Below are 115343 nucleotides of genomic sequence, written 5' to 3' on the forward strand. Positions count from 1 at the left end.
ACCGTAAACATTCAGCCCTAAACTACCAAAGTCCAATGGAATATGAAAACCATTACTTTTATTCTTTAACCTAAGCAAGTCAACTGTTCATCAAAACCGGTACACCTCAAACTTCTGCATTGCAAAACGCCGCTCGTCATTGCGAGGTGGAGCAGTGACTTTGTAATTAAATGCATTTCTTGCGCCGAAGCAATCTCCTGCGACAAAACAAAACGCCAGATCAGGAGATTGCTTCGGCGCTCAAGTTTCATTCAACAAACAAACACCTCCTGCGCCTCGCAATGACGGCAAACACTCCAGTACCGCACACCCACCCGACTCCTAACGCTCAACTGTCAACTCCCAACTGCCACCTATCCCCTCCCTCCTTATCTTCGCCCATATGAAAAAGATTGCTGTCATTGGTGCCGGAACCATGGGTAACGGCATTGCACATGTGTTTGCTCAAGCTGGCTTCCCGGTTTCCCTCATCGATGTTTCGGAACAACAACTGCAAAAAGCAGTACAAACCATTTCTAAAAACCTGGACCGGCAGGTGGCAAAAGGCACACTGGATGCTGCTACAAAAGAAACGGCGTTGGGCCACATCACTACACATTCCTCACTGGCGGTTGGTGTGCAGGATGCAGAACTGGTGGTGGAAGCGGCCACTGAAAACACCGAACTCAAACTCAAAATATTTCAGCAACTCGATGAACATGCACCGCAGGGTTGCATCCTCGCCTCCAATACTTCTTCCATTTCCATAACTAAAATTGCCGCTGTTACCAACCGGCCCGAAGCCGTCATTGGTATGCACTTCATGAACCCGGTGCCGGTGATGAAACTGGTGGAAATCATCAACGGTTATGCTACGAGCAAAGAGGTGACCGATACCATCGTGGAGCTCAGCAAGCAACTGGGTAAAGTGCCTTGTGTAGTGAACGACTATCCCGGTTTTGTGGCCAACCGTATTTTGATGCCCATGATCAACGAAGCCATTTATACCTTGTTTGAAGGTGTGGCAGGTGTAGCAGAAATTGACACGGTAATGAAGCTGGGTATGGCCCACCCAATGGGACCGCTGCAGCTTGCCGACTTTATTGGCCTCGATGTTTGCCTGTCCATTTTACAGGTGTTGCACGATGGTTTTGGCAATCCTAAATATGCGCCCTGCCCGCTGTTGGTAAATATGGTTATGGCAAAAAAACTGGGCGCAAAAACCGGCGAAGGTTTTTACACCTACACACCGGGAAGCAAAGAGTTAGTGGTGAGCAAAGGATTTAAAAAGTAACAGGTGAATTGACTTGATAAAAAGCATAAACAAAAAGCCCGCTTTCTACAAAGCGGGCTTTTTGTTTTATAGCAAATGTGTTGGCATCATTCAACTAGTCCACACCTCCTTTACGTGTAGCCTTGCGCTGTGCAGGCCATTGCATTTGCTGGCCGGTATTAGCGTTTACAGGCAGCACAATTTTATCGCGTTGTGTTTTCTGCGGGTCTTCGCTGGCCATATACACCATGATGGCGGTAAGAATCGCATTGTTCCGCACATCATCCCACACAATCTTGTCGTATGAGTCGCGGTTGGTGTGCCAGGTATAGCTGCCGTACGACCAGTTGAGCGAACTCAATGAAAAGCCCGGTGCGCCAACGGCTACAAACGAAGCAAAGTCGGAGCCGCCACCACTGGGTGAGCCCGGAAAGCTGGTTTGAATATGGGTGCGGATAGAATCAGGCACTTTCGAAAGCCAGCGATTGAGGTAATCGTAGCTGTGTAAAAAGCCCTGGCCCGAAAGGTTTACCACGCGGCCGGTACCGTTGTCCTGGTTGAACAAGGCCTGCAGGTTTTGTACAATTTCCGGGTGGTCTTCAACAAACGCTCTTGATCCGTTCAGGCCCTGCTCCTCACTGCCCCAATGGCCTACCAGGATGGTGCGTTTTGGATTAGGGTAAAACTTTTTCAGGAGGCGCATGGCTTCCATCATCACCAGCGTACCAGTAGCATTATCGGTAGCGCCACCCGATCCGTCCCAGCTATCAAAGTGGGCCGACAGCATCACGTACTCATCGGGCTTTTCGGTGCCCTTGATTTCCGCCATCGTGTTGAAGGTGGGTACCAGTCCACGTTCTTTCGAATCGGCACGAACAGCAATGCGTGGCTTTTGGCCCGACTCTGTTAAACGGAACAACATGCCGTAATCTTCCAACGACAAGTCGATGGTGGGTACTTTTTTGGTGTTGGCACCAAAAATTTTGTTGACACCAAAACCGTTGCTCCACAAGGATTGTATCACACCGGCAGCACCTGCATTTTCCAATGCCAGCGCCAGGTCACGTGCACTCAAGCCGGTTTTTGCCAGCCGATTGCGCCATGCAAGTGTTTGCGCATCGCGGTCCTTTTTCATCCGTTCAAACGATTCCTTGGTAGCAAACTCCTGCCAGTTATAATCGGGGCGGCCAGTGGGCTGCACCATCGAGATCATTACGAACTTGCCTTTTACCGAGGGCAGCCATGCTTTAAATGCAACGGAATCGGCCACATCAGCCAGTATAATTGTTTCGGCAGTTACTGTTTTTCCTTTCGTAGAAGGGCTCCATGCCAGTTGCATGCCTTCCAACGATTTTACGCGGGGATACACCATATCCACGTGTGTTGCACCCCGCTCCCAGCCGCGCCATTCGCCCCATTTTTCGTTGCGGGCCGCAATGCCCCAGCCGGCGTAGGTTTTCACGGCCCAGTCGTGTGCCTGGTCCATTTGTGGCGTGCCCACCAGCCGCGGACCGATCACATCTACCAGTTGGTGTCCTAATGTTTGCAGTTGCGAATTTGTGGTGGCTTCTTTTACCACTTGCTGCACAAAAATCGAATCCCTGTTTTGTGCCGGCGCTACATAGCCAACAGTTACAGACAGGAACAATAAAAAAGCAGGTGCACTTGCTGCACGCCGCTTCAGTCTTTTGGTTTGTCGTATGAATTGCATGGGTCTAAAATAGGCATAGATAGGCTAACAAAATGCAAAGGGGCTGATAACTGCAAACCTGCAGCAGCAGCCATTTCCATATAAAATATTTATGCAAAATAAAAAGCGCAGTACCTGTGGGCACTGCGCTTTGATATTAATTTTTATGTGGGCTAAAACAATGCTTTTTGTTGTGCATCTCCGCTCATTTCCCACTCCATCATCACGTTCTTGTTGAAGTCGATGAGTTTGGCGCCAATGGCCTTCCAACCCATTACATCCACCATATCGGCGATCTTGAACTTGGTGCGCCGCGCTGCGGAACCTTTGCCAGTTTCTACGATCAGTGTAGGCATGTCCTCTGTGCTCACTGCTTCCAGCAGGTTGCCCTTGCCTTCCTTGATAAACATATATCGTTCCTTGATGCGGTTGGTTTCAATACGGAAACGTTTCACATTATACTGCCCTTTATCATTATCCAAATAAATGGCGGTGATCACATGTTGCGGTTCGTATTTTTCTACCAGCATCACTTCTTCGGGATTGAAGCGTTGTGTCAACTCCTGGTCGGTGATTTCGTAGGTGCCGTCGGTATAAATGATCAGCACACGATCTTCCGCATCAAACGAGCCCAGTTCAATGCCTTTGCCATCGTGGTTCAGGCGGCCGAATTTATCATCAAACCAAAGCTTGATGGAGCCCAGCGTAGCCACGCCTGCTTCTTTGAATTTCACCGAACGCACCGGGTATTTGGTTACCTGGTTGCCCATGCTGCCGCGGCTCTTGATCTCAATTTCTTCGAAATAAAAATCCAGTTCTTTTTTCTTCGCCGTACAGTTCGGACTGAGAATTACCCGCACTACTTCGGCCTCACCATTAGGGTTAGCCGTAAAATAATGCACCTTGCTTTTTTCATGTCCTTTGGTCAGGTCGTATTCCTTATCACGGGTAATGCCGGTTACGTTAAAACGTTTGGCATAAGTCACGCCGCTTTCGCCATCGGTGTAAATCATGTTGTAGGTAGTGCGTTCGTCGCCTTTGCGGAAAACGGCAGCATACAAAATGTCTTTACCAATAAATACTTTATCCTGCACCTTCACCACTTTCATTTGTCCGCGGCGGGTAAATGCAATGATGTCGTCGAGGTCGGAACATTCCACCAGGAATTCATCTTTCTTCAACGAAGTGCCGATGAATCCTTCCGCCCAGTTGATGTAGATGCGGGTATTGGCAATAGCCACATGCTTTGCTTCGATCACTTCAAACACTTTGATCTCGCTTTTGCGTTCTTTGCCTTTGCCGTACTTTTTCAGCAGGTTTTCAAACCAGGCAATGGTGTAATCATTCAGGTGTTCGAGGTCGTAGTTTACCTGCCTGATCTCTCCTTCCAGGTTTTTGATCTGCGCATCCAGTTCGGCAATGTCGAGGCGATAAATACGACGCACCGGCTTTTCGGTAAGCTTTAAAATATCTTCACGGGTAATGGCACGGCGCAGGTCTTTTTCGAAAGGCTTAAATGCTTTGGCGATGGCTTCGAGCACCTTTTCCCAAGTCTCGTGTTTCTTTTCCAGTTCCTTGTAAATACCCTGCTCAAAGAAGATCTTTTCCAGCGAGGTATAATGCCATTTTTCCTGCAGTTCGCCCAGTTTTATTTCCAGTTCGCGCTGCAGCAAGTTCTTGGTGTTGTCGGCCGAAACACGCAGCAGATCGGAAGCGCCAACGAAGTGCGGCTTCTGGTCAATGATCACACAGGTGTTGGGCGAAATGGAAATTTCACAATCGGTGAATTTATACAACGCATCGATGGTAATGTCCGGCGAAATGCCCGGTGCCAGGTCCACCTGCAGTTCCACTTCGGCTGCAGTGTTGTCCACCACTTTTTTGATCTTGATCTTACCCGCATCGTTTGCTTTAACGATCGAATCAATCAGGGAAGACGTGGTGACGCCATAAGGCACGCTTTTGACCAGCAGCGTTTTTTTATCCAGTTCCTCGATGTGTGCCCGCACTTTTACTTTTCCACCGCGGCGGCCGTCGTTGTAATCGGTCACATCCACCATGGCCCCGGTCAGGAAATCGGGATACAATTCAAACTTGCGGCCTTTCAAATACTTTATGGCTGCTTCGCAGAGCTCGCAAAAGTTGTGGGGTAAAATTTTGGTAGCCAAACCAACTGCAATGCCTTCAGCGCCATGCGCCAGCAGCAGGGGAAATTTTACCGGCAGCGTGATGGGCTCGTTTTTACGGCCATCATAACTCAATTGCCAAGCAGTGGTTTTGGGGTTAAATAAAACCTCCAATCCAAACTTGCTCAGGCGCCCTTCGATATAACGTGGTGCAGCAGCATCATCGCCGGTGCGGATATCGCCCCAGTTGCCCTGCGTGTCGATCAGCAAATCCTTTTGTCCCATGTTCACCAGCGCATCGCCAATCGACGCATCACCATGAGGGTGGTATTGCATGGTTTGCCCGATGACGTTCGCCACTTTGTTGTAACGGCCGTCGTCCATTTCTTTCATGGCGTGCAAAATGCGGCGCTGCACGGGTTTCAGGCCATCTTCCACGGCAGGCACAGCCCGCTCCAGAATTACGTACGAAGCGTAATCAAGGAACCAGGTTTTATACTGGCCGTTGATGCCATGATCGGTTTGAACGTGTTCGTAGTTTTTATTTTTCGTGCTCATTGATTATTGATATCGGATGATGAAACTGCCGTTCGACAAAATGCCCGGCAGCTTTCATTATTTTATTTTCTTACCACCTATTTCCCTTCCGCCCTGGAACAGCGTCAGGCTTTCCACTTCACCCTGCGCATTCTTGTTGAACTGCAGTTGTGCATCTACCACTTTCAGGAAAAACTTCGTATTGCTTTCCGCGAACAGCGGGTTCTTCGACTGGCCAGTGGCTTGCGCCATCAGTTGACCACCTTCCAAAGTGATCATCATTTTAAAGGCCGGCGTGATTTCGTATTCACCTACATAATTATTCAGGATGTCCACTGGTACTGTTATTTCAGTCCGTGCGGCAGGCCATTCAACCTTTTGCCCAAACACAATACCGGCAAGGCCTTTAGCAATATTATCGACTGGCACTGCGCCATTGTTGCTCAGCACCACAATGGCCAGGTCTTCTTCGGGGTAGCGTACAAAGTCGGTGATGAAACCAAAAATGCCACCGCCATGCGACACTACCCTTTTGCCATAAGCGGTATCGACAACCACACCCAATGCATAATTATTTAGGGCAACGGTTTCCATTTGCTTCATGCTTTGCGCAGATAATACTTTGCCCTTTTGCAAAGCCCGGTGCCATGCATACAAGTCGTACACGCTGCCATACAAGGCGCCGGCAGCATAGCTTGCAGAGGAATCAACAATGCCGGCAGTCATGGCCTGGTTACCGTTGATGATGTTGTAACCGGTGGATTTGTTTCCGGATTTTAACGCCGCAAAATCAAACCCCGCGGTGTTCATGCCGGCAGGTTTTAAAATGTACTGGCGCACCAGCGCTTCGTACGGCTTGCCACTTACCTTCTCGGCAATATAACCCAGCAGCATATAGTTGCTGTTGGAGTAACTGTATTTAGAGCCCGGTGCAAACGCCAGCGGCTTGTTGGCAAACAACTCAAAGATGCGGGCCTGCGTGGTAGGCTTTACCGCTTCGGTATTCATAAACCGGGCATCGTTGGTATAATTGAAAATACCCGATGTATGGCTCAGCAAATGCCGCAGTGTAACGCTGTCGGCAAATGAAAACTGCGGGAAAAATTTCGACAGTTTGTCTTCGAGTTTCAGCTTCTTTTCTTCCTGCAATTTTAAAATAACGGCAGCGGTAAACTGCTTGGTCACCGATCCGTATTGATACAGGTCGGCAGCGGTGGCCGGCGTTTTGGCGGCTACATTTTTATAGCCATAGCCTTGTTCCAACAATACTTTTCCGCCCTTTGCCACCAGCACCGAACCATTGAACTTTTTATGTGCCGCATATTGCCGCATCAGCGAATCGAGCAGCCCGCTTTGGCTTTGCGCAAAAGAAAAAGTGGCAACGGCTAAAGCAGTGAGCAGCAGTAAAGGTTTGCGAAGTATCATAGCGTTCCTGTTTTTATTAAACGGCCTGTTCTGTTGCAGGTGCGACAGCCGGCACACCGGCTAGCTTTACGCTGCAATCTTTCCAGCCTTTTGTAAAGTCGCCTTGCAGTTCCAGTTTTCCTTCATCGGCCAGCGCTTTCAAACGGCCGTTCAGGAACACATCACCGGTCTTGATCTTCATTTTACCCAACGCATTGAACAACACTTTCGGGATCTTCTGCCAGTCGGCTGAAATGGCCTGCAGCAGCGGCGCATCGTAAAAATCGTCTCCTTTTGTAGCAATCTTTTTACCGCCTTCCAAAATGCGCACAGAGCCGTTCTCTTCCGACAGGCGCTTCCACTCGTCGGGGTCTACTTCAAACTCGCTGGGCGTAACGGTGCGGGCCAGTTTTTTAGCCTTGCGAAATTCTTTTGCGGGAATTTCATGAATGGCCGTTGGATAAAAAATACCGCCCTTTTCGTTAATGAAAGGAAGGTTGTTCATATACAGCACATACACCCTACCCCCATATTCTTTCAGCTGGCCAATCAGCCAATAGTATCCGCATACATCATGGCTGTTTTGACCCATCCACATCCACAACACCAGTTGCTCATTTTCATCCAGTGCTTTTTTCAGGTTGTGCACCGTCATTCGGTCGTTCACCATATCGGTCGTGTCGCCGTACGGCGACCGCAGCAACTGTTCTTTCCACCACTCTTTGCGTGCCTGCCAGCCTTCGGCTTCATCAAGTTTGTAAAGTGGGCCTACGGCAAAATCATCGCGAATGATGATGATCTCACCTTTCAATGTTTCGTCCAGTTCAGCAGCCGATTGCAGCACGGCAATGTCGGCCTCCTGGAAAACAAGGTGCAAGACCTCCTGCGGCACCGGTGCCTGTGCTGTTGCTTTTTTCGATTCTTTGCTCATTGCCTTTTATTGGCCTTTTATATGAAAACCTATCCTGCCACTTCCTCCACCGTATCCAGCTCCACACGCAGGTTGTTGATGATAAACTCTTGGCGGTCCTGTGAATTTCTGCCCATGTAATATTCCAGCAAGTGCTGAATATGATCGCCGTGATCGAGGATCACGGGCTGCAAGCGCATTTCCTCGCCGATAAAGCGCCCGAACTCATCCGGCGAAATTTCACCCAGTCCTTTAAAGCGGGTGATCTCGGGCTTGGCGCCCAGCTTTTTCATCGCAGCCTGTTTTTCCTGTTCGGAATAACAGTAAATGGTTTGCTGCTTATTCCGTACCCGGAACAGCGGCGTTTCCAAAATAAATACGTGGTTGCCTTTTACCAGGTCGGGGAAGAATTGCAGGAAAAACGTCATTACCAGCAGGCGAATGTGCATGCCATCTACATCGGCATCGGTGGCAATAACAATGCGGTTAAACCGCAAGCCGTCCATGCCCTCTTCAATGTTCAGCGCATGTTGCAGCAGGTTCAGCTCCTCGTTTTCATACACCACTTTTTTGGTCATGCCAAAGCAGTTGAGCGGCTTGCCGCGCAATGAGAAAACCGCCTGTGTGGCTACTTCACGGGCCTTGGTGATGGATCCCGAAGCCGAGTCACCTTCGGTAATAAAAATCGTGGTTTCTTGCTGTTTGGCGTAAAACTCCTGCTTGCCTTTTACCGGCGGTTCATCATTGAGGTGAATGCGGCAGTCGCGTAGTTTTTTATTGTGCAGGTTCGCTTTTTTAGCCCGTTCGTTGGCCAGTTTTTTAATACCTGCCAGTTCCTTGCGTTCCCGTTCGCTTTGCTCGATCTTGCGCTTCAGCGCATCGGCCACGGACGGGTTTTTATGTAAAAAGTTATCGAGGTTGCGCTGCAAAAAATCAAGGATAAACTGGCGCATTGATGGACCGCCTTCATCCACGTTTTGCGAGCCCAATTTTGTTTTTGTTTGCGACTCAAAAACCGGCTCCACCACCCTTACTGAAACCGCCGCGGCAATGCCCTGCCGCACATCGGCTGCATCGTAGTCCTTTTTGAAAAACTCGCGGATCACTTTTACATAAGCCTCGCGGAACGCAGCTTGGTGGGTGCCGCCCTGCGTGGTGTGCTGGCCGTTCACAAACGAATGGTAGTCCTCACCATAATCGTTGTTGTGTGTAATGGCCACTTCAATGTCTTCGCCCTTCAGGTGAATGATGGGGTAGCGAATACCATCGGGATCGGTGTCGGCATTGGTTTCGCGGGTAAGCAGGTCGAGCAGGCCATTTTTAGACATGTACGACTTGCCGTTGAACACTATGCGCAACCCCGCGTTGAGAAAGCAGTAGTTCCAGATCTGCTTCTCGAGGTATTCGGGAATAAAATGAAAATTCTTGAAGATGGAATCGTCGGGGATAAATGTAACCAACGTACCATTGGCGCCGCTGGTGCCCCCTTCCTTGTATTCTTTTACCAGCACGCCCTGCTGAAATTCGGCTTCCTTTACCTTGCCATCGCGGTGCGACGCCACTTTAAAATATTGGCTCAGGGCGTTTACCGCCTTGGTACCCACACCGTTGAGGCCCACGCTTTTCTGAAACACTTTGCTGTCGTACTTGGCGCCGGTATTGATCTTCGAAACCACGTCCACCACCTTGCCCAGCGGAATGCCGCGGCCATAGTCCCGCACGGTTACGGTTTTGTCCTTGATGGAAATTTCGATGGTTTTGCCATAGCCCATCGTGTATTCGTCGATACAGTTGTCGAGCACCTCTTTTACCAGCACATAAATGCCATCGTCGGCCGAGGAGCCGTCGCCCAATTTGCCGATGTACATGCCCGGGCGGAGCCTGATGTGCTCTTTCCAGTCGAGACTGCGGATGCTATCTTCGGTATAATCGCCTACAATTCTTTTTGTTTCTGCCATAGGAGAATGGTTGCCTAAAATGGTTTTTTGCCTTTTTGCAGCACTTGATTGATGCCCGGTACGGCTGTGCTGGACTGGCAAATAAGCGGGCAAATATAAGGAAAAAACCGGCGACTTTTGCTAATATTTTTAGCTACATATTTGAGCTGTTGACCGAATTTATTGTTTTATAAAACATTGATTGTCAATTGAAATAATTTCTTTAAACATTTATTGCGGGCTAAACCGGCGCTGCCAAATTAAAAGACCCTAATTTTGGCCCCGACGGCCGCAATAGCAAGTGGCCGCACCGGAAAATAACTGGCTGGCCCGTTAAGTTCTGTTTACTTACTAACCCAAAAAGTAACAGTTAACCTAACCACCAAAAGGAGGAAGTGTATGTATTCGTATGGATTGTTGGAAGCCGGTTGTTATTACCTGGTACAGGAAGCTCAGGACCAGACCGTTTCGCTGATCAAGGTGATGATGGAGTCGGATCACTGCATGTACGTGTTTTTTTACGACGACCAGATCTCGACCTGCTGGAAGCGCAAAAGCGATTCGATATTTGATATTATCGAGTGCCTGAGCGATGCGGCAGTGGAAGCCTGGGAAAAGCACTACAACAGCAGTAACGAAGATGTGTACAACGAAGAGGATGAAGAATAAGCGGTAGCAGATCGGCGGCGGCAAGGCGGAAAAAACTGGCGTTTGGGAAAAAAGCTTCAACGCACCACAAACAAAAAGAATGGCGGCACAGGTATACCCTGTGCCGTTTGTTTTTTTGGAAAATGATGTTTTACACAGGTGTGCAAGAGCTGATACCGGCTTTTGCAGAAGCTGTCATGCCGAACTTGTTTCGGCATCCCCTTCGAAATGAAAGCCGCTCTACTTAAAAAGCCGCCAGTTCATTTCTTAAAAAACCTGCAGTTGCAAGGAGATGCCGAAACAAGTTCGGCATGACAGACACTGAGCTTCGCCAATGTTCTTGTTTTGCAAAAACAAAAAAACAAAACCAAAAATTAAAGGATAATTAGCCCCAAAGCACTCGCCTTTTTGACTTTTCCCTTTCTCCTTTTGACTTCTCCTACTCAACTTTCGTCCGCCGCAACTCAAGCAAATTCAGCGCATTCGGCTGAAATCCCTCCACGCCGGGCTGCACGAGGTGAATCACTTTATCGTACCAAAGCGGTACCACCGGCGCATCTTCCATCACCAGCGCATCGGCCTGGCGGTATAGGTCGTAGCGGGCCGAATCGTTCGTTTCGGAAAGGGCCTTTTCTAACAGTGCATCAAACCGAGGGTTTTGATAGCGGGTATAATTGGGCGGCGCAGGATTTTTGGAGTAAAACACAGAAAGATAATTTTCCGCATCGGGGTAATCGGCAATCCAACTGCCGCGGAAAAAAAGTGCCCGGCTGCTTGAGGTCAGTTCCAGCAGCAGCGACTTTTGCACCACTTCCACTTGTATGTCCAGCCCAACTTCCTGCAACTGGCGGGCAATATAATCGCCCATGTCGGCATAAACCGGGATGGTGAGCAGGCGCAGCCGCGGCGGCTTGTTTGCCCCGCCAAAACCCGCTGCCTGCAGCAGTTGACGCGCTTTTGCGGGATTATAACGGTATCCCCGAACTACATTGGAATCGAACGAAGGAAGGCCCGCCGGCACAAAACCGCTTTGGGCCGGTGTTCCCAATGAGTTGCGCAGGTACAGGATCATTTTTTCCCGGTCAAAGCCGTAGTTGATGGCTTGCCGCAGGGCTTTCAATTCGGTGGGCGACTGTTGCACTAACTCGTTTTGCGGGTCCATCAAAAAGCCGAGGTACTCAATGGCGAGATATGGATGTGTATTGAGCTGCACTTTTCCCTGCCACTCCCGCCGCAGCACGCCGCGTTTAGTGAGCACTTCGTCTTTAAACGAAGGATCGAGGTCGTTGATGAAATGCAGTTTTCCCTGGCGGAACAAAAGGAACTCGGTTGCCTTGCTGTCGGCAAAACTTACTTTAATGCCCGCCAGGTACGGCAGCCGGTTGCCCGCCGCATCCCGTTCCCAGTAACCCGGGTTCTTTTTTAGGATCAGGGCCTGCCCTTCTTCCCACACCACAAATTGAAAGGGCCCCGTGCCCACCGGGTGCCGCCGGAACGCAGCGCCATATTTTTCCACAGCCTCCTTCGGCACAATGGAACAATACTGCATGGAAAGGATGCCCAAAATCGGCTGGTAAGGCCTTGCTAGGCGCAACTGAAAAACGGTGTCATTCAGGGCTACAAAAGGCGCATCTTCAGCCACCCGTTCATTGAACACCCAGGCCCCCGGCGATGCCGTGGCCGGGTTGCGCAGCCGCTGAAAACTGTATACCACGTCATTTGCCGTTAGGCGGCGGCCCTTGCTATTAGGGAAACAGGCATCGTTGTGGAAAAACACATCGTTGCGCAGGTAAAAAGTATAAGTCTTGCGGTCGGCAGAGATTTCCCAACGGCGTGCCAGCGATGGCACCATTTTCAGGGCGCTGTCCGGCTCCACCAAAGTGTTGTACAACTGGTGCACCGGCCACATTACCGACTGGTTTTTGGCAAAAGCCGGGTCCAGCGACTGTATGCCCGAGGCATCATTGTATAAAAAATAACCTTCTGCGTCACGCTGGCCCGAATAGCAGGAAGCCAGCAAGGGGAAAAGCAGCAGGTAAAAAGCTAAATATTGCAGAGCAGTACAGCGCATATTAGTACAAGGGTCTAAATTAGCGAACAATTGCCGGGCAACCGCTACATGCGGCTGCAACTGTACCGGCGCTCATATTTGTTCCTACATGAAAAAATTGCTGCATCTTCTCCAGTTCTGCTTTTTACTGGGTGCTACCGCTGCCTGCGCCCAGCCGCTGCAACAAAAAAAAGTTTTTACCCGGCAGGATACGCTGCGCGGCTCCGTAACGCCGGAACGTGCCTGGTGGGATGCGACGAGTTATACCATTTCGGTAACGCCTGACTATGCCGGCCGCCGCATTTCGGGCTCCAACGAGTTGCAGTTTAAAGTATTATCACAGGGCACCCGCATGCAAATAGACCTGCAGCAACCCATGCAACTTACCACCGCGGTTTGGAACGAAATGCCGCTAGCCGTGGAGCAGGATGGTAATGTTTATTATATACGCTGGCCGGAGGCGCCGCCCATTGGCTCGGTGCAAAAAGTGCTGCTGCAATTTGAAGGCACACCCCGACCGGCACTGACGCCGCCCTGGGACGGTGGCTGGATCTGGAGCAAAGATCAACTAGGCCGCCCGTGGATGAGCGTGGCCGTGCAGGGTTTAGGGGCTTCGGCGTGGTACCCCTGCAAAGATTACCAGGGCGATGAACCCGACAGCGCTTTTATGAACATCACGGTGCCCGATACGCTGGTGGCTGTGGCCAATGGGCGCTTTTTAGGTAAAGAAAAAAGCGGATCTTACACCACTTATAAATGGGGGGTGCAAAGCCCGATCAATAACTACAACCTGGTGCCCTATATTGGAAAATACGTAAACTGGGCCGACACCTACACCGGCGAAGCCGGCCTGCTCAATTGCACATATTGGGTGCTGGATTACAACCAAAGCAAAGCCAAAACGCAGTTCAGCCAGGTGCACCAAACCCTGAAAGCACTGGAGCATTGGTTTGGTCCTTATCCTTTTTATAAAGACGGCTACCAACTGGTAGAGGCGCCGCACTTGGGCATGGAGCATCAAAGTGCTGTGGCCTACGGCAACCGGTTTGCCAACGGTTACCTCGGCAAAGACCTTTCAGGCAGCGGCTGGGGGCTGAAGTGGGATTATATTATTGTGCACGAAACAGGGCACGAATGGTTTGGCAACAATATCACGGCAAAAGACATTGCCGATATGTGGGTGCACGAAGGTTTTACCGATTACAGCGAAACCCTGTTCACCGAATATTTCTGGGGTAAAAAGGCTGCCTCCGAGTATGTGCGTGGGCTGCGGGCCAGCATCCAAAACGATCAGCCGATCATTGGGCCGTATGGCGTAAACCAGGAAGGCAGCGGCGATATGTATTATAAAGGCGCCAACCTGGTACACACGGTACGCCAGCTGGTGCAAAACGATACGCTGTTCCGCAACATCCTGCGCGGGCTGAACAAAGATTTTTACCACCAAACTGTTACCACGCAACAAGTGGAGCAGTACATAGCGCAAAAAAGCGGCATCGATCTTTCCAAAGTGTTTGACCAGTATTTGCGCACCACCAAAATTCCGGTGCTGGAGTTGAAGAAGGCTGGCAGCAACCTGCAATACCGCTGGAACAACGTGGTGCCCGCCTTCAACATGGCCGTACAACTAACCAATGGCCAGTGGCTGAAACCCACCACGGACTGGCAATCCGTGAAAGGCACATTTGGCAGCCAGATAGCCGCCGCACCGGATTTTTATGTAACTACGGAAATGAAATAACCAGAAACTGGGGTAAAAAGTCAAACAATCTTCGTCCATTTTTGACTTTTTACTTTTGCCTTTTGAATTTTCTACAGCTGTTCTTCTAAAACGCAATGTTCGCCCCCTTCCCTACTTTTGCCCCCACATGAGCACCATCCGCCGACAAAGTATTCTTTCTTCAATAGTTGTTTACTTAGGCTTTGTGCTGGGGTTTGTGAACACCTTTCTCTTTACAAGGGAAGGCAGCTTTAGCACCGAAGAATATGGGCTGGTGCAGGCATTTGTTGCTTTTGGCAACATACTGGCGTCCTGCGCAACGCTGGGCATGCCGGCATATATTTCTAAATTTTTTCCATACTACAACGACCGCCTGCCGCCAAACAAAAACGAGATGCTCACCGTGGCACTGCTCATTGCCACGGCCGGCTACGGCGTAGTGCTTTTGTTGGGTGTGTTGTTTAAAGACGTGGTGCTGCAGCGGTTTGACAATGCACCACTGCTGCAACATTACTACTACTGGATCTTTCCGTTTGGCTATGGCATCACCGTTTTCAACATATTAGAGGCGTACAGTTGGCACCTGAAACTACCGGTTGTTACCAACTTTCTAAAAGAGTTTGTTTTTCGGTTAGTCACCACCGTTTTAATTATTGCCAGCACAGTTGCCCTGCTGTTTTCTTTTCAAGGCTTTGTACCCATTTACTCTTTTTCTTATTTGCTCATTGCGTTGGGCTTGCTGGCCTGGCTGTTGGCCACTAAAAGAGTGGCTTTTGTTTTTTCCATCAGCAATGTATCGCGCAGGTTTAAAAAGAAGATCCTGCTGTTGTGCACTTTTGTTTGGTCGGGTGGGTTGATCTTTAATTTCGCCGGTTCGTTTGATACCATCATCATTACCGCAGTATTGCCCAATGGCTTGGCGGCTGCGGGTATTTTTTCGCTGGCGCAAAATATTTCTTCACTCATACAAGCGCCGCAGCGGGCGATGATCTCTGCCACCATCGGGCCGTTGTCGCAATCGTGGAAAGACAAAGACCTCGATCGCATACAACGCATTTACCAACGGTCTTCCATTAATATGCTCCTGTTTTCAACGGCCATGTTTTCGCTCATCTGGCTCAATTTCGAAGACGGAGTGCTTACATTTAATTTAAAACAGGAATACCTCAGTGCTAAAACTGCTTTCTTCTTTTTAGGCCTTGCAAAAGTGATTGATATGGGCACCGGTGTAAACGGACAGATCATTGCCACAAGCACCATGTGGCGTTTTGATTTTTTTTCGGGGATGATTCTTCTGGGCCTGATGTTCCCGCTGTCGTTTATCCTTACCCGTTCGTTGGGTGTGGAAGGTCCGGCCATTGCCAATCTTATTTCTTTTACCGTGTACAACACGGTGCGCTATACATTTTTATACCGTAAACATGGCATGCAGCCATTTAACCGCGCCACGGTGATTACATTGTTGCTGGCGGCTGTATGCTTTGTGATCCCCTACTTTTTATTTAGGGACCAGTTGGGATTGGCCGCGCTGTTTTTACGCAGTTCGGTTTTTATTGTATTATTTGCAGCAGGCACCACTGCATTAAAACTTACACCCGATCTGGAGCCGGTAATGCAGACCGTTAGAAAAAGATTGACCAGGAAATAAAGATGAAAAAGCACTGAGTCTTTATATGCATGCAAATGTGCATATCGATTTATCCACACCCCTTTTTCAAGCCGGCGAATATTGTTATCATAAGGGCAAATAAAAAAAGCAGATGAAATCATCTGCTTTTTTTATAAACGATCATTAATAACTTACGGTCTGCCCGCCAGTGCAATGCTGTTGGTTTCTTCAACCTTTGCCATGCGTCCGGCGCCTAAATATCTTTTTGCCCAATATGCTTCGTCCAGGTCGGAAATCATTACCCCACCGGATGTAGCTGCATGCGCAAATTTGTTGTTTTGCAAGTAAACACCCACATGCGAAACGCCACCACGTGTATTGAAGAAAACAAGATCACCTTCTTTTAATTCTTCGCGGTTGATGCGGGTTGTGGTTTCAAATTGTTCCCGTGCAGTGCGGGGCAACTGTGTTCCAAAATGACAGGTGTATAACACTTGCATGAACGCAGAACAATCAATACCGTTCTTGGTGCTGCCGCCGTATTGATAACGGGTACCCCACCATTCATCAATGTTTTGATACAGGTGATTGATTGCAATTTCTTCTACTTCCGTATCGAGCAGAATGGAAAATTTCAGTTGTAACTCGGTGGCCTTTTCAATATCCAATGCTGGTGCAGCGGCTTTGCTAAAAGCAAATGTGGTCGGAGGCTTGGTGGCGGGCTCCACCAGCGAAACGGTGGTTGGCGCAATGTCTAACTGGATGTCTTCCAGGAATTTAACTTCGGTTTTTGCTCCGCTATTAGGACCTTTGGATTTTTGGGCCAGAACAGGGTTGAACGAAGCTATCCCACCTACAAAAAAGGTGGAAAGCAGCAGGGTTTTTACCATGTGGCTTTTTTTTGGATGAGTGACTAGTGACGAAAATATGTATTTATTCCCTCAAGTTGGGGAAAGCTATCAACGTTTTTTATCCACATCGTATTGCCCGCAATTGCATTTATATTGCGCAATCGTTCCTGTTCAAGTTTAATTTAATTGAGGCGTAGGGGTTTACAGCTATGAAATATTCACATTTACATGTACATACACAGTTCTCACTTTTGGATGGTGCAGCCAACATACAGGCACTGTATAAAAAAGCCATCAAGGAGAACATGCCCGCAATTGCGATTACGGATCACGGTAATATGTTTGGTGCCTTTGAATTTGTTTCAGAAGCATACAAGCATAAGAATGATGATGGCTCGGTAAAAGTAAAACCCGTTGTTGGCTGCGAGTTTTACGTGGTGGAAGACCGTACCCGCAAAACATTTTCGAAAGAACAAAAAGACAATCGTTATCACCAGGTATTGCTGGCAAAAAATGCAGTGGGTTATCAAAACCTGATCAAGCTTACTTCGCTGGGATACCTCGAAGGCATGTACAGTAAGTACCCACGTATTGACAAAGGCCTGATCGAACAATATAGCGAAGGTTTGATTGCCACCACTTGCTGTATTGGTGCTTATGTGCCGCAAACCATTTTGCACCATGGCGAAGAGGCTGCAGAAAAAGAATTCAAGTGGTGGTTCGATATGTTTGGCGAAGATTATTTTATTGAACTGCAACGCCACAACATGCAGGAGCAGGAAACCATCAACCAGGTGCTGCTGAAATTTTCGAAAAAATATGGCGTGCCCGTTATTGCCACTAACGACAGCCATTACACTGATCGCGACGATTACAATGCCCACGATATTTTGCTCTGCATCAACACCGGCGAAAAACAGAGCACGCCGGGTTTTGATGATTTTGTAAACGATGATGCAGGCAGTAAAAACCGCCGCTTTAAATTTCCCAACGACCAGTTTTATTTCAAGGGCGTTGACGAAATGAAAAAACTGTTCAGCGACATTCCCGAAGCCATCGACAATACCAACATGATCGTGGACCGGGTTGAGTTGCTGAATTTGAAAAAAGACATTCTCCTCCCCGCCTTCCCTATTCCAAAAGAATTCCAGGTACATGGCGACAGCAATTTAAACCAATGGGAATTTTTGCGGCACCTCACATTTGAGGGTGCGCATGCCCGTTATGGCAGCATTGATGCCAAAACGCAGGAGCGCCTCGACTTTGAGTTGCACACCATTAAAACAATGGGTTTTGCGGGTTACTTCCTGATCGTATCTGACTTCATCAAAGCAGGCCGCGATCTGGGTGTGTTTGTTGGTCCGGGCCGTGGTTCGGCGGCTGGTTCGGCGGTGGCTTATTGCATTGGCATCACCAACATCGACCCCATTAAATACGACCTGCTGTTCGAACGTTTCCTGAACCCTGATCGTAAATCAATGCCAGATATTGATACGGACTTCGATGACGAAGGCCGGCAAAAGGTGATTGATTACGTAGTACAGAAATACGGCAAGAACCAGGTAGCCCAGATCGTTACTTATGGTACTATGGCCGCCAAAATGAGCATCAAGGACGTGGCCCGCGTGCTGGATCTGCCACTGGTTGAATCGAACATGCTGGCCAAGCTGGTGCCCGATAAACCGGGTACCGAATTGGGTCGTGTGCTGCATGCGCCGCTCACTGCAAAAGAAGGCGAAAAGTCGCTGGAAGAAAAAGAAGGCTACGGCTCCGACGATATTGAAAACGTAAAACAGCTCCGCGCTATTTACAATGGCAACGACATCAGGGCGCAGGTGCTGCACGAAGCCGAAAGGCTGGAAGGATCGGTGCGCAACACGGGTATCCACGCTGCGGGGATTATCATTGCGCCGGACAGTCTTTTAAATATCATCCCGGTGTGCACGGCCAAAGATTCGGATCTTTTGGTGACGCAAATCGAGGGCAAAATCATTGAAGATGCCGGCGTAATCAAGATGGACTTCCTGGGGCTAAAAACCCTCACCATCATCAAGAATGCGCTGGAAATGATCAAGGCCAATCATGGCGTTGATATTGTCATTGACGATGTTCCGCTGGACGATGAAGCCACTTATGCGCTGTATCAAAAAGGCGAAACGATTGCCACGTTCCAGTTCGAGAGCCCGGGCATGCAGAAGTACCTGAAAGAACTGAAGCCTGACCAATTTGCCGACCTTATTGCCATGAACGCCTTGTACCGCCCTGGTCCTATGGCGTACATCCCGCAATACGTTGACCGTAAGCATGGCCGAGAGGAAGTGAAATATGACCTCGAGGAAATGGCCGAATACCTGGAGGAAACTTACGGCATTACGGTGTACCAGGAACAGGTGATGTTGCTGGCGCAAAAGATCGGCGGCTTTTCGAAAGGCGATGCCGACGTACTGCGCAAGGCCATGGGTAAAAAAGACCGGAAAACGCTGGACAAGATGAAAAGCAAATTCATCGACGGCGCGGTTGCAAAGGGCCACGAACCAAAAACGCTGGAAAAAGTCTGGACCGACTGGGAGGCATTTGCCCAATATGCGTTCAACAAATCGCACTCTACATGCTACGCATTTGTTGCCTACCAAACGGCTTATTTAAAAGCCCACTACCCTGCCGAATACATGGCCGCGGTGCTCAACAACGCCAACGCTATTGAAAAGCTTACCTTCTTTATGGAAGAATGTAAGCGCATGGGCATTAAAGTACTCGGCCCCGACATAAACGAATCGCAACAAGGCTTTGCCGTAAACAGCAAGGGTGAAATCCGTTTTGGGTTGGGCGGACTGAAAGGTGTGGGCGAGGCCGCTGTGGAAAGCATTATTGCAGAACGCAAAGCGGGCGGGCCGTTTAAAGATCCATACGATTTTATCAAACGCATCAACCAACGCACCGCCAATAAAAAAACGCTGGAGAACCTGATCTACGCCGGCGCATTCGATCAATTTTCACTGCACCGTGCCCAGTATTTCTGTGTGCCCCAGGGCGAGCAAATCAACGGCTTGGAAAAGCTGGTAAAATACGGCAACCAGGTGCAGTCGGAAGCGAACTCCGCGGCCAATACGCTGTTCGGCGATATGTCGTCGGAGATGGACATTAAGCCGCCGGTAATTCCACCCTGCGAGCCCTGGTCGCTGACTGAGCAACTGGAAAAAGAAAAGGAAGTGGCCGGTATTTACCTGAGCGGCCACCCGCTGGACCACTACCGTTTTGAATACCGCCATTATGGCTTTACCACCGTGGCCGATTTCAACGAAATCAAAGATAACCAGCAGATGATGGCCATGGGCCGCACTTATCGCATTTTGTGCCTTGTTACTTCGGCGCAGCACCGCATTTCGCGGCAGGGCAACAAATTTGGCTCTTATGTGCTGGAAGATTATACGGGCAAAACGGAACTGGTGTTGTTTGGCGATGATTTTATCAAACACCAGGCTTACCTCGAGCTGGGCAGCACACTGCTCATTACCGGCGCTTTTAAAACCCGCTATAAACCTGGTGAGTTTGAGTTTAAGGTAAGCTCGGTAATGCTGGCCGAAAACATCAAAAAAGCGCTGACCAAACAGGTGCACCTGGAGCTGGAAGCACGCCACCTGCAGCAGCAAACCCTTGAGTTTTTAGACAACCAAATGAAACAACATCCCGGCAATACCGGCCTGAAGATTTCGCTGGTGGAGGGCCGCGAAAACCTGCGGGTAAATCTTTCGACGATTGGCGGCGGGCTGGAAATGAACTATGATTTTATCCAGTTTTTGGAAACAGCGCCGGAAATTGGCGTTCGGGTAGAAACAGCGTAAACAAAACAATAGCAAAATTGATAAGGTAAAAAGCATTCTACCGCTTCGGATGTTGTTTAACGTATATTCCATTTTCTGCCTTTTTACCTTATCAAACTTTTCTATTTGTCATCAAAAACTTTCAATATCTGACAATGGTGCAGGGAATGGGATTAGGCTTTAAATTTGTTTCCCCAATGCAGATATTCTGATTGAAACTTAAATTCTGAATCATGGCACAAGCATTTACCGACGCAAATTTTCAAAGCGACGTTCTGAGTTCCGATAAATTGACTGTTGTAGACTTTTGGGCGGAATGGTGCGGACCTTGCCGCGCAATCGGGCCCGTTATCGACGAGCTTTCCAAAGAATACGATGGCAAAGTAAATATTGGCAAAGTAAACGTGGACGAGAACCCACAGGTAAGCATGAACTACGGCATCACTTCTATCCCCGCAATCCTCTTTATTAAAAACGGCGAAGTGGTGGATAAACTGGTAGGCGCTCAGCCCAAGTCGAACTTTGTAAAAAAGATCGAAGCACATATTTAGTCAAGATGCCAGCTCTTCAAGCGATGGCATCTTTTGCAAAAAGCCCCGGAACATCCGGGGCTTTTTTATTGCGTTAATGTGCGATGCTGGCCACTTCTTTTGCGCTGGCGCTGTGCCGGTGCCGGAACAACACCAAAAACAGCAGCGCCACAATCAGGGAATATGCGGCAAACGCCAGCCAGATGCTGTGCCAGTCTTTTCCGCCGTCTGCGTTGGTATAATATTGATCGATTAAGGTGCCGCTGATTTTACTGCCTAAAAATGCGCCCACGCCATTGGTCATCATCATAAAAATGCCCTGAGCGCTGGAACGGATGGCCGGGCTGGTTTCTGTTTCCACAAACAGTGACCCCGAGATATTGAAAAAGTCGAACGCCATGCCGTACACAATGCAGGAAAGAATGATCATCCACAGGCCGCCGGCCGGATCGCCGTAGGCAAAAAGACCAAAGCGCAGCACCCAGGCCAGCATCGAAAACAGCATCACGTTTTTAATCCCAAACCGCTTCAGAAAAAATGGGATGGTGAGGATAAACAGGGTTTCCGATATCTGCGAAATCGACATGATGATGGTGGAATATTTTACCACGAACGATTCGGGGCCGTACAGCGGGTTGTTTTTAAAATCATCCAAAAACGTATCGCCATACATATTGGTGAGTTGCAGCGCTGCACCCAGCAACATCGAAAACAGGAAAAACAACGCCATTTTATATTGGCCAAACAGGGAGAAAGCTTTTAACCCCAGCTGCTCCACCAGCCCGGCGCCTTTGGCAATGGTGCGTTGTGGGGGGCATTTGGGCAAGGTAAATGAAAAAAGTCCCAGCGCAATGGCAGCAACAGCGGCAATCAGGAATTGGTTGGCGTTGGCCTTGCTGCCGGACAGGTTGGTGGTCCACATGGCGGCAATAAAGCCAATGGTGCCCCAAACCCGGATCGGCGGAAACACTTTTACCACGTCAAATCCATCGCGTTGCAGAATGGTGTATGCAATGGAATTGGACAGCGAAATGGTGGGCATGTAGCAGATCATGGCCGCAAAAATGACATAGTACAACGTGTCCGGATCATTCACCTGTGGCACATAAAACAGCACCACGCCATAAAGGATATGCAGGATGCCATAGAGCTTTTCGGCATTGACAAATTTATCGGCCAGGATGCCGGTGAGGGCCGGCATAAACAAGGAAGCCAGCGCCATGGTGGAGAAAATGGCACCAAACTGCGCACCGGTCCAGCCTTTGGCGTTAAAGCAATACGTTCCAATAGTGATCAGCCAGGCGCCCCAGACAAAAAACTGGAAAAAACTCATCACGGTCAAACGGGACTTGATATTCATTTGGGCTTTATTTTTTGTAGCGGCCGCATGGCTTTAAGGGGTACAATCAAGCAAAAATGTCGCGGCAATTTACGGGAAACCAGTGATGTGTGGGATTAGTAAAGATTTTTATGGTCTCTGATCAACGCCAGGCCTCAAACGAGTAATCAATAATCCAATAATGAATAATTATTGATTACCGGATTATTGATTATTAGGCTGAACCCTTCCATCCCGTACTTTAGTCATTCCAATCTTTCCCAATCCCACAAATCACCGGTTCAACTCATGACCTTTATCATTTGTTAAGTACCGGCAAGGCTCGGCTGTTTTCGCCTAACTTTGCAGCGGCAATTATCAAAAGCTAAATCAACAGACTATGACCTCCGTTGCCCCCCAAATACCCGATACTACACATACTGCAAACGCATTGCGTTCAATAATAGATAGCCAAACCAGCGACCTAAAGTCCATTGGCGAAAAAGTGCTGCGCGAAGTGCGCCTCACCGACGCCGATGCGTTGACGCTTTTTGAAAAAGGTTCGCTTGGTTTTGTAGGCGCCCTGGCCAATGCCGTCCGCGAACGGCTGCACGGGCACAAAACCTATTTCAACCGCAACTTTCATATCGAGCCCACCAACGTATGCGTTTTTTCCTGCCATTTCTGCTCCTACTCCAGGCTGTATGCGAAACGTGAGGAAGGCTGGGAACTGAGCATCGACGACATGCTGAATATTGTAAAAAAATATGACGGCATGCCCGAAACCGAGGTGCACATTGTTGGCGGCGTACACCCCAAAATGAACCTCTACTTTTTCGTGGAGCTCATTCAAAAGATCAGGGCGCACCGCCCCGACCTGCACATCAAGGGCTTTACCGCGGTGGAGCTGGATTATATGTTCCGCAAGGCAAAAGTGAGCATCGAAGAAGGCATGCGGATTTTGCAGCAAGCCGGTCTGCAATCTTTGCCCGGCGGCGGCGCCGAAATTTTTGACGAAGGCGTACGCCAGCAGATTTGTGCCGATAAAGTAAACGCCGACGGCTGGCTGTACATCCACGAAACAGCACACCGGCTTGGCATGCACTCCAATGCCACCATGCTGTATGGCCATGTTGAAAATTACAGCCACCGTGTAGACCATATGCGCCGCCTGCGCGACCTGCAGGATAAAACGGGCGGCTTCAACACCTTCATCCCGCTTAAGTTTCGCAACGGCGATAACGACATGAGCCATGTGCCGGAAGCCAGCGTGATTGAGGACCTTCGGCTGTACGCCATTGCGCGGCTGTACATGGACAACTTTCCGCACCTGAAAGCTTACTGGCCAATGCTGGGCCGTAAAAATGCGCAGCTAACGCTGGCGTTTGGCGTAAACGATATTGACGGCACCATTGATGATACCACTAAAATCTACTCTATGGCGGGTTCGGAAGAGCAAACGCCGGCCATGTCTACAGAAGAAATTGTAACCCTGATCCGGCAAGTGGGCCGCCAGCCCATTGAGCGGGATACCTTATATAACGTGGTGCAGGCATTTTAATGCTAAACAAAAGACATAAAAAAAGCTGTGCGCACCGCACAGCTTTTTTTATGTCTTTTGTCGCCATCTTTTTAGATTAATGTTTTTTGCTTGGAATGAGCAACTTGATGCCGCTTGCCAGCTTATCGCTGGAGAAACCCGCATTTTCCTTATTGGCTTCCAGCAGTTCATCGATGCTCAATCCAAACTTTTTGGCTATATCCGGCAAGGTGTCTTTTTCCTCCACCACGTATGAAGAAACAATGCTGCCCGATGAGTCGGGTGCACCTTCATTATAATCCGGGTTTACATAATTATCCTTGTTGTCCATGGTTGCATTTTTCAAATCCGGTTAAAATATGGTGCCAAACGCAATTAGCACCCTCCGCAGAACCCAATTAAGGCAAGCCACATTAAAACTTTACCGCCATGCAGAGTATGGCCTTATTTATGCCCGGCATTTATAAAAAACTTATGGAACGCAAAGATCAACGATGGCCTATAGAGCAGCAAAATGCCCGCATGCATTCGAGGAACGAGGACGAGGAAAACAGGAGGGGCTCGATGCAGGACCGGAACCGGCTGCAGGAGCAGGAAAAGCCGTTGAAAAACAATGACCGCGACGTGGACCCCGACAATCCAAGGGAAAGCAGCTTAAGCCACCGCTGATTTGTAAAGAAAAGGGCGAAATAAAATTGTTGAAACGGGTTGCAGGCGCAACCCTTTTTTATGCCCCGTTCAGGCAGGCATCTACCAAATGGCGCCACTCCTCCTGCAGGCTTCCGGTGAATGGCGACACCCCAGCACGACGGTACCAATAGCCCGCATTTGCGCTATCTCCTTCCTTGCGGTGGAGGTAAGCATGTATCCGGCCGGGCATCGATCCGGGCTCGTCCTGTATCAACCGATGTGCTTCTTCCCAGTCCTCTTTGGCATCGAACCACAGCGCTTGCAGGCAGGTTGATATGCCAGTTGGCGGGTGATTTTCCTGCACGGATTGCAAAAATTTTTTTGTGTCCATAGCCTAAAAATAAACAAGCTGAGCCTTAAGAATGAATTACTTATGATTTTTACGTGGCCAATACCGTAAAAATACGGCACTATTTTATCCACATTTTTAAGTGTTTTTACGTAATTTCGAAACTCTTCCTTATCTTTCTCGCGGCAATTAGTGTTGCCGCATTAAACCGAAACCCGAAATACTACCTCCCATGCCCGACAAACTAACCGCAATTGCTGAGGGGAAATCTATTCCGCTTCCGCAAACTGACGAATTGTTGCTGCGTAAGGCGCACTACCTGCTGCGTGCCCTCGATCACGACCTCCGCATCAAAATGCTTTATTTTCTGCACCAAAAACAACAGTGTACCGTCACCGAAATTTTTACCCATTTCCGCCTCGTGCAAGCCGTAGCATCGCAACACCTAGCGCTCCTGCGCCGTGCCGGCGTGGTGCAAACCACCCGCCAGGGCAAGCATGTTTTTTACAAACTGTATTACGACCGGCTGGAAGAGATCATGGTGCTGATTGGCAAGCTGGCCGTTGACCGTGGCATCAAGTAAGGCCGCTGTTTACATGAGAAAACTTCCAACGATTTTTGCCCGCTCCATCCCATAGCCATACTCCACAGACAGGATAAAACAACAACAGCGGCACCACCGGTGCCCGGCATTTTTATGGCCGTAAGTATAAGAAATTTACAATTCTGCTTTACGGCACGGCATTAGCGATAGATTTGCAAAAAATCAAACCATGCAATTTGGCAATTGGACCCTTACGGATGAAGGCCTCAGCTACCAGGGTGGAGGCACAGCAAGTTTTTCGGTTCCCCGCACAGACCTCACCAAAACCACCGATGAAGGCGATAAGCCCGCTATGTATCATTGGGTGTTGCAGGTAACCGAGCATCCCGGATTGGATCACGACGATATTTACGATTTTAACTACGCCTTTGTGTATGCCATGGCCCGCTTTGGCCTCGACTTCGACTACGGCGTATTTGACGATACCCTGGCCGAACAATTCGAAATGTTTGGCTTCGACGACGAAGAGTAATTGTTGTTGGTCCAAGCTTTTTACGGCTACCCCACACAGTTAGTATGTGCCGGCAGGTAGCTTGTTTTTATTTGTTTGGTATAAAAAAGGAAAAGCCTTCCTGCAAATGGAAGGCTTTCCCTTTTTGCATAAAAAATTGCGGCGCACTACACGTCGCAGATCTGTACACTTTCCCTCAAGGAAGCAAGTGGTGCGCCATGTTTTGGAATAAACTCCTGCCCTACATATCCTTTGTATCCGGTGTCCACAATGGCTTTCATAATGGCCGGGTAAAATAACTCCTGCGTGTCGTTGATCTCGTTGCGGCCCGGCACACCAGCGGTGTGGTAATGACTGATGTAAGCATGATTTTCTTTGATGGTGCGAATTACATCGCCTTCCATGATCTGCATGTGGTAGATATCGTACAGCAGCTTAAAGCGCTCCGAGCCAAGCCGCTTGGCCAGTTCCACGCCCCATGCCGTGTGGTCGCACTGGTAGTCTTTGTGGTTCACCTTGCTGTTCAGCAACTCCATCGTCAGTGTCACCTTATGTTTTTCAGCTAGCGGCATCAAGCGCTTTAATCCCTGCACACAATTTTCCAAGCCCTGTTCGTCGCTCATGCCCTTGCGATTGCCCGAAAAGCAAATCAATTTATCGAAACCCGCCGCTGCCACCTGCGGAATAACGGGCTCGTATAACCGCACTAACTCATCGTGGTAAGTTGGATCGTTGAAACCGCGTTCCAATGTTTTATGTGCGCCCCAGGGCATGGCGCAATAGAGGTCGTATTTCTTGAGCACCGGCCACTCCGCCGGGCCAACCAGTTCGATGGAAGTAAGCCCAATATCTTTTGCTGCTTTGCACAGGTCTTCCAACGGAATTTTATCGTAACACCATTTACATACTGAATGTTTAATGCGGCCTTTCAACGCAGTTTGCTGCAGGCTTTCTTTAAGCAAATCCATGTTGGTGATGGCTGCCTGTGCGCCATGTGGCAGCAACAAGGAAGTGCCCACTGCGGCTGCACTACCGGCCACTGTTTTCAATAAACGCCTGCGGGAATAATTTGATGACATGAGGAAGTGTTTGATTTTTTTGGGTTTGGGAGTGTGCAAGTTCACAGGTTCACAAGTTCACGAGTTTCTGAACCAACCCGTGAACTTGTGAACCTGTGACTTGTAAACTTTATTTCATCGCCACTTGTTTCGCCACATTTGCTTTTAGTGAATAAAGATATTCTACCAGGCTAACCAGTTCGGCGCGGGTCATGGAGGCTTGCAAGCCGGAGGGCATCATGGAATGCTCCATTTTTTTCCGCGAAGCAATCTGTCCTTTTTCATACCGCTTTTTAATACCGCCTGGCAGCGACAGTTCCAGTTCGGTAGCCGTTTCCGAGGAAATAATGCCAGCCGCCGTGCTGCCATCTTTCAGTTGCACCGTGTAACCCTCATACCCAAACGAAATGCCTTGGTCGGGATGCAAAATAGCGAGGTATAGGGCTTCTTTCGGCAGCTTTGCACCGATCTGTGTAAGGGCTGGACCAAATGGCGAACCCTCTGCTCCAACCTGGTGGCAGGTGGCACAGGCAGTGCTAAATACCTGTCGGCCCACTGAAATGTTACCGCTTTGCATTGCCAGCTGGTTGATCGGTGGCAACTCCGCTCCTTCTTTCGAACCTGCGCCGCCCAGGTATTTAAGTGCTTCCTGCCGGATGTCTTTGCGGTAGGTGCCCGACAGTGCCGCGGCCGCGGTAGCCTGCAGGTCTTTCGGCAATTGGCCTTTTTTAATAAAACCCAACAGATATTCTGACTCCATCCAGCCACCGGCCATCATCTTAACAGCTTCCTGACGGATGGCCACATCGAGACTTGGATCTCCAATCACCTGTTGCATCATTTGCACGCCCTCCTTGCTTCCGGCACGGCTTAAAGCTTTTAGCGCCGCAGCCGATTGCTGCGGGTACGGGCTGCTGATGGCTTTGGCCAGCAGGTCGGCACCGCCCGATTTCAGCATCAGGTTGGCCGCCTCCACGCCCAGCGAACTATCGGGGTGAGCCAGGGCTATTTGCAACAGTTCTTCATTCTGGTTGCCAATTTTATAACGCCTTGCCAATTGCACAAATTCCAACGTGCCCCGCACCTGCTGCATTGCAGTGTCCAATGTGTTGCGGGCTTTGGGCGAACGGGCCAAAACTTCCGGATCAAGATGCTGCAGCGCGGTTAAAATGATCCGGTTCTTTTCAGCGCTTTGGTTTTCCAGCAACGCCAACAACACATTATTTTTCTCCCGGTCGTCTATAAAATCAAAGGCACGGAAATAGCGCAAGCGGTCCGTTGCATTGGTGGCATCTGATGTAATGGCTGCAGCCAGTGCCGGCAGCGCTTTTGCGCTGCGGGCCCGCCAAATAATATCGTTGCCACCGGCCGTTGCATCCTGCGTACCCACCTCTTTTTGCCAGGCTTCAAGGCACTGGTCCCACTTGCCTTCTGCGCCAATGCCCAGGGCCTCAAGGTACCAACGGTCGTTGCCCTTGTGTTGCGCAGCCAGTTTAGCCCACAAAGCCGCAACTTCCGGAGCCGTGGAACGGCGCAGGGCAATTGCCGCTTCGCGGCGAACATGCGAATCGCTGTCAGCCGCAAGCTTTGCAACCGCAGCCAACACATCGCCGCCATTTTGCCGGATGGAGCGCAGCGCTATTATGCGGATGTTGGGGTCCTTATCAGCCAATGCGGCATCCAGGTATGCAGCACCTTTTCCCTCCAGATTTGCCAGCAGCCATAATGCCCGGGCCCGCATCCGGGGCGGCTCATTTTCATACATTTCTTTCAACGCGGCTTCAGCAGCGGCGCCCATTTCGTGCAATTTTTGCCAGGCCAGGTAACGGGTAGCCAGGTTGGGGCTTTGCAGCGCTTTTGCCGCACCTGCGGCAGTGGAAAGGTCAAGTTTAGGCACCGAATATTTTGATCCCGGCGGCGCTACCCGGTAGATGCGGCCACGGTTCAGGTCGGCCATTTGGTGGCCACCCACGCCGGGGTCGTACCAGTCGGAAATAAACAGGGAACCATCCGGCGCTACGCAAACATCTGAGGGTCGGAACCACTGGTCGCGGACACCGGAAAGCACCGGTAAAATAGATGCTTTGAAACCCGCTCCTTCCCGCTCCACCGGGTAGCTGCGCACAATGTTGGGTCCTGCATCGCAGTGGATCATCTGGTTGCGGTACGCCTCCGGCAACAGGTTTCCCTCGTACACCACCATGCCGGTAGGCGAACCTGCACCGGTAACCAGCAAATTGGGCACGCTTCCGGGATCGTTCTGATGCCAGTGGCGGGCCGGAATATCCCGCTCCATATTGGTGCGGTGGGCCCGCCAGCCTGCGCCGGTTTTTTCGTCGGTATAGCCGTAGTTGCCATACTCCAGAATGTAGTTGATGCGGGTGCTTTGGTTGCCGTCGTCGTCGTTATCGCTTTGCCAGATACTGCCAAACGCATCCACGGCGGCTTCGTAGTTGTTGCGGAAATTATGGGCCAGCACTTCCAGGTCTGAACCATCTGGGTTCATCCGGAACAACATGCCCTGCCGAAACGGCGATCCTTTATGATTGACCACGGTGCCCCATTTGTCCTTCAGCGGCTGGCCGGTTTTATCCATCAGTTGTCCGCCTTCGTTGCCGAAATTGAAATACAGCTTGCCGTCGGGGCCAAACGAAAAGGAGTGAATGGCATGATCGTGCTGCACGCCGCCCAGTTGGCTAAACAGCACTTCTTTGGTATCGGCTTTATCATCGCCGTCGGTATCGGTAAAAACAAAAACATTCGGGCTGCAGGATACAATGGCTTTATTGCCCAACACCGTAATACCCAATGCAGCGTTCACATCGTTTCCCTGGTAAAAAACTTTGGCGGTATCGGCCTTGCCGTCGCCATTCAAATCTTCCAGGATCAAGATGCGGTCGCCTTCGGCTCGCTGCGGGTTATCGGGGTTTAGTTGGGGGCGGTAATTAAATGCATCGCAGACCCATACCCTGCCGCGGCTGTCCACATCAATGTTGGTGGGGTTGCCCATCAGCGGCTCGGAAGCAAACAACGTGGCCTCGAGGCCTTCGGCGGCTTCCAGCCCCAGCAATGCATTTTGGGGCAGGCGTTTTTCTTCATCCGAAAGGCGGGCCCAGGCTGTATCCCGCTCCGCCTGGGTCATTTGCGGCGTTTTGTTTTGGGCGCAGTTTGATAAAAAAAGAACGGTGGCTGTGCAGCAGATCGTTAAGAACAATTTGTTCATAAAAAGGTACTGTTGGTGGCGTTGTTGGAATCGTTAGGGGCTTGTGGTTCCCGACAGTAAGATAAGGATTTTGGCCCACGCTGTTGTCCAACCAGCGTTTATACACAACTACTCCTCTTTTTTAAAAATGGGGTAAAAAAGGGAAACTACACATCAGCCATTTCATTTACTTTTATTCGCACTCCTTACACTTAACTCAAGTTAGCTTAACTCATGAGCATCTCTCCGAAACGTTTGATTATTTGCATGTTACTCGCAGCAACGGCTGCCGGCATCTGGGCCTGCAAACCAGCCCAAACGGCTGCCACGCCGCCACCGCCGCCGCCTGCACCACTACCGCCAGCGCGGGTACTGGTTTTTGCAAAAACGGCTGGCTTTTACCACACCTCTATCCCGGCCGGGATGGCCGCCCTGCAAAAGCTGGGGCAGGAAAATGGATTTAGGGTAGACACCACCCGCGATGCACGTTATTTTGTTCAGGACAGCCTGCAGCGCTACGATGCGGTGATTTTTTTAAGCACCACCATGAACGTACTCAACAGCGACCAGCAAGTGGCGTTTGAACGCTACATCCAGGCAGGTGGCGGTTTTGCCGGCATCCATGCCGCGGCCGACACCGAGTACGACTGGCCCTGGTACAACAAACTGGTGGGCGCTTACTTTCTGAGCCATCCGCACCAGCAAAAAGCAATGGTGGATGTAAAAGACAAAAGCCACCCGTCCACTTCGATGCTGCCCGACCGCTGGGAACGCTTCGACGAGTGGTACAATTACAAAAGCATTTACCCCGGCATCAAAGTGCTGGCTTCGCTGGATGAAACAACTTACCAGGGCGGGCAAAACGGCGACAACCACCCCATTGCTTGGTACCACGAGTATGATGGCGGTCGTTCTTTTTACACCGGCGGTGGCCACACCGACGAATCGTTTAAAGAGCCCCTGTTTTTGCAACACCTGCTGGGCGGTATCCGCTACGCCATTGGCGAACGCCGGGTACGTGATTACTCCAAATCATATGCAGTAAAAGCGCCGGAGGAAAACCGTTTTACCAAAACTGTGTTGGTAAACGACCTGAACGAACCGATGGAGCTCATTGTGGCCCCGGACGGCCGCGTATTTTTTACCGAAAGGGCCGGCAAATTTTATGTGTACGACCCAGCCAGCAAAGCCACCAAACTGGTGCGTGATTTCCCGGTAAAGGCCGTAGATAAGTACCTGAACGGGTTGATTGGCGTAACGCTTGATCCTGCGTTTCCGCAAAACAACTGGATCTACTTTTTCTACTCCTCCAACCGCGGGGAGCAGCACATGCAAAAGATCTCCCGCTTCCGTATCAATGCGCAAAGCGATCTGGACACGGCATCGGAGCAGGTGATCATTGAAGTGCCCATCGACCTGGAAGTGAGCGCCCATACTGGTGGCTCGCTGGCCTGGGACAAATGGGGCAACCTGTTTATTGCCACCGGCGACAACACTGTTCCGTTTGAATCGCATGGATATGCGCCCATGGACGAACGTGATGGCCGCAAAATTTACGATGCTCAGCGTTCATCGGCCAACCCAAATGATTTGCGTGGAAAGATCCTGCGCATCCATCCCGAAGAAGATGGTTCGTACACCATTCCTGAAGGCAATTTGTTTGCAAAAGGTACCGCTGGCACCCGCCCCGAGATTTACGTGATGGGCTGCCGCAACCCTTACCGCATTTCGGTAGATACCGCTACTTCAATTTTGTATTGGGGTGAAATTGGTCCCGACGCCGGCACCGACTCTCGTCACGGCCCACGCGGTTACGACGAATTTAACCAGGCAAAAAAAGCCGGCAACTATGGCTGGCCTTATTTCGTGGGCAACAACCAGGCGTACCACGATTCTGATTTTGCAACCAAAGCCATTGGCGAGCCGTTTAATGTATCGGCGCCAGTAAATAATTCGCCCAACAACACGGGTATAAAAAACCTGCCGCCGGCAACTGCGGCCATGATTTATTACCCATACAGCACAGCACCCGAATTCCCCGACCTCGGTCAGGGTGGTCGTTGCGCCATGGGTGGGCCTGTGTACCACTACAACCCCAATGGCACCAACCCTGCACGCCTGCCGGCTTATTACGACAAGGCCTTGTTTGTGTACGATTGGATGCGCAACTGGGTAATGGCGGTGCGGCTGGATGAGCAGCAAAACTTTAAACGCATGGAAGCTTTCATGGGTAGCAACGGCGATTTCCGCCGCCCTGTTGACCTGGAGATTGCACCCGACGGCGTGATGTATATGCTGGAGTACGGCTCGGTATACGGCATCGACAATGAAGATGCCCGCCTGGTGCGCATTGATTTCAATGGCGGCAACCGTGCACCTATCGCAAAGATCAACACCTCCGATACCGTGGGTGCTGCCCCACTAGCTGTAACGCTCAACCGCCGCGGCTCACTTGATTTTGATGAAGATGATGCCGTGCAATACGAGTGGGAAGTGGAAGGCAAAAAGCTGCCCGCCAATTCGCCGCAGTTGAAGTACACGTTTGAACAGCCCGGCAACCAATTGGCCATCCTCCATGCGGTAGACAGCAAAGGTGCCCGCAGTTCTGATTCGGTAATGATCCGCGTGGGCAATACGCTGCCGGTGGTAAAAATCAACACCACCGACAACAGCACATTCTTTTTCCCGAAAACTACCGGGCTGAAATATTCGGTGGCAGTAACCGACAAAGAAGACAAAACCATCGACAACAAAAAAGTAAAGCTGTCGATGACTTATATTCCAAAAGTGGCTACCAACCAGAACGTGGCGGGCCACCAGGAAATTACAGCCAGCTACAACCTGGGCCGCACCCTGATGCAGGCCTCCGATTGTAAAGCCTGTCACCAGATCAACGCCAAAAGCGTAGGGCCATCGTTCATGGAGGTTTCTAAAAAATACCGCGATGATAAAAACGCGGTGGCCTACCTCGCCAACAAGGTAATTACCGGCGGTGGCGGCGTTTGGGGCGAACATGCCATGAATGCCCACCCGCAATTGTCGCGGGAAGATGCCACCGAAATCGTAAAATATGTTCTTTCTGTTTCAACACAGCAACAGGAAAAACTCCTGCCCTACCAGGGTTCGCTGCTGCTGGCCGAACATGGTGGCAATGTTGACAACGGGCGTTATATTTTAACTGCCTCCTACACCGATAAAGGCGGTCAAAACGAGCCGCTCACAGGTCGGCAAATTTTGGTGCTGCGTCCTTCAAAAGTGCAGGCCGAAGATGCTGATGCCGTGGTGCGGGCCCAAAAGAACGAACGGGGTGTAAGCATCAACGGGCATGGTAGCTACCTGGTGTTTAAAAACATCGACCTGCAGGATATAACCGGCGTAACGTACCGCTACGCTGCGCCCAACCGTGAGGGCAGCATCGAGCTACGGGCCGATTCGGCAAAAGGAACGCTGCTGGCAACATCTGCATTTACGGCTACGGGTTCCCGTGAACGCTATGCCGAAGTAACGGCACCCATCACCGCTACATCAGGCCGCAAGGACCTCTTTGTAGTGTTTGTAAAAGCCGACACGCCCAACAACCGGCTGGCTGTGTTGGATTATGTGCGTTTTGAAGGCGGACGTGAAGCGGCGCCTACTACAGTAAAAGCAGCGGCGAAAAAAGAGCCGGTGCAACAGGCGAGCCAAACACAGACGGCGCCGGCCAACGCATCGAAAGCAACAAAAAGCACGACCACTAAAACAACGCTGAACGGCAATGCATTGATGGCGAAAAGCGATTGTGCCGCCTGCCACAAACCAGCAGAAAAACTGGTGGGTCCATCTTATAAGGACATTGCCAAAAAGTATACGAAATCCACAGCTAACGTAAATAAGCTGGCGCAAAAAGTGATCTCCGGAGGAGCCGGTGTTTGGGGTCAAATACCCATGACGCCGCATCCACAGATCAGCAAGCAAGATGCCAGTGCTATGGTGGAGTATATTTTATCGCTGAAATAGTAGCGTAAATATTTGATTGGTTAAAAAAGCCGGAAAGCACATGCTTTCCGGCTTTTTTATGTGTCTTCTTGTTCTTGACAAAAGTAGCGGCGCCGTCATTGCGAGGTGCCGAAGTGACTGGCTTGGTGATGGATCTATTTGCGCCGAAGCAATCTCCTATTGCGTTTTAGTTTCAGTAAAATCAGATGATATAGTGTTTACAAATAGTTGCAGGAGATTGCTTCGGCGCATAACATGCGGAACAGCACAAAGCACCTGCTGCGCCTCGCAATGACGCATAGGCGGCGCAATTACCTATGAATGGAGAAAATCGCTTAGGTTAGAAATACAATCAATCAAATTGACAACAAAATAGCAGCAGCAAAAACACTATTTCCCCGCCACTTTCCGCACCACCAAACTCCCAACCTGCTCGCCTTGCACCAGCCCGTTTTCAATGGCATCCATAAAATGAATACCGCCGTAATACCGGCTGATGGCGGCTTCCTGTGCAGCCTGCTTGAATGAGGTGAACTTGCGTGCCGGCAAACCATACCGCACTTCAACGGTATCAGTGTAGGCAAAATCATCGCCGAAAAAATGGGTGAGAATAGTGGCGGATGCGCCGGACACAGTGGAGTGGCCGCTCAGGTATTCTGGAAAGGGCGGCGTTTGCAACAGTGGCGTCCAGCTGGCATCAATGTATTTACGAATCGCTGTTTCCGGCCGGATGCGGTTGCTGCGGTATTTTTCATCCCAGCAGCTCAAAAACCCGTCCATCAAACCAACGGCAACCGTTGTAAACACCTGCACCGTTTGGGCAAAGTTTTTACCCGACTGTTTGCAGGCAATACCTGCAATGCCCATCCAATGTGCACCGGGCGATATCTTTTTTAATCCCACCAACAAGTGCCCGTTGTCCTGCACGGCAAAAGGATTGCAATCCCAGAACGCCGCGATTTGTTTTTCATCTTCGGTTAGGCTATGCCGGTAGAGGCCCTGCAGCATTTTGTAAAACTCAGAGTTTTGCCGTTCGGAAAAAGGAACCGGTGGCTGTGGTTTGAATTGTGCGGATGAATCCAATGTAAACGGCCGGATGGTATGAAATAAGGGCTCCACGGCGGCAAAGTATGCCGGCGGTGTGGGATACCAACTACCGTTGGTATTGGTGGGTGCATAACGCGGGTAATTACTGATCTTATTATAGCGGTCGCTTTTGGCGTAAGCCAGTATTTGCCTGCTGATTGCCTGCGCATATTTCTGCGATTGCGCCACTACGTTTTCATCAACGCCGGCTTTCACCAGCGAATCCAGCAGCCGTGTTTTCATGGCTGTTATCTCTTTGCCCGAAGGCTGCATTTTCCCCGCCACTTCCATCATGGCCAGCAGCGCCGACAGGTTGGTTGCATAACCTTTGATCGAGTCGGGCGGTTGCAGCACGGGGTACTCATTGAGCCGGCCTTGCATGGTGGGAAAGCTCTCATCGTTTTGCGCCACTACCTCGTATGCAGCCAGGCAGGCATAGGCAAAAAACCGAGAACCCAGCGGCGGGTTGGTTACATCGTGCACCATCACCTCGGTCATGGCCGATACTACGCTGCTTAAATCGTCAGCGCCCAATTCGGGATCTTTTGCAGGCGTTTTGCCACAGCCAAGAAACAAAGCAAGCAGGGGTACAAACAAAACAAATTTCTTCATCGCAAAAAGGTGCAAATATTAAAGCGTTGCGGGTTTATATGCAGTTACCGGCTGGCCGTTGATGCCAAAAATAAGGGCGCCGTTTAAGGCCAGTACGCTGCGTACATCGCCCCAAACTTTTAGGCCGCTCTGGTGCTGCGGCACATATTGAAAACCGCCTTTGCCATTGCCCGACAGCAACATGCCGTAGTTGGCGTCAGCCTTGCCAAAACGCAACCTCGCCTTGTTGGTATTGCCGCACAGCAGCAGGTCTTTTTTTCCATCGCTATTATAATCCAGCGCTGTGATGGTAAACACCGGGGCATATTGTGCCTGCACCGGCAGGGCCTGCGCTACAAAAGCACCGGCAGCATTGCGGGTAAACAGCATCGTGTGCAGGTTGTTGGCTTTAAGCTGGCCCGCGCCTTCCAATTCTTCTGGCGTAAAAATATCGGTGATGGTGGCATTGGCGTAAGACGCATAATCCTGGTAGCGGGTACGCATGATGCTCAACTGGTCCAGCAGCTCATCGCGAAACACATACGGATAACTTTTACCCTGGATGTAAAAACACAAAATAGGATCAACCGCACCGTTGTCGTCAAAGTCTTTGTAGTACAACGTAGCCGGCTCGGCATCGCTCACCTTGCATTGCATATTGGTGCCCTGGTTGCCCAGCACCAGGTCGGTTTTGCCGTCGCCATCGAGGTCTTCGGCAAGTATGCGGTTCCACCAGCCGCTGTATTCTTTTGTAAAATACCGCTTGGTATCACTGCGCAGCTGGCCGTTTGCATTGGAAAAAACAGATACTGGCATCCATTCGCCCACCACTACCAGGTCGGGAGTTTTATTGCCGTCCAAATCAGTAAACGCTGCATCAGTAACCATTCCGGCCCGCTGCAGTTCGGGGGCCACCTGCCTGGTTGCATCACGAAAAGCGCCTTTGCCATCGCCCAGTAAAACATAGCTGTTGGGCACTTCGGGGTAACGGCCAGGCACTACCCTGCCACCCACAAAAAGATCGGGTGCACCATCGCCATTGATATCGGCCGACCGCACACAGCTTTTTGCAACCAGCATAGAAGGCAATGCGCCAACCGCTTTTTTGAAACCGCCTTTACCATCGCCGAGGTACAGGCGGTCTTGCAGCAGCGAATCATCGGGCAAAAGATTGTGATAGCCGCCGCTGGCGATATACAGGTCCTGGAATCCATCCTGGTTAGCATCAAAGAACAATGCATCAGCATCTTCGCTTCCCTTGTCGGCATCCAATGCAGCAACAGGTATGTTGCGGAATGCGCCACCTTTTTGTTGTACAAACAGGGCACCGGCCACGCCACTGCCACCGCCAATAAACACATCGTCGAGGCCGTCGTTATTGATGTCGCCTTTTACCATGCATGGCCCGCTGAACGACAGCGGGTTGGTGATGAGGGGCTGGCGTTTAAAATCATTGATGGGCGCAACAGGGTTTGTGTAATTAAATGGGCTTTTTACAGCAGTGAAAAATGGCGCTGGCGTAGCGGCAGGTTTCCATTGTTCTGCAGCATCGGCTTCTTTTACTTCCAAAATTTTATTGGTGGCAACACCGGTTAATACCTGCTGTTTGCCGCTTTGCCACACTACCCGTACAGAATCAATTTTGGCATCGCTGCCTATACCAAAATGCAGCACAGGCGACACGCTGGATTGAAAGCCGCGGCTAGGCATTTGCTCCAGCAATTGTTGTTTTCCATTTGCATACAACCACACCTTTGCACCCAGGCCCATCGTGTTTTTGCCGGCACCTGCGAGCTTCACTTTCAGAAAGTTGTGTTTCAGCTGCTTGCTTGATTCGTTTTGCAGAATAAAAGCTGGCTTGTTGATGTTATTGACCACCAAGTCAAGATCTCCGTCATTGTCCAGGTCGGCATAAGCGGCGCCATTGCTGTTGGACGGCAGGTCGATGCCCCATTGCGCCGACACATCCTGAAACTGTACGCCGTTTTTATTCTTAAAAATATAATTAACCACGTTTGAAGCAGGCATTTGCTCCACCAGTTTCAGCACATCGGCACGCAGTATTTGCGCATCGCGGTTTTCCAGTTTGTCGCCCATGTACTTCATAAAGTCCATGTTGGTAAAATCACGAACATATCCGTTGGTTACAAACAGGTCTTTCCAGCCGTCGTTGTCGTAATCGGCAAAAAGTGGCGCCCAGCTCCAGTCGGTGTTCGACAAACCAGCAAGCTGGCCCACTTCGCTGAACGTACCGTCGCCATTGGAAAGGTGCAGCATGTTGCGCATGTATTGGTAATGAAAACCGGTGCGCACATTCAGGTCAAATTTTTCATAATTGTCCGGCGCAAACAGCAGCTTCTGACGCTTGTTATCGGCGGGCAACATGTCGAGGGTGAAAATATCTGGAAAGCCATCGTTGTTGACATCGGCCACATCATTGCCCATCGAAAATTGCGAAGTGTGCCCGAGGCTTTCCGCTTTCTTATCGGTAAACGTGCCATTGCGGTTATTGATGTATAAATAGTCTGGCGCAGCATAATCGTTCGACACATAGAGATCGGGCCAGCCATCACCGTTGACATCCGAAATGCCTGCACCGAGGCCATAGGTAAATGCCGAACTGCTCAAGCCTGCTTTGGCCGTTACATCGCTGAATCTGTTGTCGTCATTTCGATACAGCCGTACGCCGTACATAGGTTCTTCCACAGCCATGATTGCTGCAGTCGCAGCTTCGTCCAAAACCGGCGTAGTGCGAGGGTTGTGGTTGAGTTGAAACAGGTCGAGGTCGCCATCGCGGTCGTAGTCAAAAAAATAAGCCTGTGTGGAATGTGCCGGTGCAGTAAGGCCAAATGCAGCGGCCTGCTCTTCAAACTGCGGGATGCCTGCGCCGCTTTTTCCCTTGTTGATGAACAACTGCGGCACCAGCTTTTCGGGGCGCAGGTTGCCGGAGTAAGCAACGTAAATGTCCAGAAGCCCATCGCCATTTACATCGGCCATCGTTACGCCGGTTTTCCAAGGGCCCGGCCGGGGCACCACACCCGAGGCTGCGGTAATATCGTCAAACTGCATTCCGCCCTTGTTTTGGTACAGCTTGCAATCGCCCATATTGGAGGTAAAAAAAAGATCGTCCAGCCCATCGCCGTTAAGGTCGCCAACAGCCACACCACCACCATTGTAAAAATATTCGTACATCAACACATTGGTGTTAACGCCTTCTAGCAATGAATCGGAAAAATAGACGCCGGTTTTTTCGGCAGGAAGCACGGTAAACAACTGCGGCCCTTTATTTTCTTCGGCAGGTGCGTCGTTTTTTTGGGTGCAGGAAAAAAGGCTGGCAACAGCTACCAGGCACATGGCCGGCAGGAGGCGGTGGCAAATCATACAGCGCTACAAATCAATTAGGTGACGTAAAAAAAACAGCGCAGTGGTTCGCTGCGGTATGTTTTCCAAAAAAATTTCCCCGGTCTGTTCCGGCGTGTTTAAAAATACGAAAAACAGGCATTCCGGCGGTTTTATAGTTGTTCCAAATGCTTCGAAAGTTGGGTAATGGTGTTTCGGCTTGCGGCAAAAAAAAGATCCATGCGGCTAACGCATGGATCTTGGTATGGTGCATCATTTAGTTTTGCTTATTCGTAACCCGGGTTTTGAACCAACAGCGGGTTTCGCTGAATTTCAGACAGGTTGAGCGGCCGGAAATACATTTTGTCCAACCAGGTCCTGTTCTCCAGGTCGTTGTTTACTACAGGGGTATAGGTGTAGTTGAAAGCGTTCGGGTCTTTGCGGTAGGGCGAAGGTGCCGTAGCGCCTGGTTTTAACTGTCCTTCAATCTGAATGAACTGCACTTTTCTGCCTAGGGTTTGCGGTGCAATCATCCAGCGGCGTGCATCAAAATACCTGTGTTCTTCCAACAGCAGTTCAATGCGGCGTTCGTTGCGGTAACGGTCGCGGAGCGCCGCTCCTGACTCGGTTACTGCCGGCATCCCAGCACGAAACCGAATTTTATTCAACCAGTTAATAGCTTCTGCCTCTTCGCCTAATTCGATGCAAGCTTCAACATAGTTCAAAACCGCTTCTGTAAACCGGAAGAAAGGCCACGGAACTAACTGCGGGGTTGTATTGTCTCGGATGCCTGGATCTGGATCGATGAACTTGCGGAAATAATACCCGGTAAAGCTGCCGTTCCAGTTTTCGATGGGCCCTTGGCGGGTATCCAAACCTACAATTTTATTGGAGCCTGCAAAGTAGGTTCCGGCTTGGATCTGGTTTGCAGGATCTAAAGTTCCTCCGCGTGGTTTCCAGGACGAGCCGTCAAAAAGAATGGATGCGTAAAGACGAGGATCGCGGTTAGCATAAGGATCTGCTTTGTGCGTTGGATTAGCCCAGTCGAAGCGGGTGCCATCCATCAGTTCATAGTCGTCAACCACCTGCTGGATCGGCGTGTTGCCCGCCCAGTTGTTGTAGCCGTTGGGGCCCTGGCGTAAGCCGTGGCGCATAGCGCCAACTTCTTGCTCTGACGAAAAAGTGCGTTCGAACAGGAGCTCGTTGGTACTTGCAACAGTCGGATCGGCATCAGGGTGCTTGCTGCGGCCGCCCATGGCTATAGCCAGGTAGTTCTTGCGTCCTTCATCAGCCGATACCGGAGCGGTGAGGTTGGTTTTGTAACCAGAACCTGCTGCGTCGAGCACTGCCTTGGCTGCATCTTTTGCTGCCTGCCAGCGGGCACGGCGGTCGCCGGAAACAAAGCCGATCAGTTCAGGCTTTGCATACGAATTCAGCACCGTTGATTTTGATTTGGCCGTAGGCACATCATGCAGATCGGATGCTGCGTACAGCAACTGCCTTGCCTTAAGCGCCATTGCAGCCAGATCGGAAGGACGTCCTTTTACTTTTGACTGACCGTTTAGCAAAGTGATTGCAAGGTCAGCTTCAGTAATAATGAAGTTGTGTACCTCCGCATAAGTGCTGCGTGCAATGCTGAAACTGTCGGTTAACAGGTAAGGTTTAGTAATAATGGGAACACCACCATAAAAACGCAACAACTGATGATAATAATAAGCCCGGAGAAAACGGGCTTCGCCTTCAAGTCTTCTTTTCAGCGTTGCATCAGATATGGCAGCATCAGGCAGGTTTTCCAACGCAATATTGGTCTGACGAATAAACCGGTACATTTCGGCATACGATGTTGTACGGTTTTGCCATCCCGGATTGGAAGGGCTTGCGCTGCCTTGGTTGAATGTATTGATGTTGCGTCCCTGGTGAGTAAAAATTGCTTCGTCGGTGAGGGCTGCAAGCATCTCTTCATCAAAGCCGCCTTCAAACAATCCACCATAAAGCCCATAAACAAATGCCTGTGCTAAGGCGGGGTCTGTCCAGGTAGCTGCTCCATCAATCTGGTCGAGCGGCCTTGTGTTTAAAAAATCTTTTTTACAGGCAGGAAGCAATCCGCCTGCCGCTAGCAACAAAATCCAAAATTGCTTTATTGTACTTTTCATGATTGTAGGAATTAGAAGGTAACACGGGCACCAAATGAAATAATCCGGGACTGAGGATAAGCATATCCGTTTTCTGCCGTTGCCTCCGGATCCCAAATGCCCAACTTATCCCAAGTGGCAATGTTCAGCCCGCTCACATACAACCGCAAGCGGCTGATGCCTAACCGGTCGCCAAGGCTAGGGGCAAGGTTGTAACCCAATTCGAAGTTTTTGAAACGCAGATACCTGTTGCTGCGCAACCAATAAGTGTTGTTGCCCTGGTTGCCAGCATAATAACGGTTGTTGCGGCTCACCAAACGAGGATGTTCGCTGCTTGGGTTTTCCACCGACCAACGATTGTTATAACCATAGTCCAGCCAGTTGCCAAATTCACCAGTCTCATTAAAGTTCAGCCGTTGCAGGCCACCGGTTGCACCCTGAAACAACATTGACAGGTCGAAGCTTCTATAGCTCATATTGATACTGATGCCGCCAGTAAAAAACGGGTCACGGGTTTGGTCAAGACGCACCTGGTCAAAGTTGTCTATCTTTTTATCGCCGTTGATGTCCTTGAACTTCATGTCGCCGGGACGAAGTTCCCGTTCAAAAGCCGTATAATCGAGTGTGTTTGCTGCAATATCTTTTTCGTCCACAAAAATGCCATCATACTCAAAAGCCAAATACGCAGCGCCACTTGTACCAACCGGACGTCCTTCTGTTTTTTGATATTCAGGTATAGTAGGAATGTCGTTCCACTTCAGCACTTCGTTTTTGGAGTAACCACCGTTCACTGCTACCGTATAGGTGAAATCGCGACCAGATTTACCATTGTAGCCCACTCGGAACTCCCATCCTCTATTTACCATTTTACCTTCATTCACAGGTGGAAAGCCATTGATACCTGAGCTGGTTGGAATTAGTGAGTTATTAGTGATCAACATTTGATCACGCTTGTTGCGAAACACATCGAATTCGAAGAAAACACGATTGTTAAACAACGCACCTTCCAACCCGATATTGGCATTGGTAGCCACTTCCCATGTAAAATTGAGGTTGGGCACACGGGCTTCGGTCAGGGTGGTTTCCAGTCGTCCATTTATTACTTGTCTGCCGGAAAGTGAGTAAGTAGATAAATACCCGAAAGCAGGTAAATTTACCCGGTCATTACCCATTTCTCCATAAGAACCCCGGATTTTCAGATTGTTCACGAACTTAACCGGTTCGAAGAATTTTTCTTTGGATATGGTCCAGCCTGCCAGCACACCCGGGAAGAAACCGAAACGTTTATCCTCCGGGAAAAAGTATGAACCATCGTAGCGCCATAAGAATTCTGCAAGATATTTTTCCTGGTAGTTGTAAGCAGCCCGGCCGAAATAACTTAAGCGGGCTTCATTGAAACCGCCACTTCCGATATTCTGCCGTTGAAGGCCACCCACACTTAGCTGATCGAGTGCAGGAGAAATAAAATCCCGCCTGAAAGCAGAAAAGTTTTCGCCTTCGTTTTGCTCTTTTTGAATACCAGCCAATAAACCAATGGTATGGTCGCCAAAAGTGCGGTCATAGTTTAACAAGCCTGTCAGCGTCAGTTTAAAATTATCTTCATTTCCCATCGTCAGTTGTGGATCCGTAAATGTGGAACGGATTGTTCTGGTGAGTTTGGGTGTTACACCATCGGCTTCGTAAGAAGTTTTATCCCAAGTGTATAGCGCCCATGGTGTTGCAAAACGCTTGGTATTGCGCATAAATTTATCGGCGGCCGCTTGCAGCGTTAATTTTAGCCCGCTTACCCAAGGGTTGCTGATCACTACCTGCCCATTTGCCTGTAGGTAATCACGCTTGTCCTTATCATAGCCAGTGGCACCGGTGGTTACCACCACAGGGTTTTGTCCGTTTTCGATATCCGGTCCGGGAAGGCCATTTGGCCAAACCGCCATTTCCGTAGGCTTGCCACGGATCAGCATCCTGAAGATATCGCCGGCACCTACCGTTGGGAAATCACGAATTTCCTGGCGGTACAAAGCACCTATGGTTGTGTTGATGTACTGGTTAATTTTTGCATCTACGTTGATGCGGGCATCGTATTGGCTGTACTTGGTAGCCGAGTTTTTGTAGTAAGCATCCTGGTTTTGATAACCAATGGAAGCCAGAACCCGCACAGCTTCTGTGCCACCGCTTACCTGCAGGCTATGCGTTTGCTGATTTGTCCACTTTTTGAATACACTGTTGTACCAGTTTGTATTGGGATGCGTCAAGGGGCTGGAACCATCTGCAAATTTTTGTACGTCCTGCGGAGAGTAAATAGCATTTACACGCTGGTTGTTGTCAGAACGAACATAAAAGCCTTGTTGCCTGATTGAAGGCCAAGCTGCACCCCACTGGCTGTATGGTACATTCTGAAACATCACCTGCTCGTTCATCAACTCAGCATATTGTGCTGCGTTAGACATCTCCGGCACTACGGTTGGTTGCAGCAGGCCATAGTTATAGTCGTAAGAGACAACAGGCTTGCCAACCTTACCTTGTTTGGTAGTGATCAGGATTACACCGTTGGCTGCACGTGCACCATAGATGGCCGCAGCAGCATCTTTCAGTATCGACATGCTTTCGATGTCGGCGGGGTTCAAACGGTCCAAACCACCAGCACGGTCCGGCACACCATCAATTACCACGAGTGGTGAGCTGTTGCCAAACGAGTTTGTACCGCGAATGCGGATAGTGGAACCATCATAACCAGGCTCACCGCTGCTTTGAATGGCAGTGATACCGGGCAGGCGGCCTGCAAGCGAGTTGGAAAGGTTTACGGTTGGCGACTTGTCCAATTCCGTACCCTGAACGGCAGCAACCGAGCCGGTAACAGTGGCTTTCTTTTGCCGGCCGTAACCCACTACTACCACCTGTTGCATTTCCTGGTTGGAGGCAGTCAGCGACAGGTCAACCGCTGCACGGTTGTTGATGGCAACTTCCCGCTGGCCAAAGCCAACAAAGGAAAAAACCAGCGTTCCGTTGGCTGGCGCCGAAATGGAGAAAGCACCCTGCTCATTCGTTTGGGTGCCGGTGTTGGTTCCCTTCACGGTTACCGTTACACCCGAAAGCGGCTGGCCCGAATCGTTGGTTACGCGACCGGTTACCGTACGCTGCTGTGCGCTTAGTGTAACTGCAAAACCAAGAAGAAAAAGGATTAAGAAATTTCTGGCCCTCAAAATTGGCGCAAGTGTCCGGAAAAGGAAATGTGGCTCCTTTTCCCTGCAATAGCAGATGTTCATGGCATTAATCGTTTAGTTGAGATTAAATTGTCTTACAATGCACGAAACAATATAGTCCAAAAAAAATGTTAATGAAAATTGCCGCTTTAAAACTTTTCAACACATATTGCACTAGTAACCAAGACCCTTGCTGCATCAGTATTTGCTGAGAACTAAAAATTTGGGCACTAAAAAGCTGCCCAATAAAACCGGTTAAAATACTGGTAGTGCCGGTTAAAAATTGAAAATGCGTTTTTTTGGCCATTTTAAACTCTTCAGTTTTTTACCATGCTAACGGGCCATTTTAAAGGAAAAAGCTGCAACATTTTGCCCCATTTATAAGCACAAAAATGCCGCTGAATCAGCGGCATTTTTGTGGGTCAACGTTGTTGAACGTTAAAGACTGCGATTGGTATTGTCGCGGAGATTGTCCCGCAGGTCATTGTCGGTATCCCGATAGTCTGATTCGCGCAGGTCGTTGTCGCGCAACAGGCTGTTGTCATTCAAGCTTACATCGCTGCGGTCGGTGTAATCCCGGTCGCTGCGATCAGTTGAACGACTCCGGTCGCCCAGTTGCTCCACATCCACATCGGTACTACGTACCGTGTCGCGAATGGTTTCATCGCGTTCCGTTGTTTCTTTACTCAGGCGCACCTCTTCCACCACGCGGGCTTCTTTGTTTACCACAGGTACTTCTGCCCTTTCGGTCAGTTCTATTTCGCCTTCACGAAATGCACCCATTTCGCCGGTGCCTACCGGGCGGTCTACAGGGTTACGGTCCACACGTACATGCTCTTCGCGCAGGCGCACATGTTCTTCCACAGGGCGCTCCACAATGCGGCTGCGTACCCGCACACCACCGGTTTCTTCAGAACGTTTGCCTACGTTTAGGTCTTCCCGAATCACGGGAATGGTCTGGTCGCGGTCGCCACGGAAATCACCCCGTTCGCTGTAATCGCTGCCGGTACCTGATGCGTTCAACCTCGATGAGCGTTCGTCTACATCGATGGCACCATACTCGTCCAGCAGGTCAGCGGCACGTTCTGCCTCGCTGTCCGACTGGGCGTGCACAGTTACAACACAATCACTGGTTTTGGCCACGCGGCTGTAGCGGGTAGCCTCATCATCATCGCCACCAAACAGGTTTCTAAAAAACCGCGTGATGCCACTTTCATGGTCCCGGTCACGGTCGGTATCGGTGTAAGAAACACCGGTGGTGCTGCTGTCCCGTCCCGAAGAAATATCAATCCGATCCCTGCTGATTCCTGCGCTTTGGAGTTGCGCTACTGCACGTTCCGCTTCATTTCGGTTGTCAAAAAAACCGATCACTGTTTGAGCCATAATAGCCTCCTATATTTAATGGTTAAGGGAAAACATTGTTTAAAATCGTTCGGTGCTGTCCTCGCCGTTGCGGGTACGCTCTACCTGCACCGATTCTTTGAGCAGCGAAATTTCCTGCATCAGCGGCGTTTCGGTTACCTGGCGTGTAATGCGCAGTTCCTCCACCACTTCGTATCGTTTTTGCACCACGGTAAATTCCCGTGTTACAGGTATGATCATTACATCGCCTTCGTACCGCACCGAAGGTGGTGGGGTATCCTGCACCTGGTTTACCGGCACCCGCTCTATATGGTATGACTCATTGACTACGGGCAGGTTCACCACCGTGTTTTCTTCGCTCACTGTTTTGTGTATGCGCACCTTTCCGGTTTCCACCACTTCGCGGCTGATCACTGCAAACTCTTCCATTACCGGAATCACCTGTTGTTTGCCGCCGTTGGCAGCATCGGGTTGTTGCAGGTGTGGGTTGTTTTGAGCGTCGTTGATGTTATTCATAGCAGGAGGATGTCCTCCAAATGCGTGCCCTTTTGGGCTGCCCCTTTAAAAGGGCTGAAATGGAGTAGCATGAGCATCATGCTGGCTAATTGAGGTGTATATAAAATTTCCCACAAGCAATCCACTATTTTATTTATAAACGAAAAAGCTATTAAACATAGTGGCTAAAATCTGCTCTGGGTAAGGATTACAAGCTAAAAGCATCTGCCTGATTTTCCTCAACCGCAAATTTTAACAAATCAAAATAGGAATCAACCCCATCACCTATCTTTGGCAACTATCGAAAATTGCTGCCACTGCTTTGCCCGTTTTACGGGCTTTCATTTAAGTGTGCCGTCAGCTGCCATTTTAATGAATTGAAAAAGCCCAGGGCCTGCAAGGACCACTAAAACCCAAAACAATCGTACATGAACACAACCGTGTTGTATCTCGTTCCACTAATGGGCCTTATTGGCCTCCTTTACACCTTATGGAAATTTAGCTGGGTGAGTAAACAGGATGCGGGCACCGACCGCATGAAGGAAATTGCCCATTACATCGCCGAAGGCGCCATGGCGTTCTTACGTGCCGAATGGAAGATCCTGACCTATTTTGTTTTGATCGTTGGGCTGCTTTTGGGCTTTATGGCCAGCCGCAACCCGCACTCCCACTGGTTTATAGCCGTTGCGTTTGTGATTGGTGCGTTCTTTAGTGCACTGGCAGGTTATATCGGAATGCGTGCCGCAACCAAAGCCAACGTTCGCACAGCGCATGCAGCCCGCACCTCGCTTTCCAAAGCGCTTAATGTTTCCTTTACCGGCGGCGCCGTTATGGGTATGGGCGTAGCCGGACTGGCCGTACTGGGTTTGGGAAGTTTGTTCATTGCCCTGCATGCTTATTTTGCGCAGGGTGCCGATGTAAATTCAGCCGAAATGCTGCGAGCCATTGAAGTGCTCACCGGCTTTTCACTAGGTGCCGAAAGCATTGCCTTGTTTGCTCGTGTAGGTGGCGGTATTTATACCAAAGCTGCCGACGTTGGCGCCGACCTGGTGGGTAAAGTAGAAGCAGGCATCCCCGAAGATGACCCGCGCAACCCTGCTACCATTGCCGACAACGTAGGCGATAACGTAGGCGATGTGGCTGGTATGGGCGCCGACCTTTTTGGTTCTTATGTAGCCACAGTTCTGGCCACTATCGTACTGGGACAGGAAACCAATTCAGATGATGCATTCGGTGGATTTGCACCCATTTTATTACCCATGCTCATTGCAGGTGTAGGCATCCTGTTTTCTATCATAGGTACTTTCTTTGTGCGCATTTCCGACAAAGCCGGAGTTAGTACAGCTGCTGTACAAACTGCCCTGAACATGGGCAACTGGGGCTCCATTGTTTTAACAGCCATTGCCTCTTACTTTTTGGTAAACTGGCTGATGCCCGAAACCATGACCCTGCGTGGCAACGAGTTTACCAAAAACGGTGTGTTTGGTGCCATCATTGTGGGCCTGGTTGTGGGCACGCTCATGAGCGTCATTACCGAATATTATACCGCTATGGGCAAACGCCCGGTTAATTCCATCATCCGCCAGTCGGGTACCGGCCACGCCACCAACGTAATTGGCGGTTTGGCTGTGGGCATGGAATCTACATTTTTGCCCATCCTGGTTTTGGCTGGTGGCATCTGGGGTTCGTACGAAATGGCGGGCCTGTATGGTGTGGCTATTGCCGCTGCCGGTATGATGGCTACCACTGCCATGCAGCTGGCGATTGATGCTTTTGGCCCGATTGCCGACAACGCAGGCGGTATTGCCGAAATGAGCGAACTGCCTAAAGATGTGCGTGAAAAAACCGATACGCTGGATGCCGTGGGTAACACCACTGCTGCTACCGGCAAAGGTTTTGCTATTGCCTCCGCGGCACTTACTGCACTGGCGCTGTTTGCGGCTTTTGTGGGTGTGGCCGGTATTGAAGGCATCGATATTTACAAAGCCGATGTACTTGCCTGTCTTTTTGTGGGCGGCATGATTCCCTTTATTTTCTCGTCGCTGGCCATCCGCGCCGTAGGTGAAGCGGCCATGGCGATGGTTGAAGAAGTGCGCCGCCAGTTCCGCGAAATTCCGGGCATTATGGAAGGAAAAGGCAAACCCGAATACGACAAATGCGTAGCTATTTCAACCGAAGCTTCCATTAAAAAAATGATGCTGCCCGGTGCCATTGCCATCGTATCGCCAATCATTGTGGGCTTTTTGATGGGCCCCGAAGCGCTGGGCGGATTTTTGGCCGGTGCTACGGTAAGCGGTGTACTGATGGGTATGTTTCAAAACAATGCCGGCGGTGCCTGGGACAATGCCAAAAAGAGCTTTGAAAAAGGCGTAGACATCAACGGGCAAAAATATTACAAAGGTTCTGATCCGCACAAAGCTTCGGTAACGGGTGATACCGTGGGGGATCCATTTAAAGATACCTCCGGCCCGTCGATGAATATCCTCATCAAACTGATGTCGATTGTTTCGCTGGTTATTGCCCCAACGCTGGCCATTACATTTAATACAAAAAATAATTCAGAGACCGGTGCAGCGAAAGCAGAACGCAGTTGGTCTAATAAAGCAGAATCAACAAAAACAACAGCCGCATCAACGGCGCTCTATAAATGATTTCTGCTTTGTGAGAAGAACAACCACGCCCCTGCACCAAGCGGGGGCTTTTTTATTGAATAAAAAATTGAAAAGGCAAAAGTCAAAATGCGCAGCAGTGTTTCTTTTGCTGGTTTTGACTTTTGCCTTTTCAATTGGAAGCTCATCCTATAATTCCGCCATCGTCTGAACCCGAAGTTTGGGGAGCAGCCGGTCCACGTCTTCTTTGTGACACAACTCGGTGCCGGGATTCATTGTTGCGGCGGTGCCTGCAGCAACGCCCAGGCTCAATATCTCCTGGTTCGATTTTCCCTGGAACAACGCCAACACCATCGCCGCCACCATACTGTCGCCGGCGCCAACGGTGCTCAATTTGCGCACAGGCGGCGGCGTTACAATCACCACTTCCTCGGCACTCACCAGCACTGCGCCGGAGGGGCCCATCGAAACCGCCACCAATTCGCATTCGCCACGGGCAATAATTTCGCGGGCCACATCATCTACCCGCTCCATGTGGATCTCCTCTTTACCCACCAGCGAACTCAGTTCGGCAATGTTTGGTTTTAGTAAAAAAACGCCTTCGCTTGCGGCACGTTTCAACGCTTCGCCCGAAGTATCTGCGATAAAGCGGGCGCCTTTTTGTTTGGCAATGGCCGCCAGCCGGGCAAAAATATCGAGCGGCACGCCGGGCGGAAGGCTTCCACTGGCCACCAGGTATCTTAAGCCTTCGAGGTTTTCAATTGCTTCCATCAACTGGTACAGTTCCACATCGGTGATGGGTGTTCCGGGCAAGCCAAAACGAAACTGCCCGTTGGTGGAATCATCCACCACAATCAGGTTTTCGCGTGTTGCCCCCGATACCGGCACAACCTGCTGCGGAATACCCTCACCTTCGAGCAACTCCTGTAGAAATTTTCCGGTATACCCACCAGCTGGGTACACAGCCAGGGCTTCGCCGCCCAGTTGTTTAATGGCCCGCGCTATGTTGATGCCGCCGCCACCGGGCTCGTAGCGCGGTTGCGAACAACGCAGTTTTTTCTCTGGTATCATCGCCGGCACCGTGGTGCTTTTATCAATGCATGGACTGAACGTGATGGTTACAATGGGAAACATGGGCGCAATGTTTTGAATAAAAAATGCAGCAGTGCCGGGGCATGCCAGTGTATCAAGACCTGTTTATGTTTACGTCAATTACGGCTTCATGCTGTAGCAAAACCGGGACCGCAAAAGCGGCAACAACAAACAATCGCTCTGCACCCTACAATTTAAACCAACGAAGGGGCCCTTTGCATTGATTAAGTTCAGGTGGCTTATTAATATTTATGCGGCTTTTGGCAGCGGCCCTTTTTTGCGCTTGAAAATCTTTTCAATTTCAACGGCTATAAATACAATAGAAGAGAGGCCCACTGCTATGCCCAGCTCGGAAAGGGTAAGTGCCTGTGTGCGGAAAATAGGCTGCAGCCAGGGCACATATATGACGGCCAGTTGCAACAGCAACGTAAGCAATACCGCACCCAGCAAGGCTTTGTTGGAAAAAATACCTTGTGAAAAAAGCGATTCCCTGTCGGAGCGGATGGCAAACACATGCCCCATCTGGCTAAAGCACAACACAGTAAACACCATCGTTTGCCATTTCGAAGAATCGATGTACAGGTATTGTGTAAATATGGAAACAAAGCCAAGCAACAAGCCTACCCAAATAATATGCACGCCGAGGCCGCCAGCAAAAACACTTTCTTTAGGATGGCGCGGTGGTCGGTTCATGATGTCTTTTTCGGCGGGCTCCATCGCCAACGCCAAACCGGGCAAGCCATCAGTAACCAAGTTTACCCATAATATATGCACGGGTAATAACGGTATAGGCAAACCGAAAAACGGCGCAAGAAAAATTACCCAGATTTCACCGGTGTTTCCGGTCATGGCATACTTGATAAACTTGCGGATATTATCGTAAATGCGGCGGCCACTACGCACTGCCTTAACAATGGTGGCAAAATTGTCATCGAGTAAAATAAGATCGGCTGCTTCTTTGGAAACATCGGTGCCGGTGATGCCCATGGCCACACCAATGTCGGAGCGCTTCAACGATGGTGCATCGTTCACGCCATCGCCGGTCATGGCTACAAACTGGCCGGCCGCTTGCAGTGCTTTTACAATGTTAAGTTTTTGCTCCGGCGACACCCGTGCATATACAAACACCTGCGGCACCGTATTGGCAAATTCCTCTTCCGACATTTTACTCAACTCAGATCCCGAAAGTGCACGGCCACCGGGCTCCACCATACCCAGGCGTTCGGCAATATTGCGGGCTGTAAGCGGGTGATCGCCGGTGATCATCATGGGCCTGATGCCGGCCTTGCGGCACTCCGCAATCGCTGCTTTTGCTTCTTCACGCGGCGGATCAATGATGCCGGCAAGTCCGATCAATTGCAGGTCTTGCTCCATGGTATCGGCATCTAACCGGCCGGGCAGTTGCGCTAATTTTTTTTCGGCAAAACCCAGCACCCGCAGCCCATCCGCCGACATCTGTTCATTTACCTGCTGGTATTGTTCGCGGTCACCATCACTGATGCCGCTGACCCGGTCGAGCAATACATCGACCGCTCCTTTTGTGATCAGCCAAAATCCATCGTCGGTGCGGTGGATGGTGGTCATTAATTTCCGGTCGGAGTCAAAAGGAATTTCGGCGCTGATGGGAAACTGCTCCAGGGCCTGTTGCCGGGATACACCCAATTGGCCAGCAAGGTTGTACAAGGCAATTTCGGTAGGGTCGCCGGTGAGGCCGCCGTCCTTGTTTGGCTCCACGTTGTTGTTTAACGCCATGGCCTGTAACAGGCCTTGTTGATCTGGGTCTTTGAAAGCTTCAGCCCAAGTTTGCTCATTCCATATTTCGCCACGTGCAAAAACCTTTTCCACCGTCATGCGGTTTTCGGTGAGGGTGCCTGTTTTATCGGAACAGATATAAGTAACTGACCCCAAAGTTTCCACAGCGGGCAGGTTGCGCACCAGCGCTTTTTGACCGGCCATGCGCCGTGCACCCAACGCCAATGTAATAGACACCAGCGAGGGCAGCGCTTCGGGGATAGCGGCCACTGCCAGCGAAATAGCGGTGAGCAACATCAGCACGGGGCGTTCGCCGCGCAGCAAGCCAAATGCAAAAACAATGGCGCAAATAATGAGCACGATCAGGGCCAGTCGTTTGCCCAATTGCGTGAGGCGGCGTTGCAGTGGCGTGGCTACTTCTGCTTCATCAAGCATGGTGGCAATGCGCCCCAATTCAGTATTCATGCCGGTGCCTACCACCACCCCACGACCTTTGCCGAAAGTGACAAGTGTGCTTTTATAAGCCATGTTTGCCCGGTCGCCTAAGGGCAAAGATTCTTCAGTCAGTGCGTCTGTTATTTTATCTACTGGTGCCGATTCGCCGGTAAGGGATGCCTCTTCGGCTTTCAGTGCATTGGCTTCAAACAGCCGCAGGTCGGCGGGCACAATATCACCGGCTTCGAGCAACACCACATCGCCGGGTACCAATCCTACCGCAGGCCGCATGCCCACTACACCTTCGCGCATGATCCGTGCATTGGCCACCGCCATTTGTTTTAGCGCCTGCATGGCTTTTTCGGCGCGGAACTCCTGCACAAAACCCAGTACCGCATTTACCAACACAATGACAACGATTGCAATGGTGTCGACAAGTTCGCCCATGAAGCCCGAAATAACAGCCGCCACCAACAACACAAGGATCATAAAATCCTTGAACTGGTTGAGCAAAATACCCCACACGGTTTTGCCTTTTGCCGACTGTATTTCGTTAGGTCCCCACTGCTCCTGCGCCTGTGCGGCAGCCGCCTCCGTCAGCCCTTTTTCAGTGCTGTTGAGCGAACGGAAAACTTCGGCTACTGGTTGTTGATAGTATTCCATAACCTGTTGTTGATACCAAGAAAGTTAAAACAAACCAGCGGTAAACCGGTTTAAAAGAATGCTGCTGTAACCGTTCATTCATTGCTGCAGCAATGGTGTATCGGCGTTCATTTTTATATAAAGGGACCACAAAAGAAAAGGCCGGGTTCAAAGCGAACTACGGCCATTTCTTTTACTAATTACCTAAAAAGTTAACGGATCCGTTTAGCAATCGTATCAGCCATGGTCAGGTGCATTTGAATTTTCGGCAACATGGTTTGTGCATAATTGCGTAACTGCTCATTGTTGCCGCTGCGGATTTCCTCCTGCGTTATACTGCGGGCCATATCATGCGCAGGAATTTGTGTTACAATGTACGCCGAATCAAAACTTTTTCCGCTCAGGCCCATTAGCACCGGCATTAGCGAAGCCGCCATTGCATTAAGTGAATCTGCTGGCCGGCTCACGCCAATGTTGTTGGCAATCTCGGTCATCTGGGTTTCGGCCATGGTGTGGTCGGTGATCATCATTTGGGCAAAATTGCGCACCGACACATCAGTGGCTTTTGCCAGGGCCAGGTTGGCCAAAGAAATTTCGCTGCGGTTAGATAAGGTAATGTCCCGCACAAAAGCTTTGTCCTGAGCGGTCAGGTTGTCGTCGTTTTCATCTTTGGTGCAAGCAGTAAATAACAGGGTCAGCGCCAGTCCGCCAAAGGCCAGCAAATTTTTCATACTGTGTTTTTTTAAAAAGGTTAGCGATTGAAACAAGGGGCAACATGCCCATAAGCAGGTGGGGAAACAAATACTATGCTACTCGTGCCTTTTGTTTTAAACAGAGAATATCTAACCCGGCGGTATTCGGTGGGCAAAAAAGTTTCGGGGAAATGGTATTGCAGCAGTGTCAATGCAGATGCACGTCTAATCAAGCATCGCTTCTTTCGCCCCAGGCAAATGTTTACATTTGGATATGCCGCCTGCCATTCTTTACTACGCCATCCCGTTTTTTGTGGTGTTGCTTTCCATTGAAGCATACCTCTCGTGGCGGGAGAACAGGGGCTTGTACGAAACCCGCGACACCTGGAGCAGCCTGGCGCTGGGCATCGGCAATGTGCTCACCGGCTTCATCACCAAAGCCCTCATCTTTGGCCTCTTTACTTTTTTATACCAGTTCCGCTTGTTCAACCTGGAGGCAGATACCTGGTGGTATTGGGTGCTCTTATTTTTTGCCGACGATTTTTCCTATTACTGGTTTCACCGTACCTCCCACCGCGTGGCGTGGTTTTGGGCCTCGCATGTGGTGCACCACTCCTCGCAGCATTACAACCTGGCGGCAGCGCTGCGCCAAACCTGGACCGGAAACCTAACCGGTTCGTTTTTGTTCTGGGCTTGGATGCCGTTGGCAGGCTTCCACCCCATCTGGGTATTGTTCATGCAACAAATCAGTTTGATTTACCAGTTTTGGATCCACACCGAACTGGTGCACAAGCTACCTAAGCCATTCGAGTTTATTTTAAATACGCCATCGCACCACCGGGTGCACCACGGCAGCAACCCAAAATATTTGGATAAAAACCACGGTGGCATCCTCATCATCTGGGACCGGCTGTTCGGCACTTTTCAGCCCGAAGAAGAACGGCCCACATATGGGCTTACGCAAAATATTGGTTCGTTCAACCCATTTGTGGTGGCTTTTAAAACATGGGGCGAATTGTTTGCCGGCGCAAAAAATGCCGGTTCGCTGGCTACAGGCATCAGGTATTTGCTACAACCTCCTGCAGCGAAAGACAGCAGTACTAATATTAATAATGTACAGCGAGAAGATCGCAGCACTGGATTAAATGTAAAAAACCGCCACTACCAGCCATTTGACCGTGTTAAATAAAAATTAATCCAATTTTGGCGTAACCTTTATACGAAGCTAATCGTATATTCGTAGAGCAAATATTCAGGTTATGACCAAATACATTAAACCAACGGAAAGCGAGCTGGAAATTTTGCAAATTCTCTGGGAGCGGGGTTTGGCCACAGTGCGGGATGTTCATGAGGGTTTAAGCAAAACCAAGGACGTAGGATACACCACCACGCTTAAACTCATGCAGATCATGCATGAAAAAGGCCTGGTAAAACGCGACGAAAGCATGCGCACCCATATTTACCAGGCGTCGGTAAATAAGGAAAAAACCCAAAAGCACATTTTGGGTAAAATGATCGATTCTCTGTTCGGGGGCTCCTCCACCCAATTGGTGCTACAGGCACTAGGCACCTCAGAAACAAAGGCCACACCCGAAGAACTGGAAAAAATTCAAGCGCTTTTGGATAACCTCAAAAAAAACTAACATGACTGCATTCAGCCAATCGGCATTGTTGCAGGCCCTTGGATGGGCTACGCTGAACAGTTTGTGGCAGGTTGGGTTGTTGTGGTGCGGGTATGTGCTGGCCTGCAGATACGGTTCACTTTCGGCGGGCAGGCAATTCAGGCTTGCCGCCTTGGGCATAGGTTTGGGTGTGGTTAGTTTTGCCGCATCATTTTGGGTATACCTGCAGGCGGGCAGCAAACTCCTGTTTAACCCGCTGCTGATTAACGAAAACAATAGTGGCTGGCTGCCCGCAGTGCTGACCGCCGCCTCTGTTGCTTACCTCCTGCTGCTTGTAATCCCGGCAGCAAGGTTGTTTCAAAACTGGCGGTTTTTACGCAAGCTTCGGCGGAGCCACCTAGGCAAAGCGCCGGTTCAGTACCGGGTGTTTGTGCAAAAAATAAGCGGCCACCTGGGCCTGCGCAAACCTGTTGGCGTGTATTTGTCGGCATTGGTTAATTCACCCGTTACCATTGGTTTTGTAAAACCGCTGATTCTGTTGCCGGTGGCTTCTTTTAACCAGCTCAGCATCCGGCAGGCCGAGGCGATCCTCCTGCACGAACTGGCACATATCCGCCGCTTTGACTTTGTGTTCAATATCGCCATCACCGTGGCGCAAACCCTGCTTTATTTTAATCCATTCATCCGGCTTTTTGTTCAGGCTGCCGAAACCAGCCGCGAAAGAAGCTGCGACAACCTGGTGCTGCAGTTTGATTATGACCGGGTAGCTTATGCCTCTGCCCTGCTGCAACTGGAAAAAACAAAACAGGGGCAGCTGGCCCTGGCAATGGGTGCAGCTGGAAAGAGCCCGCTGTTTCAAAGGATACAGGAAATACTGGGCATGCAACAGGCCCGCCCGGTGTTGAAAATGCAGCACCTCACGGGGCTGTTGGCTTCCATGTTGTGCATTCTGGCGCTGCATTCCCTTTTTATTGCCGGTAAAACAGCCGGAGATAGTAATGTGCTGGAAGCGGTTACCCGGATGGCCAACCCGCTGCAAATTGCATTTACAGAATATGAAGCGCCGGCACAAAACACAACAACCACTGTTGTACACAGCGAGGTTGCGACAACGGTAGTTGATCAGCCGGAACTGGCGGCACCTGCCGAAGCGGAAATGTTCGGGGCGCCGCCTGCTGCTCCCCTGCCCGATCCGGCCTATATCCAGGTAGCAGAAACTGAAGTGGCGATGCCGGTTTTGTCGGCCGACGAGCAGCAAAAAGTGCAGGACGTGATCAGCAGCACCAAAAAAGTACTGCCGGTTTATGAATGGAAAAAGCTGGAAAAAGAAATGGCCGATGGCCTGACCGAAGCAGAAAAAATGGAAGTGCAGCAGCAGTACAATGCGGAGATGAGCCGCATCAACTGGGAACGGATGCAACAAAACCTGACGCAGAATTACCACCAAACCGACCTCGACAAGTTGCAGATCTACCTTAAATCAGCCGAGGCGAAGATCAAACAAGACAGCCTGATCCAAGTGTATAATGCACTATTGGTACAGCTTGAGGGAGCAGAAAAAGCATCTGCCGCCCTGGCCCTACCCGACCTGAGCCGGGCAGAGATCGAGCAGATTCGTTGCCAGATCCGCCAGACCAGAGACAGCCTTTTGTCGGCTCAAAAGCGCCCAGTTGTGAAGTTGTAAATACTGACATTTTTACCGCAGGTGTTTTGAAAATATAAAAAAGCCCTCCCATTTCGGTGAGGGCTTTTTTTGCGCATCCATGAAGTTGAATTCAGTCCTCAGCTGCTGTTTAAACCAATTACGGCCGATTCGGACAGCTCTTCTCGGCTCTTCCCGACGCTTTATAATTTTGCAAATCGGCGTGTAGATGCCTTACCAATTTGTGCTAGCTAGAGCGCTTTGAGCCAAAAAATCCGATCCTTTCTTGTTGATTAACCAGACTACTGGTAAAAATTGCTCTGCTTTAAGCGGCTATTTGCACCCACGCTGTCGGCCCTATTTAGCCGGGATACTTCACTAGCTCACAACGCGAACATCTCCCACCGCAGAGCGGATGATTCCACATATTTAAATTCACCATTAGTAGAAAATTAATCACCCCTCCGGTTTCCACGTCGTTTTTATTTACCCGCCATAAATCAACGTTCATGTTAAAGGATGACTTGTATCTAGTTTTTCAAAAAACTATTGGCTCACCAAACTCCTCATTTACTTGGCGCAGGGAAAGTTGGCTAAAATCAATTCGCGACATTATTGCAGTTTAAATCTCTTCTGACCGAACCGAGCATTTTCCGATACACCACGATATAACCAGTCATATTGGCGGCATCACTCGAAGCTCTTAACCTTTTCGACTCAGTGTGAACACTCAACAAATTCAGTGAAAATGTCAGACACAAAAACTCTGTTGTAAACACAGACTGAATTATTGGAATAGAGCCCGGCTGAAAAAAGATGCTATTCCAGGCGCTAAAAATTTATTTCAAACACCAACCTCACCCTGAGTCAATTCCTGCCAAAAATCGAAAAATCCAAGATTATCATATTAATATTTTATAGCCATTTTGAAACAACTAAAGTTTTTAAAACACAAAATTTTATATTTCATTGAATATCAGTTATGTTAACTGACAATCTCGATTTTTTCCAATTGTTCAATTCATCAATCTAGTTACCTTTTAATCAGACGACACATTTCAATAATTAATAGTATATAAATATCGTAATCCGTTATAAAAGAATTACATAGATAAAACATCTTAACTAAAAATGATAGTTTAAATGCCGCGATTGCGCAGTGGCACATTACTATTTTTTTTAGCATTGATTTTCAGGAATTTTGGTGGGCTATTTCAGCCCTGCACGGTTTTTGAAATGATCCATTATGCAGATAGTCAGAACAAGCTTGGCAGCGGTGGCCGTTACCGTATTACTTACCTCCTGTTCTAAGGTGGAAGCACCCCAGTTCCGCAGTGTTGGGTCATTTAAGGTGAAGAAAATTGATTTCCAACAGGTGGATATCGGCCTAAATGTCACGTACTATAATCCGAACAATTTTGGCGTCACTGTCAAGGAGGCAGTGGTAGATGTGTATCTGGATTCGGTATACATGGGTAAATTCACCCAGCCTGAGGATGTGGCTGTCGACAAAATGGCAGATTTTTCGATACCGCTTATTGGAGCCATTCCAATTGCAAAGGCGTTGCAATTGAATTTTCGGGACGCTTTAAATAAAGAAGTTGAGGTAAAAGCGGCCGGATCGGTGCGGGTGGGAAAGGCAGGCGTCTACATTACCCGGGACATAAATTACCAGGGAAGACACCGTGTCGACATCAAGCTATAAAAAAAGCAGCCATATGGCTGCTTTTTTTATATGTTCATTCGATTGCGATTATCACATCCCGCCACCGTCCTCCGGCTTTTTGCAACAGGCAGGAAGTTTTTTATATGACTCTGGATTTGCACTTACATCGTCGGCGTCATACCCTGCATTTGCAATGGCGGTTTTTACCTCTTCCTCATTGATCCGGTCGGTAATGTACTTAACGGTAGTTTCCTTTTTCTTTACGTTAACCGTCACCATACTGATGCCGTCGTAACGCTTCAGGTAGGTTTCAATTTTGTTTTTGCACATGCCGCATTGAACCGACGGCGTGCTGATTTTTTTGGTCACCATTGGCTTGGTCTGTGCATGCGAGGCTGCAAATGCGAAGACGGCAAACAGTAAAAACAATAGCTTTTTCATTCTGTCAGATTTTCATGCTAATTTAATTCACGCCGCTCCAATTCGCCGGATCCTGCCGCCACTTTAACAAAACTTCCAGTTGCTCCTCCCCAATTTGTCCGCGGTGCCGGGCCAGTTCAAGCAGCGTCGGATAGTCGGTTAACGAATGCAGTGACACCCCTGCCCGATCAAATGCTTCTTTTCCCGCGTCAAAGCCGTAATTGAAAATCGAGATCATGCCCTTTACCTCCAGCCCTGCTCCGCGCAGCACGTCAACTACTTGCAAACTGCTTTTCCCGGTCGACACCAAATCTTCAATCACCACAGCCTTCCGGCCTGGTTCAAAAAATCCTTCGATCTGGTTGCCCAGACCATGTTCCTTTGGCTTTGGCCGTACATAAATAAAAGGCAGCTTCAACTGGTCGGCCACCATAGCGCCCCAGGAAATACCGGCCGTGGCCACACCTACGATATAATCGGCGTCAGGGAACTGTTCAAAGGCTACATTGCACAGCTCACTTTTGATGAAATCGCGGACATAAGGAAACGAAAGCACCCTGCGGTTGTCGCAATAAATGGGGCTTTTCCAGCCGCTTGCCCATGTAAACGGCTCGGCAGGACTTAATTTAACTGCATCGATCTGCAGCAATTTTTCGGCGGTTACAACTGCGTCTGTCATATCGCGAAGTTAAGTGCCACGATATTTGGGCGCAGCAGGTTTATAACCTTGAACCGCGGTTTGTGGCCCGTGCACCCAAAGCCGCTACATTTGCGCATGAACCTGACCATTTATTTTGACAATAAACCGCTGACGATCAGCGACATGGAACCTGCCCAGACTTATTTTGAGCACTTCGTGGTGGGGCACAGCACCGATACCGATGCCCTGCAGCAATTAATTGCCGATATGGCCCTTCCGGCCACAGACGGTGGCATGTTGGTATGTGCTGATCCGCAGGCCGGCCTTGAGGCTCTGAAACAGCAATTCGAGTTTATTGAAGCCGCTGGCGGCCTGGTGATTTCAGATGAGGGCGACCTGCTGCTGATCTTCCGGAAAGGAAAATGGGACTTGCCTAAAGGCAAATTGGACGAAGGTGAAGACCTGGAGCAATGCGCAGTGCGGGAAGTGGCGGAAGAAACAGGGCTTGACGGAATTAAATTAAAGGAGCCCTTATGCCGCACCTACCACACATACCATCAGAATGGCCAGCATATTTTAAAAGAATCGCACTGGTACCTGATGGAGGCACCGCAGCAAGCCGATTTGCAGCCACAAACCGAGGAAGATATCCAGGAAGCTATCTGGGTTAAGCCCGATGACTTAGAACCATATATCCAGGGCGCACATCGCAGCGTGGCCGATGTGCTTCGGCTGGTAAAGCCTATGCTCAGGCAATAACAAGTTTAAACCAATGCAGGAGCAATACCACAGCTTCTGAACGCATACAGCAATACACAATAACCTTTGCTGGCTCTTTATTAGGATGAACAAACTGGTAAACAAAAAATGGCGCTGTGTTACAGCGCCATTTTTTTTTATTAAAGCGTTTCTAAGGCTATAGCTCATGCAATTTTTGGCTGTGGCTTCCGGATGCTGCGCAGCACGGGTTCGGGCACAAACTGGCCCACATCGCCGCCGTGCCGGATCACATCCCGAACCAGCGTGGAAGCTACCGAAGTGTATTTAGGCAGGCAGGTCAGGAAAATGGTTTCAATGCCGCCGTCGAGGCTTCGGTTCATATCGGCAATAGCCTTTTCGTATTCAAAATCGTTTACATACCTGATACCACGCAGAATGTAATTTGCCCCTACTTCCTTGCAGCAATCCACAGTCAGGCCTTCGTAAATGATGGTGTCCACTTTTGGATTGTTTGCAAAAATCTCCCGCACCCAGGCAGCACGTAACTCTGGGGCAAACATGGGTGCTTTGCTGGCGTTTACGCCAATCCCGATCACCAGTTTATCGAATAGCGGCAGAGCACGCTCCATGATGTCGATGTGGCCAAAAGTTACCGGGTCGAAAGTGCCGGGAAATAGGCAGATACGTTCCATACTGTGTAAAAATTATGCGTTCTGGCGGTTTGATAGCAGGTACAACGCGGCCATACGCACCGCAACGCCGTTTTCCACCTGTTGTAAAATGATGCTTTGGTCGGAGTTGGCTACATCGCTGTCCAGTTCCACGCCGCGGTTGATGGGCCCCGGATGCATGATGGTGATGGGCTTGGGCAAACTATCCAGCAGCCGCCGGCTGATGCCATAGGCCAGGTTATATTCGCGCAGCGACGAAAATAACACCTCATTTTGGCGCTCTAGCTGAATACGCAGCACATTGGCCACATCGCACCATTCGAGGGCTTTACGGAGGTTGTATTCAACGCGTACGCCAAATGCTTCGGACAGGTGTTTTGGGATCAATGTGGGCGGACCGCACACTACTACTTCTGCGCCCATTTTGTTGAGCAGGTATAAATTGCTTTGTGCCACACGGCTGTGCATGATGTCGCCAATGATGGCCACTTTAACGCCTTCCAGCGTACCGTGTTTTTCTTTAATAGAAAGTGCATCAAGCAGGGCCTGCGTAGGGTGCTCGTTGATGCCATCACCGGCATTGATAATGGCGGCCGGAATATGTTTGGCCAAAAAATGCGGCGCACCTGAGGCACTGTGCCGCATCACCACCATATCCACCTTCATGGATAAAATATTGTTGACGGTGTCCAAAAGCGTTTCGCCTTTTGAAACCGAAGAACCTGAGGCGGTAAAATTTACGGTATCGGCAGAAAGCCTTTTTTCGGCCAGCTCAAACGAAATGCGGGTTCGCGTGGAGTTTTCGAAAAAAAGATTGACGATGGTTACATCGCGCAGGGAAGGAACTTTTTTAATGGGTCGCTGTAAAACTTCCTTGAACTCCTGAGCAGTTTGCAAAATAAGCGAGATGTCCTGTGCCGTCAGGTCTTTGATACCAAGCAGGTGTCGAGTGGAAAGCGTCATTAAAGGCCAAAGTTATAGGAAACAAGAATAAGTAGGAAAGTCTGAGGACCGAAGTCCGTAGTTCGAAGAAAAGTACTAACTCCTATTGATACCATTTGAATGGTATAATTAAAAATGATGTTTTGTTTTGTTTGCGCAAAAGCGCAATACCCGAAGCAGCATAAGTTTGGAAAATAAAAACTGCACGATTCAATTCGCATCGTCAGCCCTCCCATCTACCCTTTTCCGTTCGATCCATCTTCGGACATCGGACTTCTGTTTTTCGACTCGTCTTAATCCATCAGCACCACTTCATCTTTGCCGTCTTCGTTCCACACTACTTTTACCCGCTGCGAAACAATAGAGTCAATCGTTTTTCCGGTGTAGTCGGGTTGGATGGGCAGTTGCCTGCTATATCGCCGATCAACCAGCACCAGCAGCTCCACTTTTTCCGGCCGGCCAAAATCCATCAGTGCATCCAATGCGGCACGGATGGTGCGGCCAGTGTATAACACATCATCAACGAGCACTACTTTTTTTCCCTCAATGGAAAATGGAATATCAGTATGATTGGGTACATGTATGCCTTTACGCAGGTCATCGCGGTAAAATGTAATATCCAGTTTGCCGTAATCGGGCGGCGTTGTTGTTTCCTTGCAAATGGCTTCGTACAGCCGGTCGGACAGGTACACGCCACGCGGCTGAATGCCAATCAACACGCTGCTTTTACTGTCCACATGATTTTCTAACACCTGGTTGGCCAGCCGCCTGATGGCCAGGGTAATTTGCTGATGATTGAGGATGGTTTTCAAACCCAAAAATTTGGGATAAAAATAGGCAAAGCAGCGCAACAGCTGTTTGATAAATAATGAAAGCCGGGAACTTCCCGGCTTTCATTATTTGCTTATATGATTCAATGACGTTCTTATTTGGCTGCGCCAAAATGATAGGTAAGACCTACCTGCAGCACACGGTTGCGGAAGTCCATATTGGCTGACGAAGGAGAATCTTCGTTGTTCCACACATTGGTAAATCCGTACACATAACGGGCATTAACACCCAGCCCAATACGCGATAGGTAACCTACGCCACCAGCCAATGAGAAGTCGGTTTTCTTAACATAGTCGCGGTCTTTCAGGTTTACCTCGCCACCTGCATTACGATCGGCATTGGCACTGGAAAGATAGCTGAACTGCGGGCCGGCTTCAATCATAAAGCCGCTTGGCGAAGCCAATTGCAACATCAGGGGCACCGAGACATAATGGAAATCGAACTCGTTCAAACCGGCAAGGTTTGGATCGGCCGAAGCCATGGGTGATGTTTTAGAACCCTGGATGTTGTACAAAATCTCGGGCTGGATGCGGAAAGCACCGGCAACAGGGATGTTGTAAAAAAAGCCTGCATGCAGCGAAGTTTTTGCATTGTTGTTCATGCCGCTATTGGCACTGCCTGCATCTTTAATTTCCAAGCGGGCAGAGTTGATACCAGCCTTGATGCCAAAGCGGGGTTTCACTTCCATTGGGGTACGTAATTGCGGGTCATTCTGCGCACTTGCCGAGATACCGACAGCCAGCGCCATCGCCAAAAAATGGATTTTTTTCATAATGGTGTTTTTCTATTCGTACAATTTAAAAAAGGGTGTATAGGTTGGGTGTTATTGCGTCGACTCGAATATTCGAAACAGACAATATATTCAAGCTTCGGCGGCGATCGACTTATCTGGATTTTGCTTTGTGAGACGGATCCAACATGTAGAACAATGAGATCTGGAAATTGTTTTGCGTTCCTTTACCCGGTCCTGTTGTTACATCCGACAATCCAAGGTTGTAACGACCACCAACGCCCAGGCCGGAATAAGACAGGTAGTTCAAACCAAAACCAAGTGAAGCATTGGTTGTTTTAAAATCATCTTTTGAATTTTCCTCTTCACCATTCTGGTCTTTTAATTTCGAGCTAACAAGAAACCCGATCTGCGGACCGGCTTCAATTCTGAAACCATTATCGAACATGTATTGCAGCATCAGTGGAACGTTGATGTAATCGTTCTTCACTTTTACTTTATTATTGCCATTGATGCGGGTAAGCGTACCACCTTCCTGTGAGTATAAAAGCTCCGGTTGCACAGCCCATTGACGAGCCAGGTGCACATGTGCCGTAAGCCCGAGGTGTACACCCAGTTTCGAATCGGTGTTCTCGTTGTTTTCTAAATTTAATGAAGCAATGTTGAGGCCACCTTTTACAGCCAGGTGTGGCTTAGTTTGCGCCGAAAGGGTAAAAGCGGATACTATTCCCATGAGGAATAAACTGATCTTTTTCATGATGAGCATTTTGCCAATCGTTTTGCAAACAGAATACCAGTTTAAACATGGGAACAATTTTGTGGAAAACTCAACAGCGCATAATTATCTTCTTTTAGGTGTAGCGTATTGTAATTGATGAAGTAAGCGTTTATTGTTTCGGCACATAAAACAGATAATAACAATGGCCGCCATCTGGCAGCCATTGTTATTATTCAATTTAAGTAAACATGCAACTTTACCTGATGCATGTTTTTGCTGAAAGCATTAAATACCCTCGCTTTCGCCCAGCAAAAACGGGTAGCGGTAATCGGTTGGGGGTACAAACGTTTCCTTAATGGTGCGGGCACTAAGCCAACGGTACAGGTTCAGTTGTGAGCCTGCTTTATCGTTTGTGCCTGAAGCACGGGCGCCGCCAAAAGGCTGTTGGCCTACCACCGCGCCAGTGGGTTTGTCATTGATATAAAAATTTCCTGCAGCGTTGCGCAACTTGTTGGTGGCAATTTCCACAGCATAACGGTCTTGTGCAATTACTGCCCCGGTCAGTGCATATGGAGAGGTTTGATCAACCAGCTCCAATGTTTGTTCCCACGCTGCTTCATCGTACACATATATTGTTAATACCGGGCCAAAAATTTCTTCGCACATGGTGATGTACTTTGGATCTTTTGCTTCGATAACAGTTGGCTGTATGAAATATCCTTTTGATTTATCGTAAGTGCCGCCGGCAATGATCTCTGCATCTTTTGCACCTTTTGCATTGTCGATGTATCGCGCAATTCTATCAAAGCTGCGTTCGTCAATGACCGCATTAATAAAGTTGCCGAAGTCTTCAACCGATCCCATTTTAAATGAATCGATTCCTTCAACCAACAAACGCTTTACTTCGGCTGCAATGTTGGATGGAATGTATGCGCGGGAAGCAGCCGAACATTTTTGTCCCTGGTATTCAAATGCACCACGCAACAATGCTGTAGCAACTACTTCAGGGTGTGCACTTTTATGTGCTACCACAAAATCTTTTCCGCCGGTTTCCCCTACAATGCGTGGGTACGAACGATAGCCGCCAACATTTTCACCAATGGTCTTCCACATTTGGTTGAACACACCGGTAGAACCTGTGAAATGTACACCAGCAAATTCGCGGTGACCAAAGCAAACTTTACCCAGCGTTGGGCCATCCACATAAATCAGGTTGATGACGCCATCGGGCAAACCAGCTTCTTTTAAAATGCGCATGAACATTTGCGCAGAATACACTTGTGTATGTGCGGGTTTCCATACCACTACGTTGCCGCACAGTGCAGCCGATGTAGGCAGGTTGCCACCAATTGCAGTGAAATTGAATGGGGTAACGGCCAGCACAAAACCTTCAAGTGGACGCCACTCCAGCCGGTTGTGCATGCCTGCACCGGATATGGGCTGTTGCTGGTAAATTTCACTCAGGTAGTGCACATTGAACCGCAAAAAATCGATCAGTTCGCAGGCTGCATCTATTTCGGCCTGGAATGCATTTTTGCTTTGGCCCAACATGGTGGTGCCATTCATATGATAGCGGTACTTGGCTGCAATAAGGTCGGCGGCACGCAGAAAAATATTGGCCCTCGCCTCCCAGCTCATGGCAGCCCACGCATCTTTTGCAGCCAGTGCTGCATCGATGGCCTGGCGCACATGGCTTTCATCGCCTGCATGGTAGTGTCCTAAAATGTGTGCTTTTTCGTGGGGCGGATGCATGCTTACCTTGTTACCGGTACGCACTTCTTCACCTCCTATAAACATGGGAACATCTACCTGTTCCGATTTTAACTGTGCAATGGTTTTCTGTAATGCTTTTCTTTCGGCAGAGCCGGGGGCATAACCCAGCACTGGCTCGTTGGTAGGCAGCGGGTAATAAAAATATCCAAGACTCATGTAAACAAAATTTCCGCAAACCTAAAGATTAAATGGCAATGCGGTGCGTAGCGGGGAGAAAGCCCGGGTTAAGGCTGCAATAAAAAAAGTCAAAACTCAAAAAGGGGTTTCATTTTCGAAAACCCGATTTTGAATTTTGACTTCTGCTTTTTTACTTAAATGATGTAGCTAAAAACGAAACAGCCTAATTACTTGCATTCGCCTCTTCTTCTTTCTGCGACATCAGGTAAGCTTTGATAAATCCGTCAAGTTCGCCGTCCATCACCGGTTGAATATTGCCCACCTCATAATCGGTGCGGTGGTCTTTGATCATTTTATACGGATGGAACACATAGCTGCGGATCTGCGAACCCCACTCGATCTTTTTCTTGTTGGCGTTGGCCGCATTCTTCGCTTCTTCACGCCGGCGCAATTCTTCTTCATACAGGCGGCTTTTCAGCATCTGCATGGCTTTTTCGCGGTTGCCCAGCTGGGTACGTTCCGTTTGGCACACTACCACAATGCCGGTTGGCAAGTGCGTCAGCATTACCTTGGTTTCCACCTTGTTTACGTTCTGGCCACCGGCGCCGCCACTGCGTGCCGTTTCCATTTTTACCTCACTGTCTTTTACCTCGATGTTGATGGTATCATCCACCAACGGGTACACAAACACCGAAGCAAATGATGTATGCCTGCGGGCATTGGAATCGAACGGTGAAATGCGCACCAGGCGGTGCACACCGCTTTCCGCTTTTAAAAAGCCATAAGCAAACGGGCCATCAAACTGCATGGTACAGGTTTTAATGCCTGCGCCATCGCCATCCACCCAATCGAGTATGGTAACGGTCCAGCCTTGTTTTTCGCCGTACATGCGGTACATGCGGGCCAGCATTTCGCTCCAGTCCTGGCTTTCGGTGCCACCGGCGCCGCTGTTGATCTGCAGCACTGCGGGTAGCTCGTCTTCAGGCTGGTTGAGCGTGCTTTTAAACTCAGCTTCTTCCAGTGCCGCAATGGCTTTGTCGTAAGCCTGTTTTACATCTTCTTCCGTGCCCTCTCCTTCTTTCCAGAATTCAAACAGCACGGCAAAGTCTTCAACAGCGTTTTCAACACTCTCGAACAGGTTTACCCAATATTCATTCAGCTTAATTTCTTTCAGGATGCCCGTTGCACGGCTGTTGTCATCCCAAAACCCCGGCGCAAGGGAAAGTTGCCGGTCATTGTCGATTTTTGCACGTCGGTTAGCGACGTCAAAGAAACCTCCTCAGGACCAATAGGCGGTCCCTCATATCTTTAATATGCTCTTGTGTCATAGGCCGCAAATGTAGCAATAAAGCCCATTGATTGATCAGCATAGCCGGCCAATTAAGCGGGGCCAATATGTTTGGTAAAGGATAAGGCAGGTCTAAAAACGGGCGGCTGTGTGCCATCGTCAACCCAGGAAAGGGGACGTAGCAAGGATGGTAACAAAGCCCCAAACCGAAGTCCGGGGCTTTGTGTAGTTATCGTGATGCTTATTGCTCCAGGGTAAGTGCACCCAGGTCGGTGGTTTCACCTTCTTTAACAACAACACCTTCTTTCACGAGGTTTTTGTAAGGCGCTTTAGCCTCAACAACTACCTGGTAAGTGCCGGGCTTTACTTCGTCGAAAGAAAATGCGCCGCTGTTGGCTGTAGCTTTCAGCGAGTCGGTGCCGGTGATGGCCCAAACTGTACCTACGCTTTCAGCCGGTGTAACAGAACCTTTGATGCCGGATGCAAAATCATTTTTAAACGAGAACAAAGCAACTGATGCCAGTGCCAGTGCGGTGGTGCTTTTCAGGATGTTTTTCATGATGTGTGTGATTCAATGGTTAAGATAATTGGCTTCCGGAAAACCGGACACCCCTTGTCAAGTACCATGCCAATTCATAAAAAAATTAAGGACAATAATCACACAACCTTTGCGTTGCCCATCGCCTCAAACCCTCTACAGAACAGCTTTCTACGCGGCTTTACTGCACTGCTTAAGGACGTTTGTACTTGAGCTCAACTTCGGTTACACCATCCCGTAACATACCTATTTTTCGTGCTGCCCTGCGCGACAAATCAATGACCCTTCCCTGCACAAAAGGACCCCGATCATTGATGCGCACTTTCACTGACCTTCCATTGCGCATGTTCGTTACCGTTACCTTGGTTCCAAAAGGCAATGTTTTATGTGCAGCGGTTCGTTTCCTGTTCCTGAATACTTCTCCTGAAGCAGTTTTACGACCATTAAACTTGTTATGGTAATATGATGCCTTGCCTTGTTGCACCACTTTTGGCGCACAGGCAGAAGCAAATAAAAGCAGTGCGCAAGTTGCTGTAATGATTGTTTTCATATTGCAGTTAAACAGGGTTTACAGGCACCGGAAATTCGTTGTTCATCTCCAGCCAATAGCCGTCGGGATCCTGGAAAAAAACCTGCCGGATGCCATCGGGCCGCACATGTACCACACCCCAATTTTTGCGGGCATCGCAATAAGCTACACCATTGTCTGTGAGCTTTTCTATAAACGCTTCAAACAGCGGTGTGCTCATCGCCAGGTGATGATCAATATGAAAACCGGGCAACTGTTCGGCACCGGCAATCAGGTGCAACTGGCAGCCAGGCCCAAGCGCAAACCAGCTGTGGCGGCCTATCTTAAAAGGTTCTTCAAGCGGTGGCAGGCCAACTATATTTTGGTAAAAATCAGTACTCCGCTGCAGGTTGGTTACCTGCAGTGCAATATGGCTCACAGTTATATTGATGGACATGGGCATGATTAAAATGAATCGGCAAAATTAGGTGCTTTGCGGCCCTTCGTTTCTTGTTATTTCCATAAAAAAAAGGGCTGTTAAGCCCTTTAAAAGATTGATCATCCCTAAAGCTTATCGCCTGCCTTCGTTGGCTTTGTTGCGGGCACGATCGGTTTCTTCGCTGTCGTCCAGCAAATCAGGATTGGGCGATTCGCTGCGATCGTTTTGCGCCTCTACCCTGAATGTCTGGCTTTTATTTGGCGAACGATGTGCTTCTTCGTCGTTAAAACCATTATCACGATCCTGCTGCGGCCGTTCGCGCCTAGGCGCATTTACAATGTTGGCTGCTGCTTCCTGCCGTGCGGCATTGCTGTCGGCATCATCGCCTGCAAAACGTCCTTCATTTTCCAGCCGTTCGTATTCTTTCTGCGCATCGCTCTTGCGTTCTTTGTCCCGGTTTTGTTGTCGTTCACTGCTCATGATCTTCTATTTTTTTAAGTAAAAAAAATTGCACGCAAGGCTGCATCATATTGCAGCTTGCAGCGGATCGTTTTCAACCCGCCGGTGCATATTCATCCAACATTAAATCAGGTCTGTGTTTTCACCCAGCCTTGCGGTCTCGCCTTCATCCAGGTCGTCGTTGGGGCTGGTGGCCGTAAGCTCTGCATCGGCTTCCATGTCTTTATCGGCCTGCTCATGTGCAGCCGTTACCAGCTTGTTATCCATACCCCTGCCGCCTTCCAATGCCTGCCGGTCAGCAGCTTCGGTTGGCGGCTGCCGGGCTTCCTTCGGTGTCTTTTCGTCTTTCATGTTTTTTTATAGATAGGCCTTAAAATTCATGCCTGTTTTGCCGTCCTTTGCCAAAACAATTGCATGTCGTTTATCCATATTGCAGACCTGCCTTTTAAAGAAACCCAGCCCGGCGCCGAGCTGCGCACTATTCATACCGGCACAACGACGCTGGCATATTGGAAAATGAAGGGCGGCCTCGACTTTGCGATGCACCAGCACCCGCACGAACAGGTGGCCCATGTGCTGGAAGGAGAATTTGAACTGACTGTTGGCGACGAGACAATGATTTTAAAGCCGGGCACTACCGCAGTTATTCCGGGTGGCGTGCCGCATGGCGGCCGCTCCATCACCGATTGTTTGTTGCTCGATGTATTTCATCCCGAACGTGAGGACTACAAATTTTAAAGTGCATTGTAAACAAACAGCCGGATGGCGCATGAATTAATTGCGCCGATTATTTTGCAGTTAAATGGCAATTACAACTGCCAGCAATAAGTTTGGTCTGTTTGCATAAACCTTTTTAATTTGGCTTATGGGCCTGCGCATTTTTAATTACCTGTTTGCCTTTTTATTTCTTGTTTCGGCAATCCTTCAATACAACGATCCCGATCCGTGGTTGTGGATTCCCATTTACCTGTTTGGTGCGGCGCTTTGTTTTTTAGCGGCCCGCGGCAAATTTTACCGCAACACATACCTCGCCGGTATTGTGGTGTTTGGCATTTATGCAGTGTACCTGCTGTTTACCCAGGATGGCGTGCTCGACTGGATCAATGAACACGATTCGGAAAATATTGCGCAAACCATGAAGGCTACCAAGCCCTGGATTGAAGACACCCGTGAATTTTTTGGGTTGTTGATTTTGATGGCAGCTTTGCTGGTCAACTATATTTCCGCCCGCAAAAACCTGGGCCACCGCAGGGGTGTTACTTTTTAGTGTAAAAAAAGCTTAGCGCAATTCGGTTTTTCTCGCCGGAATTGTTTTGCTTAAGGGTATGAAACGTTTGATTGCCCTTAGCCTGATGCTGCTCCTGCATGCAGCCAGCCATGCACAGAAATACAGCCCCAATTGGGAGTCGCTCAATAAGCGGGGCATCCCTGCCTGGTTCAACCAGGAAAAGTTCGGCATCTTCATTCACTGGGGTACATATGCAGTGCCTGCCTATGCGCCGGTAATCCCCAACAGTGGCTACTCTTATTCGGAATGGTACTGGCAACGCCTGCACGAAAAGCAAAAAGACTTCTGGGCGTTTCACCAGAAAAATTACGGCGCAGATTTTCCTTACACTGATTTTGAAAAAAGTTTCAAGGCGGAATTGTACCGGCCCGAGCAATGGGCCGATGTATTCAAACGCTCCGGCGCAAAATACGTGGTGCTTACCTCCAAGCACCACGAAGGTTATTGCCTGTGGCCCAATGCCGATGCCGACCGTACCTGGGGCAGGCCGTGGAACGCAGTTTCGGGTACGCCTAAGCGTGACCTGCTCGGCGACCTGACCAGTGCAGTGCGCAATGCCGGTTTGCGCATGGGTTATTATTATTCGCTGTACGAATGGTATAACCCATTGTGGCTTTCCGACAAGCAGCGCTATGTGGCCGAACACATGCACCCGCAATTCAAAGACCTGGTGACAAAATATAAACCTGATGTGATTTTTTCGGATGGTGAGTGGGATATTTCAGACACGGCATGGCGCAGCCCGGAGTTGTTGGCATGGCTGTTCAACGAGTCGCCGGTAAAGGAGCAGGTAGTGGTGAACGACCGCTGGGGCAAAAACACGCGGGAACGAAACGCTGGCGCCACCTACACCACATCGGAATATGGTGCGGGCATGAACCCCAATATTGTATGGGAAGAAAGCCAGGGTATTGGACACTCGTATGGCTACAACCGCAACGAGCAGATTGATGATTACAAAACAGGAAAACAACTGATCCTGCTGCTCATTGATGTGGTGGCCCGCGGCGGCAACCTGCTCCTCGACATAGGGCCCACTGCCGACGGCCGCATCCCGGTGATCATGCAGGAGCGGTTGCTGGAGATTGGCGCCTGGCTGGAAGGCAACGGTTCAGCCATTTTCAACACCACTGCATGGAAACAGACAAGACAATGGAGCACCGGCAAGGAACCGGAGAAAAAAGGCCCTTCGTACATGGCCGGCTACGACATTAGCAAGCTGGTGCAGCCCCAAAAAGACAGTGCATACATCGAGCAGTTTTACACACGTAATGGCAGCAGTTTGTATTGTATTGTGCCGCAATACCGGCCGCAGGTGGTGATCAAAAACTTTAAACCAGCCGTAGGAACAAAAGCAAGCATTTTAGCCAGTAAAAAGGTCCTCACTGCAAAGCAGGTTGGGGCAGACTATCATATTGACCTGTCCCAGTTAAAACCTACCGACCTGGAGCAACGGCCATTCGTGATTCATTTGCAAGGTGCATTGTAGCGTGTAAAGAAACCCGGTGCTGATATTCATCGTGCCGAAACATGATTAAAAACTGCGCTAGATACCTGACACAAACCAGCGGCACGTTGACCCAAATAGCCACATCTTTGCACCAAATTTTTTGAGGGATGAAGGTGTTTAAATTTGGCGGTGCTTCCGTATCAGGGGCCAGCAACATCCGCAACGTAAAAAGCATTTTACAACAATATACAGACGGACCGCTGTTGGTGGTTATTTCGGCCATGGGCAAAACCACCAACGCTTTGGAAGCCGTGGTATCCGCATTTTACAATGGTGATAAAGATGAGGCCCTGCGGCTTTTTGAGAACATCAAAAGGGATCACCTGCAGTTGTGCGCCGAATTAACACCGGAGCCATTACCCGAACTAAGTGATTTTTTTACCGAAGTGGAATGGCTGCTGCACGACCAGCCGGTGCGCAATTTTGATTATTACTACGACCAGGTGGTTTGCATCGGCGAGCTCCTGTCGACGCTTATTATTGCGCATTACCTTAATTGCGAAGGCGTGGGCAACACCTGGGTAGATGTGCGGGATGTGATGCGTACCGACAATAATTTCCGCGATGCAAAAATTGATTGGGCATTTACCGGCAAAAAAATGGAAACCGAAATACTGCCGTTGTTTGATGTCCACAACCTGGTGATCACACAGGGCTTTATTGGTGCTACCGATGAAAACGAAAGCACCACGCTGGGCCGCGAAGGCAGTGACTATACCGCTGCGGTTTTTGCCTCACTGCTGGGTGCGGAAAGCCAAACCATTTGGAAAGATGTGCAAGGTGTAATGAACGCCGACCCGAAGCTGTACCCCGGTGCCGTTTGGATCAGCGAGCTGAATTACCGCGAGGTAATTGAGATGGCGTATTATGGCGCACAGGTAATCCACCCGAAAACCATCAAGCCGCTGCAAAACAAAGGCATTCCGCTGTACGTACGTTCGTTTCTCCATCCCAACGAACAAGGAACGGTGATCCATAACCGAAAAATAGCAGCGCTTCCGCCGATCATTGTGTATAAAAAAGAGCAGGTGCTGATTGAGCTGACCGCAAGAGATTTTTCTTTTGTAAGCGAAGGGTTGAACAGCGAAGTAAGCCGATGGTTTCAACAGGTAAAATTCAAACCCAACCTCACGCAGATCACTGCCATCAGCATGTTGTGCGTTACCGACAACCTGGAGGAAAAGCTGGACCAGTTTGCACAAAGTGCCGCACACCTGTTTGAAGTGCACCTGCAAAAAGGCCTGCACCTGCTCACCATCCGGCATTACAACGATTCGATTCTGGAAGAACTGACCCGCGGAAAGGAAATTTTATTAAAACAACAAACCGTGGAAACCGTGCAGGTGGTGATGCGGTAAAATAGTTTTTACCAAATAGAAAAGGGCGGTTGTTGAAACCGCCCTTTTCTATAGCTATTTGCTACCGCTTTACTTCGATTTTTCAATACCAAAGCCCTGCCTGATTTTCTTGGCTACCGGCTTGTCGTTTAAAACGGCGGGCTGCCACACGGGCATTTGCTCCAGCACCGTAATTACTTCATCATTGAACTCTTCATCCACACCCTGCACCATTTTAAAATTGGTGGGCGTGCCATCGCTGTCCACAATAAATTCTACCACCACGTAAGCCTTCTTTTTCCCATCGGGCAGGGATGCCGCAAGCGCATCGCCCATCTTATCGAGGTATTTTAAAAAATGCTCATTGCCTCCGGGGAATTGCGGCCATTGGTGCACTGCATCAGCTACCTGCACAATATCGCGGTGGCGGTGCGGTACCGGGGCACGCTTGGGTTTGGGCGGCGGTGGCGGCAGTTTTTTGGTGAGGCCGTCAAACACATAATCGCCCTGGTTATTTACCATAATCAGGGGCAATTGGCGGGTCAGTTCAAAATGATCATACACCAATTCGAGGTTCTGCGCAAACTGCTTCAACTGCGCATCCGTTTTGGTCAATGTATTCAGGTAATCCTGGCTTTTCTTATTGTTGTACCGGATCGGGAAAATATGCACGGGGATGAAATCCTGGCCGCGGTTTTTGGCATGTGCCGCAAGAATATATAGTTCTTCGATCTGCTCATTGTTCACCGGGATGCAGCCCACCGTAACGCAACTGCCGTGGATATAAATATCGCCGCCGGGGCGGAAAATATCACTCAACAATTTGTCGGAAGCGTTGGGATAATTGAGGCCCAGCGAAAGATGGTAGGTACTGCGCGGGTTGAACTCATTGATGAAATAAAATCCCTCCGGAACCTGGTAATCGCCTTCCATGCGCTTGGGCCCCAGCGAACCGGCCAGCGCACATACCTTGTATGTTTTGAACAGTTTAAATTCGTCTTTGCGATCGTTGCGCACCCACACTTCCAGTTGTCCGTCGTATTTAAAGTTGCGGATGTACAAGTACTTGGCTGGCCACTCCAGGCCCTTGGTTTTAAACTGCCGCTGCAGCGTGTCTTCCTTGCGTTTCAGCGCCTCACCGGGCCGGGGCAGCGTTCGCTGGAAGCTGATAAAAGAGCCATCCATATTGGGGCCGCTGGCCAACATGGGCATCTGGCCAAATGCAGTCACGGCGGCGATCAGGGCAAATAAAAAGAGGTACACCAGTTTCATACAATTCAAATCCAAGAGGCAATTTCGGAAAAAATCGGGTGCACGCTCTTTAAAATTCGCTAAAGTGGGGAGGAAGTCGGAAGACCGAGGTCCGAAGTCCGACGAAAACGCGACATCATTTTCTCTAATTCTTCCGACTTCGGACCTCCGACTTCCGACTCATTCTACAAATTCCCCCGCTGCTCCTGTTCCCTTTCCAAGGCTTCAAAAAGGGCTTTAAAATTGCCTTTGCCGAAGCTTTTGGCGCCTTTACGCTGGATGATTTCGAAGAACACGGTGGGCCGGTCCTGCACGGGTTTGGAAAAAATCTGCAGCAGGTAGCCTTCATCGTCGCGGTCCACAAGGATGCCCAGTTCTTTCAGCGGCTCCAGGTCTTCGTCGATGCGACCGACACGGTCCAGCAGGTCGTCGTAATAAGTATTGGGCACTTTTAAAAACTCCACCCCGCGGCTGCGCAGCGCCGTTACCGTTTCCACAATATTATTGGTGGCCAGCGCCACGTGCTGCACGCCTTCGCCACCATAAAACTCCAGGTATTCTTCCACCTGCGATTTCTTTTTGCCTTCGGCCGGCTCGTTGATCGGGAATTTTACAAACCCGTTGCCGTTGCTCATTACCTTGCTCATCAGCGCCGAATATTCTGTAGAAATGTCCTTATCATCGAACGACAAAATATTGCGGAAGCCCATAACCTCTTCATAAAATTTCACCCACCGGTCCATTCCGTTCCAGCCTACATTGCCCACGCAATGGTCCACATACTGCAGGCCTGTTGTTGGCATGGCAAAATGCGGGTTGGTCCAGGCACGGTAGCCCGGCAGGAACACACCGTTGTAGGCTTTGCGTTCCACAAACAGGTGCACGGTATCGCCATAGGTGCAAATGCCGCTCAGCACCACTTCGCCCTTTTCATCTTCCACGCGTTGTGGCTCCATGCTGCTCACGGCACCGCGTTGGGTTGTTTGCAGCCAAGCATCAGCGGCGTTAGGCACCCGCAGCGCCAGGTGTTTCACGCCATCACCATGGCGAAATACATGGTCGGCAATCGGTCCTTCGGGTCGTAGGGCCGAGGTCAGTACAAAAGTGAGCTTTGCCTGGCGCACTACATAGGAGGCGCGGTCGCGTTGGCCCGTTTCCGGACCGGCATAGGCCAGCGGCTGAAAGCCAAAAGCGGAGATATAATAATGGGCGGCCTGCTTGGCGTTGCCCACATAAAATTCAACATAGTCGGTGCCTTCGAGTGGCAAAAAATCGGTGGCGGCAACAGGCACGCCTGGCTGCATGGTTTCTGTGTTCATTGCAATCGTGGTTTATTAACGGTAAAATGTGATAGCGCAAGTAAGGTGCCGCTAACGGCGCCATAGAAAAATGTGGGTGCAGGGGAAATTAAAATGCGACTTCCATGGCAAGCGCCTCCATGAGCAGTACAAAGCTGTACCGCTTGTCGTTAAAATATTTCTGTGGATAGTCGGGGCGCATGGGCAGGGTAAAGGTAGGGAGAAGTCCGAAGACGGAAGTCGGAGGTCCGAAGATAGAGGAGTTGGGAGTTGGGAGTTGATAGTTGACAGTTGATAGTAGGGAGTCAGGAGTCTGCAGCTATTATTTTCAACTAGTCTTTTCTGTCTTTCCCGTCTTTTCGGACTTCCGTCCCCCGACTTCCAACTTTTTCCCCACTTCCACTTACTTTCGCAGCATGCAAAAAGTAGGCATCCTGGGCGGTGGCCAGTTAGGCAGAATGTTGTTGCAGTCCGCAGCCAATTATCCCGTTGAAACATATGTGTTGGAGGCCGATCCCGAATGCCCGGCGGCACACCTGTGCAGCCATTTTGTGCTGGGCGATATCCGCGACTACGACACGGTGTTGCGCTTTGGGCAGGGCCTCGATGCATTGACCATTGAAATCGAGAACGTAAACGTAGAAGCGCTGGAAACCCTTGAGGCCAGCGGGTTGCGGGTGTTTCCGAAGCCTTCGGTGCTGCGCATCATTAAAAACAAGATTTTCCAAAAACAGTACTACCAGCAGTTTTCCATACCCACGGCCGAATTTGCGGTGCTCAACGGCCGCCACGAAATTGATGCCCACCCCCACCTGCTGCCCGGCGTACAAAAGCTGGCCACCGGCGGCTACGACGGTAAGGGCGTACAGATCATCGAAAACCGCGGCCAGATAGAACTGGGTTTTGCCGAAGCCAGTGTGCTGGAAAAAAAGGTGTTGCTGAAAAAAGAAATTGCAGTGATGGTAGCCGTTGGTCAGGACAGCAAATGGGCGCTGTACCCGCCGGTGGAAATGATGTTCAACCCGCAGCTCAACCTGCTCGATTTCCAGTTGTGCCCCGCCAACATCAGCCGCGATGTGTTGTGGAAGGTAGAAGCGATCGCCCTTTCGGTGGTGCGCAATTTTAATTCGCCGGGACTGTTTGCCGTTGAATTGTTCATCGACCAGAACGATGATGTTTTTGTAAACGAAACCGCGCCGCGGGTGCACAACAGCGGCCACCACACCATCGAAGCGCATTACTCCTCGCAGTACGATATGCTGTGGCGCATCATCCTGGGTTACCCACTGGGCAATACCAAAGCCATTTTCCCTTCGGCCATGGTCAACGTTATTGGTGCGCCGGGCCACTCAGGTCCGGCCGATTATAAAGGCCTGCCGGCCGTGCTGGAAATAGACAATGCATTTGTGCACCTGTATGGTAAAAAAGAAACAAGACCGGGCCGCAAAATGGGCCATGTAACCATCCTCAGCGCCGAAAAGCAGGACCTGATCCACAAAGCCAACAAGATCAAAAACCTGTTGTCGGTAGAGGCGAGTGTTGCGCAAAAAGAGGCATAGGAATGTTTGAAAAATGTAGATGTGTTGTATTTGTTAGATGAGGCATTTGACCACTCAACACAATCCATTTTTAAGAAACAACTGCAATAAGCCACCACATAATATTTTCTGCAGCGGTTGCGCCGCTTTTGTTTTATAAAAATGAAAGCGGTGCAAGGCCTGCATCTTTTTCCCATTCCATTTGTTTACAATAATTTGTTTTTAAACGGCGACGGGCTTAAAGGAAAGGTTAATAAACGTTAACACCTCAACGAGGCCTGAAATCCTCGCCGCATTGGCACCACGAATGGTTATTTTTACTGCAACAATAATTGCTTTACATCAGTGAACTCATTACCCCTTGTACGAACTGCCCTAATGTTTTGTTGCGGCGCCGTCATTTTTGCCGCCTGCTCCTCCGACCGAAAAGAAAAAATTACTGCCCAGCAAAAGCAGGGTCCGCGGCCACCCGCCCGGGTCAATGTTTTTGTGGTGCAACCCAGCACTGTTAGCGAGTCCATCGAAGTACCCGGTTCGCTGGTGGCCGATGAAGCCACCGAAATCCACCCCGAAGTATCGGGCCGCGTAACCGGCCTGTATGTGCGGGAGGGCGCCCAGGTAGGCAAAGGCACCCTGCTGGCCAAACTGTATGACGGCGACCTACAGGCACAACGCCGCAAGCTGGAAGTGCAACTGAAAATTGCGCAAACCACCGAAGACCGCTACCAGCAACTGGTGCAGATCGGTGGTATCTCCAAACAGGATTACGACCTCACGGCACTGCAGGTGAGCAACCTCCGCGCCGACCTCGATATCATCCGCACCGCCATTCAAAAAACCGAAGTGCGGGCGCCTTTCTCTGGCAAACTGGGCCTGAAAGGAATTTCCACCGGCGCCTATGTTACGCCAACGAGCATCATCACCACCATTCAAAAAACTTCCGGCCTGCGCATCGATTTCAATGTGCCGGAGCGTTACTCTTCTGCCATTAAAAAAGGCCAGGTGGTGAATTTCACAATTGAAGGTAGCGACCGCAATTACACGGCGGCTGTATTGGCCACTGAATCGGGCATTGCCGAGGAAACCCGCAGCCTTACCGTTCGGGCTTCGGTAAAAGGCGACGCTGCAGGGCTGTTCCCCGGCGGTTTTGCCAAAGTAAAATTGCAGTTCGACCCGGACAACAGCGCACTGATGGTACCCACCCAAGCGATCATTCCGCAGGCACGAGGCAAAAAATTGTACCGCTTTAAAGGCGGCGTAGCCGAATTTATAGATGTGACCACCGGCGTGCGGGACAGCAGCCTGGTGCAAATAACCGAAGGCCTGCAACCCGGCGATACCATCATCACCACCGGCCTGCTGGGTTTGAAACCCGATGCAAAAGTGGCGCTGGGAAAAGTGGAACAATAATTTTTTAAAGATTCACCAGTTCACGGGTTCACAGGTTCTTCAGTTGTTTTAAAACAGAATGATCGATGGCCACGTTTAGAAAATTTGAAGAAATACAGGCCTGGCAAAAAGCAAGGGAGCTCAACCAGCTCATTGGTCGCTTTGTCGACACTGGAAAATTCAAAACGAACTATCGGCTGATCGGGCAAATTGAAGGATCGTCCGGATCAATCATGGACAATATTGCAGAAGGATTTGAGCGAAGTGGCAACCGGTAATTTTTACAGTACTTGTATATTTCCAAGGGCTGCTGTGGCGAATTTAGGTCTCAATTGTATCGTGCCCTTGACCGCAATTATATCAGTAACGAAGAGTTTGAAGAATTGCACCGTTACGCAATGGAAATAATTGCGATGTTGCAAAAATTGATTGAATACCTGGAACAATCCCATTTCAAAGGCGTCAAGTTTTACAACAGAGAAAACCGCCCTGACAAGACGAACCCGTGAACCTGTGAACTCGTGAACATAATTAACTAAACGAAACATGAACATCTCCGAAATAAGCCTCAGGCGGCCTGTGCTGGCCGTGGTGCTCAACATCATCATCGTGGTGTTCGGCATTATCGGGTTCAAATTCCTGGGTGTGCGGGACTACCCCGCCATCGATCCGCCCAACATCAATGTGCGGACCTCCTACCCCGGCGCCAACCCCGACATCATTGAATCGCAGATCACCGAGCCGCTGGAAAAAGCCATCAACGGTATTGCCGGTGTAAAAAACATCACCTCGCTTTCCTCTGCGGGTTCTTCCAACATCAACGTAGAGTTTGACCTGAGCGTGGACCTGGAAGCAGCCGCCAACGATGTGCGGGACAAGGTTTCCCAAGCCACCCGCTCCCTCCCCGATGACTTGGATGCACCGCCGGTGGTTTCAAAGGCGGATGCCTCATCCGACGCCATCATTTCGATGACCGTACAAAGCAACACCCGCAACCAGTTGCAGATTACCGAGTGGGCCAACAACGTGCTGGTGGAGCGGCTGCAAACCATTCCGGGTGTGAGCGGCATCCAGATTTGGGGTGAAAAAAGGTATGCCATGCGCATCTGGTTTAACCCCGAAAAACTGACTGCCTACCGCCTTACGCCTAATGATGTGCAGGCAGCCTTGCTGCGCCAGAACATTGAATTGCCTTCGGGTAAAATTGCCGGCACCGCCACGGAACTTACCGTACGGACCTTTGGCCGCCTCAACACCGAGGAAGAATTCAACAACATCATTGTACGCAACGAAGGTGGCTCCGATATCCGCATCCGAGATATTGGCGAAGCTGTGCTGGGCCCCGAGAATGAGGAAACAGTGCTGAAAGGAAACGGCATCCCAATGATTGCACTGGCGCTAATACCGCAGCCCGGATCCAACTATGTGGCCATTTCCAACGAGTTTTACCAGCGTTTTGAGCAGATCAAAAAAGAAATGCCCGACGACATTAAGCTCGATATTGCGATGGACCAAACCAAGTTCATCAAAAAGTCGATCCTCGAAGTAGAAGAAACCCTGCTCATTGCCGTGGGCCTGGTGGTGCTGATCATTTTCCTGTTTTTCCGCGACTGGCTTATTGCCATCCGCCCGCTCATCGATATCCCCGTTTCCCTTATCGGTGCATTTTTCATCATGTACCTATGCGGCTTTACCATCAACGTACTCACATTACTGGCCATCGTTCTGGCAACGGGCCTTGTGGTGGATGACGGCATCGTGGTAACGGAGAATATTTATAAAAAAATGGAGCAGGGCATGAACAAGTGGCAGGCCGCAAGGGAAGGCTCCAAGGAAATTTATTTCGCCGTAATTGCCACCTCCATTACGCTGGCGGTAGTGTTTTTACCCATTATATTCCTGCAGGGTTTTGTAGGCCGCCTGTTCCGCGAGTTTGGTATTGTAGTGGCCGGTGCGGTATTGATCTCCGCATTTGTTTCGCTAACGCTTACACCGGTGCTCAACGTAAAAATGACCCGCAAAGGCGTCCACAAACATTCCTGGTTTTACAATAAAACAGAACCGTTTTTCCGCTGGATGGAAGACAGCTACCGCACAGCGCTGGAAGGCTTTATGAAGATCCGCTGGATGGCCTGGGTGATTGTTGCCATTTGCGGCGGCATTATTTTCTTCATTGGCCGCGGCATCCCTTCGGAGCTGGCGCCCATGGAAGACCGCAGCCAGTTTCGCCTGCAGGTAACGGCGCCGGAAGGAACCTCGTTCGATGCAATGGATCAATACATCGACCGCCTCACCGGCCTGATGCAGGATTCGGTGCCGGAACGGGCTTCACTGCTGTCGGTAACCTCGCCTGGTTTTTCGGGTGCCGGTTCGGCCAACAGCGGTTTTGTACGGGTAATGCTGGTAGATCCGGCTGAACGCGAACGGTCGCAAAAAGAGATCGTGGAAATGGTAAACCGCAACCTGCCCAAGTACAACGAAGGCCGCGCATTTGCCATCGAAGAACAAACCATTTCGGTTAACCGCCGCGGCGGCCAGCCGGTGCAGTTTGTGATTCAAAACAACGATTTTAATAAACTGGCACAGGTGCTGCCCCGCTTTTTAGATGAGGCACAAAAGAATCCCATTTTCCAGGGTGTTGATGCCGATCTGAAGTTTAATAAACCTGAATTGCGCATCAACGTGGACCGGGTAAAAGCCAGCCAGTTGGGCATTTCGGTAGAAGATGTATCGCAAACGCTGCAACTGGCACTGAGCAACCGGCGCTTTGGCTATTTTACCAAAGAAGGCAAACAATACCAGGTAATGGGCCAGGTGGTGCGCTCCGACCGCGACGACCCAACCGACCTGAAAAGCCTGTATGTGCGCAATGCCGGCGGGCAAATGATTTCGCTGGACAACCTGGTTTCGTTTACCGAAGAAACGACGCCTTCGACCATCTACCATTTCAACCGGTATAAATCGGCCACCATTTCGGCTGGTTTGGCGCCCGGCCAAACGGTGGGCGATGGCATTGAAGCCATGCAGGCCATTGCCGACCAGTTGCTTGATGAAACCTTTGCCACTTCGCTTACGGGCACCAGCCGCGACTACGCCGAAAGCTCGGGTGGTACTTCGTTTGCCCTGTTTCTGGCGCTGGGGTTGATTTTCCTGATCCTTGCGGCGCAGTTTGAATCGTTTATCGATCCGTTCATCATCATGCTGACGGTGCCGCTGGCCATTGCCGGTGCGGTGTTGTCGCTGTGGATATTCGGGCACACACTCAATATTTTCTCGCAGATTGGTATGATCATGCTGATTGGCCTGGTGACGAAAAACGGTATCCTCATTGTGGAATTCGCCAACCAAAACAGGTTGAAAGGCATGGATAAAACGGAGGCCGCCGTGTACTCGTCGGTGCAGCGTTTACGCCCCATCCTCATGACCTCGCTGGCCATGGCGCTGGGTGCACTGCCCATTGCCTTGTCGCTGGGTGCTGCGGCCACCAGCCGCATACCATTGGGTATTGTAATTGTGGGCGGTATTGTGTTTTCGCTGGTGCTTACCCTTTTTGTAATTCCGGCCATTTATTCTTTCCTTTCCAGCAAGAAAAAACGCAACGAACTGGAAGTAATGGATGAAGAAGCAGCAAAAGCGGGCCAGCCGCATTTGGAACATGCATAGTTTTTTGAACCACGAAGACACGAAGCAACAAAGCAGCACCAAGAAAATTCTTTGCGAAACTTATTGCCCTTTGTGTCTTCGTGGTTCAAAACGTCCTTTGTAAACAAGTGAACTTTTATTCAGCAGTTTATTCATGATTTTGAAAAAGATAGTATCCGCGTTTTTTTGCTTTGCCTCGCTTACCGCAACGGCGCAGTTAAGGCAACTGACCCTTAACGAAGCCATCGCCACTTCGCTGCAAAACAACTACAACATATTGCTGGCGCAAACCGATGCATCGCTGGCGGCACTGGACCGATCTTATGCCGACTTTGCTTTTTTGCCCACACTCAATGGCACTGCAGGTATTTTGTGGAACTCCAACAACCAAAAGCAGGTGTTGGCCGACGGCAGCAAACGGGAACGTTCCGATATTAAATCGAACGCCATCAACAGTTCGCTCAACCTGAACTGGACCCTGTTTGATGGCCTGCGCATGTTCATTAACCGCGACCGGTTGGGCCAACTGGAACAACTGGGCGAACTGCAGATTAAAGCGCAGGTGATCAACACCGTAGCCGATGTAATGCAATTGTATTACGATGTGGTGCGCCAACAGCAACAACTGGCTGCGCTTGAAGAGCAGATGCGCCTGAGCGAAGAACGCCTGAAGCTGGCGCAATATAAATTTGATGTAGGCACCGGTGCCAAGCCCGACCTGCTGCAAGCCCAAATTGACCTGAACGGCCAGCGCTCCGCGGCGCTAACGCAGCAAACAGCCATCATTAAAATAAAAGAGCAGTTGAACCAGTTGCTGGTGCTGCCGCTGGAAACCGATTTTTTAGTGGCCGATACCACCATTGAATACAACGACACACTGACGCTGGATGCGGTGCGTTCGGGCATCAATGCCACCAACCCGGAGCTGTTGATTGCACAGAAAAATATCGAGATCGCCAACCTCGATCTGCGGGTTCGTCGGGCAGAACGTTTCCCGGTGCTGCAGTTCAATTCGGCATACAACTTCAACCGCTCCAACAACGTAACGGTGATCAACCCGTTTCAGCCCTTGTTCAACAGGCTGCATGGACTTAACTATGGCTTTTCGGCCACCGTTCCCATCTTCAATGCATTCAATAATCGTCGCTTGACCAAGGCAGCAGAAATCAATGTGCGGGCACAACAGCTGTTACTCGATCAAAGCCGCATCACCATCAATACTTCGGTGGTGAATGCATGGCGCGATTACGACCTGTCGAAGCGTACGCTGAAACTGGAAGAAGACAACATGCTGTTGGTGCGGGAAAACCTATTTATTGCAAGGGAACGCTACCGCCTGGGCATCACCACGTTCATCGAACTGCGTGAAGCACAGCAAAGCCTATCCGATGCAGCATTCCGGTTGATTCAAGCCCGGTATAATACCAAGGTTGCTGAAATTGAGCTGATGCGGCTGCGTGGTGAATTGGTTCGGTAAAATGATCTTTTCCTATTAAATAATTGAAGGCCCATCTGGGCCTTTTTTTATGGTGTACATCGTCATTGCGAGGCGCATTGGTGTCTTTAATTATTTATAACTCCACTGCGCCGAAGCAATCTCCTGCTGGACCAAGTATCTAAAAGCGGATTAAAAAAACGTGGTTTTATTAAAATGGGATTGCTTCGGCGCAAAATATTCATTTGCACAACAAGCACCCCATGCGCCTCGCAATGACGGTGTAGCAATGCCGAAAATAAAAGCAATAGTCCGCCACGAAGACACCTTTTTTGCTTCATCGCCCACAACCGCATTAATTTGCATCGCAAACGACCTTTCATTTTTATATGAACAACAACACTCCCCTCGTCGGCATCATCATGGGCTCCGATTCGGACCTGCCGGTAATGAAAGCCGCCGCAGAAATACTGGACTTTTTTGGCGTGGCTTATGAGCTTACCGTAGTGTCGGCGCACCGCACGCCGCAGCGCATGATGCAATACGCCGAAACGGCCCGCCAGCGCGGCCTGAAGGTGATCATTGCAGGTGCCGGTGGTGCCGCACACCTGCCCGGCATGGTGGCCGCTATTACGCCGCTGCCCGTTATTGGTGTGCCGGTAAAAAGCTCCAACTCCATTGATGGCTGGGATTCCATTCTTTCGATTTTGCAAATGCCCAATGGCGTGCCGGTAGCTACCGTGGCACTAAATGCGGCAAAGAACGCCGGCATTTTGGCCGCAAAAATCTTAAGCGCCGGCGATGAAGCACTTGGCAACAAGATTGCACAGTACATGGAACAACTTAAAGATGAAGTACAGCAAAAAGTGGTGGCCATTCGCAATGGCGGTTACCACAATTCTTTCGACGGCCAATAGTATTACCGCACAATCGATCAAATTATTGAAGGCCACCACCCTGCCCTATTATCCGTCGGCATCGGGGGTAGAGTGGTACGGCGGCCAGCTGTATGTAATGGGCGATGATGCACCTAACCTGTTGTTGTTAAGTAAAAAATACAACAAGCCGGATAGCATCCCTGTTTTTCCGCGGCAGGAAAAGCGCATACACTACACTGTGAAACCCGATATTGAAGCGGCTGTGGTGGTGCGTCAGCACGGGCAAAATTATCTTTTACTCACGCCTTCTTTTTCGGCACCGCACCGCAACAAGATGGTGGTAGTGCCACTCAACGGAACAAATAAAGCGCAGGTTCTGACCAGCGCTGCGCCTGCTGTAAATCGACTAGGCGAAGTGAATATTGAGGGTGCTGCTTTTGTAGGTGAAACTTTGGTGTTTTCCAATCGCGGCAATTTTACCCACCCGCAAAACCATTTGCTGCTGGCCCGTTTTGATACCGCAAAAGGCATTGTGGACTGGCAAGTACCAATGCCTTTTACCTTGCCCAAAACAACCAATTTTACAGGTATTTCGGGGCTTTGTTATATTGCCGAAAAAGACCTGTTGCTGTTTACCGCATCAACTGAAATGACCACCAGCGCCAACGCTGATGGCGCCATTGGCGACAGCTATATTGGCATGGTGAAAGGGTTTAAGCAGCAATTAAGAACAGGTAAAATTGAAGCCGATACATTGCTGCTGCTCACACCGGTTTTGCGCAGCACCATACCGCAAAAGATAGAATCGGTAACAGTGGAAAAGAGCAAAAGATCCCGGCTCACCATTCACCTGGTGGCAGATAATGACAATGGCGAAAGCAGCTTGTTTCGCCTACGGCTAAAGCTGCCCCATTAAGCTTTCCCGGCTATTTGTATCACCGTAAATTGCTGCTCCAGTGAACCCGAATGCTGGTACAAGGCATCAATAAATTGGGCGCCCATTTGCCCGTAAAAAAAGAGGAAACTTTCGGCACGCTCTTGCAGTCCACCCCGCGGAAAAAGCTGTTGGCGCAACACTTCTATTTGCCTGCCGGCATCCGCATGCTTGCGCTTTTCGGCACGCAACATTTTCTTTTCAAGGTTGTGCAGCTTATTGATGGATGTAGCCTGCAGTGCGGCAACATGTTGCGCCAGTGTTGGATCTACAGCAACAGCCTGTGCCCTGATGGCGGCAAACAAAGCTGTGGCTTGTTCCAGCTTACCATTTAATGACAGCGGATGCTCGGCTTGTTGTCTTGCCAGCCGCTCTACCAGGCTGTTTTCTGTTTCAAAAAAATCATTTACTGAAAAACCCAGGCGGCCGATTTTATCGACTTGCTGTTTGGTGATCAGTAAAAAAGAATTGCGCAAAACCAACGCAGGAAACGGAACCTTGTAGTGATCGAAGAGAGATTTTAATTGCAGCCAGTAAGCCAGCTCGCCACCGCCACCAATGAAGGCGATATTGGGCAGTATCATTTCCTGGAACAGACCGCGTAAAATTACATTTGGACTAAAACGTTCGGGATGCTCTTGCAGCAACGCTTCCATTTCGCTATCCGAAAAACTTAGCTCGGTGTTGTTTACCGCAAAGCCCCCTTCTGTTCGAACGATGCGTTCCCTGATGCCTTCCTCGAGGTAAAACAAATTGATCTCCCTCGGGTGTGCCTGCACGTTATATTGTGCCGAAAGATCGGCTGAAGTTTTTTCTACTAATTGGGAAGAAACGGGATTAAATAATTCTTCACGAAATAGCGAGGTCATACATCGTTTCAACTCTGCATCGTCGGGTATCAACACAATCAATCCAAACCGGTTAAAAAGATCGTGGACCAATCCAAATGTTGCATCTTGTATCCGCACACCTTTTTTAAAATGTCGTTGCAGCATATCCATCACTTCCTGCGCAAAAGGCAGCGGCGCCAATTGGCCGCTTAACTCCACCGTTAACCGCTCCAGTGCAGCATCGACCTGCATGCGGCCTACAGCGCCGGTTTGCGCCGTTTGCCACACATACTTTTTGCCTTGTACGGTAAAATGATTCAGCTCGTCGAGATCGGCATCTTCGCTGCCCATATAATACACGGGTACAAAATTCAGATCGGGATGTTCTTGTTTTAGCGAAGCGGCCAGTTTGATGGCATGAAGTATTTTGTAAATAAAATACAGCGGGCCGGTAAACAAATTAGGCTGGTGCGCCGTGCACACAGTAAATGTATTTTGGGAAAGCAGCTGTTCGATGTTTTGCATTACCGCTGCACCTGCATCAACGGCAGCATACTGTTGTTGCAGCCGCTCCACCAGCAACTTCCGATCAATGCGATGTTGTCCTTTCTGCGCAATAGCCTGTTGCAACCCCGCAGCATCTGGCCGGTTGGTGTAAAATCCATCAAGCGCCGGTGCGCCGGCAAGGTAGTCGAGCACAATGGGCGAAAAGCTGTTGGTGTTGCTGTATGGCAGCGAGTGTGCAGAAAATTGCATGCGGCAAAAGTAATTCAGTGTTCGATGCATTCAACAGTTGAACGCCATTTATAGTTGCGGCTTTAACGTTTATACAAGTAGGTTCTTTTTACCGCGTCATGTTATGATGGCAGCGCTATTTAATTGCAATATGTTTTTCACCTGCCCGGTGCCTTGTAATCGGTAACATCAAGCACCAACACCCAATCCTCATTCCGGCCCGTTGTGGGCGGTGTTGCACGAAGCTGTTTGCCTTTGGTTGTAAACTTGCCGCTTTCAGCCTTTCCCTTGCGTGGGTTGAACCACCAGGCTTTTTTAGGCGCCGCTTTGAGTGCAGCAATATTGATGGCAACGGGCTTTCCTACCGGCAAATAGATCATGGCATACGTTCCGGCACTGTCGCGAAACGCCACCGCATGTTCGCCTTTTGCGCCCTGCCCTTCGGCAATCAGCGCCTGGTCGGGCACACGGCTGTTCATTGGCCGCGACTCCATCAATCGGCGCAGGTAGCCTACCTGTGTGGCACCCGGCCGGTCGATGGCTTCGGTCCAAAAACGATCAACATGGTTTACTTTTTCTTCCCGCGGATTGTAGAACTGCCACACGGCATGGTGCCCATAAGTAACGCCGGCGGCACCGGCAAACACCGATCGGTAGCTTTGTTTCCGTACATCGTAATCGGAGTAATAGCCGTTTGCCGGGTCCCATGTGGGCCAGGGGCTCACCGGGTGATCTTCGTAATTGGGCTCCGCATCAATCACGGGTTTTGCAGGCAACAAGGCCCGGTCGCGTTGTACCCAATCCCACACCGGCACATCAGGGCCGCTGCCGTGGCCGCTTTGCATCATGTTCATGTGCAGCCAGGGCTCGCTGTGCAAATGCGCCGAAGTGGAGGCGCCACCCGAAATGTGATAGGTGATAAAGGCCTTGTTGGCGGTGCCTTCCAAAATTCCGCGGGCCATTTGCCGCCACAGCGGCCTAAAGTCGGCGGAGTCGGTTACGGCCGGGCGGTCGCCGCCCAAAATCCAAAGTACATTGGTTGCAGCAGCGTATCGTTTGCCTAAATACAAGCCGTAGGTATAAGCATTTTCAGGTGTAAACACCTCCGGGCCGGTGCCCCACATTTTGGTCACTTTATCGCCCCAGGTGGGCAACAAACCCATGTATAAATTTTTAGCTGCTGCCATCTGAACAATGCTGTCCACCCGCTTAAAATAAGCTTCGTTGGGCGTTGCAGGGTTCATGTTGTGCAGCGGCACCTGGCCGTACTGGTCCGGCTTACGCAGGCCATCAAACTCGGCCAGCAGCACGGCCTGGATCACGTTGAAACCTTTTGCGCTCCGGTTGGCGAAGTAGCGTTCCGTTTCTGCCATCGTTAACCGATGAAACAGCTCCCAACCGGTATCGCCCAGCCAAAAGAACGGTGTACCGTCGGTGTGTTGCAGGTAATGGCCTTTGGGTACAATAGGACCATGATCCCACGGCTTTTGCGCAGTTGCCATTGTTGCGCAGCATAGGTATAAAACAATTGAAAACAACCATCTCATTGGGGCAAGCATTGAATAAGAAAGATACAGAAAAGGGGCGCCGGCCCATGATGAAAAAAGTATTTTTATCCCACTATATTTACCCGCATACCACAAAACCACAACCCCTGCATGAACCGCATCGACCGACTTTTTGGAATACTTACACTGCTGCAGTCGAAGAAATTTGTGCCGGCAGAAACCATTGCAGCAAAATTTGGCATCAGCATCCGCACCGTTTACCGCGATGTAAAGGCGCTGTGCGAACAAGGCATCCCGGTGAGCTTTGAGCAAGGCAAAGGATACTTTGTGGTGCAGGGATATTTTTTGCCACCGGTGGCCTTTTCCTCGGAAGAAGCAAATGCGCTGCTGCTGATGGAAACCATGGTGCAGGGCTTTGCCGATAAATCTATTGGTAAGCACTACGCCACTGCGTTGCAAAAGGTAAAAGCAGTATTGCGCAGCACGCAAAAAGATTCGGTGGAAGCCTTGTCGCCCAATATCCGCATACAGCTATGCGGATGGCAGCAACCCGATTATGAATACCTTTCTACGTTACAGCAATGCATTGCCGGAAAAACGGTTGTGGCACTCCGTTATACCGATGTGCGGCAGCAACCTACGGAGCGGTGCATCGAGCCGATCGGGCTCCTGTTTTATGCATTTAGCTGGCACCTAATTGCATGGTGCCAGTTGAGGCAAGATTATAGAGATTTTAAAGTGGAACGCATCACCGCCGCCTGCAACACCGGCCGCGCATTTACCCATACTGGTCATCTTACGCTGGACGAGTACATCAAATCGTTGCCCGCAGAATACCTGCAACCTTGCAAAAGTGAAGAGGCCACCGCCAAAAGGCAGCCGGTAAAAAGCGCCGTTACTGAACCGGTTCTACTTTAAAAAAATTTTACGCTTAACGTTTGGCTGGCTGCCATAGGGTTGTCAGCGGCGCATATTTTCTTTGTACAAAACAAAACAACATGGATATCATTCAACTGCTTTCAAAAGAACTGGAGCAAGAAGCGCAAACCACCCGCAAGATGTTGCAGCGCGTTCCGGAAGACAAATGGGATTGGAAACCACACGAAAAGAGCATGAGCCTGAAAGTGCTTTCGCTGCATGTGGCAGAACTGGCGGGCTGGATCAGCATGGCCATCAATACCGAGGAGCTGGATTTTGCGGCAAGCCCGTACACGCAGCCGCCGGTGCAAACCAATGCCGAACTGCTGCAGGTTTTTGAAACTGCATTGCAACAGGGGAAGGAGGCATTGGCTAAAGCTACAGAAGCCGACCTGCAACCAAACTGGACGCTGCGCACCGGCGAACATATTCACGTAGTGCTCACCAAGTACGAAATGGTGCGGCATGCGCTGGCGCAAATGATCCACCACCGGGCACAACTAGGTGTGTACCTGCGCCTGCTGAATATTCCCATACCGGGCAGCTACGGTCCCAGCGCCGATGAAATGAATTTTTAACCACCCTAACTAATGAAGCGGCGAGATAAAAAAAGCCGGTGCAGTATTCAACAAGCACCGGCTTTTTGGATGGTAAATTATTCGCTTATGCTTTTTTGATGCGAACACAATGGCGCATCAAATAAATGAGCAGGTGGAGCTAAATACTATTGCAAACAATACAGTTATTTAGGCACCGTACCGGCTATTTAGCCACCGCGATCTTGATCTTTTTACCTTTTAGTTTTTTGTCTTCAATCTGCTTCAACACATACGAAACATGGTTGCGACGCAGGGCCACAAAAGAAAAGAAATCCTTTACTTCGATCACGCCAATATCTTCTTTTTTCAAGCCGCCCTGCTGCGCTAAAAAGCCAACAATATCCACTTTGTTTACTTTGTCTTTTTTACCTGCGGCCACAAACATGGTCGTCCATTTTGGTTTCTCCGGCAACGGTGCCGTTTCATCCAAATCAAAATAAGGTGTTTCCTGTGCCAAATAAGCGGGCAGCTTTTCGTCGGGGCCAACCATCAACACTGCCGTGCCACTGGCTTCCATGCGGGCTGTGCGACCGTTGCGGTGTGTAAAAATATCTTCGTTCGCCGGCAGGTGATAGTGCACAATGTAACGGATGTTGAAAATATCCAAACCTCTTGCTGCCAGGTCGGTGGTAATCAAATAATTAATGCTGCTATTGCGGAATTTTGCCAGCGCCACTTCCCTGTCTTTTTGCTCCATTGCCCCGTGGTAAAACACGCTGATGATGCCTTTTTCGTGCAGCATATGGTGCACCCGCTCCACCGACTCACGGTGGTTGCAAAACACAATTGTGGCGCGGTTGCCCACCGTGCACAAAAAGCGCACAAGCGTACCGATCTTGTCGCTATCGGGGCTTTCTACCTGCATGATCTCGAGCTTTTCCACCGGTGCCGCATCTTCAGGTAAAAAATTCAGTCGGTGAAAATCGGCACTCAAAAATTCGGGGATAGCCACCGTTTCCGTTGCCGATGTAAGCATGCGGCGTTGTACCGCAGGCAGTTGGCTAATGATCTCTTCAATTTCTTCCACAAAACCCAATTCCAGCGATTTATCGAACTCATCGAGTACCAGCGAATGGATGCTTTTGGTAGTAATGTTGCCGCGGCGGATATGATCGCCCAGTCGGCCGGGAGTACCCACAATGATTGCGGGTGCTTCCAGCAGTTCATTTTCTTCTGTTTCCCGCTTATGCCCACCATAGCAGGCGGTTATTTTCAGGCCGGTGCCCATTTTGCGAAACACGTCCTCAATCTGCAGCGCCAGTTCGCGGGTAGGCACAACAATGAGGGCGCCGGTTTCCTTTTGGCCCTTTTCCAAATGAATGAGCAGGGGCAACAAAAACGCCAGCGTTTTGCCCGAGCCTGTTGGCGATAGCAACACGATGTTTTCCTGTTCCGAAGCAGCCGAGATGGCTGCCTCCTGCATTTCGTTCAATGCTTTAAAGTTCAGTGCAGCCAGTATGCTGTTCAGTTCATAATTCATATCCGTTGCTTTTTTTGCGTCCAATCAAATACAATTAAAAAGGCAAAAGTAAAAAGCCGAAATGGACGTCCGTTTCCCGACCTTTTACTTTTGCCTTGTCTTCGAAATATTTACATTACCAGTTCGCCTTCCAGATCGTAATCGTAGGCGCGGGTAATTTTTACATTTACAAATTCGCCGGGCAGCAGCTTTTGACTTGTTTGAATAATCACCTCGTTGTCCACTTCCACTGAATCAAACTCTGTGCGGCCCAGGTAGCGGCCGGCTTCTTTTTTATCTACAATCACTTTAAACACCTGCCCTACTTTTTCCATGTTTTTTTCCAGCGAAATTTCCTGTTGCACCGCCATGATCTCTTCGGCGCGGCGCTGCTTTTCGTCGGCCGGAACATTATCTGATAACCCAAAGGCCGGCGTGTCTTCTTCATGTGAGTAGGTAAAAATGCCCACCCTGTCGAACCGCTGCCGCTCCAGGAAGCCTTTCAGTTCTTCCACATCATCCAAGGTTTCGCCGGGGAAGCCCGCAATCAGCGTGGTGCGCAGGCAAATGCCCGGAACCGTTGCGCGGATCTGCAATATCAGGTCTTCCATTTCGGCGCGGGTGATCTGGCGGCGCATAGCCTTCAGCATGTTATCAGCTGCATGTTGCAGCGGCATATCGAGATAGTTACAGATGTTCGGCCGCTCTTTCATCACGTCCAGAATATCCATCGGGAACTTGTGCGGATAAGCGTAATGCAGGCGGATCCATTCGATGCCGGGCACATCGCTCAAGCGTTTTAACAAATCGGCCAGCATGCGTTTTTTATACAGGTCCAAACCGTAATAAGTCAGTTCCTGCGCAATGAGCATGATCTCCCGCACACCACGTTGCGCCAACCGAGTTGCTTCTGCAACAATATCTTCAATGCTGCGGCTGGTGTGTGCACCACGCATTAGCGGAATAGCACAAAAGGCACAGGTGCGGTTGCAGCCTTCGGCAATTTTTACATAGGCATAATGCTGCGGCGTAGCCAACAGGCGTTCGCCCAGCAGTTCGCTTTTATAGTCGGCCTCAAAACGCTTGAGCAGCAGGGGCATTTCCATGGTGCCAAACCAGGCGTCCACTTCCGGGATGCTTTGCTCCAGGTCATCGCGGTAGCGCTGGCTGAGGCAGCCGGTTACATATACTTTATCGAGGCGGCCTTTTTGCTTGAGGGCCACCTGCTCCAGGATGGTGTTCACGCTTTCTTCTTTGGCCTTATCAATAAAGCCGCAGGTATTGACCACCACAATGTTGTGGTCGCGTTTGGCACTTTCGTGCACCACATCAATTTCGTTGGCAATGAGCTGCCCGCTCAGCACCTCACTATCTACCATGTTTTTACTGCAGCCCAGCGTAATGATGTTTACTTTGTCGCGTTTTAGTGTTTTTGCTTTCATGCGTTGCCTGATGGCGCCCTTGGGTAAAATGGGGCCGGTTTCTCTTTAAGGCCGCAAAGGTCGCTAAAAGCAGCCGTATTCCTCGTTAAGGGCAACAAAAATCCCCCGGAAAAAAGCCGGGGGATCATTCACCTAAACCTATGCACGTTTACATTTTGGGCAGCAACACGTGGTCTACCACGTGGATCACGCCATTCTTTTGCTGCACGTCGGCAATGGTTACCTTGGCTTTACCACCGTTGGCATCCCAAATCCATACATTGCCGCTTTCGTCCTGCGAGGCGGTAAGCGTACCACCGGCCAAGGTGGTAACGGTGGCTTTGCCGCCATTTTCCTTGATCAGTTTCACCAGGTCTTTTGCATCCACTTTACCCGACACTACATGGTATTTGAGCACACCTTGCAGAGCCGCCTTGTTTTCGGGCTTCAGCAGGTTATCAACGGTGCCTGCGGGCAGCATATCGAATGCTGCGTTTGTGGGCGCAAATACGGTAAACGGACCCGCACCTTGCAAAGCACCGGCAAGGTCGCCTGCTTTTACGGCTGCTACCAGCGTGGTGTGGTCTTTAGAGTTCACTGCGTTTTCAACAATGTTGCGGGTAGGCAACATGGCTGCACCGCCCACCATAATTGATTTTTGGGCAAACGAATTGCTTGAGAGGGCTACAATAGCCAATGCACTAAAGAATAATTTTTTCATGGTTTCGCTTTTTGAAAAACAATTACGCAGGGCAGTGCTAAATGGTTTGCTTTTTTTTGAAAAAAATAGATAAAAGTCAGCTCTGTTGCAGGTTTGGTGTTATTGCAATAGAATCGTTACACAAAACAAAATAAGGTTGTGCATGTCCGTTAGCAACGGGCTCGACAATAAAACTAGCCATCAATGTTGCTATAAAAATTTTCTTTGAAGTGATGAACCAATAGAAAACATGGGCACAAAAAAAGGAAGCAGCGCTTCCCAATTATGATTGCAATGGTTCTTTAAAACTGTTTATACTTTGCCCATCACCCACATGGCTTCCATGGTAGGTACCGGGCTGCCGCCGGCCTGCTCCAGCGTAATGGCAAATGCTTCGGCACGTTCAAAAGTTTTCATTTGCTGCAGGCTTGTTTGGGCGCTGCCCAGCATGCCGCCATCCACCGGCTTGCCATCTACAATGGCCCAAAGTTGGTACTGCTTTCCTTGCGGTGCCGCCGGAAGCGACACAGGGCTAATGAATACTTCTTTGGTTTCCGTGTTCCAGAACAGTTGTGCCAACGCATCCCTTTTGCCGGGCACGGCACTGAGTTTAATTTTTTTATAAACATCGCTCTGCATCATTTGCAGCATCTGCCCCGAGGCCAAGTTTTCGCGTTGCAGCGTTACTACCTGCCGGTTGAGGCTGCGCATGTTTTGTTGCAGGCCAGCCACTTCATTGCGGTAGTCTCGGTTTTTATTCGCTAAAAAAATAACTCCGCCCAGCGACAACAGCACACCAATCAGTGCGGCAGCGGGCAGCCAAAACTGCACTTTGCCGGTGCGGTGTGGCGGTTGCATGGGCACAACGCCCGGGTCGGTTTGCTCTTCCGCCACGTGCAAATGCCTGCCGGTATGGATGGGTACCACCGGTACGTCTGATTCGTTCTCTTCCCTTTTCAGGTTGCGTAGGCGTTCCATCAGGCCCTCTTTTACCGAAGGTGCAGGCACAGCGGCAGCCCCACCGGCTACGCCCACCAGCGATGCACCGATCCGGTCCAGTTCTTCCTGTATTTCGGGAAACAGCAGTGCCAACTGGGCAATTTTATAGCCCTCGTCGGGCGGGAGCATGCCCAAAACGTACAGTTCCAAATCGCCAGATGATATGATACAACTAAGATCCACAGTCGTTTTTATCGGTTTGTGCCCACCAGCTTGCGCAGCTGTAGCAGCGTTGATCGGATACGGGTTTTAACGGTGCCCAGCGGAATGCCCAGCATTTTGGCAATTTCCTCCTGCGTATATCCTTGAAAATACGATAACTGGAGCAGCCGGCGGCTTTCCTCGGGCAAGCCCTCCAGTGTTTTTTTCAGGCCAATATCGGAAATGCTGCCGTGCAGCCCACCTTCCTGGTTATATACGTTTTCGGTAAGTGCTGTGGTTTGGGCCTCCCGCTTAAAATCCCTGGAGCGGGTACGATCAATGGCCGTATTACGGGCAATGTTCAGCATCCAGGTGTACAGGCGGCCTTTGGCTGCATCGTAGCTGCCCACGTACTGCCATATTTTTACAAAAACATCCTGCAGCACATCTTCCGCCAGCTCGGGCTGGGGCAATATCTGGTAAATAACGGTGTACAGCGCCTTGCTATAATGATCGTACAGGTAGCTGAATGCAGCTTCATCATGTGCCTGCAAACGGGCTACCAGGTCGGCTTCGGGGTATGTTTCGGGGGGCGGCAGGGTAAACAGCGATTAAGATTTTTCCAAATTAAATAAACTGTCTACAAACTCGTGTTTGTCGAACACCAGCAGATCCTCCATTTTTTCACCCACGCCAATAAACTTCACCGGGATCTTGAACTGGTTGGCGATGGCCAGCACCACACCGCCTTTTGCCGTGCCATCGAGCTTGGTAATGGCCAGTGCGGTAACATCGGTAGCGGCCGTAAATTGTTTGGCCTGCTCCAGCGCATTTTGCCCTGTTGAGCCATCCAGCACCAGCAGTACTTCGTGTGGCGCATCCGGAATTACTTTTTGGATCACCCGGCGGATCTTGCTCAGCTCGTCCATCAGGTGCAGCTTGTTGTGCAAGCGGCCGGCTGTATCAATCAGCACCACATCCGAACCGCGGGAAACGGCGCTGGAAGCGGTGTCAAATGCCACGGCTGCGGGATCGGAGCCCATGGCCTGTTTTACAATTTCCACCCCGGTGCGTTCGCTCCAGATGGTGAGCTGGTCCACAGCCGCAGCCCGAAAAGTATCGGCGGCGCCGAGCAGCACGCTTTTACCCGCTTGTTTAAAATTATACGCCAGCTTGCCAATGGTGGTGGTTTTGCCCACGCCATTTACGCCCACTACTAAAATGATGTATGGCTTTTTCGGCAGGTCGGAATGAAAGTCGTAGTTGTTGCCGCCCGGGGCATCAACCAGCGTGTCTTTAATTTCTTCCTGCAGAATTTTATTGAGCTCCGAAGTATTGATGTATTTATCGCGGGCCACACGTTGCTCCACCCGTTCAATGATCTTTACGGTTGTTTCAATACCCACATCGGCACCCACCAGGGCTTCTTCCAGGTTATCGAGCACTTCTTCATCTACGGTGCTTTTGCCGGCAATGGCATTGGTTACTTTCGAAAAAAAGTTTTCCTTGGTTTTCTGCAGGCCTTCATTGAGGCTTTCTTTTTCCTTTTCCTTATCGCGTTTGCCAAAAAGTTTGTCGAAAAAACCCATGCTGATTACTGATTGATTTTATTTTTTCTTCCAGCCAGGAAATAAAAAAGCATGCCCAGCACCGGCGCAAATAACACCACCAGTACCCACACCAGCTTGTCGTTGGCATTTGCGAACTGGCTCCGAACCACATCCCAAAGGGCCGCCGCCCATAATACTATCAACAAGAGTGAAAGGACGGCAAAAAGGATTATTGCCCAATCTGGTGCGAATAGTACCACATGATGCTTTTTTCAAAAGTAGGGCAAATGCGCTACAACGGCACCGGCCAGTTTTGCTGCCGCCAAAGTTCGTGCATTCGATGGTTTGGCCTTTGCCTATTTCCTGCCATGATAAAACAACAAAAGCCGTCCTGGAAAGGACAGCTCCTGAATATTATTCACCCAAGGCACAATTACTTTTGCGCCAGAAAATCTTTCACTTTGTCTTTGTGAATGATGTTCTCTTTGAAGGTGTAAGCGCCGGTTTTGGGGCTGCGTACGGCCTTGATTACTTTGGTCCAGTTCTTAGCCTCGGCAGAGGCCTTCAGGTCTTTAACCTTCGAGTTTTTTGATGCTGCTTTTGCCATGACAAATCAGTTTATAGCTTTTAGTTCCTAGTTTAGATTGGCTTCAATCTGAAACCACAAACTATAGACAATTGATTACTTGATCTCTTTGTGAACAGTTACCTTTTTCAGGTTGGCGTTGAATTTCTTCAACTCCAGACGCTCAGGGTTGTTCTTTTTATTTTTTACGGTAATGTAACGGCTGGTACCGGGCACGTCGGTTGTTTTTTGCTCGGTGCACTCCAGGATTACTTGTACACGGTTTCCTTTCTTTGCCATCTTGTTTTAGTTTGCTCATGAGCCGGTTTTGTTGCCGGGCCCAAAATGTTATTTACGCACTACTGACGGGCAGTAGCTGATTTTAGATGTGTTGCCCTTGTGCACGCAGATCTTTCACTACCGCCAGCAGGCCTCTTTTGTTGATGGTGCGGATGCCGTCAGCGGTCAGCTTCAGGGTGATCCATTTGTTTTCTTCGGCCAGGAAAAAACGCTTGGTCTGCAAATTGGGCAGAAAACGGCGCTTGGTCTTAATGTTCGAGTGTGAAACCTTGTGACCGCCGATGGGCGTTTTGCCTGTAACCTGACATACTCGTGCCATGACTTGGAAAAATTTTGGACGGCAAAAGTAGCTATTTCTGCCCAAAGAAAAAATTGAATTCCCAAAAAAAATGGGAAAATTTGGGCGCCCGCCTTTAAGCTAGCCCTTTTACCGGCCGGTCGTTCACCGAAATAATGCGCTGCAAAGGTATGCGAATGGCGCCATCGGCCACCACCACCGGCTCATCAGCACCCGTTTCCAGATCGGTGATGCGGGCCTGCAGGGAAATGATGCCGCCGTTGTCGCCTTCAAAACGCAGCCGCACCACCTGGCGCAGGTCCATCAGCTCTTCCAACTGTTCCATCAATGCCTGATTCATAGCATGATTATTAAATAAACCACAAACTACAAAGGGCAAACTACAAACTAAAAACCGCAATCTGCCCCACCCCATCCCGCTTTTGCACTTTAACGCTTTTAAAGTAGCTTCGCCACGCAAAAAATCGGTGAGCGTCACCTGCCTGCAGACCCGCAGTTTTACCAAAGGCTGTACCGCCTCGGCACTTGACCACTGACCCTTAAATCGAACATCAAAAATCAAAAAAGATCATGGCTTACGATGTCGTAGTTATCGGTAGCGGACCGGGCGGCTATGTGGCTGCCATCCGCGCAGCACAGCTTGGCTTTAAAACCGCAGTTATTGAAAAAGAAAGCCTCGGCGGTGTGTGCCTCAACTGGGGTTGCATTCCTACTAAAGCGTTGCTGAAAAGTGCCCAGGTTTTAGAATATATCAAACACGCCCAGGACTTTGGCATCCAGGCTCAGGGCCAGCAGGATTTTCCTGCCGTTGTAAAACGCAGCCGCGGCGTTGCCGACAAAATGAGCAAGGGCGTACAGTTCCTGATGCGCAAAAACAAGATCGACGTGGTGATGGGCTTTGGCAAAGTGGTGGCCAAAGGCAAAGTGGAAGTAACCGCAGCCGACGGCAACAAAACAACCGTTGAAGGCAAACACATCATCCTGGCTACCGGCGGTCGTTCGCGCCAGCTGCCCACCATGCCCATTGATGGTAAGAAGATCATTGGCTACCGCGAGGCGATGGTACTGCCTACCCAGCCCAAAAGCATGATCGTAGTAGGCTCCGGCGCCATTGGCGTTGAGTTTGGCTATTTCTACAACAGCATGGGCACCAAGGTGACCATCGTCGAGTTCATGCCGCGCATTGTGCCGGTAGAGGACGAAGACATTTCGAAAGAGCTGGAGAAAAGCTTTAAAAAGCAAGGCATCGAAGTAATGACCAACGCCGAGGTTACCAAAGTGGACACGTCGGGCGAAGGTGTAAAAGCAACCGTGAAGACCCAGCAGGGCGAAGTAGTGCTGGAAGCCGACGTGCTGCTGAGCGCCGTTGGCGTACAGTCCAACCTCGAAGGCATTGGCCTCGAAGAACTGGGCGTTAAGTTTGAAAAAGGCAAGATCACCGTTGATAAATTTTACCAAACCAATGTTCCCGGCATTTACGCCATTGGCGATTGCGTGCCCGGGCAAGCGCTGGCACACGTAGCTTCGAAAGAGGCCATCATTTGCGCCGAAGCCATTGGTTATGCCGAAAAGAAATACAATCATCAGCCCGAAGCACTCGACTACGGCAACGTACCGGGTTGTACCTACAGCTCGCCTGAGATTGCTTCTGTGGGCATGAGCGAAAAGCAAGCCCGTGAAGCCGGCTACGAAGTAAAAGTGGGCAAATTCCCGCTGAGCGCTTCGGGCAAGGCATCGGCTGCCGGCCACACCGAAGGTTTTGTAAAAGTGATCTTCGACGCCAAGTACGGCGAATGGCTGGGCACCCACATGATCGGCTACAACGTAACCGAGATCATTGCCGAAAGCGTAGTGGCCCGCAAACTGGAAACCACTTACCACGAGGTGTTGAACGCTATTCACCCGCACCCGACCATTTCGGAAAGCGTGAAAGACGCCATCGAAGTGGCTTACGGCGAAGCGATTCACCTGTAATACAATCTTCCATTCGCGGAACTTAGGTTCCAATATTTACTAAAGATTCCATCTCCCCAAGAGATGGAATCTTTTTTTGTAGCAGCCTGTGGTATCTCTTCTGTGCATCTGTTGCGTCGCACACTTGTACGTTCTGTAATACTATTGTGCTGTACTCAAGGACCTGTAGTAAACCATCGGCCCTTATTAGCTGGCATGCCGAACTTGTTTCGGCATCTCCTTGTGCTTTTGTAAACTCCGCGAGATGAAGGAGCTGCCGAAACAAGTTCGGCATGACAGACACTGAGTGTAATAGGTGTCCTACACCACCGCTAAAACTATGCGATAAGTTGGTAAAACTTCCTGCTCGCCAATCACGCTTTCTGCTTGTCATCCTGAGCGCAGCGAAGGATCTGAGCCTACACAGGCACCACTTTCGAAAAGAAGAGTAAGCCTCCGATTTCTTCAAAATATTTATCAACTATAACACTCAGATACTTCGCTGCGCTGAACATGACAAAGCACAAGGCCCTAAATGCTTTCAAGTAAAGCATCCATTGATGCACTTTCGTTCCACCCAAATAAAAAACGCCACAAGAAAATTTTATCCTTGTGGCGTTCTATCTTGAAAGAAAACGTTTTAAAAGGGCCCGATCCTAACCAGGCAAGTTCTCGTTAATCGAGAATAAGATCAGCCTATTGTGCAAACACCTTTTTCAATAAATCCGTACTCCTCGCCGCCGGGTTCTTCCGGATTTTTTGCTCCTCCAAACTCAGCTGTTGAAAAATACCGGCAAGTGCTTTCTGCGCCACATATTGGTTCAGGTCTGTCTCCACCCGTTCGCGGCTAAAGCGGTTATACGTAGTTGTTAGGGTCGTCCAGTGTTTGGTGGCATCCACTTTTGCCAGCGATTGGTCGATCACCGGCTTAAAAGCGGCCATCAGCGCCACAGATGTTTTGCTTTTCAGAAATTCGGTTGCTGCAAAATCACCGCCTTTTAAAATGCCCATGGCATCGTTGAGCGTCATACTGTGGATGGCATCCACAAAAATCGGCGTAGCGTTTTTTGCGGCATCTTCCGCTGCGCGGTTCATGCTCAAAATAGCAGCATCCACCTGCTTGCCCAGGCCCACATTGCGCAGGGTGCTTTCCACCTTTTTGGCATCTTCTGGCATCAGTATTTTCAGCGCTGCATTTTTAAAAAACCCATCCGGCGCCGACAATAAACTGGTACCCCGCTCCGCGCCTACTTCCAGCGCCTGCTTCAACCCGGCAGCAATTTCATCGGAGCTCAATGCCGACGCAGCGCCGCCTTTTTTAAACAGACCAGACACTTTCGACAGCGTCGTAGAGTCTTTGCTGCCTGTGTTTTTTTTCAGCACATTACCTAATTGTGCCGATGCGGTGCTTACGCTAAAAAGGAAAAGCAGTGCAATGGTTGATTGTTTTTTCATAGTAGATATTTGAAGTATTGTAGCAAGTGCATACGGCGTTTTTTGGCGCCGTTCCAATAAATTTTTTCTTGTCGCAACCTGCACATTAAAAAAGCAAAAAGGTAGCGGCGTTGGGTTCAAATTTAACCTGCACCCATCATAACACCGGGTTAAAATGGTTTAACTTCAATACATGATCTCCATCTGGGAACAAGAAACCTTTTTTGCACCGCAAGACATCATCATTGCCGGCAGCGGTTTTAACGGGCTGTGGGCCGCATTTTACCTCAAAAAGAAAAGCCCCAAGCTAAGGATTACTATATTGGAAGGAGGAGCGATCCCCACCGGTGCCAGCACCCGCAATGCAGGCTTTGCATGCTTTGGATCGCTGAGCGAACTGGTGTACGACGGTGCCGCTATGGGTACCGAAAAAATGCAGCAACTGGTGGAGCTGCGCTACAAAGGCGTGCAGCGCATCCGCAAACATTTCAAGCCATCACAAATTGATTTCGACCTGTGCGGCGGCTATGAATTGTTTGGTCCGGCACATAACCCAACTGCCGATAAACTGGACGCGGACATCGCATACATCAATACTTTGTTGCAAGACATTACGGGTAGTAAAAGCACATTTAAGCGCACCGATAAAAAGCTGGAAAACTTCGGTTTTGGTCACACAACACACCTCGTAAAAAACAAACTGGAAGGATACCTGCACTCGGGCAAGCTATTGCAATGCCTGCTGCAAACAGTGCAATCAATGGGCGTGCAGGTGCTCAATGGCTTTGCTATTAAAAGCTATGAGCACAAGGGCCACAGCCTGGATGTGCACACAGAAAATAGCTACAGTTTTACCACCGCACAACTGCTGGTGTGCACCAATGCGTTTGCCAAAACATTGATGCCCGATGCCGACATTGTGCCAGCCCGCGGGCAGGTGTTGCTTACATCACCTATTGATGGATTGCAGTGGAAAGGCGCCTTTCACTCCGACGAGGGTTATTACTATTTCCGCAACCTGGGCAACCGTGTGTTACTCGGCGGTGCCCGCAATAAGGATCTTGCAGGTGAGCAAAGTTTTGTATTTGCCACAACGGATACCATCCAGGATGAACTGGAACGCTACCTGGCCGAAGTGGTGCTGTCGCAACATGCCGGTCAATACAGCATTGAGCGGCGCTGGAGTGGCATCATGGCTATGGGCAGCGAAAAAACCCCGATCGTTGGTGAAGTGCAGCCCCGCGTTTTTGCGTCGGTGCGCATGAGCGGCATGGGTGTTGCGCTGGCGCCTGTGGTGGCGCAGCAAGTGGCTGATATGTTATTGGCCTGAGCCCGTTTTGATGAATTTTTCGGTGATGCGGTTGCCGTTGGCAAAGCCCTGGATAAAATACATACCGGTAGCCAGTCCATTCAATGCCACTTTTTGCTGCAGCGAAGTAATGATTACTTTTTTGGCCACACCACCATTCATGCCTACAACCTTCAACTCTTTTCCGATCCAGCTTGCATCGGGTAATGTGATGTTAATCCAATCGGCAGCGGGGTTAGGATAAAGGGCCGCTTTGGCAACATCTACTCTTGTTTCAGGTGTGGCAGGCTTGGTAGCAACCGTATCGATTGGTGCTGGTGCTGCAACTACAGGCGCTTCTTCAACTGTAGGTGCATCCAGGCCTTTGCTAGTGAGCATTTTCCGCCGTGCACCGCCTGCCGCAAAAAGGGAACGCATTTTTGTTTTTTGTCCCTGCGTAAACAGGTTCATGCAGGCATCGTTGGTAAAGTCCATGTAGTTCATGTACATATCGCCCTGCGTGCCGTTGTTGCAGCTGCTTAAAAAATAATTGGGACAACCCGATGTAAACCCACCTTGTTTGGGTGTATCATCAATTCCGTCATCGCCGCAATCGGCATCGCCCCAAATATGTTTCAATCCCATCCAATGACCTACTTCGTGTACCAGGGTGCGGCCCATATTGTACGCACCGCTTTTACCCAGCCCGATAAAAATGGGTGTATGAACCACGATGCCATCCACTTCTTTCGCATCGCCGGGCATGCTGCTATAGCCCAATGTGCGGGGCATGTTGCCTACCCAAATATTCAGGTACTGGGTCGCATCCCAAGCATCGGCGCCACCGGTTTTGTTGCTTTTGATTTTATCATCAATGGTCCAATCCTTTACATTGGTGCGTTTGCGTACAATGCCGTTGGTAGCTACACCGCGGGGATCAGAAGTGGCTAATACAAATTCGATTTCGACATCTGCGGCAAGCGCTTTAAAACGTGCAGGGGTATTTACCGTATCGGCGTTGCGGCGGCGAAAATCGCGGTTGAGTGCAGCGATGCCGCTTTTAATTTGTGCGTCGGAAATGTTTTGGGCTTCAGTTTGGTACACCACGTGCACCACTACCGGAATGCGGATCACACCTGTAGGTACCGTAGTTGTGCTGGTGCCTTCCATTCCACTGATCACTTCAGCAATGTGCAGGTTGTGGAGGCTTGCAGCGGGCTGGTTAGCCTTGTTTGCAGCTACGCAAACACGCTGTGCCTGCAGCGGGTATATAATGAAAAAAGAGAGTGCCAGTAAAATTGTCCTCATAGTTCCAGGGTTTGCCGGAATGCACAGGAGGGTTGGAAACGACTGGCTTTTGCACGATATGGACGGGCGGCATTATAGGAGGACTATGGCCTTTTTCAGAGGATTGGAACTATTGTATGGAATAAAAATGTAACGCAGCAACGATTCATTGAAATGGGCAGAAATGCAACTGATGCAAATCGTGCAGCACACAACAAGGAATGCAAAAAACTACAATGGTAAACTCAGGATAATAGAAGGAGTGGAATTTGAAAGGATACGGTTTCTTTGAAGGGTGCTTCAAAAATACACATTTGTAGTTAACCGCCAAGCACCTTTATAAATTTGTTTTCCGCTGGCTTGGAGCCAAGCTATATTTTTGCGTTATGAAATGGCTGCATACCCTTTTGATTGCCGGAACATCTTGTATTTTTTTTGCATGTGCCAATAGCGACGAAAGCGCAAATGATGGCAGCACCGGCATTACCAGCAATGTGCAGCAGCTCTCCTACTCCGTTGCGGCCACTTACCCCCACGATACATCTTCATTTACCCAGGGCCTTGAATTTTATAATGGTAAACTGCTGGAAAGCACCGGCAATTTGGGCAAATCAAAACTGATGCAGGTGGACATGGCCACCGGTAATGCAGTAACCAGCAAGCCCCTGTCGGCGGAACTATTTGGCGAAGGCCTTACTGTACTCAACGACACACTCTACCAGCTTACCTGGCAAAACCGAAAGGTGCTGGTGTATGATGCCAAAAGCCTGCAACCTATAAAAGAACTGCCGTTAAATACAGACGGCTGGGGCATTGCCAACGATGGCAAAAACCTAATTGTAACGGATGGCAGTAGCAACTTATATTTTTACGAACCGGGCTCGTTCCGGCTGCTGCGTACACAAGGCGTTACCATGGACGAAACGCCCATCGGCAACCTGAACGAACTGGAATTCATCAATGGGTTTTTATATGCCAATATTTGGCAAACGCCTTACATCGTGAAGATTGATCCCTCCAGCGGGCAGGTGTTGGCGCGACTTGATTTTTCGGATTTGGTGCAGCGGGTAAAAACAAAGATCCCGCAGTATGACACCGGCAATGAAGCCACACTCAATGGCATTGCTTACGATTCAACCACCAGGAAAATCTACATCACGGGTAAATACTGGCCGGAACTGTACGAGGTGCAGTTTGAGCATTGATGGCTGGTGGTGCAAGGCAAAAGAATATAGAATATAGAATATAGACGAAAGACTATAGACAGTTACTTTTTCTCGATTATATAAATCAGCGAGCTGCACTGGTCAGGATGCAGTACCGTATTCAAATTAGAGCGGATGCCGGTAAAGCCTGCATGCAGCCAGTTGGGCTTTTTGCCGTTGCGGTATTTACTACTCAATAAGGACACATAAAAAGCATCAAACCACATTGGTTTTTGCGCCACAATGCGTAAACCATGCTGCGCTACCAAAGCAGCCATTGATCTGGGTGTAAAATGATACAGGTGGCGCGGCACATCGTAGGCCGCCCAGTTGGTGCGGTACACTTCAGCATCCAGCGAGCCATAATTTGGTACAGCAATCAGCAATTTGCCACCCGGCGCCAGTAACTCCTGCAGGCGGTCCATATATGGGTGCAGGTCGTGTACATGCTCCAGCACATGCCACAGCGTAATAGCATTGAATGATTGCGGCGCAAACTCGTACAACGCCTGCGGCTCCTGCGCTTCCACACCATAACGTGATTTGGCCATCCGCCGTGCATCGGCATCGGGCTCCACGCCTGCCGCCTTCCAGCCCCGCCCCTTCATGTGGTGCAAAAAGGTTCCGGTGCCGCAACCTACGTCTAAAATAGCACCTTGCCGCAAGCCGGTAGCGCCTTCAATCAGTTTCGCCTTCTGGCTGATGGTGATGCGGCGTACCCGTTGATACAGCTTATTCATCAGGCCCTTGGTATCGTCGGTATGCGAAATATAATCTTCCGATTTATAAAATGCACCAATGGAAGCTGCATCGGGCACATCCTGCGTAAAGCGCAGCGAACAGGCGGCGCATTGCCAAAGCACAAATTCGCGGCCGCTGACCGTAAAATCTTTTACCGCCTGCAGGGGGTTGATCTCCGCACTGCCGCAAACCGGGCAGGTTGTATAATGCACCGTACCATTCATAGTGGGCTGCAAGGTAAATGCAATGGGTTTATTAGCCAATAGGAAGGGATGATGGATGGTGGAGATGATAGTTGGGAGTTCAGAGTTGGAAGTTGACAGTTGGTTATTGATAGTTCTAAGTCGGGAGTGTCAATTTGTCGATGCCTTTTTTACAGTTGTGCGATGTGAAGCAGTCATTGCGAGGCGCAGCGACAGTAATGTAGTTAAGTAAAAGGTGGGTGCCGAAGCAATCTCCAACAATATCAGCCCCTTTTAAACCTCTTAGATGAAAGGGGATTGCTTCGGCGCGGAAAAAACAACTACCCACAATGGACCCGCTGCGCCTCGCAATGACTGTTGTGTCGAAGCATTTTAGCAATAACACAGTACCACTATCAAATACCAACTGTCAACCACTAACTCCTTCCTCGGGCCCGCGAAGTATTTTTTTGCCGGAAAAAAATCACGATAAGAAACTTTGCAACAACTGAAGGCTTTTTACGCAGCCATAGAGAAGAACACTATATCGATCAAAATCTATTTCGCTAATTATGCTGCACCGGAGCCTGCTCAATATCTACTTTTTGCTGCAGGCCGGAAGCGGCAGTAGGGCTGTTAGCGATATAAATATGATAGGCAATAAACAGCAACGACAAGATCGCCACAATCCAGCCCACCAGCACCACCCATGAACGCCGCGGCGCATCTTCCAGCAACTCCGACTGGTATTCTTCGGTACTCAACTGCCGCTCCACATCGCCTACCAGCACAGTGTGTTGTACGTTCTCACGAAGCACCCGCTGTGCGGCTACCGGCTCTAGTAGTGTAGCGCTTTCATTTTGCGGTTCAAATTGGATATAAGCACCTTCCAGCTCCAACCGGCCAATGCCCTGCCAGCTAAAAGGCTGCTCCTGCAGGCGGCTGCGCAGCGCTTCGCCAAAACGGGTCAGTTCTTCGGCCACCAGGTTGGTGTCATTGTTGTAGGCATGGGCCAGCATCTGAATCTGGTGCTCCTCCACCATTGCCTGCCGCGAAAAATGCACCTGATGGTGCGGTGGCAGTAATTGCTGGTTCACCACATCCAACTGTGCGGGCTGCTGCACCAACTGCAACGTACCCACACCCGGAATGCCTACCGTTTTATACGTAAAAAAATACTGATGTAATTCCTGAAACACTATTTATTCCCGTTTTGAGCGAACGAAAATACAACGCCGCCGAGGAAGTTGAACCCATAAACCGGATATTGGTTCCAGCGCTGGTATTCTTTACCAAAAATATTGTTGAACTGCGCCCACAGTTTAATGTTTTTCGCAATACCAAATTCCATCCCGGCATTGAGGTCCACCGCACCTTTCTGGCGGCGGCCATCGCCACCTTTGGTAAGGTAACGGGCACCCTCAAACGCAAACATATCGGCAGTGGCATACAGGTCTTTTAAGATCTGCACCCGCAGGCGGCTGGTAAATTCCATTGGCAGCAGTCCCCAGGCTTTGTCGTTATCGCGCAGGCCGGAAAAGTTATTCAGCCGCAGCATCGTGTTAAACGAAACACGTTCGCCCCAGGTATAGCCCATTTCGCCGGCAATGTACACATTGGTCATTTTCGATTCGTTCAGCACCTGGAACGATTTGCCGCTGGCAGTATCGTTCACAAACAGAGGCTGGTTGTTGAGCCGGTTGGAACCCGCACGAACATTATAGGAAAAATGATCGCCCACCGAACCTTTCACACCCACGTAGCGCTCTTCGATGCGGGTGTTGTACACCGTATCAGGCGCCCATATCCATGGGTTGAAGTTGGCGAGGTATTGAAAGCCGGAACTGCGGAAGTAACCGAGCCATCCCAGTTGCACAGTAAAGCCCTTGCTGGCAATGCCAAATTCGGCGGTAACGTTGGGCAGTACTTTAAATCCACCGCCTTCCCACGCCGGCTTGATCCCCGCCTGCACTTGCACGTTGGCATTATGGAAACGCAGTTCGGGTGCCAGCAAAAAGTAGTTGTTGCTCACCGCATCCTTTCCTTCGGGCTTGTAGCGGGTAAGGTTGGTTTCGGCGGCAAGTTTTGCGGTAAACCGGTTGCTGATGTTTTTAGAAAGGGGCAAATACAGGTATGTGTTGCTTTCCGAATTGCTCAGGCCATCGTTGAAAATATCGATGCGGATTTCCGGCGCATAATTAAGCCCATACTTGGTCGGCTCCAGGTTGCGGTACGCCAGGCGGCCGCGAATGGTAGCGTATTTCACCCGCAGCGAATCTTCCGGAAACTTCAGCGTGTCGGGCTGAAAGCCGTAGCGGTTATAGCGGTCCTGCACGGTACCAATGCGTGCCTGCCACTCGCCGTTGCGGGCATTTTGTAAAAATGCGTTGGCTTCAACTTCGGTGTTGCTGAACTTTTGGAAAGGCCGTTTGCCTTTCGAAGAAACATGGCTGCCATATAAGTTGAGTCCCGATGTTTTGCCATCGCCTAATGAAAGGCCCACTTGTGCATAAGGTGTACTGAGGTTACCAAAACCCAGCTTTGCATAATTGTGCCCATCAAAGCGGCCGCCGGTATCTACCTGCAGCGCCATTGGTTTTAGCGAACCAGGCTGAAACGCCAGCGAAAGATTCTGGTTGGGGATGGTGTATTGCAGCCGCGGCCGGGTAGTATCGGCGGTGGGCGGAGCGGCGTTGAAATTGATCTTGGCGGCTTCGCGGAGCTCGGGCTTGAAGGTGGACGTAACGCTTACTTCGCGTTTGCGGGTAGTGTCCTGCGCCTGTGCGCCAAGGCCTAAAGCAATGAACAGCGAACCGGCGAGAAAGTATTTTGTATTCATTGAGAAACGATGTCTTTTGAATTTGGGGCCACTAAGGCACGAAGAACACAAAGCAGCACTAAGAAATTCTTTCGTGCCTCTTGGTGCCTTTGGGCCTTAGTGGCGAAAAGGCTCAATAGCGGTGTGAACGTACAGGTGTGCGACGCAACAGGTGCTGATGGCAGCGCTGGTGTTGGCTACACAAATACTAACGTCCCGTGACCTTGCTGCCCGAAGCTTCTTCAGCGGTAACCTTGGTCAGTTTATCCTGCGCTTCGGCTTTGAGTTCGGCATTGAGGGTATTGTCCACAATGCTTTGGAACGTAGCCTTGGCGTTGAAATAATCTTTTTGCTTCCAGAAAATATCACCGAGCAGGATGTATGATTTAGTGACCCACCAGTCGTAAGAACCGGCTTTGTTGATCACTTCAAATGCGGCTTTCTCCGCATCTTCCAACCGGTTAATGCCAAAGTAGCTGGCAGCAATTTCATAGCGTGCTTCGGCGCCCAGTGCGGCTTTGTTCACCGACACTACCGTTTTGAAATTGTTGATGGCCACATCGTACTGGCCGGCAATTTGTGCGGCTTTGCCCACGGCCATTGCAGCCAGTGCTTTATCATCGGACGAAGCAGATTTTTGCGCCAGCAGTTCCTGTGCGTTGCTTTGCGCAGCGCTCCATTTTTTTAACTGGTACTGGCTGCGCAGCAAACCACGCATGGCTTCGAGACGTGCTTCCTGCGTGGCCGCAAAACCTTTGAGCTGCGTGTAAAAACGTTCGGCCTGCTCGTAATCTTTTACTTCAAAAAACGAGATGCGTGCAGCCTGCAACACGGCCCGCTCGGCAAACGCGTTGGGTGCCCGCTCGGCCACATAGCCATAAGCTTCCAGCGCATTGCGCCAGTCTTTGCGGGTGCCAAAAATTTCACCGCGATAGTATTGTGCATTGGTGGCGTAGTTGCCGGTGGCAAAACGCTGCAGGTAGTTGTTGAATGACTCCAAAGCTGCTGCGGCATTGCCGTTTTCGTATTGCAGTTCGGCGGCGGCAAATGTGAGTGAATCCTCCGCACTTACCGACAGCGGCTTGCCGGCTTCACGCATCACTTCGGCGTATTCGGCGGGGCGGCCGGTTTCCACAAAAATGGCTTTCAGGTTGTCCAATGCCGTTTCAGCTTCCGGCGAATTGGGATAATCGGAAATGACCTTGCGGTATTGCGTGATGGCCTCGGTGGCGTTATTGAGGTTGTATTGTGCAATGCCTTGCTTTAAATAAGCCTGCGGCTTGAGGCTGCTATTGCCGCCGGCACGGGCAATGGTCTGCAGAAAAGGAATGGCTTCGCGAAATTGCTCGTTGCCAAGGTATGTGTTCGCGATTTCCATGTTCGCATCCATCACCAGCGGCGATTGCGGAAACTTGCGAATCAGTGTATTGAGGTTGCTGATCTTTTCGTTGCTGCTGTTGATGCCGGCGATCATTGCTTTTTGGAACGTAGCGTAATCTTCGGCGGCCCATGAGTAGCGGATCACATTGTCGTACATGGTGCGTGCCTGCGCATAGCTGCGGTTCATGTAATAGGCATCGGCAGTACGTACATATGCATCCTGCGTAACGGGATCGGAATTGAGCGATACGTTGCGCGACAGCGGTTCAAAAAATGTTTGTGCTACCGGGTAGTTTTGTTTGCGGTAATACGCATAACCGAGGTTATACTTTGCATTATTCGCTGTTGCCTCACCGTTAGCTGGTGCGCCCGCATTAAGGTACGCGTTGTAATAACGAATGGCATCGTCGGTGCGGCCCGAACGGTAAGCCAGTTCGCCTTTCCAGAAGTTGACAAAAGGCAGCACAGGTGCGTTATTTGGATCGCGCAGCGCTTTATCCAGCAAAGCTTCGGCTTCTACTAATGCACCATCATTGATCAACTCGGTGGCGCGGCCATAAAGGATGCGCGGATACACCCGCTTCGCATTTTGCGATGGATATTTCAACCCTTCGATCAGTGTCAATGCACCGCGGTAGTTATTGGTGTTGGCAAGCGCACCAACCAGCAAGTCGGTGGCTTCTTCGCGATAATCAGATGCGGGATAATCTTGTATAAATGCTTCGAGGCTGCGCAGCGCTTCATCCTGGTAGCCCAGCTCGTAAGAAAGCTTTGCGTAGTTGAACCGCGAAATTTCGCGTTGCTGTGGGTTGCTGTTGTTGGAGGCGCCAAACAGGAATGCGTTCCGTGCATTGGCACGTTGGCCTGTTTTTAAATAAGCATCGCCCAGCAGGTACATAGCATGCTGCGATAGTGAATCTTCTTTTCCGCTCAATTGCTTGAAGCCTTCAATGGCTTTGGGCATCTGGCCCGCCTGGTAATAAGCATACGACAATTCATACAGGTCTTCGCGGCGCACTTTCTTCGACTTCGCCACATAATCATCGAGGTAAGGCGCGGCCTGTGCATATTGTTTTTGCTCAAACAGCGCATGGCCTAACAGCTGCTTTAGCTCCAGGTCGTAAAACTGTGTTTTGCCGGCTTTTAATTTTGCCTGCGCATATTCCACTGCTTCTTTTTTACGGCCCTGCACGTAATAGATCTGCGCTATATAAAAAGGCACAATGCCTTCGTAAGCCGGGTGGTTCTCCACTACGCGAAAACTTTCCAGCGCATCGCTGTATTGTTTATCGCGGAAGGCGATGAAGCCGTAGTAATAGTTGGCGTCCATGTAATTTGGATCGTCCTTTACCTGGCGAATGGAGTTGAGCAGCGGCTTTGCCTTATCAAATTGTTGCAGGGTAAAATAAGCATAGCCCTGGTGAAATTTGGCGTCGGCAATTTCGCGGTTGCTCAGGTTGGCAATGTTGGCACCTTCGTAAAAAGTAAGCGCCTCGGTAAACTCCTGTTTGCGAAACAGGTATTCGGCCAGGTGATAGTTCATCATCTGCACCCGCGGATTGTTTCGGGTAACCTCGATATAGCTGCGGGCTGCCGGCTCTGCCCCGCCTTCATTTTGCTTGAGGGCACATACTAAGGTGTAATAATCTACTTCCTGCGCCTGGATGGGTAGGTCGGGCCGAACGCCGTCTTTCAGGTTTGCCTGTAATTCTTTCAGTATGGGATAAGCGAGGTTGTATTGCCCTTTTTGAAAAAATTCTTTTGCCAGCGAAAAGCGCTGCTGCGGATCGTTATGCTGAAACGTTTGCTGCGCCTGCGCCGTCGAAAGCATCAGGCTAAGGGAAAGAGGCAAAAAATATCGCTTCATGGTTGGTACTGCTTTGGGGTGCTTACTGTCATTTGATCCACCAAGACACCAAGAGTAAAAGACACACTAAGAAAATTCTTTGTGAAACTTAGCGCCTTCGTCTCTTTGTGGTTCAAAAATCCGGACTTCCGAAACTGGAATAAACGGCGTAAATATTCAAATTATTATAAGGCGGGCCAAATGAGGTATGACCAGTGGCCTATATTTAACAAGGTTGCAGGCAATAATAAAAAACATATTTGAACAGCAGGGGTTGTGCACAAGTGGACCAAACCTGTGCCCTGCGCCGTTTACGCGGTGTGCACTTTGTAACGGTTGTGCCTATTCAACTTTTCTGTAACATTGCCCCTCCAAAGAAAAAAACTATGAAAAGACTGTTCAGCACCCGCGTCTCAGATGGTGCTTTTTCATTTGCCATGCTGCTGTTGCGCCTGGGTGCCGGGTCGCTGATGATGGTGAACCACGGCCTGGATAAGCTGATGCACTTTGCCGACAAGGCCTCGCGTTTTGCCGATCCGTTTGGTGTGGGTTCCACCACGTCGCTGTCGCTGGTGGTGTTTGCCGAATTTTTCTGCGCCGTATTTATTATCCTGGGCTTGTTTACTCGCCTGGCGGCTATTCCGCTGGTGGTTGCCATGTCGGTAGCCCTCTTTTATGCGCATAAAGGCCAGATGTTTGGCGATGGCGAAATGTCGGCGGTTTACCTCACTGCGTTTCTGACCATCTTATTTGCTGGCCCGGGCAATATTAGTTTGGATAAGTTTATTGGTAAATAAAAAAATTGACCTCTGATTAAAAGCCCGCAACTTTTCGTTGCGGGCTTTTTTATTTAACCAGCATTCACTTTGCCTGCTGGCAACAACATTTTATTGTTTTAAAAAAGAATTTGAAGTCGGAGGAATTGAAAACTCAAACAGTTACTTTCAATAAGCATTCTCAATGCTTACTAAATAACCTTCCCAAACCTTTTCAACATAGCCATGAAAAAAGTAACCGGCATCGGCGGCGTTTTCTTTAAATGCAAAGACCCTAAAAAAATGACGGAATGGTACCAACAGCATTTGGGTTTGAGCACCAATCCTTACGGTGCCACCTTCGAGTGGTACGAAGATGCAGCGGGCGAAAAACCGGCACAAACACAATGGACACCTTTCCCGGAAACGAGCACATACTTCGAGCCCTCATCGAAGGACTTTATGATCAATTACCGCGTGGAAAATCTGGAAGCGTTGGTGGCCATGTTGCGGGAAGAAGGCGTTACCATTTTGGATGCCATTGAAACCTATGACTACGGCAAGTTTGTGCACATACTCGATGCCGAGGGAAATAAGGTGCAATTGTGGGAGCCAATTGATTAGTATTAACCATTATTAACCCAGCCGCCGTTTCATTACTTAAACGAAAAAGATAATTTCAATTTTTGTTTGATCACATGGCTGTAATTGCAGCTCGTTTGCCCGAAATTTTTCTGTTATCACACCGGCAGTTCAACCAAAATGATAACGACCAACACAACACTCACTACAAACATTTCATATGAAACGCTTCCCCATTCCTCTTGCGTTATTATTACTTACTGCATCGCTGCAAAGCTTTTCCCAAACTGCCGCCTCCCGTGTGGTAGAGGCCGGTGGCACAGGTAAATACAGCGCACTTATGCTCACCGAAACTTCGTTGCCTACACACACAGTGTTTCGCCCCAAAGACCTGGCGCCATTTGGCAGTAAGGAAAAACTGCCGGTGATTGCCTGGGGCAACGGCGCCTGCGCCAACTCACCGTGGGAGCATGTCAACTTTTTAAATGAAGTAGCCTCGCATGGCTTCTTGGTGATTGCCATTGGTCCCATGCCTGCCGAGTCGGGCGAACGGGTTCGGTCTTCTTCCAAATCTTCTATGTTGACCGATGCCATTGACTGGGCCATTGCGCAAAATGCGGACAAGAACAGCCCGTATTATGGCAAAATTGATGTGTCGAAAATTGGAGTTAGCGGCATGTCGTGCGGCGGTTTACAAACGCTTGAAGTTGCTGCCGACCCTAGGATCACTACCATTGGCGTATTCAACAGCGGCGTGCTGCCCACGCCTGGTGCAGGCATGCCCGGTATGCCTGCCGTTACTAAAGAGCAGTTGAAAAAAATTCACACACCTACCCTGTACCTGCTGGGTGGCCCATCTGATATTGCTTACAACAACGGCATGGACGATTTCAAGCAGATCAACCATGTGCCAGTGTTTGTTGCCAACATGGATGTAGGCCATGGCGGCACTTACGCCAAACCATATGGCGGCGAGTTTGCCAAAGCAGCCACTGCCTGGTACAAATGGCAATTGAAAGGCGATAAGGATGCGGCCAAAATGTTTACCGGCAACACACCGGGCCTGGCACAATCATCGGGTTGGACAACGGATCGGAAAAATTTGCAGTGAGGTGATGGAAGAAAGATAGAAGACGATAGATTTTAGATATTAGATTATCATTTAAAAAGCCAGCACTCGTTTTAGTGCCGGCTTTTTGTTTTGGCAAAGTTGTGTTGACTGTAAGCGTTTGAAATTTTCTATTAGTTAAACGACTTCACGCCATAAGCCGATTTCATGCCTTGTTTCGACATCTCCGTTGGTCAGAGGATTTTTTTATGAAACAGCCGTTTATTTTTTTGCTAATACTTGGCGTTACAGGGGATGCCGAAACTAGTTCGGCATGACAACCGAGAGAACGCCGGCTGTATATTGTAGCCAAGGAGGCAGACAATAGTTTATACTTCTTGTATTGGGTCATCGCAATGAAATGCCCTGCTACACCCGGTGTGTATCAGCACGCCAGTGCTGTACGCGTTGCTTGATCTCTTTTGGACCTAAGCCCTTTTCCGCCGCTTCTCTTGCCAATTGGGGTAGTTCTGCATCCGATGCAAAACGAAGGGCAATGATCTGGCCCAATGTAAGCCTTGGATCAACAGGCTTGCCGGTGAGGATGAAATGACGCAATGATTCTTCCGCCCTGATTGCCCGATCCTGTGCTTTCAGCGCAAACATGCGGCCGTGCAGATGATTACCTACTAATATAAGAGCAACCAGCACCAGCAGCGATGCTTCATAAACATTGTCTTCCGATGTGTTGAGCAGGTTGCGTACTGCGCCGATGATGAGGGCCAGCAGTGCAATGTTTACCAGCACATGAAATGAAAAGACATACCGTGTGTGGTTTTTGAAGTTTTGTTGCGCCACAGTTGTAGAATTTATGGTTTAATGATGGTGATGACTTGACTGTTTTGTTTTATTTCGCTAACATTTTGAAGATACAGGAT

92 protein-coding genes and 1 pseudogene are annotated in these 115343 nt (G+C 49.8%); 36 read left to right on the plus strand and 57 right to left on the minus strand.

Annotated elements, in window-relative coordinates; all coding sequences use genetic code 11:
* The first annotated feature begins 382 nt into the window (after window positions 1–382).
* Window positions 383–1273 (plus strand): 3-hydroxyacyl-CoA dehydrogenase family protein, encoded by an 891-nt coding sequence (locus DRJ53_RS13190; protein ID WP_114236122.1) that lies wholly within the window; start codon window positions 383–385, stop codon window positions 1271–1273.
* A 94-nt stretch (window positions 1274–1367) separates the two neighbouring features.
* Here DRJ53_RS13190 and DRJ53_RS13195 read toward each other — a convergent pair whose 3' ends face one another.
* The 5 genes from DRJ53_RS13195 to DRJ53_RS13215 form a co-directional block, all read right to left on the minus strand.
* A complete protein-coding gene (locus tag DRJ53_RS13195; protein WP_114236123.1) occupies window positions 1368–2963 on the minus strand; it encodes a M20/M25/M40 family metallo-hydrolase in 1596 nt (531 codons plus the stop codon).
* 152 nt (window positions 2964–3115) lie between these two features.
* Window positions 3116–5626: a DNA gyrase/topoisomerase IV subunit A gene (locus DRJ53_RS13200; protein ID WP_114236124.1), complete on the minus strand. Its 2511-nt coding sequence runs from the start codon at window positions 5624–5626 to the stop codon at window positions 3116–3118.
* A gap of 57 nt (window positions 5627–5683) precedes the next feature.
* The gene (locus tag DRJ53_RS13205) at window positions 5684–7030 is read right to left on the minus strand and encodes a serine hydrolase (RefSeq protein WP_114236125.1); all 1347 of its coding nucleotides are present in this window, start codon (window positions 7028–7030) and stop codon (window positions 5684–5686) included.
* 16 nt (window positions 7031–7046) lie between these two features.
* The gene (locus tag DRJ53_RS13210) at window positions 7047–7940 is read right to left on the minus strand and encodes a DUF1835 domain-containing protein (RefSeq protein ID WP_114236126.1); all 894 of its coding nucleotides are present in this window, start codon (window positions 7938–7940) and stop codon (window positions 7047–7049) included.
* A gap of 29 nt (window positions 7941–7969) precedes the next feature.
* Window positions 7970–9877 carry a DNA topoisomerase IV subunit B gene (locus tag DRJ53_RS13215; RefSeq protein WP_114236127.1) on the minus strand — a complete coding sequence of 636 codons (1908 nt, stop codon included), beginning with the start codon at window positions 9875–9877 and terminating at the stop codon, window positions 7970–7972.
* Window positions 9878–10255: 378 nt separating this feature from the next.
* Here DRJ53_RS13215 and DRJ53_RS13220 point away from each other — a divergent pair, with 378 nt between their 5' ends.
* On the plus strand, window positions 10256–10525 hold the full coding sequence (locus DRJ53_RS13220; protein ID WP_114236128.1) for a hypothetical protein: 270 nt from the start codon (window positions 10256–10258) through the stop codon (window positions 10523–10525).
* Between the two features lie 418 nt (window positions 10526–10943).
* On the opposite strand, the gene DRJ53_RS13230 is transcribed toward DRJ53_RS13220, so the two are convergent.
* Window positions 10944–12575: an ABC transporter substrate-binding protein gene (locus tag DRJ53_RS13230; RefSeq protein ID WP_114236130.1), complete on the minus strand. Its 1632-nt coding sequence runs from the start codon at window positions 12573–12575 to the stop codon at window positions 10944–10946.
* A gap of 88 nt (window positions 12576–12663) precedes the next feature.
* Here DRJ53_RS13230 and DRJ53_RS13235 point away from each other — a divergent pair, with 88 nt between their 5' ends.
* Both DRJ53_RS13235 and DRJ53_RS13240 read left to right on the plus strand, forming a co-directional pair.
* A complete protein-coding gene (locus tag DRJ53_RS13235) occupies window positions 12664–14295 on the plus strand; it encodes a M1 family metallopeptidase (protein ID WP_114236131.1) in 1632 nt (543 codons plus the stop codon).
* A 127-nt stretch (window positions 14296–14422) separates the two neighbouring features.
* Window positions 14423–15922, plus strand: coding sequence for a lipopolysaccharide biosynthesis protein (locus tag DRJ53_RS13240; protein WP_114236132.1), 1500 nt, complete (start codon window positions 14423–14425; stop codon window positions 15920–15922).
* A 152-nt stretch (window positions 15923–16074) separates the two neighbouring features.
* Here the strand turns inward: DRJ53_RS13240 and DRJ53_RS13245 are convergent, their stop codons facing one another.
* A complete protein-coding gene (locus DRJ53_RS13245; RefSeq protein WP_114236133.1) occupies window positions 16075–16773 on the minus strand; it encodes a C40 family peptidase in 699 nt (232 codons plus the stop codon).
* 170 nt (window positions 16774–16943) lie between these two features.
* On the opposite strand from DRJ53_RS13245, the gene dnaE reads away from it, so the two are divergent.
* Both dnaE and trxA read left to right on the plus strand, forming a co-directional pair.
* Window positions 16944–20576 carry a DNA polymerase III subunit alpha gene (dnaE, locus tag DRJ53_RS13250; RefSeq protein ID WP_114236134.1) on the plus strand — a complete coding sequence of 1211 codons (3633 nt, stop codon included), beginning with the start codon at window positions 16944–16946 and terminating at the stop codon, window positions 20574–20576.
* 212 nt (window positions 20577–20788) lie between these two features.
* Window positions 20789–21106, plus strand: a complete 318-nt coding sequence (gene trxA / locus DRJ53_RS13255; protein ID WP_114236135.1) for a thioredoxin — start codon at window positions 20789–20791, stop codon at window positions 21104–21106.
* Window positions 21107–21179: 73 nt separating this feature from the next.
* Here the strand turns inward: trxA and DRJ53_RS13260 are convergent, their stop codons facing one another.
* Window positions 21180–22445 carry a nucleoside permease gene (locus DRJ53_RS13260; protein WP_114236136.1) on the minus strand — a complete coding sequence of 422 codons (1266 nt, stop codon included), beginning with the start codon at window positions 22443–22445 and terminating at the stop codon, window positions 21180–21182.
* A 358-nt stretch (window positions 22446–22803) separates the two neighbouring features.
* Here DRJ53_RS13260 and mqnE point away from each other — a divergent pair, with 358 nt between their 5' ends.
* A complete protein-coding gene (gene mqnE, locus DRJ53_RS13265; RefSeq protein WP_114236137.1) occupies window positions 22804–23964 on the plus strand; it encodes an aminofutalosine synthase MqnE in 1161 nt (386 codons plus the stop codon).
* A 76-nt stretch (window positions 23965–24040) separates the two neighbouring features.
* Here mqnE and DRJ53_RS13270 read toward each other — a convergent pair whose 3' ends face one another.
* On the minus strand, window positions 24041–24274 hold the full coding sequence (locus tag DRJ53_RS13270) for a LysM peptidoglycan-binding domain-containing protein (RefSeq protein WP_123893560.1): 234 nt from the start codon (window positions 24272–24274) through the stop codon (window positions 24041–24043).
* 143 nt (window positions 24275–24417) lie between these two features.
* Between DRJ53_RS13270 and DRJ53_RS13275 the strand changes: the two genes are divergently transcribed.
* Entirely contained in the window at window positions 24418–24612 is a 195-nt protein-coding gene (locus DRJ53_RS13275; RefSeq protein ID WP_123893562.1) for a hypothetical protein, read from the plus strand.
* 58 nt (window positions 24613–24670) lie between these two features.
* On the opposite strand, the gene DRJ53_RS13280 is transcribed toward DRJ53_RS13275, so the two are convergent.
* Window positions 24671–24964, minus strand: coding sequence for a hypothetical protein (locus DRJ53_RS13280; protein ID WP_114236140.1), 294 nt, complete (start codon window positions 24962–24964; stop codon window positions 24671–24673).
* 190 nt (window positions 24965–25154) lie between these two features.
* Here DRJ53_RS13280 and DRJ53_RS13285 point away from each other — a divergent pair, with 190 nt between their 5' ends.
* The gene (locus DRJ53_RS13285) at window positions 25155–25505 is read left to right on the plus strand and encodes an ArsR/SmtB family transcription factor (protein WP_114236141.1); all 351 of its coding nucleotides are present in this window, start codon (window positions 25155–25157) and stop codon (window positions 25503–25505) included.
* A 190-nt stretch (window positions 25506–25695) separates the two neighbouring features.
* Complete coding sequence (locus DRJ53_RS13290) at window positions 25696–25998, plus strand: hypothetical protein (protein ID WP_114236142.1); 303 nt, start codon at window positions 25696–25698, stop codon at window positions 25996–25998.
* Window positions 25999–26144: 146 nt separating this feature from the next.
* Here the strand turns inward: DRJ53_RS13290 and DRJ53_RS13295 are convergent, their stop codons facing one another.
* Entirely contained in the window at window positions 26145–27056 is a 912-nt protein-coding gene (locus DRJ53_RS13295; protein WP_114236279.1) for a TIM barrel protein, read from the minus strand.
* Window positions 27057–27165: 109 nt separating this feature from the next.
* Window positions 27166–30258 carry a PVC-type heme-binding CxxCH protein gene (locus DRJ53_RS13300; protein ID WP_114236143.1) on the minus strand — a complete coding sequence of 1031 codons (3093 nt, stop codon included), beginning with the start codon at window positions 30256–30258 and terminating at the stop codon, window positions 27166–27168.
* Between the two features lie 246 nt (window positions 30259–30504).
* On the opposite strand from DRJ53_RS13300, the gene DRJ53_RS13305 reads away from it, so the two are divergent.
* Window positions 30505–34233 (plus strand): ThuA domain-containing protein, encoded by a 3729-nt coding sequence (locus DRJ53_RS13305; protein WP_114236144.1) that lies wholly within the window; start codon window positions 30505–30507, stop codon window positions 34231–34233.
* Window positions 34234–34602: 369 nt separating this feature from the next.
* Here DRJ53_RS13305 and DRJ53_RS13310 read toward each other — a convergent pair whose 3' ends face one another.
* The 6 genes from DRJ53_RS13310 to DRJ53_RS13345 all read right to left on the minus strand — a co-directional run bounded on the left by DRJ53_RS13310 (window position 34603) and on the right by DRJ53_RS13345 (window position 46438).
* A complete protein-coding gene (locus tag DRJ53_RS13310; RefSeq protein ID WP_114236145.1) occupies window positions 34603–35910 on the minus strand; it encodes a vanadium-dependent haloperoxidase in 1308 nt (435 codons plus the stop codon).
* Between the two features lie 18 nt (window positions 35911–35928).
* Window positions 35929–39270 (minus strand): VCBS repeat-containing protein, encoded by a 3342-nt coding sequence (locus DRJ53_RS13315; protein WP_241558548.1) that lies wholly within the window; start codon window positions 39268–39270, stop codon window positions 35929–35931.
* Window positions 39271–39515: 245 nt separating this feature from the next.
* Window positions 39516–41381 (minus strand): RagB/SusD family nutrient uptake outer membrane protein, encoded by a 1866-nt coding sequence (locus DRJ53_RS13325; RefSeq protein ID WP_114236147.1) that lies wholly within the window; start codon window positions 41379–41381, stop codon window positions 39516–39518.
* A gap of 11 nt (window positions 41382–41392) precedes the next feature.
* The gene (locus DRJ53_RS13330) at window positions 41393–44560 is read right to left on the minus strand and encodes a SusC/RagA family TonB-linked outer membrane protein (protein ID WP_241558549.1); all 3168 of its coding nucleotides are present in this window, start codon (window positions 44558–44560) and stop codon (window positions 41393–41395) included.
* Window positions 44561–44998: 438 nt separating this feature from the next.
* On the minus strand, window positions 44999–45943 hold the full coding sequence (locus tag DRJ53_RS13340; RefSeq protein WP_114236150.1) for a YsnF/AvaK domain-containing protein: 945 nt from the start codon (window positions 45941–45943) through the stop codon (window positions 44999–45001).
* Between the two features lie 39 nt (window positions 45944–45982).
* Complete coding sequence (locus DRJ53_RS13345) at window positions 45983–46438, minus strand: YsnF/AvaK domain-containing protein (protein WP_114236151.1); 456 nt, start codon at window positions 46436–46438, stop codon at window positions 45983–45985.
* 407 nt (window positions 46439–46845) lie between these two features.
* Between DRJ53_RS13345 and DRJ53_RS13350 the strand changes: the two genes are divergently transcribed.
* Window positions 46846–49068 carry a sodium-translocating pyrophosphatase gene (locus DRJ53_RS13350; protein WP_114236152.1) on the plus strand — a complete coding sequence of 741 codons (2223 nt, stop codon included), beginning with the start codon at window positions 46846–46848 and terminating at the stop codon, window positions 49066–49068.
* A 147-nt stretch (window positions 49069–49215) separates the two neighbouring features.
* Here DRJ53_RS13350 and DRJ53_RS13355 read toward each other — a convergent pair whose 3' ends face one another.
* From DRJ53_RS13355 to DRJ53_RS13365, 3 genes are all read right to left on the minus strand, one after another.
* Window positions 49216–50160 carry a 1-phosphofructokinase family hexose kinase gene (locus tag DRJ53_RS13355; RefSeq protein ID WP_114236153.1) on the minus strand — a complete coding sequence of 315 codons (945 nt, stop codon included), beginning with the start codon at window positions 50158–50160 and terminating at the stop codon, window positions 49216–49218.
* A 207-nt stretch (window positions 50161–50367) separates the two neighbouring features.
* Window positions 50368–52968, minus strand: coding sequence for a cation-translocating P-type ATPase (locus DRJ53_RS13360; protein ID WP_114236154.1), 2601 nt, complete (start codon window positions 52966–52968; stop codon window positions 50368–50370).
* Between the two features lie 191 nt (window positions 52969–53159).
* Window positions 53160–53678 carry a DUF4142 domain-containing protein gene (locus DRJ53_RS13365; protein ID WP_114236155.1) on the minus strand — a complete coding sequence of 173 codons (519 nt, stop codon included), beginning with the start codon at window positions 53676–53678 and terminating at the stop codon, window positions 53160–53162.
* A gap of 235 nt (window positions 53679–53913) precedes the next feature.
* Between DRJ53_RS13365 and DRJ53_RS13370 the strand changes: the two genes are divergently transcribed.
* From DRJ53_RS13370 to DRJ53_RS13385, 4 genes are all read left to right on the plus strand, one after another.
* Window positions 53914–54828: a sterol desaturase family protein gene (locus tag DRJ53_RS13370; protein ID WP_114236156.1), complete on the plus strand. Its 915-nt coding sequence runs from the start codon at window positions 53914–53916 to the stop codon at window positions 54826–54828.
* Window positions 54829–54898: 70 nt separating this feature from the next.
* On the plus strand, window positions 54899–55282 hold the full coding sequence (locus DRJ53_RS13375; RefSeq protein ID WP_114236157.1) for a BlaI/MecI/CopY family transcriptional regulator: 384 nt from the start codon (window positions 54899–54901) through the stop codon (window positions 55280–55282).
* Between the two features lies 1 nt (window position 55283).
* Window positions 55284–56945: a M56 family metallopeptidase gene (locus tag DRJ53_RS13380; RefSeq protein ID WP_114236158.1), complete on the plus strand. Its 1662-nt coding sequence runs from the start codon at window positions 55284–55286 to the stop codon at window positions 56943–56945.
* A gap of 1204 nt (window positions 56946–58149) precedes the next feature.
* Window positions 58150–58608, plus strand: a complete 459-nt coding sequence (locus DRJ53_RS13385; RefSeq protein WP_114236159.1) for an LEA type 2 family protein — start codon at window positions 58150–58152, stop codon at window positions 58606–58608.
* A gap of 51 nt (window positions 58609–58659) precedes the next feature.
* On the opposite strand, the gene DRJ53_RS13390 is transcribed toward DRJ53_RS13385, so the two are convergent.
* Both DRJ53_RS13390 and pyrE read right to left on the minus strand, forming a co-directional pair.
* The gene (locus DRJ53_RS13390; protein WP_114236160.1) at window positions 58660–59010 is read right to left on the minus strand and encodes a heavy-metal-associated domain-containing protein; all 351 of its coding nucleotides are present in this window, start codon (window positions 59008–59010) and stop codon (window positions 58660–58662) included.
* Window positions 59011–59032: 22 nt separating this feature from the next.
* The gene (gene pyrE / locus DRJ53_RS13395) at window positions 59033–59668 is read right to left on the minus strand and encodes an orotate phosphoribosyltransferase (protein WP_114236161.1); all 636 of its coding nucleotides are present in this window, start codon (window positions 59666–59668) and stop codon (window positions 59033–59035) included.
* A gap of 96 nt (window positions 59669–59764) precedes the next feature.
* Between pyrE and DRJ53_RS13400 the strand changes: the two genes are divergently transcribed.
* Complete coding sequence (locus DRJ53_RS13400; protein WP_114236162.1) at window positions 59765–60388, plus strand: NUDIX hydrolase; 624 nt, start codon at window positions 59765–59767, stop codon at window positions 60386–60388.
* Between the two features lie 164 nt (window positions 60389–60552).
* On the opposite strand, the gene coaD is transcribed toward DRJ53_RS13400, so the two are convergent.
* The 12 genes from coaD to DRJ53_RS13460 all read right to left on the minus strand — a co-directional run bounded on the left by coaD (window position 60553) and on the right by DRJ53_RS13460 (window position 69714).
* Complete coding sequence (coaD, locus tag DRJ53_RS13405; protein WP_114236163.1) at window positions 60553–61041, minus strand: pantetheine-phosphate adenylyltransferase; 489 nt, start codon at window positions 61039–61041, stop codon at window positions 60553–60555.
* A 12-nt stretch (window positions 61042–61053) separates the two neighbouring features.
* On the minus strand, window positions 61054–61983 hold the full coding sequence (locus DRJ53_RS13410) for an aspartate carbamoyltransferase catalytic subunit (protein ID WP_114236164.1): 930 nt from the start codon (window positions 61981–61983) through the stop codon (window positions 61054–61056).
* 272 nt (window positions 61984–62255) lie between these two features.
* Window positions 62256–62774: a bifunctional pyr operon transcriptional regulator/uracil phosphoribosyltransferase PyrR gene (pyrR, locus tag DRJ53_RS13415; RefSeq protein ID WP_114236281.1), complete on the minus strand. Its 519-nt coding sequence runs from the start codon at window positions 62772–62774 to the stop codon at window positions 62256–62258.
* A 113-nt stretch (window positions 62775–62887) separates the two neighbouring features.
* Entirely contained in the window at window positions 62888–63565 is a 678-nt protein-coding gene (locus DRJ53_RS13420; RefSeq protein ID WP_114236165.1) for a porin family protein, read from the minus strand.
* Window positions 63566–63677: 112 nt separating this feature from the next.
* On the minus strand, window positions 63678–64280 hold the full coding sequence (locus DRJ53_RS13425; RefSeq protein ID WP_162303871.1) for a porin family protein: 603 nt from the start codon (window positions 64278–64280) through the stop codon (window positions 63678–63680).
* A 246-nt stretch (window positions 64281–64526) separates the two neighbouring features.
* Window positions 64527–66170 carry an L-glutamate gamma-semialdehyde dehydrogenase gene (gene pruA, locus DRJ53_RS13430; protein WP_114236167.1) on the minus strand — a complete coding sequence of 548 codons (1644 nt, stop codon included), beginning with the start codon at window positions 66168–66170 and terminating at the stop codon, window positions 64527–64529.
* Between the two features lie 184 nt (window positions 66171–66354).
* Window positions 66355–67459, minus strand: a protein-coding gene (gene prfB / locus DRJ53_RS13435; RefSeq protein ID WP_114236168.1) for a peptide chain release factor 2 whose coding sequence is annotated in 2 segments (ribosomal slippage) — window positions 66355–67398 and window positions 67400–67459 — 1104 coding nt in all. Because the reading frame shifts where the segments join, the coding sequence is not laid out codon by codon here.
* Between the two features lie 201 nt (window positions 67460–67660).
* Window positions 67661–67978 carry a peptidase associated/transthyretin-like domain-containing protein gene (locus DRJ53_RS13440; protein WP_114236169.1) on the minus strand — a complete coding sequence of 106 codons (318 nt, stop codon included), beginning with the start codon at window positions 67976–67978 and terminating at the stop codon, window positions 67661–67663.
* A gap of 172 nt (window positions 67979–68150) precedes the next feature.
* Complete coding sequence (locus DRJ53_RS13445) at window positions 68151–68507, minus strand: septal ring lytic transglycosylase RlpA family protein (RefSeq protein WP_114236170.1); 357 nt, start codon at window positions 68505–68507, stop codon at window positions 68151–68153.
* A 7-nt stretch (window positions 68508–68514) separates the two neighbouring features.
* Window positions 68515–68922, minus strand: a complete 408-nt coding sequence (locus DRJ53_RS13450; protein ID WP_162303872.1) for a VOC family protein — start codon at window positions 68920–68922, stop codon at window positions 68515–68517.
* Between the two features lie 114 nt (window positions 68923–69036).
* Entirely contained in the window at window positions 69037–69384 is a 348-nt protein-coding gene (locus DRJ53_RS13455; RefSeq protein ID WP_114236172.1) for a hypothetical protein, read from the minus strand.
* Window positions 69385–69486: 102 nt separating this feature from the next.
* On the minus strand, window positions 69487–69714 hold the full coding sequence (locus DRJ53_RS13460; protein WP_114236173.1) for a hypothetical protein: 228 nt from the start codon (window positions 69712–69714) through the stop codon (window positions 69487–69489).
* A gap of 63 nt (window positions 69715–69777) precedes the next feature.
* On the opposite strand from DRJ53_RS13460, the gene DRJ53_RS13465 reads away from it, so the two are divergent.
* From DRJ53_RS13465 to DRJ53_RS13480, 4 genes are all read left to right on the plus strand, one after another.
* Window positions 69778–70101, plus strand: coding sequence for a cupin domain-containing protein (locus tag DRJ53_RS13465; RefSeq protein WP_114236174.1), 324 nt, complete (start codon window positions 69778–69780; stop codon window positions 70099–70101).
* Window positions 70102–70228: 127 nt separating this feature from the next.
* On the plus strand, window positions 70229–70630 hold the full coding sequence (locus DRJ53_RS13470) for a transmembrane 220 family protein (RefSeq protein WP_114236175.1): 402 nt from the start codon (window positions 70229–70231) through the stop codon (window positions 70628–70630).
* A gap of 58 nt (window positions 70631–70688) precedes the next feature.
* Window positions 70689–72140: an alpha-L-fucosidase gene (locus tag DRJ53_RS13475; RefSeq protein WP_114236176.1), complete on the plus strand. Its 1452-nt coding sequence runs from the start codon at window positions 70689–70691 to the stop codon at window positions 72138–72140.
* 128 nt (window positions 72141–72268) lie between these two features.
* A complete protein-coding gene (locus DRJ53_RS13480) occupies window positions 72269–73519 on the plus strand; it encodes an aspartate kinase (protein ID WP_114236177.1) in 1251 nt (416 codons plus the stop codon).
* Window positions 73520–73588: 69 nt separating this feature from the next.
* Here DRJ53_RS13480 and DRJ53_RS13485 read toward each other — a convergent pair whose 3' ends face one another.
* On the minus strand, window positions 73589–74770 hold the full coding sequence (locus tag DRJ53_RS13485) for a L,D-transpeptidase family protein (RefSeq protein ID WP_114236178.1): 1182 nt from the start codon (window positions 74768–74770) through the stop codon (window positions 73589–73591).
* Window positions 74771–74934: 164 nt separating this feature from the next.
* Window positions 74935–76068, minus strand: a complete 1134-nt coding sequence (hppD, locus tag DRJ53_RS13490; protein WP_114236179.1) for a 4-hydroxyphenylpyruvate dioxygenase — start codon at window positions 76066–76068, stop codon at window positions 74935–74937.
* Window positions 76069–76463: 395 nt separating this feature from the next.
* Here hppD and DRJ53_RS13500 point away from each other — a divergent pair, with 395 nt between their 5' ends.
* From DRJ53_RS13500 to DRJ53_RS13530, 7 genes and pseudogenes are all read left to right on the plus strand, one after another.
* On the plus strand, window positions 76464–77606 hold the full coding sequence (locus tag DRJ53_RS13500) for a 5-(carboxyamino)imidazole ribonucleotide synthase (RefSeq protein ID WP_114236181.1): 1143 nt from the start codon (window positions 76464–76466) through the stop codon (window positions 77604–77606).
* 324 nt (window positions 77607–77930) lie between these two features.
* Window positions 77931–78995 (plus strand): efflux RND transporter periplasmic adaptor subunit, encoded by a 1065-nt coding sequence (locus tag DRJ53_RS13505; RefSeq protein ID WP_241558551.1) that lies wholly within the window; start codon window positions 77931–77933, stop codon window positions 78993–78995.
* 65 nt (window positions 78996–79060) lie between these two features.
* A pseudogene (locus DRJ53_RS21720) lies at window positions 79061–79483 on the plus strand (four helix bundle protein).
* A gap of 37 nt (window positions 79484–79520) precedes the next feature.
* Complete coding sequence (locus DRJ53_RS13515) at window positions 79521–82637, plus strand: efflux RND transporter permease subunit (protein ID WP_114236183.1); 3117 nt, start codon at window positions 79521–79523, stop codon at window positions 82635–82637.
* Between the two features lie 139 nt (window positions 82638–82776).
* On the plus strand, window positions 82777–84093 hold the full coding sequence (locus DRJ53_RS13520; RefSeq protein ID WP_162303873.1) for a TolC family protein: 1317 nt from the start codon (window positions 82777–82779) through the stop codon (window positions 84091–84093).
* Window positions 84094–84440: 347 nt separating this feature from the next.
* Window positions 84441–84968 carry a 5-(carboxyamino)imidazole ribonucleotide mutase gene (purE, locus tag DRJ53_RS13525; RefSeq protein ID WP_114236185.1) on the plus strand — a complete coding sequence of 176 codons (528 nt, stop codon included), beginning with the start codon at window positions 84441–84443 and terminating at the stop codon, window positions 84966–84968.
* A complete protein-coding gene (locus tag DRJ53_RS13530; protein WP_123893566.1) occupies window positions 84934–85845 on the plus strand; it encodes a DUF6929 family protein in 912 nt (303 codons plus the stop codon). The genes purE and DRJ53_RS13530 overlap by 35 nt, the downstream gene beginning before the upstream one ends.
* Here DRJ53_RS13530 and bshC read toward each other — a convergent pair.
* On the minus strand, window positions 85842–87449 hold the full coding sequence (bshC, locus tag DRJ53_RS13535) for a bacillithiol biosynthesis cysteine-adding enzyme BshC (RefSeq protein ID WP_114236187.1): 1608 nt from the start codon (window positions 87447–87449) through the stop codon (window positions 85842–85844). The two genes, DRJ53_RS13530 and bshC, sit on opposite strands and share 4 nt — an antisense overlap.
* A gap of 137 nt (window positions 87450–87586) precedes the next feature.
* Window positions 87587–88930 carry a glycoside hydrolase family 140 protein gene (locus tag DRJ53_RS13540; RefSeq protein WP_114236188.1) on the minus strand — a complete coding sequence of 448 codons (1344 nt, stop codon included), beginning with the start codon at window positions 88928–88930 and terminating at the stop codon, window positions 87587–87589.
* A gap of 156 nt (window positions 88931–89086) precedes the next feature.
* Here DRJ53_RS13540 and DRJ53_RS13545 point away from each other — a divergent pair, with 156 nt between their 5' ends.
* Window positions 89087–89854, plus strand: a complete 768-nt coding sequence (locus DRJ53_RS13545; protein ID WP_114236189.1) for a helix-turn-helix transcriptional regulator — start codon at window positions 89087–89089, stop codon at window positions 89852–89854.
* A gap of 80 nt (window positions 89855–89934) precedes the next feature.
* The gene (locus tag DRJ53_RS13550) at window positions 89935–90432 is read left to right on the plus strand and encodes a DinB family protein (RefSeq protein WP_114236190.1); all 498 of its coding nucleotides are present in this window, start codon (window positions 89935–89937) and stop codon (window positions 90430–90432) included.
* Window positions 90433–90616: 184 nt separating this feature from the next.
* Here DRJ53_RS13550 and DRJ53_RS13555 read toward each other — a convergent pair whose 3' ends face one another.
* The 11 genes from DRJ53_RS13555 to DRJ53_RS13605 form a co-directional block, all read right to left on the minus strand.
* A complete protein-coding gene (locus DRJ53_RS13555) occupies window positions 90617–91933 on the minus strand; it encodes a DEAD/DEAH box helicase (RefSeq protein WP_114236282.1) in 1317 nt (438 codons plus the stop codon).
* A gap of 110 nt (window positions 91934–92043) precedes the next feature.
* Window positions 92044–93354: a 30S ribosomal protein S12 methylthiotransferase RimO gene (gene rimO, locus DRJ53_RS13560; RefSeq protein WP_114236191.1), complete on the minus strand. Its 1311-nt coding sequence runs from the start codon at window positions 93352–93354 to the stop codon at window positions 92044–92046.
* A gap of 148 nt (window positions 93355–93502) precedes the next feature.
* Window positions 93503–94054 carry a fasciclin domain-containing protein gene (locus DRJ53_RS13565; protein ID WP_114236192.1) on the minus strand — a complete coding sequence of 184 codons (552 nt, stop codon included), beginning with the start codon at window positions 94052–94054 and terminating at the stop codon, window positions 93503–93505.
* Between the two features lie 291 nt (window positions 94055–94345).
* On the minus strand, window positions 94346–95182 hold the full coding sequence (locus tag DRJ53_RS13570; protein WP_114236193.1) for an anti-sigma factor: 837 nt from the start codon (window positions 95180–95182) through the stop codon (window positions 94346–94348).
* A 41-nt stretch (window positions 95183–95223) separates the two neighbouring features.
* The gene (locus DRJ53_RS13575; RefSeq protein ID WP_114236194.1) at window positions 95224–95727 is read right to left on the minus strand and encodes an RNA polymerase sigma factor; all 504 of its coding nucleotides are present in this window, start codon (window positions 95725–95727) and stop codon (window positions 95224–95226) included.
* A gap of 57 nt (window positions 95728–95784) precedes the next feature.
* A complete protein-coding gene (ftsY, locus tag DRJ53_RS13580; RefSeq protein WP_114236195.1) occupies window positions 95785–96762 on the minus strand; it encodes a signal recognition particle-docking protein FtsY in 978 nt (325 codons plus the stop codon).
* 5 nt (window positions 96763–96767) lie between these two features.
* A complete protein-coding gene (locus tag DRJ53_RS13585; protein ID WP_162303874.1) occupies window positions 96768–96929 on the minus strand; it encodes a PLD nuclease N-terminal domain-containing protein in 162 nt (53 codons plus the stop codon).
* A gap of 227 nt (window positions 96930–97156) precedes the next feature.
* Window positions 97157–97330 (minus strand): DUF4295 domain-containing protein, encoded by a 174-nt coding sequence (locus tag DRJ53_RS13590; protein ID WP_114236197.1) that lies wholly within the window; start codon window positions 97328–97330, stop codon window positions 97157–97159.
* 75 nt (window positions 97331–97405) lie between these two features.
* Window positions 97406–97588, minus strand: a complete 183-nt coding sequence (gene rpmG, locus DRJ53_RS13595) for a 50S ribosomal protein L33 (RefSeq protein ID WP_114236198.1) — start codon at window positions 97586–97588, stop codon at window positions 97406–97408.
* A gap of 82 nt (window positions 97589–97670) precedes the next feature.
* Entirely contained in the window at window positions 97671–97907 is a 237-nt protein-coding gene (rpmB, locus tag DRJ53_RS13600) for a 50S ribosomal protein L28 (RefSeq protein ID WP_114236199.1), read from the minus strand.
* Window positions 97908–98001: 94 nt separating this feature from the next.
* Entirely contained in the window at window positions 98002–98226 is a 225-nt protein-coding gene (locus DRJ53_RS13605; protein ID WP_114236200.1) for a hypothetical protein, read from the minus strand.
* A gap of 230 nt (window positions 98227–98456) precedes the next feature.
* Between DRJ53_RS13605 and lpdA the strand changes: the two genes are divergently transcribed.
* The gene (gene lpdA / locus DRJ53_RS13610; protein WP_114236201.1) at window positions 98457–99860 is read left to right on the plus strand and encodes a dihydrolipoyl dehydrogenase; all 1404 of its coding nucleotides are present in this window, start codon (window positions 98457–98459) and stop codon (window positions 99858–99860) included.
* A gap of 675 nt (window positions 99861–100535) precedes the next feature.
* Here the strand turns inward: lpdA and DRJ53_RS13620 are convergent.
* Window positions 100536–101294 carry a DUF4197 domain-containing protein gene (locus DRJ53_RS13620; RefSeq protein ID WP_114236203.1) on the minus strand — a complete coding sequence of 253 codons (759 nt, stop codon included), beginning with the start codon at window positions 101292–101294 and terminating at the stop codon, window positions 100536–100538.
* Between the two features lie 172 nt (window positions 101295–101466).
* Between DRJ53_RS13620 and DRJ53_RS13625 the strand changes: the two genes are divergently transcribed.
* Window positions 101467–102603, plus strand: a complete 1137-nt coding sequence (locus tag DRJ53_RS13625) for an NAD(P)/FAD-dependent oxidoreductase (RefSeq protein ID WP_114236204.1) — start codon at window positions 101467–101469, stop codon at window positions 102601–102603.
* Here the strand turns inward: DRJ53_RS13625 and DRJ53_RS13630 are convergent.
* Window positions 102592–103869: a M43 family zinc metalloprotease gene (locus DRJ53_RS13630; protein ID WP_114236205.1), complete on the minus strand. Its 1278-nt coding sequence runs from the start codon at window positions 103867–103869 to the stop codon at window positions 102592–102594. The genes DRJ53_RS13625 and DRJ53_RS13630 overlap by 12 nt on opposite strands.
* A 365-nt stretch (window positions 103870–104234) precedes the next feature.
* On the opposite strand from DRJ53_RS13630, the gene DRJ53_RS13635 reads away from it, so the two are divergent.
* The gene (locus tag DRJ53_RS13635) at window positions 104235–105053 is read left to right on the plus strand and encodes a glutaminyl-peptide cyclotransferase (RefSeq protein WP_114236206.1); all 819 of its coding nucleotides are present in this window, start codon (window positions 104235–104237) and stop codon (window positions 105051–105053) included.
* Window positions 105054–105115: 62 nt separating this feature from the next.
* Here DRJ53_RS13635 and DRJ53_RS13640 read toward each other — a convergent pair whose 3' ends face one another.
* The 4 genes from DRJ53_RS13640 to DRJ53_RS13660 form a co-directional block, all read right to left on the minus strand.
* Complete coding sequence (locus DRJ53_RS13640) at window positions 105116–106057, minus strand: class I SAM-dependent methyltransferase (RefSeq protein WP_241558552.1); 942 nt, start codon at window positions 106055–106057, stop codon at window positions 105116–105118.
* Between the two features lie 485 nt (window positions 106058–106542).
* Window positions 106543–107175, minus strand: a complete 633-nt coding sequence (locus tag DRJ53_RS13645; RefSeq protein ID WP_114236208.1) for a hypothetical protein — start codon at window positions 107173–107175, stop codon at window positions 106543–106545.
* Window positions 107175–108815 (minus strand): TonB-dependent receptor, encoded by a 1641-nt coding sequence (locus DRJ53_RS13650; RefSeq protein WP_114236209.1) that lies wholly within the window; start codon window positions 108813–108815, stop codon window positions 107175–107177. Before DRJ53_RS13650 ends, DRJ53_RS13645 begins: the two co-directional genes overlap by 1 nt.
* Window positions 108816–109002: 187 nt before the next feature.
* Window positions 109003–112041: a tetratricopeptide repeat protein gene (locus DRJ53_RS13660; protein ID WP_114236211.1), complete on the minus strand. Its 3039-nt coding sequence runs from the start codon at window positions 112039–112041 to the stop codon at window positions 109003–109005.
* Window positions 112042–112406: 365 nt separating this feature from the next.
* Between DRJ53_RS13660 and DRJ53_RS13665 the strand changes: the two genes are divergently transcribed.
* The 3 genes from DRJ53_RS13665 to DRJ53_RS13675 all read left to right on the plus strand — a co-directional run bounded on the left by DRJ53_RS13665 (window position 112407) and on the right by DRJ53_RS13675 (window position 114468).
* Window positions 112407–112817 (plus strand): DoxX family protein, encoded by a 411-nt coding sequence (locus DRJ53_RS13665; protein ID WP_114236212.1) that lies wholly within the window; start codon window positions 112407–112409, stop codon window positions 112815–112817.
* A 204-nt stretch (window positions 112818–113021) separates the two neighbouring features.
* Window positions 113022–113399 carry a VOC family protein gene (locus DRJ53_RS13670; protein WP_114236213.1) on the plus strand — a complete coding sequence of 126 codons (378 nt, stop codon included), beginning with the start codon at window positions 113022–113024 and terminating at the stop codon, window positions 113397–113399.
* A gap of 178 nt (window positions 113400–113577) precedes the next feature.
* Window positions 113578–114468, plus strand: a complete 891-nt coding sequence (locus DRJ53_RS13675) for a poly(ethylene terephthalate) hydrolase family protein (protein ID WP_114236214.1) — start codon at window positions 113578–113580, stop codon at window positions 114466–114468.
* 366 nt (window positions 114469–114834) lie between these two features.
* Here the strand turns inward: DRJ53_RS13675 and DRJ53_RS13680 are convergent, their stop codons facing one another.
* Window positions 114835–115263 carry a DUF6526 family protein gene (locus DRJ53_RS13680; RefSeq protein ID WP_114236215.1) on the minus strand — a complete coding sequence of 143 codons (429 nt, stop codon included), beginning with the start codon at window positions 115261–115263 and terminating at the stop codon, window positions 114835–114837.
* Between the last annotated feature and the right edge of the window lie 80 nt (window positions 115264–115343).

The sequence above is a fragment of the Paracnuella aquatica genome, from assembly GCF_003332885.2.
Classification (GTDB): domain Bacteria; phylum Bacteroidota; class Bacteroidia; order Chitinophagales; family Chitinophagaceae; genus Flavisolibacter; species Flavisolibacter aquaticus.

What these genes read in the sequence shown, in the direction of transcription:
- DRJ53_RS13190 (WP_114236122.1), top strand. Translation starts at nt 383, where the DNA reads ATGAAAAAGATTGCTGTCATTGGTGCCGGAACCATGGGTAACGGCATT.
- DRJ53_RS13195 (WP_114236123.1), bottom strand. Translation starts at nt 2,963, where the DNA reads ATGCAATTCATACGACAAACCAAAAGACTGAAGCGGCGTGCAGCAAGT.
- DRJ53_RS13200 (WP_114236124.1), bottom strand. Translation starts at nt 5,626, where the DNA reads ATGAGCACGAAAAATAAAAACTACGAACACGTTCAAACCGATCATGGC.
- DRJ53_RS13205 (WP_114236125.1), bottom strand. Translation starts at nt 7,030, where the DNA reads ATGATACTTCGCAAACCTTTACTGCTGCTCACTGCTTTAGCCGTTGCC.
- DRJ53_RS13210 (WP_114236126.1), bottom strand. Translation starts at nt 7,940, where the DNA reads ATGAGCAAAGAATCGAAAAAAGCAACAGCACAGGCACCGGTGCCGCAG.
- DRJ53_RS13215 (WP_114236127.1), bottom strand. Translation starts at nt 9,877, where the DNA reads ATGGCAGAAACAAAAAGAATTGTAGGCGATTATACCGAAGATAGCATC.
- DRJ53_RS13220 (WP_114236128.1), top strand. Translation starts at nt 10,256, where the DNA reads ATGTATTCGTATGGATTGTTGGAAGCCGGTTGTTATTACCTGGTACAG.
- DRJ53_RS13230 (WP_114236130.1), bottom strand. Translation starts at nt 12,575, where the DNA reads ATGCGCTGTACTGCTCTGCAATATTTAGCTTTTTACCTGCTGCTTTTC.
- DRJ53_RS13235 (WP_114236131.1), top strand. Translation starts at nt 12,664, where the DNA reads ATGAAAAAATTGCTGCATCTTCTCCAGTTCTGCTTTTTACTGGGTGCT.
- DRJ53_RS13240 (WP_114236132.1), top strand. Translation starts at nt 14,423, where the DNA reads ATGAGCACCATCCGCCGACAAAGTATTCTTTCTTCAATAGTTGTTTAC.
- DRJ53_RS13245 (WP_114236133.1), bottom strand. Translation starts at nt 16,773, where the DNA reads ATGGTAAAAACCCTGCTGCTTTCCACCTTTTTTGTAGGTGGGATAGCT.
- dnaE (WP_114236134.1), top strand. Translation starts at nt 16,944, where the DNA reads ATGAAATATTCACATTTACATGTACATACACAGTTCTCACTTTTGGAT.
- trxA (WP_114236135.1), top strand. Translation starts at nt 20,789, where the DNA reads ATGGCACAAGCATTTACCGACGCAAATTTTCAAAGCGACGTTCTGAGT.
- DRJ53_RS13260 (WP_114236136.1), bottom strand. Translation starts at nt 22,445, where the DNA reads ATGAATATCAAGTCCCGTTTGACCGTGATGAGTTTTTTCCAGTTTTTT.
- mqnE (WP_114236137.1), top strand. Translation starts at nt 22,804, where the DNA reads ATGACCTCCGTTGCCCCCCAAATACCCGATACTACACATACTGCAAAC.
- DRJ53_RS13270 (WP_123893560.1), bottom strand. Translation starts at nt 24,274, where the DNA reads ATGGACAACAAGGATAATTATGTAAACCCGGATTATAATGAAGGTGCA.
- DRJ53_RS13275 (WP_123893562.1), top strand. Translation starts at nt 24,418, where the DNA reads ATGGAACGCAAAGATCAACGATGGCCTATAGAGCAGCAAAATGCCCGC.
- DRJ53_RS13280 (WP_114236140.1), bottom strand. Translation starts at nt 24,964, where the DNA reads ATGGACACAAAAAAATTTTTGCAATCCGTGCAGGAAAATCACCCGCCA.
- DRJ53_RS13285 (WP_114236141.1), top strand. Translation starts at nt 25,155, where the DNA reads ATGCCCGACAAACTAACCGCAATTGCTGAGGGGAAATCTATTCCGCTT.
- DRJ53_RS13290 (WP_114236142.1), top strand. Translation starts at nt 25,696, where the DNA reads ATGCAATTTGGCAATTGGACCCTTACGGATGAAGGCCTCAGCTACCAG.
- DRJ53_RS13295 (WP_114236279.1), bottom strand. Translation starts at nt 27,056, where the DNA reads ATGTCATCAAATTATTCCCGCAGGCGTTTATTGAAAACAGTGGCCGGT.
- DRJ53_RS13300 (WP_114236143.1), bottom strand. Translation starts at nt 30,258, where the DNA reads ATGAACAAATTGTTCTTAACGATCTGCTGCACAGCCACCGTTCTTTTT.
- DRJ53_RS13305 (WP_114236144.1), top strand. Translation starts at nt 30,505, where the DNA reads ATGTTACTCGCAGCAACGGCTGCCGGCATCTGGGCCTGCAAACCAGCC.
- DRJ53_RS13310 (WP_114236145.1), bottom strand. Translation starts at nt 35,910, where the DNA reads ATGAAGAAATTTGTTTTGTTTGTACCCCTGCTTGCTTTGTTTCTTGGC.
- DRJ53_RS13315 (WP_241558548.1), bottom strand. Translation starts at nt 39,270, where the DNA reads ATGATTTGCCACCGCCTCCTGCCGGCCATGTGCCTGGTAGCTGTTGCC.
- DRJ53_RS13325 (WP_114236147.1), bottom strand. Translation starts at nt 41,381, where the DNA reads ATGAAAAGTACAATAAAGCAATTTTGGATTTTGTTGCTAGCGGCAGGC.
- DRJ53_RS13340 (WP_114236150.1), bottom strand. Translation starts at nt 45,943, where the DNA reads ATGGCTCAAACAGTGATCGGTTTTTTTGACAACCGAAATGAAGCGGAA.
- DRJ53_RS13345 (WP_114236151.1), bottom strand. Translation starts at nt 46,438, where the DNA reads ATGAATAACATCAACGACGCTCAAAACAACCCACACCTGCAACAACCC.
- DRJ53_RS13350 (WP_114236152.1), top strand. Translation starts at nt 46,846, where the DNA reads ATGAACACAACCGTGTTGTATCTCGTTCCACTAATGGGCCTTATTGGC.
- DRJ53_RS13355 (WP_114236153.1), bottom strand. Translation starts at nt 50,160, where the DNA reads ATGTTTCCCATTGTAACCATCACGTTCAGTCCATGCATTGATAAAAGC.
- DRJ53_RS13360 (WP_114236154.1), bottom strand. Translation starts at nt 52,968, where the DNA reads ATGGAATACTATCAACAACCAGTAGCCGAAGTTTTCCGTTCGCTCAAC.
- DRJ53_RS13365 (WP_114236155.1), bottom strand. Translation starts at nt 53,678, where the DNA reads ATGAAAAATTTGCTGGCCTTTGGCGGACTGGCGCTGACCCTGTTATTT.
- DRJ53_RS13370 (WP_114236156.1), top strand. Translation starts at nt 53,914, where the DNA reads ATGCCGCCTGCCATTCTTTACTACGCCATCCCGTTTTTTGTGGTGTTG.
- DRJ53_RS13375 (WP_114236157.1), top strand. Translation starts at nt 54,899, where the DNA reads ATGACCAAATACATTAAACCAACGGAAAGCGAGCTGGAAATTTTGCAA.
- DRJ53_RS13380 (WP_114236158.1), top strand. Translation starts at nt 55,284, where the DNA reads ATGACTGCATTCAGCCAATCGGCATTGTTGCAGGCCCTTGGATGGGCT.
- DRJ53_RS13385 (WP_114236159.1), top strand. Translation starts at nt 58,150, where the DNA reads ATGCAGATAGTCAGAACAAGCTTGGCAGCGGTGGCCGTTACCGTATTA.
- DRJ53_RS13390 (WP_114236160.1), bottom strand. Translation starts at nt 59,010, where the DNA reads ATGAAAAAGCTATTGTTTTTACTGTTTGCCGTCTTCGCATTTGCAGCC.
- pyrE (WP_114236161.1), bottom strand. Translation starts at nt 59,668, where the DNA reads ATGACAGACGCAGTTGTAACCGCCGAAAAATTGCTGCAGATCGATGCA.
- DRJ53_RS13400 (WP_114236162.1), top strand. Translation starts at nt 59,765, where the DNA reads ATGAACCTGACCATTTATTTTGACAATAAACCGCTGACGATCAGCGAC.
- coaD (WP_114236163.1), bottom strand. Translation starts at nt 61,041, where the DNA reads ATGGAACGTATCTGCCTATTTCCCGGCACTTTCGACCCGGTAACTTTT.
- DRJ53_RS13410 (WP_114236164.1), bottom strand. Translation starts at nt 61,983, where the DNA reads ATGACGCTTTCCACTCGACACCTGCTTGGTATCAAAGACCTGACGGCA.
- DRJ53_RS13420 (WP_114236165.1), bottom strand. Translation starts at nt 63,565, where the DNA reads ATGAAAAAAATCCATTTTTTGGCGATGGCGCTGGCTGTCGGTATCTCG.
- DRJ53_RS13425 (WP_162303871.1), bottom strand. Translation starts at nt 64,280, where the DNA reads ATGAAAAAGATCAGTTTATTCCTCATGGGAATAGTATCCGCTTTTACC.
- pruA (WP_114236167.1), bottom strand. Translation starts at nt 66,170, where the DNA reads ATGAGTCTTGGATATTTTTATTACCCGCTGCCTACCAACGAGCCAGTG.
- DRJ53_RS13440 (WP_114236169.1), bottom strand. Translation starts at nt 67,978, where the DNA reads ATGAAAAACATCCTGAAAAGCACCACCGCACTGGCACTGGCATCAGTT.
- DRJ53_RS13445 (WP_114236170.1), bottom strand. Translation starts at nt 68,507, where the DNA reads ATGAAAACAATCATTACAGCAACTTGCGCACTGCTTTTATTTGCTTCT.
- DRJ53_RS13450 (WP_162303872.1), bottom strand. Translation starts at nt 68,922, where the DNA reads ATGTCCATCAATATAACTGTGAGCCATATTGCACTGCAGGTAACCAAC.
- DRJ53_RS13455 (WP_114236172.1), bottom strand. Translation starts at nt 69,384, where the DNA reads ATGAGCAGTGAACGACAACAAAACCGGGACAAAGAACGCAAGAGCGAT.
- DRJ53_RS13460 (WP_114236173.1), bottom strand. Translation starts at nt 69,714, where the DNA reads ATGAAAGACGAAAAGACACCGAAGGAAGCCCGGCAGCCGCCAACCGAA.
- DRJ53_RS13465 (WP_114236174.1), top strand. Translation starts at nt 69,778, where the DNA reads ATGTCGTTTATCCATATTGCAGACCTGCCTTTTAAAGAAACCCAGCCC.
- DRJ53_RS13470 (WP_114236175.1), top strand. Translation starts at nt 70,229, where the DNA reads ATGGGCCTGCGCATTTTTAATTACCTGTTTGCCTTTTTATTTCTTGTT.
- DRJ53_RS13475 (WP_114236176.1), top strand. Translation starts at nt 70,689, where the DNA reads ATGAAACGTTTGATTGCCCTTAGCCTGATGCTGCTCCTGCATGCAGCC.
- DRJ53_RS13480 (WP_114236177.1), top strand. Translation starts at nt 72,269, where the DNA reads ATGAAGGTGTTTAAATTTGGCGGTGCTTCCGTATCAGGGGCCAGCAAC.
- DRJ53_RS13485 (WP_114236178.1), bottom strand. Translation starts at nt 74,770, where the DNA reads ATGAAACTGGTGTACCTCTTTTTATTTGCCCTGATCGCCGCCGTGACT.
- hppD (WP_114236179.1), bottom strand. Translation starts at nt 76,068, where the DNA reads ATGAACACAGAAACCATGCAGCCAGGCGTGCCTGTTGCCGCCACCGAT.
- DRJ53_RS13500 (WP_114236181.1), top strand. Translation starts at nt 76,464, where the DNA reads ATGCAAAAAGTAGGCATCCTGGGCGGTGGCCAGTTAGGCAGAATGTTG.
- DRJ53_RS13515 (WP_114236183.1), top strand. Translation starts at nt 79,521, where the DNA reads ATGAACATCTCCGAAATAAGCCTCAGGCGGCCTGTGCTGGCCGTGGTG.
- purE (WP_114236185.1), top strand. Translation starts at nt 84,441, where the DNA reads ATGAACAACAACACTCCCCTCGTCGGCATCATCATGGGCTCCGATTCG.
- DRJ53_RS13530 (WP_123893566.1), top strand. Translation starts at nt 84,934, where the DNA reads ATGGCGGTTACCACAATTCTTTCGACGGCCAATAGTATTACCGCACAA.
- bshC (WP_114236187.1), bottom strand. Translation starts at nt 87,449, where the DNA reads ATGCAATTTTCTGCACACTCGCTGCCATACAGCAACACCAACAGCTTT.
- DRJ53_RS13540 (WP_114236188.1), bottom strand. Translation starts at nt 88,930, where the DNA reads ATGGCAACTGCGCAAAAGCCGTGGGATCATGGTCCTATTGTACCCAAA.
- DRJ53_RS13545 (WP_114236189.1), top strand. Translation starts at nt 89,087, where the DNA reads ATGAACCGCATCGACCGACTTTTTGGAATACTTACACTGCTGCAGTCG.
- DRJ53_RS13550 (WP_114236190.1), top strand. Translation starts at nt 89,935, where the DNA reads ATGGATATCATTCAACTGCTTTCAAAAGAACTGGAGCAAGAAGCGCAA.
- DRJ53_RS13555 (WP_114236282.1), bottom strand. Translation starts at nt 91,933, where the DNA reads ATGAATTATGAACTGAACAGCATACTGGCTGCACTGAACTTTAAAGCA.
- rimO (WP_114236191.1), bottom strand. Translation starts at nt 93,354, where the DNA reads ATGAAAGCAAAAACACTAAAACGCGACAAAGTAAACATCATTACGCTG.
- DRJ53_RS13565 (WP_114236192.1), bottom strand. Translation starts at nt 94,054, where the DNA reads ATGAAAAAATTATTCTTTAGTGCATTGGCTATTGTAGCCCTCTCAAGC.
- ftsY (WP_114236195.1), bottom strand. Translation starts at nt 96,762, where the DNA reads ATGGGTTTTTTCGACAAACTTTTTGGCAAACGCGATAAGGAAAAGGAA.
- DRJ53_RS13590 (WP_114236197.1), bottom strand. Translation starts at nt 97,330, where the DNA reads ATGGCAAAAGCAGCATCAAAAAACTCGAAGGTTAAAGACCTGAAGGCC.
- rpmG (WP_114236198.1), bottom strand. Translation starts at nt 97,588, where the DNA reads ATGGCAAAGAAAGGAAACCGTGTACAAGTAATCCTGGAGTGCACCGAG.
- rpmB (WP_114236199.1), bottom strand. Translation starts at nt 97,907, where the DNA reads ATGGCACGAGTATGTCAGGTTACAGGCAAAACGCCCATCGGCGGTCAC.
- DRJ53_RS13605 (WP_114236200.1), bottom strand. Translation starts at nt 98,226, where the DNA reads ATGAATCAGGCATTGATGGAACAGTTGGAAGAGCTGATGGACCTGCGC.
- lpdA (WP_114236201.1), top strand. Translation starts at nt 98,457, where the DNA reads ATGGCTTACGATGTCGTAGTTATCGGTAGCGGACCGGGCGGCTATGTG.
- DRJ53_RS13620 (WP_114236203.1), bottom strand. Translation starts at nt 101,294, where the DNA reads ATGAAAAAACAATCAACCATTGCACTGCTTTTCCTTTTTAGCGTAAGC.
- DRJ53_RS13625 (WP_114236204.1), top strand. Translation starts at nt 101,467, where the DNA reads ATGATCTCCATCTGGGAACAAGAAACCTTTTTTGCACCGCAAGACATC.
- DRJ53_RS13630 (WP_114236205.1), bottom strand. Translation starts at nt 103,869, where the DNA reads ATGAGGACAATTTTACTGGCACTCTCTTTTTTCATTATATACCCGCTG.
- DRJ53_RS13635 (WP_114236206.1), top strand. Translation starts at nt 104,235, where the DNA reads ATGAAATGGCTGCATACCCTTTTGATTGCCGGAACATCTTGTATTTTT.
- DRJ53_RS13650 (WP_114236209.1), bottom strand. Translation starts at nt 108,815, where the DNA reads ATGAATACAAAATACTTTCTCGCCGGTTCGCTGTTCATTGCTTTAGGC.
- DRJ53_RS13660 (WP_114236211.1), bottom strand. Translation starts at nt 112,041, where the DNA reads ATGAAGCGATATTTTTTGCCTCTTTCCCTTAGCCTGATGCTTTCGACG.
- DRJ53_RS13665 (WP_114236212.1), top strand. Translation starts at nt 112,407, where the DNA reads ATGAAAAGACTGTTCAGCACCCGCGTCTCAGATGGTGCTTTTTCATTT.
- DRJ53_RS13670 (WP_114236213.1), top strand. Translation starts at nt 113,022, where the DNA reads ATGAAAAAAGTAACCGGCATCGGCGGCGTTTTCTTTAAATGCAAAGAC.
- DRJ53_RS13675 (WP_114236214.1), top strand. Translation starts at nt 113,578, where the DNA reads ATGAAACGCTTCCCCATTCCTCTTGCGTTATTATTACTTACTGCATCG.